80 protein-coding genes and 2 pseudogenes are annotated in these 83,423 nt (G+C 61.0%); 40 read left to right on the forward strand and 42 right to left on the reverse strand.

Annotation, left to right across the window (positions count from 1 at the left end):
• Nucleotides 1–394: 394 nt before the first annotated feature.
• From PFU01S_RS18755 to PFU01S_RS22410, 3 genes are all read left to right on the forward strand, one after another.
• The gene (locus PFU01S_RS18755) at nucleotides 395–2,749 is read left to right on the forward strand and encodes an FdhF/YdeP family oxidoreductase (RefSeq protein WP_027915505.1); all 2,355 of its coding nucleotides are present in this window, start codon (nucleotides 395–397) and stop codon (nucleotides 2,747–2,749) included.
• 89 nt (nucleotides 2,750–2,838) lie between these two features.
• The gene (locus PFU01S_RS18760; RefSeq protein WP_027915506.1) at nucleotides 2,839–3,954 is read left to right on the forward strand and encodes a catalase family protein; all 1,116 of its coding nucleotides are present in this window, start codon (nucleotides 2,839–2,841) and stop codon (nucleotides 3,952–3,954) included.
• A gap of 17 nt (nucleotides 3,955–3,971) precedes the next feature.
• Nucleotides 3,972–4,130 carry a hypothetical protein gene (locus tag PFU01S_RS22410; RefSeq protein WP_165919269.1) on the forward strand — a complete coding sequence of 53 codons (159 nt, stop codon included), beginning with the start codon at nucleotides 3,972–3,974 and terminating at the stop codon, nucleotides 4,128–4,130.
• 195 nt (nucleotides 4,131–4,325) lie between these two features.
• On the opposite strand, the gene PFU01S_RS18765 is transcribed toward PFU01S_RS22410, so the two are convergent.
• Entirely contained in the window at nucleotides 4,326–5,654 is a 1,329-nt protein-coding gene (locus PFU01S_RS18765) for an MFS transporter (RefSeq protein WP_028687710.1), read from the reverse strand.
• Nucleotides 5,655–5,727: 73 nt separating this feature from the next.
• Nucleotides 5,728–6,705: a hydroxyacid dehydrogenase gene (locus PFU01S_RS18770; RefSeq protein ID WP_027915507.1), complete on the reverse strand. Its 978-nt coding sequence runs from the start codon at nucleotides 6,703–6,705 to the stop codon at nucleotides 5,728–5,730.
• A gap of 224 nt (nucleotides 6,706–6,929) precedes the next feature.
• On the opposite strand from PFU01S_RS18770, the gene PFU01S_RS18775 reads away from it, so the two are divergent.
• Both PFU01S_RS18775 and PFU01S_RS18780 read left to right on the forward strand, forming a co-directional pair.
• On the forward strand, nucleotides 6,930–7,607 hold the full coding sequence (locus PFU01S_RS18775) for an RraA family protein (RefSeq protein ID WP_027915508.1): 678 nt from the start codon (nucleotides 6,930–6,932) through the stop codon (nucleotides 7,605–7,607).
• 70 nt (nucleotides 7,608–7,677) lie between these two features.
• Nucleotides 7,678–8,910: an MFS transporter gene (locus PFU01S_RS18780; RefSeq protein ID WP_027915509.1), complete on the forward strand. Its 1,233-nt coding sequence runs from the start codon at nucleotides 7,678–7,680 to the stop codon at nucleotides 8,908–8,910.
• 50 nt (nucleotides 8,911–8,960) lie between these two features.
• On the opposite strand, the gene cyoD is transcribed toward PFU01S_RS18780, so the two are convergent.
• The 4 genes from cyoD to cyoA are packed head-to-tail and all read right to left on the reverse strand — an operon-like array spanning nucleotide 8,961 to nucleotide 12,815.
• A complete protein-coding gene (gene cyoD / locus PFU01S_RS18785) occupies nucleotides 8,961–9,299 on the reverse strand; it encodes a cytochrome o ubiquinol oxidase subunit IV (RefSeq protein WP_027915510.1) in 339 nt (112 codons plus the stop codon).
• On the reverse strand, nucleotides 9,299–9,910 hold the full coding sequence (gene cyoC / locus PFU01S_RS18790; RefSeq protein ID WP_027915511.1) for a cytochrome o ubiquinol oxidase subunit III: 612 nt from the start codon (nucleotides 9,908–9,910) through the stop codon (nucleotides 9,299–9,301). The genes cyoD and cyoC overlap by 1 nt, the downstream gene beginning before the upstream one ends.
• Before the next feature lie 3 nt (nucleotides 9,911–9,913).
• Complete coding sequence (gene cyoB / locus PFU01S_RS18795) at nucleotides 9,914–11,887, reverse strand: cytochrome o ubiquinol oxidase subunit I (protein WP_028687711.1); 1,974 nt, start codon at nucleotides 11,885–11,887, stop codon at nucleotides 9,914–9,916.
• Between the two features lie 4 nt (nucleotides 11,888–11,891).
• Complete coding sequence (gene cyoA, locus PFU01S_RS18800) at nucleotides 11,892–12,815, reverse strand: ubiquinol oxidase subunit II (RefSeq protein WP_081783974.1); 924 nt, start codon at nucleotides 12,813–12,815, stop codon at nucleotides 11,892–11,894.
• 227 nt (nucleotides 12,816–13,042) lie between these two features.
• Here cyoA and PFU01S_RS18805 point away from each other — a divergent pair, with 227 nt between their 5' ends.
• Complete coding sequence (locus tag PFU01S_RS18805) at nucleotides 13,043–14,365, forward strand: APC family permease (protein ID WP_033737081.1); 1,323 nt, start codon at nucleotides 13,043–13,045, stop codon at nucleotides 14,363–14,365.
• A gap of 100 nt (nucleotides 14,366–14,465) precedes the next feature.
• Nucleotides 14,466–14,651 carry a DUF1289 domain-containing protein gene (locus PFU01S_RS18810; protein ID WP_023533540.1) on the forward strand — a complete coding sequence of 62 codons (186 nt, stop codon included), beginning with the start codon at nucleotides 14,466–14,468 and terminating at the stop codon, nucleotides 14,649–14,651.
• 141 nt (nucleotides 14,652–14,792) lie between these two features.
• On the opposite strand, the gene PFU01S_RS18815 is transcribed toward PFU01S_RS18810, so the two are convergent.
• Entirely contained in the window at nucleotides 14,793–15,731 is a 939-nt protein-coding gene (locus PFU01S_RS18815; RefSeq protein WP_028687713.1) for a LysR family transcriptional regulator, read from the reverse strand.
• Between the two features lie 314 nt (nucleotides 15,732–16,045).
• On the opposite strand from PFU01S_RS18815, the gene PFU01S_RS18820 reads away from it, so the two are divergent.
• Nucleotides 16,046–16,891 carry an SDR family NAD(P)-dependent oxidoreductase gene (locus PFU01S_RS18820; RefSeq protein ID WP_028687714.1) on the forward strand — a complete coding sequence of 282 codons (846 nt, stop codon included), beginning with the start codon at nucleotides 16,046–16,048 and terminating at the stop codon, nucleotides 16,889–16,891.
• Nucleotides 16,888–17,232 (forward strand): SMP-30/gluconolactonase/LRE family protein, encoded by a 345-nt coding sequence (locus PFU01S_RS21940; protein ID WP_236167461.1) that lies wholly within the window; start codon nucleotides 16,888–16,890, stop codon nucleotides 17,230–17,232. Before PFU01S_RS18820 ends, PFU01S_RS21940 begins: the two co-directional genes overlap by 4 nt.
• Before the next feature lie 149 nt (nucleotides 17,233–17,381).
• Here the strand turns inward: PFU01S_RS21940 and PFU01S_RS18830 are convergent, their stop codons facing one another.
• Nucleotides 17,382–18,545, reverse strand: coding sequence for a DUF3472 domain-containing protein (locus PFU01S_RS18830; protein ID WP_027915517.1), 1,164 nt, complete (start codon nucleotides 18,543–18,545; stop codon nucleotides 17,382–17,384).
• Nucleotides 18,546–19,080: 535 nt separating this feature from the next.
• Between PFU01S_RS18830 and PFU01S_RS18835 the strand changes: the two are divergent.
• Nucleotides 19,081–19,509, forward strand: a pseudogene (locus tag PFU01S_RS18835) (IS5 family transposase); the annotation flags it as partial.
• A 198-nt stretch (nucleotides 19,510–19,707) separates the two neighbouring features.
• On the opposite strand, the gene PFU01S_RS18840 reads toward PFU01S_RS18835, so the two are convergent.
• Both PFU01S_RS18840 and PFU01S_RS18845 read right to left on the reverse strand, forming a co-directional pair.
• Entirely contained in the window at nucleotides 19,708–20,169 is a 462-nt protein-coding gene (locus PFU01S_RS18840) for a type II toxin-antitoxin system YhaV family toxin (RefSeq protein WP_027915518.1), read from the reverse strand.
• Nucleotides 20,169–20,486, reverse strand: a complete 318-nt coding sequence (locus tag PFU01S_RS18845; RefSeq protein ID WP_028687716.1) for a type II toxin-antitoxin system PrlF family antitoxin — start codon at nucleotides 20,484–20,486, stop codon at nucleotides 20,169–20,171. Before PFU01S_RS18845 ends, PFU01S_RS18840 begins: the two co-directional genes overlap by 1 nt.
• 363 nt (nucleotides 20,487–20,849) lie before the next feature.
• On the opposite strand from PFU01S_RS18845, the gene PFU01S_RS22195 reads away from it, so the two are divergent.
• A complete protein-coding gene (locus tag PFU01S_RS22195) occupies nucleotides 20,850–21,008 on the forward strand; it encodes a hypothetical protein (protein ID WP_154665209.1) in 159 nt (52 codons plus the stop codon).
• 185 nt (nucleotides 21,009–21,193) lie between these two features.
• Here PFU01S_RS22195 and PFU01S_RS18850 read toward each other — a convergent pair whose 3' ends face one another.
• The 7 genes from PFU01S_RS18850 to PFU01S_RS18885 all read right to left on the reverse strand — a co-directional run bounded on the left by PFU01S_RS18850 (nucleotide 21,194) and on the right by PFU01S_RS18885 (nucleotide 27,775).
• A complete protein-coding gene (locus PFU01S_RS18850) occupies nucleotides 21,194–21,949 on the reverse strand; it encodes a hypothetical protein (RefSeq protein WP_197571546.1) in 756 nt (251 codons plus the stop codon).
• A 475-nt stretch (nucleotides 21,950–22,424) separates the two neighbouring features.
• Nucleotides 22,425–22,838, reverse strand: coding sequence for a hypothetical protein (locus PFU01S_RS18860; protein WP_027915520.1), 414 nt, complete (start codon nucleotides 22,836–22,838; stop codon nucleotides 22,425–22,427).
• A gap of 51 nt (nucleotides 22,839–22,889) precedes the next feature.
• Nucleotides 22,890–23,498: a His-Xaa-Ser repeat protein HxsA gene (gene hxsA, locus PFU01S_RS18865; RefSeq protein WP_027915521.1), complete on the reverse strand. Its 609-nt coding sequence runs from the start codon at nucleotides 23,496–23,498 to the stop codon at nucleotides 22,890–22,892.
• Nucleotides 23,495–24,730: a His-Xaa-Ser system radical SAM maturase HxsC gene (gene hxsC, locus PFU01S_RS18870; protein WP_027915522.1), complete on the reverse strand. Its 1,236-nt coding sequence runs from the start codon at nucleotides 24,728–24,730 to the stop codon at nucleotides 23,495–23,497. Before hxsC ends, hxsA begins: the two co-directional genes overlap by 4 nt.
• Entirely contained in the window at nucleotides 24,730–26,217 is a 1,488-nt protein-coding gene (gene hxsB / locus PFU01S_RS18875; RefSeq protein WP_028687717.1) for a His-Xaa-Ser system radical SAM maturase HxsB, read from the reverse strand. The genes hxsC and hxsB overlap by 1 nt, the downstream gene beginning before the upstream one ends.
• On the reverse strand, nucleotides 26,214–26,513 hold the full coding sequence (gene hxsD / locus PFU01S_RS18880) for a His-Xaa-Ser system protein HxsD (RefSeq protein ID WP_028687718.1): 300 nt from the start codon (nucleotides 26,511–26,513) through the stop codon (nucleotides 26,214–26,216). Before hxsD ends, hxsB begins: the two co-directional genes overlap by 4 nt.
• A gap of 347 nt (nucleotides 26,514–26,860) precedes the next feature.
• Complete coding sequence (locus PFU01S_RS18885) at nucleotides 26,861–27,775, reverse strand: LysR family transcriptional regulator (RefSeq protein WP_028687719.1); 915 nt, start codon at nucleotides 27,773–27,775, stop codon at nucleotides 26,861–26,863.
• Between the two features lie 204 nt (nucleotides 27,776–27,979).
• On the opposite strand from PFU01S_RS18885, the gene PFU01S_RS18890 reads away from it, so the two are divergent.
• The 14 genes from PFU01S_RS18890 (at nucleotide 27,980) to ureG (ending at nucleotide 43,363) form a co-directional block, all read left to right on the forward strand.
• Nucleotides 27,980–29,002: a zinc-dependent alcohol dehydrogenase family protein gene (locus tag PFU01S_RS18890; RefSeq protein WP_027915525.1), complete on the forward strand. Its 1,023-nt coding sequence runs from the start codon at nucleotides 27,980–27,982 to the stop codon at nucleotides 29,000–29,002.
• Nucleotides 29,003–29,622: 620 nt separating this feature from the next.
• Complete coding sequence (locus tag PFU01S_RS18895; protein WP_027915526.1) at nucleotides 29,623–31,002, forward strand: hypothetical protein; 1,380 nt, start codon at nucleotides 29,623–29,625, stop codon at nucleotides 31,000–31,002.
• Nucleotides 31,002–32,330: a GntR family transcriptional regulator gene (locus tag PFU01S_RS18900; RefSeq protein WP_027915527.1), complete on the forward strand. Its 1,329-nt coding sequence runs from the start codon at nucleotides 31,002–31,004 to the stop codon at nucleotides 32,328–32,330. Before PFU01S_RS18895 ends, PFU01S_RS18900 begins: the two co-directional genes overlap by 1 nt.
• A 132-nt stretch (nucleotides 32,331–32,462) precedes the next feature.
• Entirely contained in the window at nucleotides 32,463–34,112 is a 1,650-nt protein-coding gene (locus PFU01S_RS18905; protein WP_027915528.1) for a VRR-NUC domain-containing protein, read from the forward strand.
• The gene (locus tag PFU01S_RS18910) at nucleotides 34,109–36,370 is read left to right on the forward strand and encodes an ATP-dependent DNA helicase (protein ID WP_027915529.1); all 2,262 of its coding nucleotides are present in this window, start codon (nucleotides 34,109–34,111) and stop codon (nucleotides 36,368–36,370) included. Before PFU01S_RS18905 ends, PFU01S_RS18910 begins: the two co-directional genes overlap by 4 nt.
• Before the next feature lie 243 nt (nucleotides 36,371–36,613).
• A complete protein-coding gene (locus tag PFU01S_RS18915) occupies nucleotides 36,614–37,528 on the forward strand; it encodes a site-specific integrase (protein ID WP_027915530.1) in 915 nt (304 codons plus the stop codon).
• A gap of 282 nt (nucleotides 37,529–37,810) precedes the next feature.
• Nucleotides 37,811–38,644, forward strand: a complete 834-nt coding sequence (locus PFU01S_RS18920; protein ID WP_028687720.1) for an urease accessory protein UreD — start codon at nucleotides 37,811–37,813, stop codon at nucleotides 38,642–38,644.
• An 11-nt stretch (nucleotides 38,645–38,655) separates the two neighbouring features.
• A complete protein-coding gene (locus PFU01S_RS18925; protein ID WP_028687721.1) occupies nucleotides 38,656–38,958 on the forward strand; it encodes an urease subunit gamma in 303 nt (100 codons plus the stop codon).
• Between the two features lie 19 nt (nucleotides 38,959–38,977).
• Complete coding sequence (locus PFU01S_RS18930) at nucleotides 38,978–39,295, forward strand: urease subunit beta (protein ID WP_028687722.1); 318 nt, start codon at nucleotides 38,978–38,980, stop codon at nucleotides 39,293–39,295.
• Entirely contained in the window at nucleotides 39,292–40,995 is a 1,704-nt protein-coding gene (gene ureC / locus PFU01S_RS18935; RefSeq protein WP_028687723.1) for an urease subunit alpha, read from the forward strand. The genes PFU01S_RS18930 and ureC overlap by 4 nt, the downstream gene beginning before the upstream one ends.
• Before the next feature lie 10 nt (nucleotides 40,996–41,005).
• Complete coding sequence (gene ureE, locus PFU01S_RS18940; RefSeq protein WP_028687724.1) at nucleotides 41,006–41,491, forward strand: urease accessory protein UreE; 486 nt, start codon at nucleotides 41,006–41,008, stop codon at nucleotides 41,489–41,491.
• 17 nt (nucleotides 41,492–41,508) lie between these two features.
• Entirely contained in the window at nucleotides 41,509–42,054 is a 546-nt protein-coding gene (locus PFU01S_RS18945) for a HupE/UreJ family protein (protein ID WP_027915535.1), read from the forward strand.
• On the forward strand, nucleotides 42,054–42,728 hold the full coding sequence (locus PFU01S_RS18950) for an urease accessory protein UreF (protein ID WP_027915536.1): 675 nt from the start codon (nucleotides 42,054–42,056) through the stop codon (nucleotides 42,726–42,728). The genes PFU01S_RS18945 and PFU01S_RS18950 overlap by 1 nt, the downstream gene beginning before the upstream one ends.
• Before the next feature lie 11 nt (nucleotides 42,729–42,739).
• Nucleotides 42,740–43,363 (forward strand): urease accessory protein UreG, encoded by a 624-nt coding sequence (gene ureG / locus PFU01S_RS18955; RefSeq protein WP_027915537.1) that lies wholly within the window; start codon nucleotides 42,740–42,742, stop codon nucleotides 43,361–43,363.
• Nucleotides 43,364–43,431: 68 nt separating this feature from the next.
• Here ureG and PFU01S_RS18960 read toward each other — a convergent pair whose 3' ends face one another.
• The 11 genes and pseudogenes from PFU01S_RS18960 to PFU01S_RS22990 all read right to left on the reverse strand — a co-directional run.
• On the reverse strand, nucleotides 43,432–45,633 hold the full coding sequence (locus PFU01S_RS18960) for an LTA synthase family protein (protein ID WP_028687725.1): 2,202 nt from the start codon (nucleotides 45,631–45,633) through the stop codon (nucleotides 43,432–43,434).
• Between the two features lie 134 nt (nucleotides 45,634–45,767).
• Complete coding sequence (gene fapF / locus PFU01S_RS18965; RefSeq protein ID WP_027915539.1) at nucleotides 45,768–47,048, reverse strand: fibril amyloid transporter FapF; 1,281 nt, start codon at nucleotides 47,046–47,048, stop codon at nucleotides 45,768–45,770.
• A 45-nt stretch (nucleotides 47,049–47,093) separates the two neighbouring features.
• Nucleotides 47,094–47,852, reverse strand: a complete 759-nt coding sequence (gene fapE, locus PFU01S_RS18970) for a fibril amyloid subunit FapE (protein WP_027915540.1) — start codon at nucleotides 47,850–47,852, stop codon at nucleotides 47,094–47,096.
• 45 nt (nucleotides 47,853–47,897) lie between these two features.
• The gene (fapD, locus tag PFU01S_RS18975; RefSeq protein ID WP_028687726.1) at nucleotides 47,898–48,578 is read right to left on the reverse strand and encodes a fibril amyloid maturation endopeptidase FapD; all 681 of its coding nucleotides are present in this window, start codon (nucleotides 48,576–48,578) and stop codon (nucleotides 47,898–47,900) included.
• Nucleotides 48,579–48,639: 61 nt separating this feature from the next.
• Nucleotides 48,640–50,058, reverse strand: a complete 1,419-nt coding sequence (gene fapC / locus PFU01S_RS18980; RefSeq protein WP_027915542.1) for an amyloid-like fimbrin subunit FapC — start codon at nucleotides 50,056–50,058, stop codon at nucleotides 48,640–48,642.
• Nucleotides 50,059–50,107: 49 nt separating this feature from the next.
• On the reverse strand, nucleotides 50,108–50,686 hold the full coding sequence (fapB, locus tag PFU01S_RS18985) for a fibril amyloid subunit FapB (protein WP_028687727.1): 579 nt from the start codon (nucleotides 50,684–50,686) through the stop codon (nucleotides 50,108–50,110).
• Between the two features lies 1 nt (nucleotide 50,687).
• Complete coding sequence (gene fapA, locus PFU01S_RS18990; RefSeq protein WP_027915544.1) at nucleotides 50,688–51,122, reverse strand: functional amyloid chaperone FapA; 435 nt, start codon at nucleotides 51,120–51,122, stop codon at nucleotides 50,688–50,690.
• Nucleotides 51,123–51,421: 299 nt separating this feature from the next.
• The gene (locus tag PFU01S_RS18995; protein WP_027915545.1) at nucleotides 51,422–51,976 is read right to left on the reverse strand and encodes an AAA family ATPase; all 555 of its coding nucleotides are present in this window, start codon (nucleotides 51,974–51,976) and stop codon (nucleotides 51,422–51,424) included.
• On the reverse strand, nucleotides 51,973–52,539 hold the full coding sequence (pnuC, locus tag PFU01S_RS19000; protein ID WP_027915546.1) for a nicotinamide riboside transporter PnuC: 567 nt from the start codon (nucleotides 52,537–52,539) through the stop codon (nucleotides 51,973–51,975). Before pnuC ends, PFU01S_RS18995 begins: the two co-directional genes overlap by 4 nt.
• Nucleotides 52,540–52,651: 112 nt before the next feature.
• Nucleotides 52,652–53,386, reverse strand: a complete 735-nt coding sequence (locus PFU01S_RS22985; protein ID WP_373456138.1) for a methyl-accepting chemotaxis protein — start codon at nucleotides 53,384–53,386, stop codon at nucleotides 52,652–52,654.
• A gap of 138 nt (nucleotides 53,387–53,524) precedes the next feature.
• Nucleotides 53,525–54,322 (reverse strand): annotated as a pseudogene (locus PFU01S_RS22990) (cache domain-containing protein); the annotation flags it as partial.
• A gap of 261 nt (nucleotides 54,323–54,583) precedes the next feature.
• On the opposite strand from PFU01S_RS22990, the gene PFU01S_RS19010 reads away from it, so the two are divergent.
• A complete protein-coding gene (locus PFU01S_RS19010) occupies nucleotides 54,584–55,414 on the forward strand; it encodes an undecaprenyl-diphosphate phosphatase (RefSeq protein ID WP_028687729.1) in 831 nt (276 codons plus the stop codon).
• Nucleotides 55,407–55,832, forward strand: coding sequence for a DUF1294 domain-containing protein (locus tag PFU01S_RS19015; RefSeq protein ID WP_028687730.1), 426 nt, complete (start codon nucleotides 55,407–55,409; stop codon nucleotides 55,830–55,832). The genes PFU01S_RS19010 and PFU01S_RS19015 overlap by 8 nt, the downstream gene beginning before the upstream one ends.
• Before the next feature lie 75 nt (nucleotides 55,833–55,907).
• On the opposite strand, the gene PFU01S_RS19020 is transcribed toward PFU01S_RS19015, so the two are convergent.
• Nucleotides 55,908–56,810 (reverse strand): LysR substrate-binding domain-containing protein, encoded by a 903-nt coding sequence (locus tag PFU01S_RS19020; RefSeq protein WP_028687731.1) that lies wholly within the window; start codon nucleotides 56,808–56,810, stop codon nucleotides 55,908–55,910.
• A 131-nt stretch (nucleotides 56,811–56,941) separates the two neighbouring features.
• Here PFU01S_RS19020 and PFU01S_RS19025 point away from each other — a divergent pair, with 131 nt between their 5' ends.
• From PFU01S_RS19025 to PFU01S_RS19035, 3 genes are all read left to right on the forward strand, one after another.
• Nucleotides 56,942–57,553 (forward strand): FMN-dependent NADH-azoreductase, encoded by a 612-nt coding sequence (locus tag PFU01S_RS19025; protein ID WP_028687732.1) that lies wholly within the window; start codon nucleotides 56,942–56,944, stop codon nucleotides 57,551–57,553.
• 192 nt (nucleotides 57,554–57,745) lie between these two features.
• Nucleotides 57,746–58,630: an EamA family transporter gene (locus PFU01S_RS19030; RefSeq protein ID WP_028687733.1), complete on the forward strand. Its 885-nt coding sequence runs from the start codon at nucleotides 57,746–57,748 to the stop codon at nucleotides 58,628–58,630.
• Nucleotides 58,631–58,759: 129 nt separating this feature from the next.
• Nucleotides 58,760–59,059 carry a hypothetical protein gene (locus tag PFU01S_RS19035; protein WP_027915553.1) on the forward strand — a complete coding sequence of 100 codons (300 nt, stop codon included), beginning with the start codon at nucleotides 58,760–58,762 and terminating at the stop codon, nucleotides 59,057–59,059.
• Between the two features lie 41 nt (nucleotides 59,060–59,100).
• On the opposite strand, the gene PFU01S_RS19040 is transcribed toward PFU01S_RS19035, so the two are convergent.
• Together PFU01S_RS19040 and ampC are read right to left on the reverse strand one after the other, a co-directional pair.
• The gene (locus PFU01S_RS19040) at nucleotides 59,101–59,433 is read right to left on the reverse strand and encodes a hypothetical protein (protein ID WP_023533476.1); all 333 of its coding nucleotides are present in this window, start codon (nucleotides 59,431–59,433) and stop codon (nucleotides 59,101–59,103) included.
• 297 nt (nucleotides 59,434–59,730) lie between these two features.
• Nucleotides 59,731–60,873: a class C beta-lactamase gene (ampC, locus tag PFU01S_RS19045; protein ID WP_028687734.1), complete on the reverse strand. Its 1,143-nt coding sequence runs from the start codon at nucleotides 60,871–60,873 to the stop codon at nucleotides 59,731–59,733.
• A 119-nt stretch (nucleotides 60,874–60,992) separates the two neighbouring features.
• Here ampC and PFU01S_RS19050 point away from each other — a divergent pair, with 119 nt between their 5' ends.
• Nucleotides 60,993–61,985 (forward strand): bile acid:sodium symporter family protein, encoded by a 993-nt coding sequence (locus tag PFU01S_RS19050; protein ID WP_027915555.1) that lies wholly within the window; start codon nucleotides 60,993–60,995, stop codon nucleotides 61,983–61,985.
• 50 nt (nucleotides 61,986–62,035) lie between these two features.
• On the opposite strand, the gene PFU01S_RS19055 is transcribed toward PFU01S_RS19050, so the two are convergent.
• From PFU01S_RS19055 to PFU01S_RS19065, 3 genes are all read right to left on the reverse strand, one after another.
• Nucleotides 62,036–62,581 carry a cupin domain-containing protein gene (locus PFU01S_RS19055; protein WP_027915556.1) on the reverse strand — a complete coding sequence of 182 codons (546 nt, stop codon included), beginning with the start codon at nucleotides 62,579–62,581 and terminating at the stop codon, nucleotides 62,036–62,038.
• Between the two features lie 139 nt (nucleotides 62,582–62,720).
• Nucleotides 62,721–63,248 (reverse strand): cytochrome b, encoded by a 528-nt coding sequence (locus PFU01S_RS19060; protein WP_027915557.1) that lies wholly within the window; start codon nucleotides 63,246–63,248, stop codon nucleotides 62,721–62,723.
• Nucleotides 63,245–64,297 (reverse strand): catalase family peroxidase, encoded by a 1,053-nt coding sequence (locus tag PFU01S_RS19065; protein WP_028687735.1) that lies wholly within the window; start codon nucleotides 64,295–64,297, stop codon nucleotides 63,245–63,247. Before PFU01S_RS19065 ends, PFU01S_RS19060 begins: the two co-directional genes overlap by 4 nt.
• 126 nt (nucleotides 64,298–64,423) lie before the next feature.
• Here PFU01S_RS19065 and PFU01S_RS19070 point away from each other — a divergent pair, with 126 nt between their 5' ends.
• Both PFU01S_RS19070 and PFU01S_RS19075 read left to right on the forward strand, forming a co-directional pair.
• A complete protein-coding gene (locus tag PFU01S_RS19070; RefSeq protein WP_027915559.1) occupies nucleotides 64,424–64,945 on the forward strand; it encodes a sigma-70 family RNA polymerase sigma factor in 522 nt (173 codons plus the stop codon).
• Nucleotides 64,942–65,691: an anti-sigma factor family protein gene (locus PFU01S_RS19075; RefSeq protein WP_028687736.1), complete on the forward strand. Its 750-nt coding sequence runs from the start codon at nucleotides 64,942–64,944 to the stop codon at nucleotides 65,689–65,691. Before PFU01S_RS19070 ends, PFU01S_RS19075 begins: the two co-directional genes overlap by 4 nt.
• Before the next feature lie 33 nt (nucleotides 65,692–65,724).
• On the opposite strand, the gene xthA is transcribed toward PFU01S_RS19075, so the two are convergent.
• The gene (gene xthA, locus PFU01S_RS19080; protein ID WP_023533543.1) at nucleotides 65,725–66,537 is read right to left on the reverse strand and encodes an exodeoxyribonuclease III; all 813 of its coding nucleotides are present in this window, start codon (nucleotides 66,535–66,537) and stop codon (nucleotides 65,725–65,727) included.
• A 156-nt stretch (nucleotides 66,538–66,693) separates the two neighbouring features.
• Between xthA and PFU01S_RS19085 the strand changes: the two genes are divergently transcribed.
• The 3 genes from PFU01S_RS19085 to PFU01S_RS19095 are packed head-to-tail and all read left to right on the forward strand — an operon-like array spanning nucleotide 66,694 to nucleotide 72,807.
• A complete protein-coding gene (locus PFU01S_RS19085) occupies nucleotides 66,694–67,341 on the forward strand; it encodes a GNAT family N-acetyltransferase (protein ID WP_023533510.1) in 648 nt (215 codons plus the stop codon).
• 52 nt (nucleotides 67,342–67,393) lie between these two features.
• Nucleotides 67,394–69,136 carry an autotransporter assembly complex protein TamA gene (locus tag PFU01S_RS19090; RefSeq protein WP_027915562.1) on the forward strand — a complete coding sequence of 581 codons (1,743 nt, stop codon included), beginning with the start codon at nucleotides 67,394–67,396 and terminating at the stop codon, nucleotides 69,134–69,136.
• Nucleotides 69,133–72,807: a translocation/assembly module TamB domain-containing protein gene (locus PFU01S_RS19095; RefSeq protein ID WP_028687737.1), complete on the forward strand. Its 3,675-nt coding sequence runs from the start codon at nucleotides 69,133–69,135 to the stop codon at nucleotides 72,805–72,807. The genes PFU01S_RS19090 and PFU01S_RS19095 overlap by 4 nt, the downstream gene beginning before the upstream one ends.
• A gap of 62 nt (nucleotides 72,808–72,869) precedes the next feature.
• On the opposite strand, the gene PFU01S_RS19100 is transcribed toward PFU01S_RS19095, so the two are convergent.
• The 4 genes from PFU01S_RS19100 to PFU01S_RS19115 form a co-directional block, all read right to left on the reverse strand.
• Nucleotides 72,870–73,427 carry a DUF2589 domain-containing protein gene (locus tag PFU01S_RS19100; protein ID WP_028687738.1) on the reverse strand — a complete coding sequence of 186 codons (558 nt, stop codon included), beginning with the start codon at nucleotides 73,425–73,427 and terminating at the stop codon, nucleotides 72,870–72,872.
• An 85-nt stretch (nucleotides 73,428–73,512) separates the two neighbouring features.
• Entirely contained in the window at nucleotides 73,513–74,148 is a 636-nt protein-coding gene (locus tag PFU01S_RS19105; RefSeq protein ID WP_027915565.1) for a DUF2589 domain-containing protein, read from the reverse strand.
• A 58-nt stretch (nucleotides 74,149–74,206) separates the two neighbouring features.
• A complete protein-coding gene (locus PFU01S_RS19110; protein WP_027915566.1) occupies nucleotides 74,207–74,587 on the reverse strand; it encodes a Mor transcription activator family protein in 381 nt (126 codons plus the stop codon).
• Between the two features lie 240 nt (nucleotides 74,588–74,827).
• The gene (locus PFU01S_RS19115) at nucleotides 74,828–75,286 is read right to left on the reverse strand and encodes a hypothetical protein (RefSeq protein ID WP_028687739.1); all 459 of its coding nucleotides are present in this window, start codon (nucleotides 75,284–75,286) and stop codon (nucleotides 74,828–74,830) included.
• 148 nt (nucleotides 75,287–75,434) lie between these two features.
• Here PFU01S_RS19115 and PFU01S_RS19120 point away from each other — a divergent pair, with 148 nt between their 5' ends.
• Entirely contained in the window at nucleotides 75,435–75,623 is a 189-nt protein-coding gene (locus PFU01S_RS19120; protein ID WP_028687740.1) for a hypothetical protein, read from the forward strand.
• Between the two features lie 32 nt (nucleotides 75,624–75,655).
• On the opposite strand, the gene PFU01S_RS19125 is transcribed toward PFU01S_RS19120, so the two are convergent.
• Nucleotides 75,656–76,009 carry a non-structural maintenance of chromosomes element 1 family protein gene (locus PFU01S_RS19125; RefSeq protein WP_028687741.1) on the reverse strand — a complete coding sequence of 118 codons (354 nt, stop codon included), beginning with the start codon at nucleotides 76,007–76,009 and terminating at the stop codon, nucleotides 75,656–75,658.
• Nucleotides 76,010–76,258: 249 nt separating this feature from the next.
• On the opposite strand from PFU01S_RS19125, the gene pvdQ reads away from it, so the two are divergent.
• A complete protein-coding gene (gene pvdQ, locus PFU01S_RS19130) occupies nucleotides 76,259–78,562 on the forward strand; it encodes a bifunctional acylase PvdQ (protein ID WP_028687742.1) in 2,304 nt (767 codons plus the stop codon).
• Nucleotides 78,563–78,693: 131 nt separating this feature from the next.
• Here pvdQ and PFU01S_RS19135 read toward each other — a convergent pair whose 3' ends face one another.
• Nucleotides 78,694–79,416 carry a UDP-2,3-diacylglucosamine diphosphatase gene (locus tag PFU01S_RS19135; protein ID WP_028687743.1) on the reverse strand — a complete coding sequence of 241 codons (723 nt, stop codon included), beginning with the start codon at nucleotides 79,414–79,416 and terminating at the stop codon, nucleotides 78,694–78,696.
• Nucleotides 79,413–79,913, reverse strand: coding sequence for a peptidylprolyl isomerase (locus PFU01S_RS19140; RefSeq protein WP_027915571.1), 501 nt, complete (start codon nucleotides 79,911–79,913; stop codon nucleotides 79,413–79,415). The genes PFU01S_RS19135 and PFU01S_RS19140 overlap by 4 nt, the downstream gene beginning before the upstream one ends.
• Before the next feature lie 250 nt (nucleotides 79,914–80,163).
• On the opposite strand from PFU01S_RS19140, the gene PFU01S_RS19145 reads away from it, so the two are divergent.
• A complete protein-coding gene (locus PFU01S_RS19145) occupies nucleotides 80,164–81,867 on the forward strand; it encodes a glutamine--tRNA ligase/YqeY domain fusion protein (protein WP_027915572.1) in 1,704 nt (567 codons plus the stop codon).
• Nucleotides 81,868–81,876: 9 nt separating this feature from the next.
• Nucleotides 81,877–83,259 (forward strand): cysteine--tRNA ligase, encoded by a 1,383-nt coding sequence (gene cysS, locus PFU01S_RS19150; protein WP_027915573.1) that lies wholly within the window; start codon nucleotides 81,877–81,879, stop codon nucleotides 83,257–83,259.
• Nucleotides 83,260–83,423: the final 164 nt, after the last annotated feature.

The raw sequence follows: 83,423 nt of genomic DNA on the forward strand, positions 1-83,423 counted from the left end.
TCAAGATCAAGATCAAGATCAAGATCAAGATCAAGATCAAGATCAAGATCAAGATCAAGATCAAGATCAAGATCAAGATCCACAGCAACAGCGGTGACGACGATGACAACTATGTTGGAAGTAGTTTGTAAGCGTGTCCATATCGAATAACTAAGAATTGAATATCGCCCCTAGGTACCCTTATCCCCCATGTGGGAGCGGTCTCGTGCCGCGATGGGCCGCACAGCGGCCCCTGGCGTTATCGGATCGATCTCAGAAAAGACCAATTTGCAGCGACCCCTTTGAGAAGACGCTCCCACCCCACGCCCACTCAGCCAGCAAACACCATGCTCGCTTGAACTTCCCTCTCCCATCCCACCTCGAAATATTCAGACATAACTACAGCGAGGCGGCCATGTCGCTCATCCACCCTCAAGCGCGATACAAGCCCTATAAAGATGCAGCAGGCGGTTGGGGGTCGGCGCGCTCTGTCATGACCATACTCTGGCGGGAACAGGCCATTACAACAGCACCCATGGCGCTGGTCAGGCAAAACAAACCCAAAGGCTTCGCCTGCGTCAGCTGTGCCTGGGCCAAGCCAGGCAACCCACACGCGCTGGAGTTCTGCGAGAACGGCGCCAAGGCCACCGCCTGGGAACTTACCCGCCACCGCACCGGCCCGGATTTTTTTGCCACCCATACCCTCTCAGCGCTGCGCACATGGACCGATTACGCCTTGGAGCAGCAAGGCCGGCTGACCCACCCCATGCGCTACGACCCGGCTAGCGACCGTTACCAAGTTACCACCTGGGCAGAGGCGTACCAGCAGATCGGCCAACAGTTGCAAGCCCTGAGCCCGGACGAAACGGTGTTCTATGCCTCGGGCAGGGCATCGCTGGAAGCCTCGTTCATGTACCAGCTGTTCGCCCGCGCCTACGGCACGAACAACCTCCCGGACAGCTCGAACATGTGTCATGAGAGCACGTCGGTCGGACTGCAGGAGAGTATTGGTGTACCCGTCGGCACCGTCACGCTGGAAGATTTTGAACACACCGACTGCATTTTCTTCTTCGGCCAGAACGTAGGCAGCAACAGCCCGCGAATGCTTCACCCGCTGCAGGAAGCGCGCAAGCGCAATGTGCCCATCATCACCTTCAATCCACTGCGCGAGCGAGGGCTTGAGCGCTTCGTCAACCCTCAATCCCCCAGTGAAATGCTGGGGCCTGAATCGACTGTGATCAGTACCCAGTATCATCAGGTCAAGGTAGGGGGCGACCTGGCAGCAGTGATGGGGATCATCAAGGCCCTGCTTGCGATGGAACAACAGGCAAGTGACGAGGGCAAGCCGGCTGTGCTCGACCATGCGTTCATCCAGGCACACACCGATGGGTTGAACGCGCTGCGAGAAGAAGTTCAGCGCCATGAGTGGGCGACCCTGGAGCGTCAGTCCGGCCTCGGGCGTGCTGCGATGGAAGCTGCAGCTACCGTCTATGCCCGTAGCAGCAAGGTCATGATCATCTACGGGATGGGCATGACCCAGCACCGACGCGGTGTCGACAACGTGCAGATGCTGGTCAACCTGCTGCTATTGCGCGGCAACATCGGCAAGCCCGGCGCAGGCATCTGTCCCGTGCGCGGGCACTCCAATGTGCAAGGCCAGCGCACGGTCGGTATCACGGAGGACCCGGCCAAGGTTCCGGGTCAAAAACTGCAAGCACTGTTTGGCGTGCAGGTTCCACCGAACAAGGGCATGGCCACGGTGGACTGCTGCCAAGCGCTCGTCGAGGGCAAGGTCAAGGCTTTCATCGGCCTGGGTGGCAACTTCCTGCGGGCGATTCCCGACACCCAGTGCATGGAGGCGGCCTGGCAGACGCTTACGCTGAACGTCCAGGTGGCGACCAAGCTTAATCGCACGCATCTGTTCCCGGGGCGACATGGCTGGTTGTTGCCCTGTCTTGGGCACATAGAAGCTGATCGTCAGGAGGGTGTAGAGCAGGTCTATACCACCGAGGACAGTACCGGCTGCATCCGCGCCTGGCAGGGCCGCAATGAGCCAGCCAGTGAACACCTGCGCTCCGAAGTGGCGATTATTGCCGGGTTGGCCGAAGCGACCCTGGATCAGCGAACGACTGTCGACTGGGATGCTTGGCGCCACGACTATGCATTGATCCGCGAAGCGATCAGCCAGGTCTACCCCGAGATATTTCACAACATGGAAACACGCATGTGGGAGCACGGCGGTTTCCATAGGCCCCTGCCGGCGGCTAAACGGGAGTGGCAGACCCCGTCTGGCAAAGCCCAGTTCGTGGCGCCCCAGGGGCTTGATGAGGACGACGACTTGCAGCCCGCTGTCTCGGCGCATGATGTGCTGCAATTGATGACGCTGCGCAGCAATGACCAGTTCAACACCACTGTCTATGGCTACGACGACCGTTTTCGTGGGGTAAAAGGCACCCGTAGCGTCGTGTTCCTCAATCGCAGCGATGTGGTTCGGTTGGGTTTGGCTGCAGGCGACTGGGTGCTGCTACGCACTGCTGTCGAGCCCCAGGTCGTGCGAGAAGTCGGTCCTTTGCAGATCATCGCCTATGACATTCCCGAAGGCTGTGCGGGCGCCTATTACCCTGAGTGCAATCCGCTGATCCCGCTGTGGCACCACGCTGAACGCAGCAAGGTGCCTGCCGCCAAGTGCGTGCCGGTGACGCTGCACAAGGTCGATCCCCGTGCAAGCGACCTCAGCAAGGCAGTGCCTGCGCACGATCAGATCAATTGAGCGTGAGGGGTGCTGGACCATGCAGAATCGTGAAGGCTGTGTGCTGGTAACCATCCCATTGTTCGTCTCGAGACGACAGGAGCGTAGTAATGAATAAGCTGCCCGATGCCCCCGCCTTGGTAGTGCCATTACCTTTTGAGCCTGGGTTTGAACAGATTCCCGAAGATGAAGCACAGACCAGCCAGGCGTTGCAGGATACGCTGCGCGAAATCATGGAGACCACCTTCAAGGACAATGGCCATGCCAACCGCAGCGTTCATGCAAAAGCACATGGATTGTTGCGCGGCACACTGAAAGTGGCGCCAGGGTTGCCGGCGCAGCTCGCTCAGGGGGCGTTCGCCACACCGGGTGAGTTCGATGCTTACCTGCGGTTTTCCACCAACCCGGGTGACATCCTCGATGACAAGGTTTCCACCCCACGGGGGCTGGCGCTCAAGATCGTTGGCGTACAAGGCCCGCGGTTGCCAGGCAGTGAAGGGCAAGTCACGCAGGACTTTGTCATGCAAAATGCCAAAGCCTTCACCGCGCCAGACCCCAAGGCGTTTCTCAAGACGTTGAAGTTGCTTGCCAAAACCACTGACAAAGCGCCGGGTACGAAAAAGGTAGTGTCGGCCGTGCTGCGCGGTGCAGAAAAAGTGGTCGAAGCGTTTGGCGGTGAGAGCGGCACGCTCAAAAGCCTTGGTGGGCACCCTCAAACCCACATTCTTGGCGAAAGCTTCAGCACCGTCGTACCTGTACTCTATGGCCCTTACTACGCAAAGCTTGCGGTAGTGCCCGTGTCGGCGGCCTTGACTGCGCTGACCGATCAGGTTGTTGACCTCAAAGACGATCCAGACGGGCTACGTCACGCCATGGAAGCGTTTTTTGCAAGCGAGGGCGGCGTCTGGGAGCTTCAGGTCCAGTTGGCCACCGACCTTGATCAAATGCCAATCGAAGATGCATCCAGTCAGTGGCCCGAGACGCTCAGCCCCTATGTGGCCGTGGCCACGTTGGAGGTCAAGCCTCAAGCGGCATGGAGTGAAGAGAATGTGCGCCGTATCGACGACGGCATGGCGTTCAGCCCCTGGCACGGTCTGGCGGCGCACAGGCCCTTGGGTGGCGTGATGCGGGTGCGCAAGCCGGCCTATGAAATGTCGGCCAATTTTCGTGGGCAGCACAATGGGTGCCCAATCCATGAGCCCGGTCCTAAAGGGCCGAGCCTGTAAGTCGAGGAGAGTACGCCATGCAACCAGAAACCGCGGGCACTGAAGAGAAAGGCCCAAGCGATGTGCCTTATATCAACGATCCGTTAAAACCGACTTCCCCTGCGCTCAATGACGCGGATGCCACGGAGGCGGCGGAGGCTGAGATGGACATCGAGGACGACGGCGAATCGCTCTAGGTTCGCTGGCGCCGTCGCCCGAGCAGCGGCGGCGCCAGGTATGAAGTCTGAGTCTACCGGTCGTTTGAATAAACCTTCCACGTGGTAAAGCCATCACCGCCTGATTTTTAGTGTTGTGGTTTGACTTGGCGCCGGCTTCGCCGGCTCCATGGCACGCTTGTGAGCCGTGGACGGCAACCGAGCGCCAAGCGGCTTCTACTTGGCAGCCAGCGTTCCTGCGGCCTGCGCCTGTTCAAGCTGGCGCTTGCGGCCAATGAACAGCACCATGACCCCAGCCAGCGTGCACAACGCCGCCAGTGGCATCAGTGCCAGTGCGTAGCTGCCGGTGGCGTCATGGATGGCGCCGTACACGTTGACCATCAAGCCACCCCCGATCAGGTTGGCCATGGCGCCAACCGCAGCCAGCCCAGCTGCTGCAGTGGAGGAGGACAACCAGCCCGACACCAATGCCCAGAACGGGCCTTTCATGGAGTAGGCCCCCACCAGCACCATGGTCAGCATCACCACCGTGGCCGGCAGTGACGAGGTGAACAGGGTCATCAGCAGGCCGGCCGCAATCAGCAACATGGTCATTGCGGTGTGCCAGCGACGTTCACCGGTGCGGTCGGAACTGCGGCCCCAGATGACCATCAGGATCGAGGCAACGCCATAAGGAATCGCGTTCACCAGCCCGATCTCCATGGAGCTCAGGCCGAAGGTCTTGAGCAGTTGTGGCGCCCAGACGCTCATGGTGCTGCCAGCCGCCGAGGCGCCCGAGTAAATCAGCGCGAGCACCCAGATGTCCTTGTGGCGCAGCAGTTTCCACAGCGAGATATGACCGATGGTGGTTTTCTGTGCTCGTTCCTCGGCCAACCGCCCGGTGAGCCAGCCGCGTTGATCGTCATTCAGCCATTTGGCCTGCTCAGGCCGATCGGTCAGTACGAACAGGCAGGCGATCCCCAGCAGCACCGCCGGGATGCCTTCGAGGATGAACAGCCAATGCCACCCACGCATGCCCAACCAGCCGTCCAGGCTCAACAGCAGCCCTGAAATCGGCGAGCCGATGAAGTTAGCGGCGGGAATGGCGACCATGAATAGCGCCACCATGCGCGCGCGATACGCCGACGGCAGCCAGTAGGTGAGGTACAGCAACACCCCTGGGAAGAACCCGGCCTCGGCAGCGCCCAGCAGAAAGCGCATCACATACAGTGAGTTGGCCCCTTGCACGAAGGCGGTACCGGCGGAGATCAGCCCCCAGGTGATCATGATGCGCGCGATCCAGATGCGCGCACCGTAACGCTGCATGGCCAGGTTGCTGGGGACTTCCACCAGGAAGTAGGCGAAGAAGAACAAGCTGCTGGCGAAACCGAAGACCTTGGCTGACAACTCCAGGTCCTGGTTCATCTGCAACGATGCCATGCCGATGTTGCCGCGATCGATGATCGCGATCAGGTAGCAGATGATCAGAAAGGGCAGTAGACGCCAGGCAACACGGCGCATGGTGGCGCGTTCGAGCTCGCTGGGCGGGGTTGAGGCTGCTTTCATGGTGCTCTCCAATTGTTTTTTTTCTGGAGTTACGCAGGGGTCTGTGCGGCCGGACAAGCCGGCGCAAGGGCAATCAGTTATCGATCAGGTGACGGTTCACCACACAGCGCGGGTCCAGCGCCTTGCCGTCCCAGGCATCGAGGATTTGCTGCAGGGCAACCAGGCCTACGCGGTCCCGGGCTTCGCTGGTGTTGGCCCCGATGTGAGGTGTGGCGACCAGGGTTGGCAGGCCCCACAGCGGGCTGTCGGCCGGAGGCGGTTCGGGGTGGAAAGTGTCCAGGCCGGCACCCCCGATGCGCCGCTCGCTCAACGCAAGCACCAAGGCCTCGGTATCGACCAGCTCGCCACGTGCGGTGTTGATCAAGATGGCACCTGAACGCATGCGCTCAAGCTGCTGGGCGCCGATGAGGTTGCGATTGGTGTCTGTGAGGGGGCAATGCAGGCTGATGATATCGCTATCGGCCAGCAAACGATCGAAATCCTCTTCGCGCTCGAGGTGATCACGCACGGGTAACTGCTGCAAGTAAGGGTCGTAAACCTTGACCTTCATGCGCAGCGGCGCCACCAGGTCCATCAGGATCGCGCCGATCGAGCCAAGGCCGACCAGGCCCAGTGTCTTGCCCGCCAACTCCATGCCGTTGGCAGTGGCCTTGTCCCAGTGGCCTTCGCGCATGCGCGCATCGAGCAAGGCGGTTTGGCGCGCAACGCTGAACATCAACGCAAAGGCGTGCTCGGCCACTGACTGGGCGTTGGCCCCAACGGCGACGGAGACAGGAATACCCCGGTCGGCGGCGGCCTGGATGTCGATGGTGTTGTAGCCGACCCCATGCTTGGCGACCACCTTCAACGCGTTGGATGCGTCGATCATCGCGCGGGTCAGGCTGCCTTGTCGCACGATGATGGCATCGGGTTGCTCTGCGCGGATGATCGCTTCGAGCTCATTCTCGGACAGATAGGGCGTGGTGGGGATGACGCGGATGGCGTGTTGATCGGCCAGGCGCATCGCGTCGTCGGCCAGCGCCGGACCTGTCAGCAGAAGGGTACGGGACATCGTCGATACCTTGTTTTTGTTGAAGACGGTAGGACTGCACTGAGTGCTTTCACCAATAACCTATCATAATGAAATGGCGTTGCAACAATAGATTTTTAGTCAGCCACATTGCCGAATAACTGAGATTTCAAACCCTTGAAATCTGTTTAATGGAATGCCATTCTGAAATGGCGTTCTGATTCGACGTTGAGCGCGCCCAATAAATCCAAGAAGAGGTAGGTCACATGAGCATTGGTTTCCAGGTGCTTGAGCGCACGCGAAAAATCGGTGATGAGTGGGTATCGCGCTACCGCGAGGTGCCGGTCGCCAACGTCAGCGACTCGATGAATCGCATGACGGCGGGTGGTGCGCGTTTGCGCCCCATGCACCGGGAAGGTGTGCTGTGCGGCGCGGCTCTGACGGTCAAGGCCCGTCCTGGTGACAACCTGATGCTGCACTACGCCATCGACAGCGCCGAGCCAGGTGATGTGATCGTGGTCGATGCCGGCGGCGACCTGACCAATGCTCTGATCGGCGAGATGATGGTGGCGTACGCCGTGAAGCGCGGTGTAGCGGGCATCGTCATCCATGGTGCAATCCGCGATGCTGGCAGCATCAAGGCCGGTGACTTCCCCCTGTTCGCTGCCGGTGTTTCCCATCGCGGCCCTTACAAGGACGGGCCGGGTGAGATCAACGTGCCCATCGCCATCGATGGCATGGTGATCGAACCCGGGGACCTGATCATCGGTGACGATGACGGCTTGCTGTGCGTACCCTATGCCCATGTCGCAGAGGTCTACCAACGCGCCACGGCCAAGCACGCTGCCGAAACGGCGCAAATGCAACATATCGCTCAAGGTACCAATGACCGCACCTGGGTCCTGGAGTCCTTGAAAAAGAAAGGCTGCCTGCTGCCAGGCTGAGGATCGACCCGCACGTGGTCCGAGCAAGATCCTTCAATGGCGGCTGCTTCTCACCTGAGGACTCGCTCACTTGTCTGACCTGACGCCGCCCCCTCGTACCCGTTGGCCTTCTGCTGTACGCGCATTGGGCCACCATCATTTCCAGGTTTATTTTGCCGGCCAAGGCGTTTCGACCTTGGGCAAGTGGGTTCAGCAAGTCGCGCTGTCCTGGTTGGCCTATCACCTGACCGGGTCAGCTGTATTGCTGGGCCTGATCACCTTTCTTTTTCTCGCCCCGCAGTTGATCGTCGGTCCGTTCGCAGGCGCCTGGATCGATCGCCACGACAAGCGTCGACTGCTGATCGTGGTCCAGTCGATGCTGGTGGCGCAATCGGCCGCGCTTGCGCTAGTGACCTGGGCTGGTTGGGTAGATGGCCCCTTCATTGCCGCAATGGCACTGCTGCTGGGCTTGCTCAATGCCGTCGAAACACCCCTGCGTCAGGCCCTGATCGGCTCTTTCGTGGAAGATCCAGCTGACCTGCCCAACGCGCTGGTCCTCAACGCGATGCTTATCAACGCCGCCCGCTTCGTGGGCCCGCCACTGGCCGGCGGGCTGATAGCCGTGGCGGGGGAGGCGGCTTGCTTCGCCTTGACCGCCGTCGCCTTCACCGCGCTGCTGGCAGGGTTGCTGAAGGTGCAAGCCACAGCCAGCCCTCGGGCGACAGGTTCCACTGCCCAGGTCTTTCGTGAGGGCCTCGCTTATCTATGGCGGGAACAGGGCGTCAGGCAACTGCTGTTCAATGTCATCATGGTCAACCTCCTGGCGTCCTGCTATGCAGCGCTTCTGCCGATCCTGGCCAAGCGCGTGTACGCCGGTGACGCACGGGTGCTGGGCTGGCTCTGGGGCGCGGCAGGCGCTGGCGCGTTCGTGGCCACGTTAGTGCTGGCGGTGGGCGGAGCCTTGCCTCGCCTTCGGCAGTTCATCGAAGTGGGCGCAGGGCTTTGCGCCCTGGCACTGCTGGGTGTGTGCTGGGCAGGGCAGTGGCAGCTGGCATTGCTGGCGCTTCTGGTGCTGGGGTTCGGCATCACGCTGAGCAACGTGAGCACCAACATGCAGTTGCAGAGCCAAGCGCCGGGCCATCTGCGCGGACGTGTCATTGCGTTCTACATCGCCATGCGCTTCGGGTTCGAGGCGTTGGGTGGCATGGCCGCCGGGCTGCTGGCTGCTCGTGTGGGCGCCCCGGCCACCTTGGGTGCAGCCGGGGCAGTGTTGCTGTTGGGTGTCGCGGGGACTTGTGCATGGCGCAACCGTCGGGCTGCATGAGCGCGCCGGTCCGACCTGCTGGTGGCAGGCCAGCCCGGATGGGAAGACAGTCATAACCCGAGCATGTTGTAGTGCACGTAGTACATGATCCACAGCGACAACCCCACCAACAGCGTGATGATCACCACCGTGAACACCAGCGCGATCAAGTTCCAACGCTGCTCTCGCGCTGTGGTCAGGTGCAGGAAAAACACCATGTGCACCACGATCTGGACCAGGGCGCACACCAGCACGGTCATGAAGGTCAGGTGACGCGGCAGGCTGGGGTACATGGCCAGCCCGAAGGGCAGCAGGGTGAGCAGGGCTGCCAGCACGAACCCTGTGTTATACGAACGGTGGCTGCTCTGGCTAGCGCCGGCACTGCTAGGTACATGGCTTTGACGACTCATCAGATCACCCCGAACAGATAAACGACGGTAAACACACAGACCCACACGATGTCCAGGAAATGCCAGAACAGGCTCAGGCAGCTCAAGCGCGTAGCATTGACACAGGTCAGGCCGCGCTGGTGAACCTGCATCATCAACAGGGCCATCCAGATCAGCCCCACCAGCACGTGCAGGCCGTGAGTGCCCACCAACGTGAAGAACGCCGTCAGAAACGCACTGCGTTGGGGGCCTGCGCCCTCGCTGATCAGATGATGGAATTCATTGATCTCCATGGCGATGAAGCCCAGGCCGAGCAGGAACGTGACGCCCAGCCAGCGCAGCACCCAGCGCTTGTCCTGGCGGTGGTTGGCGAGCATCGCATAGCCGTAGGTGATGCTGCTCAAGAGCAACAGGAACGTCTCCACCAGCACATAAGGCAGTTCGAAGATGTCCGCCGCGCTGGGCCCACCTGCCACAGACTGTCCCAGCACCGCATAGGTAGCAAACAGGGTGGCGAACAGAATGCAGTCGGTCATCAGGTAGACCCAGAAGCCGAACAGGCTCAGGGAGCCTGCGTCTTCGTGGCCATGCTCTTGCTCGCGGGCCGTTTCGTTGTGCACGACATGGGACATGATTCAGGCCTCCGCCAACCGTTGGCGACGCTCGGTTTCCATCCGTTCGACCGCTTCGGCCGGGATGCAGTAGTCGGTATTGGGGTCGTAACTGCGCACGATCAGGGTGGCGATGACTGCCAGTGAACTGGCGATGACCAACCACCAGATGTGCCAGATCAACGCAAAGCCCAGCACCGTGGACACAACGCCTAGCACCAGGCCCAGGCTGGTGTTGCGAGGCATGTGGATCTTGCGAAAATCCATCTCGGCCAGGGTTTTCACGCCTTTCTCCTTCATGCCCCAGTACGCGTCGATGCCGCCCACGACAGGTTGCTCGGCGAAGTTGTAGAACGGGGGCGGCGAAGCGGTCGCCCATTCCAGCGTGCGCCCGTCCCAGGGGTCGCCCGTCGTGTCGCGGTTCTCATGACGTTTGCGGATACTCACCACCAGTTGCATGACCTGACAGGCCACGCCACACAGGATGATCAATACACCGACCATTTCCAGCAGCAGGAAGGGCCGCCACTCGGGTACGTCGAAGTGATTCAGGCGCCGGGTCATGCCCATGAACCCCAGGAAATAGGACGGCATGAAGGCAAAGTAAAATCCAGCCAACCAGCACCAGAAGGCAGCACGCCCCAGTGGGTCATGGAGTTTGAAGCCGAAGGCCTTGGGGAACCAGTACGTCAGGCCGCAGAGGTAGCCGAAGACCGCGCCGCCGATGATCACGTTGTGGAAATGGGCAATCAGGAACAGGCTGTTATGCAACAGGAAGTCCGCACCGGGCACCGCCAGCAGGACCCCGGTCATGCCCCCGATGCTGAAGGTGACGATGAAGCCAACCGTCCACAGCATCGGCGTCTCGAAACGCACCCGACCCCGGTACATGGTGAACAGCCAGGTGAAGATCTTCACCCCGGTGGGGACGGCGATGATCATGGTCATGATGCCGAAGAACGCGTTCACGTTGGGTCCTGCGCCCATGGTGAAGAAATGGTGCACCCAAACGATGAAGGACAGCACCGTAATGACGATGGTCGCCCACACCAGGGAGTAGTAGCCGAACAGCTTCTTGCGCGAGAACGTCGAGGCCACCTCCGAGAAGATACCGAACGCTGGGAGTATGAGGATGTACACCTCGGGGTGGCCCCAAGCCCAGATGAGGTTCACGTACATCATGGGGTTGCCGCCCAGTTCATTGGTGAAGAAGTGCATGCCCAAATAGCGGTCCAGCGTGAGCATGAACAAGGTGGCGGTGAGGATGGGAAAGGCAGCCAGGATCAGGATCGAGGTGCACAACACTGTCCAGGTGAACACCGGCATGCGAAACAGCGTCATGCCGGTGGTACGCATCTTCAGAATGGTGACGAAGAAGTTCAGCCCGGTGAGCAGGGTGCCTACCCCGGAAATCTGCAACGCCCAGATGTAGTAGTCCACTCCCACCCCGGGGCTGTATCCGATACCGGACAACGGGGGGTAGGCCACCCAGCCGGTGCGTGCGAACTCGCCAATGCCCAGGGAAAGGTTCACCAGCACGGCGCCGGAAACAAACAGCCAGAAGCTGACGGCATTCAAAAATGGATAGGCCACGTCGCGGGCGCCGATCTGCAAAGGTACCACCACGTTCATCAGCCCGACCACGAACGGCATGGCCATGAAGAAGATCATGATCACCCCATGGGCGGTGAAGATCTGGTCGTAGTGCTCAGGCGGCAGGTAGCCAGGCGAGCCGTCCGAGGCCATGGCCTGCTGGGTGCGCATCATCAACGCGTCGGCGAACCCGCGCAGCAGCATCACCAGGGCGACGACGATGTACATCACGCCGATGCGCTTGTGGTCCACGCTAGTGAACCACTCCTGCCACAGGTATTTCCATTTGCCCATGTAGGTGATGGCCCCTACGACCGCCAGGCCCAGCAGCCCGACGACGGCCAGCGTGTACATGATGATCGGCTCGTGGAGGGGGATGGCGTCCCAGGTCAGTTTTCCGAACATGCGCTTACTCCTTGCTGCCTTGGGGGCTCTGGCCCTGGGAATCGCTGAGGCGGCGTTCGACCTCCCGGGAGCGGTTGACGCCCTGGTACTTGTCGATCAACGACTGGAACAGGTGCGGGTCGACCTTGCTGTAATGTTCTACCGGGTGGGCAATACTGGGCTTGGCCAGCTGCGTGTAGGCAGCCCCATCGAGCTGGCGCCCGGCGGCGCGGGTGCGTTCGACCCAGTCATCGAAGCCCGGCGGGTCGAGGGCCAGCGCCTTGAAGTGCATGTCGGAGAACCCCGGGCCGTTGTAGTTGGCGGCGATCCCGGTGTAGTCGCCTGCGTGGTTGGCGATCAGGTGCAGCCGTGTCTGCATCCCGGCCATGGCGTAGATCTGGCCGCCCAGGGCCGGAATGAAGAACGAAGTGATGGCGCCGTCGGAAGTCACCCTAAAGTCAACGGGCGTGTCTACAGGCATCGCCATTTCGTTGACCGAAGCAATGCCGAGTTCGGGATAGACGAACAGCCACTTCCAGTCCATGGCGATGACCTGGACCTTGAGCGCAGGGGTGTCGGATGCCAGCGGCCGGTACGGGTCCAGCGCATGGGTCGAACGCCAGGTGACAACCCCTAGCACGATGATGATGGCCAGCGGCACACCCCATACCACCGCTTCGATCAGCCGCGAGTGGCTCCAGTCGGGGGTATAGCGGGCCTTTTCGTTCGAGGCCCGATAGCGCACCGAAAACACCAGCGCCATGATCATCACCGGTACCACTACGATCAGCATGAGCAAGGTGGCGAGGATGATCAGGTTGCGCTGCTCGAGCCCCACCTGCCCCTTGGGGTTGAATAACACCATGTCGCAGCCCGAGAGCTGGAGTGCTACGGTGCCCAGCGCCATCATCCAGAGCAGTCGCCTTGCCGTTTTCGGTTCCCTGGCCATGTGAGCATCCCGTATGTGTTGTCAGATGTTTCGGCTATCACATCTGAGAGGAACCCAATGCTCCCAAGGTTGTTTGCAATGCGCGATTGGTCGACGAATGGCAGCCCAGGTCAGGGAACTTATGCCCATGGGTGGCTGGCAGTTGGCGCGCCACCTGGGCAGGGCACTGAACCTTGCGCGCAGGGGGGCAGTCACAGCGCCATTGACCAGACGATTGGAGCGCCATGATGGCCAGCGACGCAACCGCCTCACTCAAACGCGTGATCACCCTGCCGTTGTTGGTGTTCTTCATCCTCGGGGACGTATTGGGCGCCGGGGTATACGCACTGGCAGGCGCCATCGCCGACCGGGCCGGTGGCGCCATCTGGGCGCCTCTGGCCCTGGCACTGTTCTTCGCCCTGTTGACTGCGGCGTCCTACGCCGAGCTTGTCAGCAAATACCCCCGGGCTGGCGGTGCGGCGGTGTTCGCACGGCGGGCGTTCGGCTCGCCGTTGCTGGCTTTTTTGGTGGGGTTCGCCATGTTGGCGGCAGGCATCACCAGTGCCGCAGGGTTGGCGCTGGCGTTTGCTGGGGAATATCTGCGCGTGTTTATCGACTGGCCTTCGGCGGTGCTGGCGCCCCTGTTTCTAGTATTGATGGCAATGCTCAACGCCCGGGGTATCAAGGAGTCGCTCAGTGCCAACCTGGTCATGACCCTGATCGAACTCAGCGGCTTGGTGCTGGTGATCGTCGCTGTGGCGGTGTTGAGCGGCCAAGGGCAGGCCGAGCCTACCCGTTTGCTGGATTTCGGCGAACAGGGCCCGGCTAGTGCGGTACTGGGCGGCGCTTTGCTGGCATTTTATTCGTACGTGGGGTTCGAGACGTCCGCCAACCTGGCCGAGGAAATCAAGGACGTACGCCGGACGTACCCACGCGCGCTGTTCGGGGCCTTGCTGGTGGCCGGCCTGGTTTACCTGGCAGTCGGCGCCGGCGCCGCGTTGGTCATGCCAGTGCAGGCACTGATCGACGCCAAGACGCCCTTGATGGACATCGTGCACAACGCTGACCTGGGGCTGCCCCACGGTGTATTCGCCATCATCGCTTTGGTGGCGGTGGCCAACGGCGCCATGTTGACCATGATCATGGCCAGCCGCCTTGCCTGGGGCATGGCCCGCGATGGCATGCTGCCGCGCGTTCTGGGCCAAGTGCTACCCAACCGCGGCACACCCGGTTATGCGATAGCCGCGACCACGCTGCTGGCCATCCTGCTGACCTTTACTGGCTCGCTGGAAGTGCTGGCCGAAACCGTAGTGCTGTTGCTGTTGTTCGTATTTTTGAGCACGAACGTAGCGGTGTTGGTGCTCAAGAAGGAAAAGGTCGATGCCGAGCATTTCTCGGTTCATCCGGTGGTCCCTGTGTTGGGTATCCTGTCGTGCCTGCTGGTGCTGAGTCAGCAACCTTTCGAGAACTGGCTGAGGGCAGGGGCATTGCTGGGCTTGGGGGCGGTGTTGCACTGGCTGTCGGGCAAGGGCATTGGTCGGACCATTAGCGAGGGTGATGCGGGACAGTGACGGGGGCAAGCGATCATGTGCGAGCTTTGAATGTCCCATACTTCACTAGCCAACCGCGCCCCTGCGCAGACTTGCGCTGCTACTCATCAGGAACCGTTCAATGGCCAAAGAGATTGAAAACCCTTGCGTGTCGAGCTGCAAGCTCAAGCATGAAGTGTGCACCGGCTGCGGGCGCAGCAAGGAGGAGATACGCGGCTGGCGAAACATGAAGCGTTCCGAGAAGAAGGCGACGGTCGAGAAAGCGGCTGCGCGCTTGAAGAAGATCAAAAAGAAGGGCAAGGGGTGAGTGGTGTGCAGGGTTTGTTGACAGCCCGGAACGGTTGGTAGGCGCAATTTATCGGCGTGCGGCCTAAGCATGGGCATCAATCACCTTGGTCCTTGCCGCATGGCTCCAGGATTCCCAGCTGGCGTTCTACCAGCTGGCGTTCTAACTGACACGAGCGGCCAGCATCCCCTCGACCTGGGGAGCGACATCGAGGTCGAACATGGAAATGAAGCTGTCCATCAACGGTGATTCGTTGTGGGTGCTCCAGCTCATGTACAGGCCGATGGCCGGGTTGGGGGAGGCGGTCACGGGGTGGATACGGCGGAACACGACCCTGTCGCGCATGATCGAGTTGGCAATCGACTCAGGCACCAAAGCAACGCCGAAACCGCAGGCCACCAAGCCTATCAAGGTATGGATCTGCGCGGCCTCCTGCACCACCTTGGGGTAAAAACCGGCGGCTTCACACAAGGCGGTCAGCTGGCTGTGATAGCCGGTGCCCAGCGCTTCGGGGGTGAAGACGAAGTCTTCCCCGGCGAAGTCCCTCAAGTCGATCTGACCTTCCTTTGCCTTCGGGTGATGGGCGGGCAGGGCCATCACGATCTCTTCGTCCAGTAACAGGCGCGACTCGACGTTTTCCGCCGAGATCGGCAATTTGCGCATGAAGGCAATGTCCGCTTCTCCCGACAAAATGGCCTTGGCTTGGCTAGACGAGGACATCTCCTTGATGATCAGCTGGACTTTGGGGTAAGTCTCGCGGAACTGGCGCAGGGTACTGAGCAGTGACTCGTAATAGGCGATGGACACCGCCGTTACCGTGAGTTTGCCAGCAATGCCCTCGGACACCTGGCGTGCGTGTTCGATGCCCAGCTCAAGCGCCTTCAACGTGCTGTAGGCCGCACTCAGGAATGCACTGCCGGCGGGGGTCAGTTTGACCCCGCGCTTATTGCGCGTGAACAGACTGAACCCCAGTTTGTCTTCCAGCCGATGGATGGCTTGGCTCAACGGGGGCTGGGCCATGTGCAGGCGAATAGCGGCCTTGTGAAAGTGCAGCTCTTCAGCCACGGCGATGAATTGGCGCAGCAGGCGGGTTTCGATCATTTCTTCTGTTCCTTCATCTGAATTGATCTGAGGACGGGGGTGCGGCAAGGTTACCGGTTAACAGGCCCCCGACTAAATACTAAAAAAAAGTAGAGCTAAGTTAATCATTGGATCCAATACCCGCAAGCGGTCTCGAACAGGTCCGAGTTCGGTGGCGTGGCTTACGAAAGGGCCTCAGAAGAGTAATCATCAAGAAATTATTCGGATTTACCAGCAACTTGATAGGCACCAGGTATCAACCTGCGCTGCCGTTAGTATTAAACAACGTGAACATTCATTGTTAAGGTAGGGCGGTACTCAAGCGGAAACAGACCATGAACTTTACAGGAAAGACCGCCCTTGTAACGGGTGCTGGCCGAGGACTCGGTTTCAGTTATGCGCACGCTTTGGCGACACTGGGCGCCAATGTGGTAATTAGTGATATCGGCGCAGATAAGCTGGGCGCCGGGGGCGATGGCTCCATTGCCATGGAGGCTGCGAAAGCGCTCCGGGGCAAAGGTTTCAACGTGTTGGGGCATCATGGGGACTTGTCCGGTGAGCAGGGTTGCGAGCAACTGGTGGCAATGGCCATCGAGGCATTTGGTCAACTCGATATCGTGATTCATAACGCCGGTTGGGTCGGTTATCAAGCGATTGAAGACGCTGATGCGACATTCATTGGCCGCGCCGTGGATATCAATATCTATACCCCCGTGTGGTTATGCAAACATGCATGGAAACACCTCAAACAGTCTGCTGCCGCACGGGTCGTGCTGACCTCATCCGACCGCGCGATGTACCAGCAATATGCCCAACCGGGCCTGGTGGCGTATGCCGCCGGCAAGATGGCACAACTGGGCATCATGAATGCGCTGAGCATGGAAGGCACCGAAGCCGGCATTCTCGTCAATGCTGTATCTCCAGTGGCCAAGACCCGTATGTGGGGCGTGACGGGTGAACCGGAGAATCTCAAGCCTGAATGGGTGACGCCCGGCGTGGTGTTCCTGGCGTCGCCGAAGTGCCAGGACACAGGTTATGTCCTGCGTGCCAGCAATGGCCAATTTACGGCCACGCGGTTTGTGGAAAACCCAAATGTCGATTACCCGGTCGATCTGGCCCGCGTGAAGGCCACTAGCGCCGAACAAGTTGCCCAGCGGTGGGACCACATTAAGGAGCGATGAATAGGCCTCCTCAGGAAAACCTCAAACGCTTCTTACCGTGCCAGGCCGATCTGGAGGAAAGCCCGGTCTGGGATGAAGCTCATCAGTGCCTGCGCTTCGTCGACATCAGTGGCGGCCAGATCAATGCGCTGGACCTGCATGGGCAACTGACGCGACTGTATGAATCGCCTGCGCGCATTGGCGCCCTGGCTTTGACTGAAAAGGGCAACCTGATTGTCTCCCAGCATGCTTGGCGTTGCCATCCTAGGCTTTGTGTGAAAAGTCTTGAGACAAAGGTCAGGCAAAGCGAAAACAGCCGAAGGACGGCCGAAGTCGCGCTCGACTTTACGGGTTGCAAATGAGCCTTCCGACCGTGCGGCCGCTCCAGACTGTTTTCAACGTAGCCTCACCGAGTATCAAGGCGCTTGATACAAAGCCTAGTGTCCACAATCAGAGCCACCGCCGGTGTCGGGTTGAGCAGATGGGCCGCCTATGTGCGTCGCCATTCAGGTTAGGCGTAATCAAATACTACCTGAACGTACCCATTATTGGATTTCTGCTCAAAGATGTCGAAGTACTCGATACGTGCGAAGTACCTGTACGTTCCTTTGTAATCGTTCTCCCTGAGCAGCAGGTCATTGGTGATAGCCTTGCGGCCACTGGGTCCGTTGATTTCATGGAGATAGACGTCCTGTCCGTATACTTCATCACGTGAAATGGAGAGCAAGGTCCTGATGGGAGGAGGCGAACTGTCTTTGATGGTCCACGCCCATTCAATTGTTTGCGCACGCACATGGTAGGTCACGGTGAATGACTCAATGATCGGCGGCGTGATGGTGGTGGGCCGGTTTTGCTGCGCTGGCCTCAATGTGATTTCTTGATCTCGTTCGGGCGTTTGCCCAACTTGGACTTTGACGTCTTGTCCGGAGTGACCATTGACCAAGGAGGCTCGCCATGGTGCTTTGCCGGCCCCGACGGTGTACTTGTGGGGTGACTGCCACTCGCCACCCTCGACCATGATGAAGTAGTTGCCAAAATGCCCGTAGTAGTGCTGTGCATTGCCTCCATAGCGCTCTACGAAGCCGGCGGGATTACCCTCAAGCATCAGCGCGCGCCCTGCAATCCGTGCAGACATCCAATGCGTCCATGTCTTGGCCGTGAACGAATACATGAACATCGACGTGTAGGTGTACTTGTCATCACCTTTGCGTGTCCAGCGGCGTATGACCATGGCATAGCGCTCACCGGGTTTCCATGCATTCTGATTACTGGTGTGCAAACCAGTTCCTTCATTGCCGAAGTGATCCCAGTATATACCAGGTCTACCGCTGATAAGTGTTGCCTCGGGCAAGGTGTCCTCGGGCAAATCATCGGAGTCCCAGATGGAGCAGATGTTGTTTCCGTAAACATCGTTACCCGGCACTAGGCTCATCTGTATTCCAGCATAACTGGGGTTCTTTCCATAGTTTGGATTCATCAGGCTCCAGTAGATGTAGCGCTGGGCCCCGGCCTGCGGCACATGTATCTCGGCATAGAACAGTTCAACCCCTTTGCGCGGGTTGAAGTGGGCGGTGATGTAAGGTCCCCACGCTGGTACGTCGTTGGCAGGCTCGGGCAGGTCAGCGTGTTCATCTCGCAATATTGCGGTCATGGACTGTGCTTGACGGGTATCCATTGAGTATTCCTCGTTATGTAAACGTCGCGATAGTGCGATGAAAGTCATGCTATTCGGATCCCTTGTGCCCACAACTGGCAGTTTTGACAGGTCTTCATCTTGCAACACGGTACAACCGCGACCTCCTGAGCTAGGTCGACCGGGGCCAGCAGGGCAGTAAGAAGAAGCCGCTGTTATGAGGGGCGCGACGTCTGTGCTGCATAACCTAATGCATCAGGGAAGTCTCCGGTCTATTGGTGGTACTCAATGCCGGTTGGTGCCCAGACCTTAGGCCCTGTGTGAAAAGCCTTGATACTCGGTGATGCTGCGTCGAAAACAGCCTAGTGCGCCAGCCCGGTCGGATTGCTCATTTACAACCCGTTAAGTCGAGCCCGACTCCAACCGTTCCTCGGCTGTTTCGCCTTGCCTGAGCTTCGTCTCAAGACTGTTCACACGGAGCCTAGGCTCTCTGCGAAATCACGAGAAACCTAATCGTTGCCCCTTCAGCGCTGAGATTTTGTAGAGTCACACGCCATCAACGGAAGGGAACCCTGTGCTGGCAAGGCGCTACGAACTCGCGGACGAGGCCTGGGATGTGGTCTCCGATCTCTTCATCGAAACCCATGGCCGGGGCCGGCCGCGATTGAGCGACCCACTGATGCTCGATGGCGTCCTCTGGGTACTCTGCTCAGGGGCTGCATGGCGAGATATGCCTGAGCGCTTCGGTCCATGGTCAATGGTGTATCAACGGTTTCGGGACTGGCGAAACCAAGGGACTTTCGAGCAGATGCTCAAACGTCTGCACCTGGGATTGAATGAGCTGGGCTTGATCGATCTGCAAACCTGGAGGATCGAGTCAACCGCAGTACGCGCAACCGAGCCTCATCTGGCGCCGGGAAATAAGGGGGCTGACGAACCTGCCGATCACGCTCTAGGCCGCAGTCGTGGTGGCCTGACAACCAGAATCCACATGCTCTGCGACGCACCAGCCTGCCAGAAGATGCCTCAAGACTCTCAGGATCCCCAAAAAACATTTGGGCAATCATGCTAATCACCAAGTTACGAGTAAGAAATTCAATTTGTACCCCCAGAAGTACCCCTTTTTGCAGTGGTTCCGAGTGGACGATAGTGGACGCACTGAGGCGCGGTGTTGAACGTGCTATCACTCGCCAAAGCGTGCCGCCTACGCTTTGGGCTCGTCCCAGTCGCTACGCGTCGCAGCAGTCAGCGCATCCCAGTCATCAGGAGGGTTGCCGCGGCTAAGCATCTTCTCGAATACAGCGTAGGGATCGGATTTGCTGCCTGCAGACCGGAGGGTATTTTCGTCGTTGACCCATGCATAGACGATGACCTTGGATCTTGAGTCGTAGCGAAAGAACAGCCGAAAGCGCCTACCGATCTTTGCCCGCCGCCAATGTCGGTAGGCGGTGCCCAGCGTGTTGCCTTGGCGGAACTCATCACGGCCCGGGTCGGCAGGCACAGCCTCCATGATCAGATGGCTCAATGCCCGAAACAGCTTGACGTTGGCATTGCTCTCAAAACCTTGCGGGTCGTTTTGCTCGGCCCGGGCGGCGGCTTCTTGCAATTTGCGTAGCTGTAAAGTCACACCTTCATGGAACAACAGTGTCCAGCCATGTCGCACCATCAGATCGCGACCTCACCATCGATATCTTCGTCCAGGTTTACAGGGTGGTTTGCGTTGGCGAGCATGGTTTGCGCCAAGTCTTCCGGCAGGGTAGTGAGGTTGCGGCCGCCTCGGATATCAGCCTCCAGCAAACCCAGGAACGCACCGATGGCAGGGTCTTCGTGGGTGGTTTCTACGCGGCTGACCACGATTTCACCCCCGCGCACGTCGAATGCAATCTTGCCACCAGTGTCAATGCCCAAAAGCTGGCGAACGGATTTGGGCAGTGTGACCTGTCCCTTCGAGGTCAACGTGGCGATTTCGTGGATGGCAGGCATGAGTGTTCTCCCAGATATACTAAGCGAATGGTAAGGAATAATCCTTACGTGGTCAATCTTGGTTTCTGGCCAAGGAGCGAGATGCTGACACTGATCAGAAGAAGGGCTACGTCTGCCTTTCCACCTCGGCGGCGACATGCCAGGATGGCGTATTGACTTCAGTGCGTAGGCTTGGCCTACTCGCGGCGTCAATTCTGTAGTGTGAGCGTGGTCGCTTTTCGGCGCTTGGCACCTCGAGGTTTGCTGCCAAATTCTAGAAAAGGCGTTCTCTGCAAATTCTCGAACGACTCGCATGGCTTACTAACAAACAGGTCACTCGAGATCGGCAACACTGTTCTTTCTCAAAAGAGGATCTTATTGGACATGACAGATGTAAACGCATTGGCGCCCTATGTGAGTAATCCACTCGCTCTGGTGGCCTTTGTATTGCTGGTGATTTTGTTAGCCATGCTCAAAGTACCCGCCAGTAGTACGTTTCTCAAGGTGCTCGCCTGTATTTTGCTCGTGGCCAACCAGGTTTAACGCAGTATCGAGTCAGACTCAGTCTCTGAAGCAGCGCTGCTGAGCAGCCAAATCAGGGCAGGGGATTGCTTGACGTGTTCTGCCATGGTTGTCATTGCAACCTTGAGAGGGGGAATAGTCGACACCACGACATCGTAATTCTCAGTAGGCTGTAAACGAACGCCAATGATGACACTTTTGTCTTCTTATTCGCGGGCGTAAGCAATAAAGCCATTCTCCAACGGATGCACATATTCTCCAGTCCGCACGTCGGGATAGTTTGGGGCTTTGTGGAAATCACTTCGTAGTGCAATGACTTTGGTCACGGCCTTGAAGGCCGGGCTGAAGTTGTCGGTAAGATAGTCGTAGCTCATCGCAAATAGCACGCTAATGATAAGAGCCCCTGCACCATGGAACATGATCATACTGCGCGATTGCTTGAGCTTAGCCTGAAAGCTGAGGAGCGCGGCCAAGCGGGTCATGTGTTGCCAGGCTGCTTCGAATGGCAGGCTGATCATCGCGATGACCATGATCAGTATTGCTGTCAGACCAAGGAGTATTGCCACCACAAGCAGCCACGATGGAATGTAAAATAGCAACGCGAGAAAGCCGACTGTCAGATCAAGACTTTGAGGAGGCAGCCCTAACGTCTCGGCAACCGTGAAACGCGCGCATGCTGTGGATATCAGCAGTGCAAGCAGATGCATAATGATGATGGGCGTTTTGGCGAATGGCTTCTCCCATGCTGTATGGAGCCAGCGGGCGAAAGGGATGCACCAGGCAATGAATCCGCAAATTATCAATGCAGCCGCGACCGTCGTCCCGATGGTAAGCGCGGATATGCCCGTATATTGAGAAGCTGCAATCGTGATGAGGTACGTAACTACCGAGGCGAGATAGAACCGTTGGGATACGGAATATTGTTGGAATTTGGCGAGCAGTTTTGCTTTCAGAGCTATCATTTTTCATCCTTGAACTTCTTTTCAGTGCTTCCAAATCCATGCGGATAGCAATGCTTGGCCGCCTTGATGTACGTTTTGTTCTGCCATTTGAGGTGGATGACCTCGTGGCGCCCCATCAAACTCCCACGAGTTCAGCTTATTTATGTAGGCACGAATGACGAATCAATCGGCTGGCAGACAATCCGCCACATCCCGCGTACGCCGTCTTCGACCCAAGTGCCTTCCAGTACATTCGAGCCTTCGAAGCGGTACAGCGTTGCTCTGCCGTCGAAACCTTCTGCTTGCAGTTCGTAATGCCCCAGGCCTTTTGCCTGGCCTCGGTATTGCCAGGTCTGCCCCGTCGTCATAGGAGACGGTGATAAACTCGATGTCGATCGTCACCTTGCAGGGTTGATCAAACACGCGGCACTGCCGGGGCGAAAGGTGTCCATTTTGGCGTACATGTTGGCGTCCTTGTAAAGATATCAGGAGCTGTTCAGGGCAGCTGCCAAGTACTGTTTGGGGTGGTGGACCGGATGCCGACTGCCTGGCACTGCTCCAGAATCGGCAGAATGTAGGTGATGTTGGTACGCCCCGGCTTGCCTTCTGCTCTGTAACGAGCCGCCTGGCAAAGTGGGCCTGCTTTTTCGTAGGTATGGTGAGAGCTGATTTCCACAGCTTGTGCTTGGCCGAAATGATTGTTACCGGCTAGGTAGTCCAACGTTTGCTGGAAAGCTGCTCGAGTCAGCGCCAACTGCGAGTCTTCCGACCCGGTTTCAATCACAACGCGATTTGCATCAACGGTCGTGATTCGGAAACGGGCGCTACGCGACGGTGTTTGCAGTTCCTTGCCTTGCAGGCGGCTGATCAATGCCCAGAGAGTGTTGTCGATTTGAATGATGTGCTGCATGGGATAATTTCTTTCGTTACTGAACGGACGCTAGCTTTAACCTGAAGCGATTTATGGAATCTTGATACCCAACGCATTCAGCGATGGCGTATCCATCCGGCCATTCACGGTCAGCCCACTGTCCATCTGAAAGGCCATCAACGCACCTCGTGTCGCCTTGCCCATCACCCCATCAATGGTGCCTTGGTAATACTGGCGCACCATCAGCGCGGTCTGCACACGGGTGACCAGGTTGCTTTTTTGCTCATTGGTCGCGCGGCTCTTTGAAGTGCTCGAACTTGTCCCGCTGGTAGTGCCAGACGACTGATAAAGGCTGTTGCTGCTTGAGGTGCTGCTCGAAGCACTCGGCGCGCTGTAGCTTCGGGTACTGGTAGCAGGTGGGCTGTAGTAGCGAGGTGCGCTATAGCCACCCGAGCCGCTGTAGTGAGAACTGTGCGAACTGTGGGACCGGTGTGAACTGTGTGAGCGATGTGCTGCATAGATGTTGACGGCATCTGGCGCATTGAGCGTATCGGTAAATACCGGGGGCTGAAGCTTGTCATTGGGTTGCCAGTTCGCATCGGCCAGTGACAGATGTCCCGGCTGTGCCAGGGTAGTACCTGCCATTGGCAGCAGGCTGATCCCACTGATCAGGACTTTCCAGCGTTCGAGCAATTTCACTGTGCACTCCTTGCATAGGCACTGAAGGCCTCGGTCGATAGTGGTTGTACGCCGCGGCTCTGCCAACGGTCGGTATGGGATTTGAAAAAGCCAGAGCAATGTTTGACGGCAGCGCATTGCTGGCAGGTTTCGATGAACAGGTTTTTCCAGTCCGAGATGCTCTGGCGGGCGAAGCGCGAGAGGTGGGACGGGATCAGGCACAGGGGCAAGTTGTAGATCGAAACCGGCACGCCACGGTTGGACAGGAAATACACGGTCTGGGTCAACGACCCTTGATAGTCCAGCGGGTCAATCCACAGTTCTTCATAGTTCTTCCTCGCCAGGCCGGTACTTTCGATGCCCATCAGCGCAACATGCCGCACGAAGGGCAGGTTTCTGAATACATAGTGGGCGAGCTCTGGCAAGCGTGGTGTGGTCAGGCGATTGAGCACCACGCGAATTTCGATGATCTGGTTGGCCCGCGACAGGTTATAAAGACCTTGCAGGGTTTCGCTGAACGCGCCTGGGGCCTGCACCACATGGTCATGGTCTTCGGCATTGTCGGCGTACAGGGGGATGCCCCAGCTCAACTGAGGGTGACCGATTGCAGAGAGCGCTGCGATCCAGCTTGGGTCTCGGAACAGGCGCCCGTTGCTGAGCACATGAATGGATTTCTGCGGCAAAACAGCTTTGCACTTGGCCAGGATTTCCAGCAGGCCATCGCGATAAAGTGTTGGTTCTCCGCCGCTGATACCTAGATTTTCCTCGCCCGGATCCATCAGGTCGATCAGCCGTAGGTTTTCTTCAATGTGCCAACGGTCATCGATATCCTTGGGCGGCTGCGAGCACATCAGACAGAGGCTGTTGCAACGATCGGTCATGAACAGCAGGTTGCTGTCCGAGCCTCGTCGATAGAGCACTCGCACCAACGTGTTGCCTGGAGTGATGGCAATGACATCGCCGGGCTGCACGACATCCGCATCCTTGGGAGTGTGCAGGTATGGCCGCGCGCTGTCGAAGTCGCCGATCAATGGCTCCGGGATCAGGAACCCACCTACTGGCAGCGAGAGCAGATGCGGGCTGCGTAGCCGTTCTTCGTTTGGCAGCCAAAGCAGCAGGTCATCGAACGCGGCAGTTCCGGCGCAAGCAGCCAGGCCGTGTTCGATGAACTCATCCAGCGTGATGACCTTGAGCAGTTTCGGCTCATTCAGGTGATGGATTTCGAAGTGGGTATCTTTGCGCAGCATCGCAATCAGCCCCTGTAACCCGGGATCCGGACATCGCTGTAAGAGCGCCTGTTCAACCAGGACAGCAGCACCCTCTGCACGTTGTCGTCGCCATCGCGAAGCAGGCCGAAAAGATGCTTCAGAAGACCCATGTTCTTCTTGCAGAAGCTGCTGAACGCTCGATGTCCGATCGGGTCAGCGTGGCGAGCATAGTGTTCGATGGGGTCAGCACCACAGTACGGGACAAGCGCGCAGTCGGAGCAGCCCGGCAGCGCCTCTGCTATTCCACTGGCGAGCAACGCATTCATAACTGGCGATGCGAGCAATGCTGACAAAGGTTGCTGCACGGTGCCGAGCCTCAAGCCGTCTTCACCCATTTCCAGCAGCATTCGGGCTTCGTCCGAGGGATAGACGTAACCGTCATAATTATAAACCAGCGCCGCAGTGCCAGCGCCAGCAGGGGACCGCAGGTCTACGTAGCCGGAGGAGAAGGGTGTCAGGATATTTTTCAGCAGCAGGCTTGTATAACTCTCTGAGATATATACGCCCTGTTGGTTGATATGCAGCAAATAGGCCAGTGCCTTCTTGTAGAAGGCCAGGTATCGCTCAATAGGGTAATCAAGTCGATGGGCACTCTTGGTGGCAAACCCATAAGGGCTCAGAGGCCGAAGCGAAATGCTGGAGAAGCCCTGGCTTACATACTCATCGATGATCGCTTCAGGTTGTTCGAGGCTTCTTGAGGTTAGCGTGGTCAGCGCGGAAACTGCATCATGGCCAAGGCGCTCACGGACCCACTGGATACCTTTTACAGTGCGTTCGTAGGAGTCTCGTGACGGGGTAGGGCGGTTGGCATTGTGTAAGGGCGCCGGCCCATCGAGCGAAGTCGAAAACTGGATGCGATTTTGTTCTGCGAAGTCGAGTATTTCCTCCGTCAGGTGGTGCAGCGTGGTGGTGATGACGAACTGGATATCCCTTTGTTCGACCACGTTCCGTTCAACGACCCATTCGACAATCTGGCGGACGCGCTCGAAGGCCAGTAGCGGCTCGCCACCCTGAAACTCCACAGTCAAGGCGGGAACGTTCGATTCGAACAGGCGATCGACCGCCGCCTGTGCATCTGCTTCCGATAGATCGTGGCCGGATCCTCCCAGAGGGGCCCTCGATACCTGGCAGTACTGGCAGGTGTGGTTGCAGCGCAATGTAACCACGAACAAGTGCAGTGCAGGGCCCTGGAAGAGGAAGTCCTTTCGGCTCCGATATTGCGCGGCCATTTCCGGGAACGGATCGTGGCGGCCTGGTTCGTAGATGAAGTGGCGGGCCAGCAGGTCCTTGTAAAAAGGCGTACTTGCTTGAAGGTCGAAGTAACTGAGGGCTCGTAATTGCGCGTCGTTCACGTGCATGTACTCACCGGTATCGGAGGTGAGCAGGATGTCACGCTCATTTCCCGTGTTCATGCGCATGAATCGAAAAGGCAGCAAGCGGTAGTGCTTGGCGTCTGTCGCAATCAGTGTCACTGTGAAATACCACATCCAGCGAGCGCGGCTCGGGCCAGGACTTCGCGCAACCCTACTGTTTCGCGGTTGATATGGTCGCGTAGGGCGAAGTCGTTCAGATGCTGAAGGATCAGTGAGTGAGCTTGCTCCGGGGAAAGCGTTAGCCTTGCTTCAGCGGGGTGGGCCGTGAGGCTTATCTGATTGGCTTCAATACCGACCTGGATCGTGACAGTGTCGGCCAGGGAATAAGCGGCGCGTTGCACAACGCTGAGCGGGTAGGCTGCACTGTCGAGTTTTAGCGTGACTGACCATGTCATCGGAACCGGTCCTTCAAATCCGTTGGGAGCGTGTGGATTTTGCCGGTTGACGAGGCATTATGCCATCATAATTTTTTACATTTGCACGCATTTGTCCAGCGTGGCGGGTGGTGAGCTCACTACGGCTCGGTCATTGAGACGGGGTAGGGTCGCGGGTTCATATCTCCCTCAGTCCACCCATTGCCATCTATAACCTGCTTGGCCTCAGGCTAGGGGCATCCTTTTCAAACCATCCATAGCATGCCGTCATATATGCCCACCAATGTAGCAATCCACTGGAAGTACATAGAGCTCCATGGTTTGTGGAAAGGCAGGAATGATCAGCCGAACAGCCTATCCGGCGGCGACTAGAGACTCTCAGGATCCCCAAAAAACATCTGAATCCTAGACCGTAACCACCGCTCCGCCGGGTCATTGTCCTGCGCCCCACGCCAGGCCATGTGCAATTCAAAGCTGCGCACGTCCAGTGGCAGCTCTTCAGCCCGCAACCCACCGGCCGCCGTCAGGGCATCGGCCGTGTAGTCAGGCACGGTGGCGACAATGTCGGTGCCGGCCAGCAGGCTGCCCAGGCCATTGAACTGCGGCACGGCGAGGACCACGTGGCGCTTGCGCCCGAGCGCCTGCAAGGCTTCGTCGATAAAACCCGACAGGTCCCCGGCGAAAGACACCAGGGCATGGGGCCGTGCGCAGAAATCATCGAGGCTGATGCTGCCCGGTACGCTGTCGGCACGCAGCAGCTTTGGCAGGCTGCGGCGCAGCACTTTGCGCTTGGCATTGGCCGGGAGTTCGCTGGTGTAGCTGACGCCAACCGAGATTTCGCCGGAGGCCAGCAGGGTGGGCATCAACAGGTAATTGACGCGTCGTATCACCAGCACGATGCCTGGCGCCTCGGCGCGTACGCGCTTGAGCAACTGCGGCAGCAGGCCGAATTCGGCATCGTCCGACAAGCCGATGCGAAACACGGCGTTGCTGGTGGCCGGGTCGAACTCGGCCGCTCGGCTGACGGCCGTGGAAATCGAATCCAGCGCGGGCGAAAGCAGGGCGAAGATTTCGTTGGCGCGGGCGGACGGCTCCATGCTGCGCCCAGTGCGCACGAAAAGCGGATCATCGAACAGGTTGCGCAGGCGCGAGAGGGCGGCGCTGATGGCGGGCTGGCCGAGGAACAGCTTCTCCGCTGCACGGGTCACGCTTCGCTCATGCATGAGCGTTTCGAACACGATCAGCAGGTTGAGGTCTACGCGACGCAGGTCGTTTCGATTCATCGGGGCGCTTCGCCAGAAAAGGAGCAGGGGTGAATATTAAGGCCAAAGGCTGGTAATCTGCACCCATCCAGGGGGCCAATAGCAGGGAAAATGCGGGGCCCAATCGATGACAGGCATGTCGACTATTAATGACCGCGGCTGGTCCGATGCGTAAAGCCCGGATAGAGTCAGTGGCAATTGATGTTTCACTAGGCGAGGTAGGCGATGTCCCGCATGATTCGGTTCCACAAGTTCGGCGCTGCGGATGTGCTCCGTTGCGAGGAGCAGGCCGAGCCGATGCCTGCCGCCGGTGAGGTACAGATCCGCGTCGAGGCGATCGGTGTCAGCTGGTACGACGTGCTCTGGCGCCAGAACCTGGCGTCCTCCCGTGCCCGGCTGCCAGCCGGTATAGGTCATGAAATGGCCGGCGTGGTGACGGCGGTGGGCGATGCGGTCGACGACATCGTGGTCGGAGACAGGGTCGCGAGCTTCCCAGCCACCAGTGCCAACGATCACCCCGTGTACGGTGACGTTATCGTCTTGCCCCGTTCAGCCATCACCCGCTATCCGGAGGTGCTGACACCGATTGAAGCGAGCGTGCATTACACGCCATTGCTGATCGCCTATTTCGCGTACGTCGATCTGGCCCGTGCAAAAAGTGGGCAGACGGCATTGGTTACCGATGCCAGTCATTGCGCGGGACCGGCGTTCGTGCAGTTGGGCAAGGCGCTTGGCCTGACGGTGTTTGCTGCGACCAAGGATGGCGAGCAACGTGATTATCTGCTCGGCCTGGGCGCTGACAAGGTGATCGTCACCGAGGAGCAAGACCTGGTGATGCAGGTAGGCAAGTACACCGAGGGTCGCGGTGTGGACATGGTGCTCGATGGCCTGGGTGGGCCGCAGATGTCGTTGCTCGGTGATGTGTTGGCCCCGCGTGGCAGCCTTGTGCTGTATGGCCTGCAAGGCGGCAACCAGACCCCATTTCCGGCCTGTGCTGCGTTTCAGAAGAACATTCAGTTCTATGTACACTGCATTGGCAATTTTACGGGCAAGCCTGAACTGGGCATCAGCCAGGACCAAGTGGCTTTGCACAGGGCGTTGCGCGATATCAACCAGTTCACGGCCGACAAGCTGCTCACCCCGCAGATCATCAAGGTGTACCCGTTCGAGCAAGTGGTCGACGCCCATCGCTACATGGATCAGTGCCCTTGCGGTGGGCGCGTGGTGCTGGACCTGATGCCTGCCTGACAGGCTGTGCGCGCAATGATGGCTCGCTTCATTAGGCGGGCGTCCACAGGTCGTCGCCGACCGCATCGGGCTTGACCCGCCGATATCTATCCCAACGTTCAGCTGTCGTCGGCGTCCTGGCCGGCGGCGACTGACTGTTCCTGGCCATTCACTCGGTTTGGCAAGTGGCCGGCGATCCTGTGCATGAATTTTATAAAAGGATAATTCCTACAACGCACCAAGACTGATACTACATAAAGTTTCAGTGTTATGGAGTTTGGGAAATATCTCGCCTCTTATCTTTGATTGAAGTCTTCAAGTTTCAAGGTCAAGCTGTCGTTTCAACAGCTCTGACTACTTTTTTTCCCCTGATCTGTATCTTCAATTCTTCTGTTGCATATCGATAATGGCGCAATGACAGTTTACGCAAGGAGCGTGATATGAGCAGGGCTGAGCTGGCTGGGCAATGGCGTGAAAAGCCGGTGTGCCATGGGTATGCGGTGAGGGCTTCCGGCGTGTGTCGACAGTGAAGATGAACTTCGTTGTGCGTGGACTGTAACGACCATTCGGAATATCCCGGCCAGGGTTGATGCCGAGTGCTTGTGCATCGACTGGCCGCATGAACTGGACGAGGTAATATCGTGACGGCTATTCACGATCAGGCAATGCATCATATTTATCGGCAAGTGCTGGAGCGCTTGTTGAACCATATGTCCCAATCACAACGTGCTTCCTTGCAGTTGTTGATTCAGCGATTGCTGATAGCTGCCGGAGGCGCTGAATATATCGGGACGTTTCGTGTATTGGCTCTGCATGGCAACGACCGCCGTAGTGCCAGATTGCTGGCCATGCTCCGGGCTGCGCAATTGAGCATCGCCACACGCGGGCCGGTCACCTTCCAGTTGCGTGTGTTAGTGATCAGTCAACCCGCTCCTGGTTCTCACACCCTGGTATGTCACGAGCGTGCGTTCAATGCCTTGTTCCTCCAGGATGATCCACGCGTTGAGCTGCTCATGGTCCAGGGTCGGGCGGTCAGACCCTTTTCGCGAGACTGGGTGCCCAGCAGGGACGACGTCCCTCTGGCCAGCACTGCCATGCTGCTGTTGGGGCATCTGGCAGGTGCCAGGCCCGAGGGATTGTTGGGCGCTTGGCTTTATCTGGACCTGGCAAACACATTCAGCGAGGCCGTGCAGTTCCAAACACCTGTCGACGTGATGATCACGGCAATACCGGCTCAAGAGCGGCATCGTTTTCTGGCCTGGTTCCGGCGCATCTTGCACCTTGCCGGCGAAAGCGGCTTGCCCGAGGCGCAGCATTGCCTGGCTGCGTTGGCTGACGGGCTCGCTCAACTGGGCCAGCGGCTGGAGGGTGTTGGTGGCCAGGAAATCAGGCCGACAGGCCGGCAGGAGCAGGTACGCACGCCACTGCGGGTCATGGCGATCGATGAGCTTCTGGCAGACTTGCTTGAAGGACAGAAACTTGAATCGATGCTCGGCAATCCGTGCGCAGTGCCGCAGGATGCCTATCCATTGGGGGCTTTCGTGGATCCTGAGGCGTTGGCGCAGGTGCACCAACTGCAGGCCCGCGCTCAGCAAGCCCAGGGGTGCAGGCCCGCATTGTCGCTCAAGCATCAGGTGGACAAACCGGGCCGGGGCCGCACTGGGCAGGTGGGCGGCGTGTGGGGGTTGAGCCACGATCAGCTGATGTGCTTGCTGTTCACACCCTTTGCTCGCAGGGGTAAGCATTTGGAGCGCTTCCTCAAGTGCCGGCATACCGACATGCTGGTGGCATTGCCCTACTTGCATCACGCCTTGCGCGGCGAGCCATGTCCACAAGCCGTGAAGGCTTGGCTCGTCAATGTCAGTGGCTTGCCTGTTGCACAGCTGCGGGCCCTGTATGAAACCAACTTGCCTGCCTCGGCCATGCGCGTGTTGAGGCACCTGGCCCGGCGTGACATCAACTTGCGTCTGCTGTGCCAGGCGCCCTTGCCGGCGCAAGGCTGCGACGTGGAGCGGCCGTGATGCCGCAGGCCCCGCATCGCGAGTTTGCCTATCGCAAGGTCTACCGGTACATCGAAGCACTCATTGATCAATCGCCGCCCGGGCAACGGCAGCGTTTGCCCTCGCTGCGAGGCCTTGCTTCGAGGCTACGGGTGTCGCTGGGCACTGTCCAGCATGCCTATAACCTGCTGGAGGAGGCCGGTCGTGTTGAGCGTCTGCCCAGGTCGGGCTACTTCGTGCACAGTGCATCAAGCAGCGAGGTGGCCCTCACGCCCCGGCAACCGCCGGTATTCGAGCCATCGCTGTTCGAGCTGAACTTGCACAATCATGAACGCCGGCTGGCGCGTCAGCGGCTGCGAGCCATGGGCTGGGGTCAGGACCCGGGCAGCGTGAGATTGCGTCAGGCGCTTGCCGAGCGCTACACCCATTCCAGCAGCCGCTACTGGTGCGCCAAGGATGTGCACGTGGCGCCGGACCTCACTGCGTTGCTCGATACCGTGTGGGCAGCGCTTGAGCTCAAGCATGCGGCAGTGGTGGTTCATTCGCCTTGCTGCTGGCAGCTATTGCAGGCGCTCGCTCGCACCGGGGTGCCCGTGCTTGAGGTGCCAGTGGATACTCGGGGTGATCTCAATCTGTATGCGCTGACCTGTCTGTTGGAAAGCGAGCCAGTGGGGCTTGTGGTGCTGCCCTCCTGTCTGAGCACGCCACAAGGCCGGCTGGTGACCTCGGCGGGCCAGCAGCAGTTGGGCCATCTGCTCTCGCGGTATAGGGTATGGGTGCTGGAAAGCGACCTGGACAGCGAGCTCTGTCACGCAGGCCCGCCTGTCATCCGCCAGCGAGACTGGGTGGATGTCAGGCAACTGCTGGTGGTGGGTGGGTTCGAGGCAGTGCTTGGGCCCGAGGCCCCGTATGCCTACGTGTTAGGACCGACCGGTGCCCTGACCAGAGGCTTCTGCGAACGGGCTTTCCGCTTGCCACCCTTACGCATGCAAGCGTTGGCCTGCATGTTGGACAAGGGGGAGGTGGATGCACAATGGGCCCGGCTTCGCCAGGCCCTGCAACGCCGTACCCGAACATTGGCACGCGTGCTCGCGTTACGCTTTGGGCCACAGCTGCAACTGCGCTTGCCCGACGGTGGCGGCTTGCTCTGGGCAAGGTTGCGCCAGCCTGTCCATTGGGATTCCATCAGTAAGGCCCTGGCCGGTACGCCGCTGCATGCCATGCCTGGCAAGCACTTCAGCTTGCACGGCCGCTTTCAGCATCATCTGGCCTTGGGCTGGACGGGTGATGACCCGGTAGAGCTACAGATTGCCGTCGATCGACTGGCTCAGGTCGCCGGGCACCCTTGATGACCGCCCCAGGCCTGCATCGGCCATGCTGCCAGGGCGCGAAGATGCACGGCCCGACCCGCGGCACTTGTCACACGCGCTAGTCTGTATGTATAACCAGTACCCCGTAAAGCTGCCGTCCGACCGATTTCCGTGATTGCCCATTCTGTCGAAGATCCGTTGTATTACCTGCATAACTTCCGCCAGGTCCTGTGCTGGGTGGGTCAGCGCTATGCAGACCTGCTCGATCTGAGCGAGCAGGCGTTCATCGCTACGTTCGCCGAGCTCGACGCACCTGCACAGGCGATCATGGTGCGCATGGTCATGCGCAAGGGTGAGCTGTTTCGCGATGATCGCCTGCAGTATGCCGAGGTTGGTGATATCGGGCAGGCGCTGGCACCTTTGATGGGGCTTGGCTGGGTGTGCGAGCCCGAGCACTTGACCCTGGAGCAGTTGTTCACGCTCTTGCGCAAGGATGAACTGGCGCAGTGTTTCGCAACGCAGCTCAGCCGGCCGCGTGCGGCCAAGCATGAGTTGCTGGCCGAGCTGCAAGCATTGGAGCTGGCGCCCCGTTCTTTGCGCCAATGGTTCGCCCACAGCGAACTGCGTATCGTGCAGTGGTGCCGACAGCCGGTCTGTGACCGGATCCGGCTGCTGTTTTTCGGCAATCTCTATCAAGACTGGTCGGACTTCGTGCTGGCCGACCTGGGTGTATTGCGCTTCGAGCAGGTAGCGTTCAGTGCTGACTCGCGGGCCTTGCACCAGCGCTCGGAGGTTGACCTGGCGCTAGCGCTGCACCAGTGCGCCGAGCGTCTTGAGGAGGGGGCCGATACCGCTTCGGTCCTGGCGACACTGCAAGGCTTGCACAGTGGCAATGCATGGCTGGCCAGGCGCCGGGCGCGGTTACTGTTCGCGCTGGGCCAGCAGTGTGAACGCAGGGGCGAATGGGATCAGGCCATGGCAGTGTACGCCCAGTGCGCCCACCCCCAGGCGCGCATTCGTCAAGTACGCGTACTGGAACGCACGCAGTCCTGGGAGCAGGCCCATGCCCTGGCCTTGCAACTGGCAGCAGCGCCGGCCAATGCGCTCGAGGTACAGGCGCTGGAGCGCATGTTGCCGCGCCTGGCGCGCAAGCTTGGCGGGCCACCTCAGCGTCGCCAGCGCCTCAAGCCAGTCGAGTTGATCGAGCTGGAACTGCCCAGGGCCCACGCCGAGCTTGGCGTTGAGGAAGCGGTGCGACAGCACCTGGCTGCGTCGGGTGGCGAAGTGCACTATGTGGAAAACACCTTGTTCAACAGCTTGTTCGGCCTGTTGTGCTGGGAGGCTGTGTTCGCCCCGGTTCCAGGGGCCTTCTTCAACCCGTTCCAGTCGGCGCCCCAAGACCTGCACGACAGCGACTTCCAGCATCGGCGCAGCGACGTGTTCGAGCGTTGCCTGAGCCGGCTGGACGACGGTACGCATCGGCAAATCATTCGGGACTGCTATGCCACCAAGCGCGGTCTGCAATCGCCGTTCGTGTTCTGGGGCATGCTTAATGAAACCCTGCTGGACCAAGCCTTGGGCTGCTTGCCGGGCGCTCATTTGAAACAATGCTTTTTGAGGCTGCTGCAGGACATCCGCAATAACCGCACCGGCATGCCGGACTTGATTCAGTTCTGGCCGGAGCAGGGCAGCTACCGCATGGTGGAGGTCAAGGGGCCGGGTGATCGCCTGCAGGATAACCAGCTGCGTTGGCTGGAATTCTGCCGCCTGCACGGCCTGCCGGTTGCGGTGTGCCATGTGCGCTGGAGCGAGGCGGCGTGAGCTACAGCGTGGCCGTACGGGCGTTGTGTGAGTTCAGCGCCAAGGTGGGTGACCTGGACCTGCGCTTCACGCCGTCGCCCACAGCCCAGGAAGGCATCGAAGGCCATCGGCGCGTGGTCGCACGGCGGGGCGCGGGCTATGAATCGGAAATCGCCTTGGAAGGTCAGTTCGAAACCTTGCGCGTGCGCGGACGCGCCGACGGCTATGACCCGGCCTGCAACCGCCTCGAAGAAATCAAGACCCACCGTGGTGACCTGGCTCGTCAGCCTGACAATCATCGCCAATTGCACTGGGCTCAAGCCAAGGTCTATGGCTGGCTGCTGTGCCAGGCGCGTGGCCTGGCAGCCCTAGATGTCGCCCTTGTATACCTGGACGTCGACAGTGATGGGCAGACGCTGATCACCCAGCACTGCACAGCGACGGATCTGCAGGCCTTCTTCGACGACCAGTGCCAGCGGTTTCTGGCCTGGGCTCACGGTCAGCAACGGCGCATTGCGCAGCGCGACCAAGGGCTACTGGCGCTGCGTTTTCCCTATCCGCAGTTTCGTCAAGGGCAGCGACAGCTGTCTGAGACCCTGTACAAGGCCGTGAGCACTGGCCGCTGCCTCATGGCCCAAGCCAGCACTGGCATCGGCAAGACCCTGGGGACGCTGTTTCCCCTGCTCAAGGCCATGGTGCCGCAGCAACTGGACAAGCTGTTCTTTCTGACAGCCAAGACACCGGGACGCGCGCTGGCCCTTGATGCACTTCGTCAACTGACCGACACCCAGGCCCAGCCCGGCCTGCGCACGCTGGAGTTGATCGCCCGCGACAAGGCCTGCGAACACCCGGACAAAGCCTGCCATGGGGAGTCATGCCCGTTGGCGGCGGGCTTCTACGACAGGCTCCCCGCTGCACGCGAAGCCGCCGCTGCCCAGCCCTTGCTCGACCGCAGCAGCCTGCGCGCAGTGGCATTGGCCCACCAGGTATGCCCGTATTACCTGGGGCAGGAAATGGCGCGCTGGGTCGATGTGCTCATTGCCGACTACAACTACTATTTCGATGCCCACGCCTTGCTCTTCGGCCTGGCCCAGGCCAACCAGTGGCGTACCGCCGTATTGGTGGACGAGGCTCATAACCTGGTCGATCGAGGCCGCAGCATGTACAGCGCCAGCCTCGATCAGGGCCAGCTGCAGGCGTTACGCCAGCGCAAGCCGGCCGGGCTGACCACGGCGCTGGACCGTTTGAACCGGCAGTGGAATGCGCTGCACAAAGAGCAGCGCGCACCGTACCAGGCCAGTGACGTGTTGCCCCAAGCGCTGCTGCGCGCACTCCAGCAATGCATAAGCCTGATCCAGGAGCAGATGAATCAATCCCCGGCGCATACCGATCCGCAACTGCTGCAGTTTTTTTTCAGTGCGTTGCAGTTCAACCGGGTGGCTGAACTGTTCGACGAGCATTTCATGTTCGACATCAGTGTGCGCAACGGCCCACGCAACAAGCGCTATTCCACACTGTGCCTGCGTAACGTCAACCCGGCGCGGCTGCTCTCGCCCCGCATGCAGGCGGCCCGCAGCGTGACCCTGTTTTCAGCCACCCTGAGCCCCCGACGCTTCTACCACGACCTGCTGGGCATGCCGGCGGACACCGCCTGGCTCGAGGTGGCCGCACCGTTTCGCGCCGAGCAGCTGCAAGTGCGCATCGCAAGCCAGGTTTCCACGCGTTATCAGCAGCGCAGCGCCTCGTTAGCGCCAATCGTCGAGCTGATTGCGCAGCAGTACCAGCGCCTTCCCGGTAACTACCTTGCCTTCTTCAGCAGCTTCGAATACCTGCAGCAGGTGGCGGAGTTGCTGGCGCGCCAGCACGGGCAGATCCCCCTCTGGTCGCAAGCGCCAGGCATGGACGAGGGTGAACGTCAGGCGTTCCTGGACCGATTCGTCGAAGGCGGGCGCGGCATAGGGTTTGCGGTATTGGGCGGGGCCTTCGGTGAAGGTGTCGATCTGCCGGGAACGCGCTTGATCGGCGCATTCGTGGCCACCTTGGGCCTGCCCCAGGTCAACCCGATCAACGAGCAATTCAAGCAGCGACTTGGGCGCCAGTTCGGCGCCGGGTTTGACTATGCCTACCTGTATCCAGGTGTGCGCAAGGTCATCCAGGCCGCAGGCAGGGTCATCCGGGGCGACCAGGACCGCGGAGTGCTGGTGCTCATCGACGAGCGCTTTGCCGAACCCCGCGTCCAGCAGATGTTCCCAGGCTGGTGGCCGCCAGCGATTGCCTGACCCTGCTGCTTGGGCCCGATTCCTCAACTGATGAAAAGGCGGCTTTGAGGCCCTGCGTTCGTTCTGGTCGAGCCTTTGCGGTAAGATCAGCGACCACACCGATCCGCAATCCGTTGTATTGGAGGGCGGTTGAGCGTGTCAGGTTCGCAGTGGCCTGGCCCGTGCGCTGTCTCAAAAGCCTGAGAATGGGTAGCCTGCACTCATCGCCCGCCTGCGCTGCAACACTGCTACAGGATTTATGTTTTGTCCGAACTTCCGAAAAACCCGCTCTTGCAGTACATGGACCGGCTGGCGCCCTCCAGTCAGCAGACCATGCGCTATATCCTCCAGGACGCTGCCGACCGGCTAGGGTTCGTGGACTGCAACCTGGTCGATGTGCCGTGGCACCAGCTTGAGCCTGGCCATGTGATAGGGCTGGTCGCCGCGCTGCGCAGTGATGGTTTTGCGCCCAACAGCTCGTCACTGTATGTCAATGCCATTCGCGGCGTCATGAACGAGGCCTGGCGACAGGGCCTGATCGACCACGAGCACCTGCTGCGCATGCGCGAAGTCAAACCTGCCACTGGCTCGCGACTACCGCCTGGTCGCAACCTGCGGCGCAGCCTGATTCGTGAACTGATGGATGTGTGCGCCGCTGACCCGCGCCCGCAGGGGGTTCGTGACGCCGCCATCATTGCCTTGTTGTACGGCACTGGCATGCGCAAGTCGGAATCGGTGGACATCGATCTGAACCAGGTGGATTTCGAGGCCCGCAGTTTGCAGGTGGTAGGCAAGGGCAATCACCAGCTGATCAAGTACGCCCCGCCCTGGGCCTTCGAGAAACTGCAGGCCTGGCTTGACCTGCGGCGCGCTGACTTGCCTGCCGGCGCCGAGGACGATCCGTTTCTGTTCAACCGTATCCGGCGGGGCAACCACATCACCCGGGCCCGGATCACCAAGCATGCGATCTACTACATTGCCCGCCAACGCGGCACGCAGGTAGGCGTGAAGATCATGCCGCACGATTTTCGTCGGGCCTTCATCACGCGGGTCATCGAAGAGCACGACCTGTCCATCGCTCAGAAGCTGGCGCACCACGCCAACATCCAGACCACTGCCATCTATGACCGGCGCGATGACAATGAACGTCGGCGTGCTGTGGACCGCTTCGACTACTGAACACGCCCATCCTTTGTCCTGAGGATGGCAGACCCTACGCCCATGGCCACGAGCACCTCAATAGCGCTCGTGGTTGCCCCTGCCTAGTGCACGCGACATCAAGCTGCCCGATGCGGGCGCAGCTGTCTGATATCAGCGTCTGTGACTGATCCACTGAATTGGCCCATTCCCTGCTAAGTCCACTTCGAGAATTTTGATCGAGTGGTCAGGCAGGGGCGGGCAGCCGTTCCCGCCCAATGCCCTCCCAACGGCTACCAGGCCACGCATTACAAGGGCTGCAGGATGATGCTCGCAGAGCCGCTGAATACATTGGATGACCCGAGCGGGTGGAGCGCTCATCTGCAATTGCGTTTCGTCCTACGTGAGGGTGTGACCCGCCTTGGTGCGCGCCGGCATTTCGGACCTCTTTTGGTGCAACGGCCATTCTATCCAGAAGGTGCGCCATGCCATGTCTATGTCCTGCATCCGCCAGGCGGCATCGTTGCCGGTGACCGGTTGGAGTTGGACATCAGCCTGGAACCCGGTAGCCACGCACTGCTCACCATGCCGGGGGCGAGCAAGTTCTACCGCAGCGTGGGGCCGACGGCGCGCCTGACCCAGCGCTTTCGCCTGGCAGCGGACAGCACACTGGAGTGGCTGCCGCAGGACAGCATTTTTTTCAATGGTGCCAAGGCAACGCTCGAGAGCCGCTTCACCCTCGAAGCAGGTGCTCGACTGCTGGCCTGGGAAACCCTTTGCCTGGGCAGGCCGGTCATGCAGGAGCGCTTCGAGCAAGGCGCGCTCGACAGCCTGCTGAGCATTGAGCAGGCAGACGAAATCGGCTTGCACGAACGCTTGCGGGTGCGCGGTGGACGCCTGGAGAAGCTCGGCGGTCATCCGTTGCTGGCAACCTTCTGCGCTGCGCCCGCCAATCAAGACACCCTCGAGGCCGTACGCCCGCATCTGGATGGGCTAGGTATCCCGGCAGGCGCGACGTTGCTCGGCTCGCTGCTGGTGATTCGCCTGCTCGATCACGATAACCAACGCCTGCAACACACCCTGCAACGCCTGTGGCAAGTGCTGCGTCCGGCCGTCCTGGGGCTGTCCGCCTGCCCGCCACGCATCTGGGCCACCTGAAGAGAGTACCGATGGAGCTGACCCCTAGAGAGAAAGACAAACTGCTGCTGTTCACCGCCGCATTGCTGGCCGAACGGCGCATGGCCCGTGGCCTGAAGCTCAATTACCCGGAGGCGGTGGCGCTGATCAGCGCGGCGGTGCTCGAAGGAGCACGCGACGGGCGAACGGTCGCCGAGCTGATGAGCCTCGGCCGTGAGGTGCTGACCCGCGAGCAGGTCATGCCCGGCATCGCCGAGATGCTGCACGACGTGCAGGTAGAAGCAACGTTTCCCGATGGCACCAAGCTTGTGACGGTGCATGACCCCATTGTCTGAAACCCCACCGGAGCCCCTGATGATTCCAGGTGAAATCCAGGTCGCCCTCGGCGACATCGAGCTCAACAGCGGCCGTGCCACCGTCAGCGTGAGCGTTGCCAACCACGGCGACCGCCCCGTGCAGGTCGGGTCGCATTACCATTTCTACGAGGTCAACGCGGCCCTGGTTTTCGAGCGTGGCCCTACCCGCGGGTTTCGCCTGGACATTCCGGCAGGTACCGCCGTGCGTTTCGAACCCGGCCAGGCTCGTACCGTGCAATTGGTCGCCTACGCCGGCAAGCGTGAGGTGTACGGGTTCCAGGGCAAGGTCATGGGGCCTCTGGAGCGTGAAGCATGAGCCGACTGTCTCGCCAGGCTTATGCCGACATGTTCGGGCCCACGGTGGGGGACCGGGTACGCCTGGCTGACACCGAGCTGTGGGTGGCCGTCGAAAAGGATTACACCCTGTACGGTGAAGAAGTGAAGTTCGGCGGCGGCAAGGTCATCCGCGACGGCATGGGCCAAGGGCAGATGCTGGCCGCCGAGGCCATGGATCTGGTCCTTACCAATGCGCTGATCATCGACCACTGGGGCATCGTCAAAGCTGACATTGGCATCAAGCAGGGCCGCATTGCAGGCATTGGCAAGGCCGGCAACCCTGACGTGCAGCCAGGCGTCACCTTGCCAATCGGTCCCGGCACCGAGGTGATTGCGGCCGAAGGCAAGATCGTCACCGCCGGCGGCATCGATTCGCACATCCATTTCATCTGCCCACAGCAGGTGGATGAAGCCTTGAACAGCGGCGTCACGACCTTCATTGGCGGCGGTACCGGACCTGCCACCGGCACCAATGCCACCACCTGCACACCAGGCCCCTGGTACCTGGCGCGTATGCTCCAGGCAGCTGACAGCCTGCCCATCAACATCGGGTTGCTGGGCAAAGGCAATGCTTCGCGGCCAGAGGCGCTGCGCGAGCAGATCGCCGCCGGGGCTGTGGGGCTCAAGCTGCACGAGGATTGGGGGTCGACCCCCGCGGCCATCGACTGTTGCCTGGGGGTGGCCGAGGAGATGGACATCCAGGTGGCTATCCATACCGACACCCTCAACGAGTCCGGCTGCATCGAAGACACCCTGGCCGCCATTGGCGAGCGCACCATCCACACCTTTCATACCGAAGGGGCTGGCGGGGGGCATGCGCCCGACATCATCCGGGCAGCGGGGCAGCCCAATGTACTGCCGTCCTCGACCAACCCGACCTTGCCCTACACGGTCAATACCGTGGATGAGCATCTGGACATGCTGATGGTCTGCCACCACTTGGACCCGAGCATTGCCGAAGACGTCGCCTTCGCCGAGTCGCGTATCCGGCGCGAGACCATTGCGGCCGAGGATATCCTGCATGACATGGGCGCCTTCGCCATGACGTCTTCCGATTCCCAGGCCATGGGCCGGGTCGGGGAAGTCGTGCTACGCACCTGGCAGGTGGCACACCAGATGAAAAAGCGTCGCGGACCCCTGGCGCCCGATACGGCCTACAGCGATAACTTCCGGGTCAAGCGCTATATCGCCAAGTACACCATCAACCCTGCAGTCACCCACGGGATCGCCCATGAGGTCGGCTCGGTCGAGGCGGGCAAACTGGCAGACCTGGTGTTGTGGTCACCGGCGTTTTTCGCGATCAAGCCCGCGTTGGTGATCAAGGGCGGCATGATCGTCACTGCGCCCATGGGCGACGTCAACGGCTCGATTCCAACGCCGCAACCGGTGCACTACCGGCCGATGTTCGGCGCCCTGGGCGCGGCCCGCCATGCCACACGCATGACCTTCCTGCCACAGGCCGCAATGGACGACGGCCTGCACCAGGCATTGAACCTGCGCAGCCTGATCGGGGTGGCCCACGGCTGCCGACGGGTGCGCAAGGCCGACATGATCCACAACACTCTGCAACCGGTGATCGAAGTCGACGCCCAGACCTATCAGGTCAGGGCCGACGGTGAACTGCTGGTATGCGAACCGGCCACCGAGCTGCCGCTGGCGCAGCGCTATTTCCTGTTCTGAAGGAGTTCCGATGCTAGTCCTTACCCGTCGTATCACCGACCCCGGTACTCATGCCCAAACCGGCACTGTCACCCTGGATGTGGACAGCCGCATCAAAAGCCGTTTGCGGGTAACCCTGGACGATGGCCGCGAAGCGGGCTTGATGCTGGAACGGGGTCACCTGCTGCGCGGCGGAGAACTGCTGGCAGATGCCACCGGTAGCCAGTTGATCCGAGTACAAGCCGCGCCCGAAGCAGTCTCGACCGTGCGCTGTGCGGACCCGCACCTGCTTGCACGCGCCGCCTATCACCTGGGGAATCGACACGTACCCCTGCAAATCGAGCCTGGCCTGCTGCGCTTTCAGCATGACCATGTGCTCGATGACATGCTGCGTGGCCTGGGCCTGACAGTGGAGGCCGAACAGGCGCCTTTCGAACCGGAGGCCGGCGCCTACCAGAGTGCGCCACATGCCCATGCCCATGGCCATCCCTTCGTGCGCCTGCCTGCTCATTCCTGACCCTGTTGGAGCTACCTATGAAAAAGATGTTCGCGTTGTTGCTGCTGATGCTGGCATTGCCGGCTTTCGCCCACCCGGGTCACGATACCCACCCGCTACAGGACGGGCTGTTGCACCCACTGACCGGGCTGGATCACCTGTTGATGCTGCTGGGTACAGGCGTGTTAGCGGCGCTCACCGGCCGCACGTTGCTGCTCCCCCTGGCCACATTGGCGGCGATGTTCGCCGGTGCTGTAGGGGGGCACGTGTTCGGCAATGTGCTGGGCATGGAAACCCTGATTGCTGGCTCGCTGGTGGTGGCTGGTGCAGCAATGCTGCTGCCAGCAAGGCAACTGCTGCTGGCCCTGGCCATGCCGGTGTTCGCGCTGTTCCATGGCTGGGCGCATGGGGTGGAGGCGACGCCTAGCGCGTTCTGGCAGTTCAGCGCAGGTTTCGTTGCAGTGAGCGGCCTGTTACTGGCCTGTGGCTACGCCGCAGGCCTGCTGCTGCGTCGTCATGCGCGGCTGCAGAAAGCGTTCGGCGGTGGGCTGTTGGCCGGTGCAGCCCTGGTGCTGGCAGGTTGATGAGCACCGATCTGGCGTTGCTGCGATTGTTGCAGCTGGCAAGCCCCGGCTTGCCAGTCGGGGGCTTCACTTACTCGCAAGGCCTGGAATGGGCAGTTGAAGCAGGGTGGGTCAAGGACACGGCTGGCTTTGCAGCCTGGCAACGCGAACAGGTCCAGGACACCCTCGCGTGCCTGGACTGGCCCGTGCTTGTCCGCCTATACGACGCCTGCCTGGCCAGCGATGCCCAGGCTTACGCCCGCTGGTGCCGGTTCTTGCTGGCCAATCGCGAAACCGCAGAGCTGCGCCTGGAAGAGGGACAGCGCGGGGCCGCGCTGGCGCGCCTGCTCGACGGTTGGCAACTGGCACAGGTCCCGGCCTGGCGTGACAGCCTAGGGCTCACCCAGCTCGGTGCCATGGCCTGGCTGGCTGTGCATTGGGCGATTCCCTTGCGCCAACTGGCCATGGGCTACGGCTTCGCCTGGCTCGAAGGGGCGGTGATGGCCGGCGTCAAGCTGGTGCCGTTCGGCCAACAGGCTGCCCAGACCCTGCTGCATGCGCTCAGCAACGACCTGCCCGACGCATTCGATCATGCACTGACCCTTGGCGACGACCAGCTTGGCGGCGGCTTGCCGCTGCTGGCCATCGCATCGTCGCGTCACGAAACCCAATACACCCGTTTGTTCCGCTCTTGAGGACTGCCTGAATGCAAAGCTATCAACAACCCCTGCGTGTCGGTGTGGGTGGCCCTGTGGGCTCCGGCAAGACCGCATTGCTCGAGGCGCTGTGCAAGGCCATGCGCGATCATTACCAGATCGCGGTGGTGACCAACGACATCTATACCAAGGAAGACCAGCGTATTCTGACCGAAGCCGGCGCACTTGAGCCTGAGCGCATCGTGGGCGTGGAAACCGGCGGCTGCCCGCACACGGCCATTCGTGAAGATGCGTCGATGAACCTCGCAGCCGTCGAGGAGCTGGCGCGCAAGTTTGGCAACCTTGAAGTCATCTTTGTCGAAAGTGGCGGCGATAACCTGAGCGCCACGTTCAGCCCCGAGCTCGCGGACCTGACCATCTACGTGATCGACGTCGCCGAAGGGGAGAAGATTCCGCGCAAGGGCGGACCCGGCATCACCAAGTCGGACTTCCTGGTCATCAACAAGACCGACCTGGCACCGTACGTTGGGGCTTCACTCGAAGTAATGGAGCGTGACACCCAACGGATGCGGCCCGAGCGGCCCTGGACGTTCAGCAACCTGAAAAAAGGGGAGGGGTTGCAGGCGGTGATCGACTTCATCATCGAGCGAGGCATGCTGGGCGTGCGGACCTGACTCCGCTTGATGTGCAACCCCCAGCCTGGGCCGTACGCCAGGCTGGGTAGACAAGACCAGGCAGCGCATCAGCCTGAGTGCGCAACGTGCTCCGGCGTCAGTTCCTCCTGAAAATCCGCCTCGCCAGGCAATGCAGTGATGACGCTGAAGTCACTCACCTCGACCTGCCCACCCCCATAACCCAGAAGGTGGAACGAGAAGGCCTTGCGTTCCACTGGGTTGTCGAACCCGAACTCCATCTCCAACGGTTCGTCGGCGGTGACCCTGACTTCCTCCGGCAAGCCTAGCGGCACATCCTGCTCCAGTTGCTTGGCCTTGAGCTGGATGTAAGCGGCGTGCCGGGCGTCCAGCGCACGCACCTTGACCCTGACACGCGTGCGCGAGCCTTCGGGCATCTCCAGGTACTGCGCGCCGATCAGGTTATCGGCCCAGTCGTCATGGATGCGCTTGCTGAGCTGGATGGGTGAGGGCCCGCCAAATTGATAGCGCAGATTGAGGGGGCTTTGCATCAGCGATTGGTCCAGTACGCCGGCCAATGCACCTATTTGCTGCCCCAGCGCATTGTCGCCCTGGTCCAGGTAGCGGGCCCGATCGGCAATGAACCCTTCACTGGCGTAACGGCGACAGCGCTGCTGGAAATCGCACTCGGTAAACACGCCCTTGCCGTCGTGGTAGCGGAGCATGCCATTGGTGAACGAGATCATTTCGCGGCCGGTGTCGTAGTCTCGATACATCGACCGCCCGCCAAGGGCCAGCGGGATGGGCAGCGCGAAATAGTCGAGCAGCGAAGTGGCCAGGTCGACGTGCCCGTAGGTACCGCCCTTGAGGTGAGGCAACTGGGCCTGATCGGGTGCGAGGGTCAGGTTGAAGCCCCAGGAAGAAGCCAAGCGCACCCCATCGATGCCGTGGGATTCATCCGAGGTGACCACCACCAAGGTATCCTTGAGCACGCCCTGGCGCTCCAGGTTGTCCAAGAAAGCGCCCAAGGCGTCGTCCAGATAGGCCACGGCGGCCTGCTTGGGGGTGTCGAAGCGCGCCAGGTAATCGGCAGGGGCGGAGTAGGGCTGATGGGTGCCGACGGTGAGCAGGGTGAGCATCCACGGTTGGTCTTGCTTGCGCAGTTGCCCGACGTAATCCAGCGCGCCTTCGAAAAAGGCTCGGTCATCCTTGCCCCATGGGAAGTCCAGGTAATTGCGGTTGCCGAACCACTCCACGCCATGTACCGAATCAAAACCTACGTGGGGCATGATGCGGTCCTTGGCCATGAAACGCAGCCCAGCGCCTTGCAGGTAATGGGTGGTAAAACCAGCCTGGCGCAACTGCGCCGGCAGGCAGGCCTGGTTGCGCTCGGCCTGGGTCAACAACTCCACGCCTTTGGGCGTGCCGTTGGCCAGTTTGTCGTAGTCGCCGCAGAGCATTGCATACAGCCCGCGTATGGTCTGGTGGCTGTGTAGGACATAGTCCGGGGTATTCATGCCCCGCGTAGCCCACTGGCTCAAGCGCGGCATCAAGTCTTCGTCGAAGCGGCTGTGCAGCGCCTCGCGATTGGGACGCAGGTAGGCACCGGGGATGCCCTCGACCGTGATGACCAGCAGGTTGCGCGCACTGCCTGGGCCATCGAGCAAGCGTTGGCCGTTGAGGTCTGATTGGGTAAGGCCGGCGCTGGGCAGGGGGGTGAACGGCGTCACCTGGCCGCTCCAGCGTTGCACTTGGCGCTGCACATCGCCCACCGCCGCAGAGACGAGCTGATGGCCCAGGTTGTATTGGCGCCATTGCTCGGCATCGGAGGGTGCCAGGTGTTGACTGGCCCAATGCACGCCGAACAAGGCCAGTACCGCTACCCACGCCTTGCGTGGTAACGGCCGGCCAGGCTGGCGACGGGTCTTCCATGCCCAGGCCAACCAGGCCAGCAGCCCGGCACCCATGGACCAAGCCAGCCAGCCGTGGGCCAGGCCGCCCCCGGTGGAGTTTTCCATGAACTGCGGGTCGACCAGGTAGGCGAGGTCTGCGCTGGTGGGCAACCGTCCCACCGCGCTCACCAGTTCGGCCGAGGCGACCCAAAGCAGGGCCCACGCCAGCAGCACCGGCAGCGCCAGCCACCAGGGCCGACGATGCAAAAGCAGTAACAGCGCGCCGCCCAGGGCCAGGTCGGAGAGATAGCCAAGCGGGTTGGACCAGCCCAACGCGGCACGTGCGCCCAAGGGTAGCACCAGCACCAACACGGCCAAGGCGGCGAGCCGCTTGTGTGAGGGGTCTGAGAGGCTTTTCACAAAAACGTTCCTTTGCCATTAAATCGTCATCAATCTGTGGCTGATGATAACAGGCCAAGGGCGGGCAAAGCGGGCGTGCAAAGCGCTGGCACACAAAAGCCAGGCCCGCGTAAGCGGGCCCGGTGCGTCGATCATCAGAAGTAGTAGGGGAATTTCAGACTGAACGAGAAGTCGGGCGCATCATCGGTCAGCCCGATGGACAGATTGGGCACGATCGTAAGGTTGTTGGTCGCCGCAAACGTCATGCCGACGTTGAAGTTGGCCGCGTTGTAGTCGCTGTTGGAGACCGATTGCCAGTCACCACCGTCGGGCTTGATCTTGCTCTTGCGTCCGAACTGGTCGGAGACCGAGAACGACATGCTCATCTTCTCGTTCAGCGCGAAGGCAATGCCCGCACCGATTTGCCACGAGTCGCCCAGCTTCACGTCACCGGGTACCTTGCTGTTGACCTGCGGGCTGATGTCGCTGAAGGAGTCTTCCAGGTTGTACGTGTAGGACAAGCTGCCGAACAGCACGGCCGGGTCGAACGTCTTGACCAGGGAGATACCCGGCGTGATGGACCAGACCCCGTTGCCGGTCGGCAGGCTCTCAGGCACCGAAAGGTTGTCGTTGCCCGCCACTTCGCGCAGCTTGATCCCGTAGGGGTCCTTGCCGGTCGGCGCCTTGACCCGCAAGGTGGCTACGGCATCTGGCCAGGTCTCGGATTCGTCCAGGAACTTGTAGGCGACACCTACGTTGATATCGCCGATTTCCGGGTCGCGCGTGACCGTGGCGTCCGAGGTGCTCGGCCCGGCCCCTCCAGCGCCGCCAGACGAATAGGTGGACTCGCGGTAGATGACCGGGACGTTGATGTCAAACTGCCAACGCTGGTCCAGGTTGTAGCGTGCCGTCAGGTCCAGGGTCCAGTTATCGGCCTTGATACGGTCCAGGTTGATATTGCCCAGGAAGATCGAATCCAGCGCCAGGAAGCCGTTGAGGGTCAGGGCGCGGGTGTCGTAGTGGGTATAGGTCAAGCCGGTTTCGAGGCTGAACTTGCCACCCCCGAAGAACCCGCTGGCCTCGTCGTACAAGTTGGAGACGCTCTGCGCAGGCTCGGAGTCTGCGGCCAGCGCCTGCCCATACGAGGCGCCGGTGGTCCCAGGCGCCCCGGCAGCGACGGTCTGGCCCCCCTTGACCCGTTCGCTGGGCGATCGCACCAGGCGTTTGGGCGGGGGGGCTGCCGGGGTTTCTTCGACCTGGCGAACCCGCTGCTCCAGCACCATCAGCGCCTGCTGCTGGGCTTCGTAGCGGCGCTTGAGTTCGGTCAGTTCCTGTTTGAGTGCTTCGACTTGCGGATCTACAGCGGCGTATAGCGATGTGGCGGGTGCCAAGGTTGTCAAACACACAACCGCTTTGAGTGCTAACGATCGTTGCATGAAGATGCCGTCCCTTCCGACTGCTGTGATGAGACTGAGCGTAGATCAGTATCCGACAGAGCGAAGCCCTTTGAGCTGGTCCAGGCTGCCATTTAGCGAAGCGGCGGTTGGCAGGTTCTGGCGCATGACCACGTTCAGAGAGGTGACGTTGTTCACCAGGTTGCCATTGCCGAGCACGGTGGTGTTCTGCATCAACCCGCCTTGGGCCAGACGCTGCACGCTGTTGCCCTGATTGCCGTGGGCATCTATGTTCATTTGCACGCCTACGCCTGTGGACGACACGCTCAGCGCGCCGGCGCCGTTCTCGGCCATCAGCGTCTGTCCGGCGGCCAATACCTGCCCATGGGGCTGCACCGTGGGAGCCTGGTCGGCTTTGGTCACATTGACGTTCACATTGTTGTAGGCACTGTTGTCGTCGCCGGCCGCGCGGACCACTTGGGTCACCCCCTGCGTAGTACCAAGCCCGGCACCGCCGCTCACCGTACCGCTGCCCTGGGCAACCGGCTGGGCACTTCCCTGGGCCGTCGGCGCGCCGCGCTCATCGATCAACGAGACGTAGAATTGCGGCTTGATCGTGGCCTGCTGCACCTGCAAGGTGCTGCTGGCGCCTATCACTTCACCGCGCGCGTTCTGCCAGGTGCTGCTCATGACGATGCCGAAACTCACGATTCGACCCGGCATCACGTAGCGTCCGCGCAAGCTCGCCAGTTCCTGGTCCTTGAGCTCGATAGGGTGCAGCACTTCGGCGTGGATAGGCAGGCTGGCCGTCATGCAGGCCAGAACCAACCAGATAGGGGTCTTCATGCAATGCTCCCCGGCGCATCGTGCACCTTGTTCTTGGAAGAGGCGTTAGAAGAAATCGCTTCGAATGAAGCCGTAGTCCAGCAGATCGGCATCCTTGACCGGCGTGAAGCCGTCCAGGCGGCCTTTGGCCGTCAGCGGCAGCGGAGGGGCGAGCAGGGCGTTTTGCTTGTCGTAGCCCTGGCCGATCACCGCGAAGATGATGCCGTTCCAGCCCTTTAGGAAGTCCTCGGTTCTGTAACGCTTGTGCCCCAGCACCGGATCGCCGATGTAGACCCAGCCCCGGTCGACCTTCTGCATGACCACAAAGTGCTTGTAGCCGCGGATGTCCATCAGCACCACCACTGGGATTCGAACGCTGTTCAGTGTCTCGGGCGCCACTCGGTAACCCCGGGCGCGCATGCCCAGGCTTTCCACATAGCGCTTCATGTCGAGCATCGAAAACCCCTGGGTGCGGACCAGGTTCTGGTCGGCATGGGTGAGCATGCCCTCGATGATCTGGTGTTCGTCCACGTCCAGCCAGTAGGCCTGACGCAGGATGGTTGCCAGCGCGGCGGCGCCGCAGCTGAAATCGGTCTTCTGTTGCACCAAGTCGGCGAACTTGCGTTCGCGCATGCTCTGGATGGGCTTGAACACCACCGCGCCGCCAGGCAGGACGGACAGCGGCATCTGGGCTGCTTGACCCATGCTGGCCAGGCACAGCAGGAACGCCAGGGCGAATACGCGCATGATCGACGCCTTTGGGTGCGTTGGAGATAGGCCCCCAAAAAGGGGGCCTTGGGGTCTGGCATCAGAACGAGGTGTTGGAGATGGCCAGCGAGTTGCTCTGCTGGTTGCCCACACCGGCCGCCACGTTCACGCCCAGGTTGCCGCTGCCGCCATTGACCGAACCGCTAAGGGTTGCAGTGTTGGTCACAGGGTTGGCCCAGCCGGTCGGGGTCAGCACTTGGAAGGACACGGTATTGCTCAAGTCGTAAGCGCTGCTTTCGCTGTAGCTCTTGGCGACGTCGTTGGAGGACTGACTGGAGGTTTCGCCAGACTTTTCATACGCCGAAGCCGAAGCGTTCTCGTAGGAAGAGTCATGCGACTTGGTGTACGACGAGTCCCGCGAATGGTTATAGGACGACTCGCGCGACTTGTCGTAGTTGGAGTCGAAGGCTTTTTCGAACGAAGAGTCGTATGCACTTTGCTGCGAGGTGTTCACCGAAGCATCCAGGGATGCATTGAGCGAACCGTCTACGCTGCTGGTGCGGGTGCGCTCGCGATCGCCGTTGGTCAGGGTCAGGGTACGCGTGGCATCGGCAGCCGCTGCCAGGCTGGCACTCAGGCTGGCGCTGCTCGAGGCGCTGGCGCTGCCGCTTGCCGAACCGTTCATGCCCCAGCTGTTGGAACCACTGGCACTGGCACTGTTGGAGCCGCTGGCGTTATTGGCACTCGAACCACTTGAATTCCAACCGCTGGAGCCGCTGGAGCTGGCACTTTGCGAACCCGCCAGGTTGAAGCTGGACGAGGCACTGCGGTCATCGGTGGAGTTCAGCGTACCTTCACGCGAGCTGGAACCGGTGGCCGAGGTGGTGAAGGTCAGGGTATCGACGCGGTACGTGCGGTCGGCCCCGTTGTTGACCACAAGCCCTGGGCCGTTCTGATCGGCCTTGGCCGTAGCCGTGGCATTGCCGATACCGGCGTTGGTATTGGCGATGGCCATGCTGTTTTTCTGCTGGTTCAGGTCGCCGCCGGCAATGTTGATGCCCACGTTACCCGAGCTGCCTTCGCCAGAGCCGCTCATCACTGCCGAAGACTGGGTCGACCAGTTGTCGACACGGTTGTTGTTGCTGTACTGGCTGACGTCAGCGTTGGCTTCGGCGGTGCCGAAGACGAAACTGTTGTCCAGGGTAGAGTCGGCAGCGGCATTGGCGATGGCCGACGCGTTGCCCTGCTGGTTGCCGTTACCAGACGCCACGTTGACACCCACGTTGCCACTGGCACCGGTTGCCGAGCTGCTCATTTCAGCTTCGTTGACGGTGCCCTGGTTGGTGATGGTGTTGCCGGTGCTACGCTGGGTGTCCAGCGCATCGGCCTTGGCCGAGATGGGCAGCCAGGTGGTGCTGTTGCCGTTGTAGCTGCGACGGTTCTGATCGGCTTGTACAGCAACGGCCATGACCGCAGCAATTGCGAAAACCAGAGGCTTGAGTGCCATCGAAGGTTTCATGGTGATTCTCCGTACTCTAAAGGTTAAGTGTCGTTCATGACTCAAACGGTCAGTCGGCGACCCGTATGCTCAAGGTGTTGGCCATGCGGTTTCCCACCCCGGCACTCTGATTCAGCTGAACCACGCCACGGCCACCGGTGAACGCTTGGTCACTGGTGGTGACCTGGCGATGACCCGTCGAGGTAGCAGCTGAGTCAAAGGTGTTGAGCAGCGTCACGTTCTGTTGCAGGAGGACGCTGTCGTCGATGCTTTGCGGTTGTGTACCCACGCTGATGCGCAGGGCGTTGGCCTGCTGGGTGCCTGAACCGGCGCTCTGGTTGACACCAAGCGCGCCATTGCCGTGGCTGAACGAGGCGCCGCCAATATTGGCCTGGGTATCCATGGCAGCGTCCGGAGGTGTATTGAGCCGTTGCCGGATCTGTGTCGTGGCACTGGCGCCGTGGCCCAGGGCGAACGCCCGGGCGTTGGCCTGCTGCTGCAGGTCTCCGGCAGCCTGGTTGACCGTCATGTTGCCCTGATAGGCACGGCCGGCGTCGTCGATGGTGGCGTTGTTGCTGACGGCAGCCGGTGGCTGGGCGATGGCGGACGCGCTGCACAGCAGGGTGATTACGAGCAGGGCAGGCTTCATGTCATTTGCCCCCCGTCAGGATCTGCAGGGGCGCGAGGCCTTTCTGCACGCTCGAATTGACCATGTTGGAGATCCCGTTGCCCGAGCCTGATCCACGTCCGCCTGCCAGGTTGGGCAATTGGGTCTGGTGGCCGAGGTTGCCGCCCAGGTGGTCGGTCTGCTGGGTGATCATGGCGTTGATGCCTGAGCCGCTGCTGATGCTGGCGAAGTCGCCGTCACTCAACTCGTTGGTCTGGCGCAGCACATGATTGACCGGGTTGGCATTGACGGTGGTAGGTGTGGGGTCCGGGCGCAGTGGGGGAATCACGGCATTGCGTGTCTGCACGTCGCGGGTAATGACGATGGTGCCATTGTCGGCTTGGGTGGTTGCGCTGAGCGAGCTGACCACGCACCCCAGCAGCAACAGGTAACCCAGGCGTTTGTCGATGTTCCTCACGACGGCGGTTCCTTCTTCAGCCGCTGGCCTTGTTCAGCGTTGCGCTAGCAAGAGCAGGAGCCGTGCCGCTTTTGAGAAGTCGCGGTATTTCAGGGGGTTAGCGTGATAAAGGCCGTCGTGCAGGCCTGCGTTGTGTCAGGGCTGATACAACGAGCAGATACCGGTGACCGAGCGGTCACCTCTGGGAGAGGGTTTGATCACAGTGGCAGGCAGTGTTTCGGTGGCGTGACACTTACCGCACTTCACGGCGTAAGCCGCATGCTTGCAGGGTTGGCTGCGGCGGGGGTGTGTCAGGGGCTTTACACCGGGGCCGAGCGACGCAGCATTGAAGCGACCAGCTCCAGCGCCAGGGCCTGCCGTGTTGCCCAGTCGCCTTCGATGATGCGGTAAGGCTGATCGTGGTCTTGCAACCAGTGCAGGCTCGCCCCGAAAAACTGCTGGCGCTCTCGCACATCCGGCTGGGTGCGCTGACCATCGGCAACCCAGGGCACGCCCTCAGGGCTAAGCAGCAAGTGCAGGTCGTAGTGACGATCGAGAAGAGCCTGCTCCAGCCAAGGTGGGCAATCGCCGAACAAGGTCTGGCTCCAGAGCATATTGCTGAGCAGATGAGTATCCAGAATCAGCAGCGACGGCGAGCTTGCGCGTGCAGCGTCTTCCCAGGCCAATTGCCCACGGGCGATGCTGGGGATGTCGGCGTAGCACGTGTCGCGGCAGTGCTGGTCGATGAAGTGACGCACGTACTCACCCACTACCAGCCCACCGAAACGCGCCTGGATCTGGCCGCTCAACCAGCTCTTGCCACTGGATTCGGGGCCGCACAGCACCACCACCTGAGTGCTCGTCACAGCGCTCATGCCTTCACCAACGCTGGGTCCCGGTACCACTCCAGCCATCCGCGCAGGGCGATGAGGGTAAGCACCGCAAACAGCGCTGCGGTGAAGTACAAGTGCTGGTGCAGGTACTGCCCGACATAGATGATGTCCACCACGGCCCACAGGGGCCAGCATTGCAAGCGCTTTTGCGCCATCCACCACTGCGCCACCAGGCTGAAGCCGGTCAGGCTGGCGTCCAGCCAGGGCAGGGCGGCATCGGTCCAGGTGGCCATGGCAGCACCTAATGCTGCGCTGAGCAGCACGCCCAGGCACAGGTGGGTGAGCAGCGCGCCGGGTCGCAAGCTCGATACCTGGCGTGCCGCATCTTGGCGTTCAGGGCGCTTCCACTGCCACCAGCCATACACTTGCAACAGCGCATAGGCAACTTGAAGCAGCATGCCCGAATAGAGCTTGACCTCGTAAAAGAGCCAGGCATAGATCAGCACCATGATCAGGCCAATGGGCCAGCACCAGGCGTTCTGCTTGACCGTGAGCCACACAGCGATGACGCCGAGGACGGCGGCGATGAGTTCAAGGCCGGACATCGGCGATCCTTGGAGAATTGAGCGGGGGGCGCGATTGTAGCGGTTAGCTCAAGGAAGGTGTAGGGCGTTGCCGGCATCAGGGCCGTCTTGCAGCCCTGAGCCGGTGTCGGCTTCAGACCTTGAACTGGCGCAGCAGTTGTTCCAGGTCCTGGCTGAGCCGGCCCAGCGCCACGCCGGCTTCACTGGACTGACGCGCCGCATCGGCCGCCTGCTGGGAAAGGCCTGCCGTGTCCAGCACGTTGCGGTTGATGTCTTCCACTACGTGGGATTGCTGCAGGGTGGCGCTGGCAATGGAAGCATTCAACGCTGTCAGGGTGTGCAGGGCCTGGTTGATCGCATTGAGGCTGGCGCCTGCTTCACGGGCTTGCGTGACAGTTTGCCGTGAGGCCTCGCTGCTGGTGTCGATCGCCTTGACGGCGGCATCGGACTGGCTCTGCAAGTGTTCGATCATGGTGTGGATCTCGGCGGTGGACTGGGCCGTGCGCTGCGCCAGCAGGCGCACTTCATCGGCTACCACGGCAAAACCCCGGCCTTGCTCGCCTGCGCGAGCCGCTTCGATCGCCGCATTGAGGGCCAGCAGGTTGGTCTGTTCTGCAATCGAGCGGATCACGTCCAGTACGCCGCCAATGCGGGTACTGTGCCCGGCCAGATCGCGGATCACCTGCACTGCCTGTTCGATGGTCATGGACAACCGGTCGATCTGAGCCAGGCTGCCATGGATCGCCTGCTGCCCCTGCGCGACCTGTTGCTGAGCGGTGTGCATCTCCCCGGCGGCCTGCTCGGCGGTCTTGGCAACATCCTGCACGGCGTAGGTCACCTCGTTCACGGCCGTTGCCACCTGGTCCATCTGCAGTGATTGCTGCGCGCTTTGCTGTTGCGCCGCACCGGCGTTGTCGCCTACATGGTCGGCCGATCTGGCCAGCGCATGCGCCGCCCCTTGCAGTTGTCCGATCACCCCTTGCAGCTTGCCGTTGAAGCGGTTGAAGTGCTCGCCCAGCTGGCTGAGTTCATCACGCCCGTGGGTATCCAGCCGCCGGGTCAGGTCGCTTTCGCCGCTGGCGATATTGCCCATGGCCTGCACGGCTTCCTGCAGCGGGCGGGCAATGCTGCGTGCGATGACCCAGACCATCAGGCCCATCAGCAGCGCGATCACCACGCCCAGCAGCGAAGCGTCACGCAGCTGTCGAGCGAACTCGGCCTGTACGTCGTCCACGTAGACGCCAGAGCCGATGATCCAGCCCCAGGGCTTGAACAGCTGGATGAAGGACGTCTTGGCAACAGGTTCGCTAGCCCCGGGCTTGGGCCAGCGGTAATTCACAGGCCCCGCCCCCTGCTGGCGCGCCAGCGCAGCCATTTCGTTGAATACCGCAAAACCATCCGGATCCCGGATGCCCGACAGGTCCTGGCCATCGAGCTTGGGATTGGCCGGATGCATGATCATGCGCGGGGTCAGGTCGTTGATCCAGAAGTAGTCGTCATGGTCATAGCGCAGCGCCCTCACCACCTGCAGGGCTTGTTGCTGGGCCGCGTCGCGGCTCAACGTGCCGGCGGCCTCCAGCTGTTGGAAATGCACCAATACACCTGTGGCCGTTTCCACCACATGCCGGGTTTTCTCAGCCTTGGCCTGGTACAAGTCGCCGTGGATCTGGCGCAGCATCAGCAGACCAAGCGCCAACAGCATGGCTATCGCCACTACCAGGATCAGCCACAAGCGGCTGCTGATCGACATCGATCTAAGCGTCTTCATTGCGCATGCTCCATTTGTTCTTGTTTTCACCTGCATCCAAGCACGCCTGTGGCCATGGACCCACTCGACCAATGGCTAAGTGCCATGTGCCGTGGAGTCTGTTGCCTGCAACGTCATGACAGTGCAAAGGGGTTCTGCCAGCATTTCGGCGGCGCAACATGAAACCTTTAGTAACCGTGAACTTTTCCACTGGCTTTGCGACCAACAGACGCTGTAAAACAGCCGGGCCGCGTGCGGCAATATTCAGGCAAATCAAGAACAAGGAGCTTGCCACGAGCAGGCTCCATCGGGGGGATGATGGATTTTTGGACGGCCTTTCAGGCAATCATACTGGGCGTGGTGGAAGGGCTGACGGAGTTCCTGCCGATTTCCAGTACCGGCCACCAGATCATCGTCGCCGACCTCATCGGGTTCACAGGTGAGCGGGCGATGGCCTTCAACATCATCATTCAGCTGGCCGCCATCCTGGCGGTGATGTGGGAGTTTCGCGGCAAGATAGTCGACGTGGTCCGCGGGTTGCCCACCCAGCCCAGGGCCCAGCGCTTCACCGGTAACCTGCTATTGGCCTTTCTGCCAGCGCTGGTATTGGGTGTATTGTTCGCCGACCTGATTCATGAGTACCTGTTCAACGCGGTCACCGTGGCGGCTGCGCTGGTGCTGGGTGGGGTGGTCATGCTCTGGGCCGAGCGACGGCAACATACGGTTGAGGTGACGCATGTCGATGAGATGCGCTGGAGCCATGCGCTGAAAATCGGTTTTGTGCAGTGCCTGGCCATGATTCCTGGTACTTCGCGCTCCGGCTCGACCATCATCGGTGGCCTGCTGTTTGGCCTGTCGCGTACTGCTGCGACGGAGTTTTCCTTCTTTCTGGCGATGCCGACGATGGTGGGGGCTGCCGTGTACTCGGGCTACAAGTACCGTCATCTGTTCCAGCCGGATGATCTACCGATCTTTACGCTGGGCTTCGTGACCTCGTTCATCTTCGCGATGATCGCCGTACGCGGCCTGTTGAAGTTCATCGCCAACCACAGTTATGCAGCCTTTGCCTGGTATCGGATCGTCTTCGGCATGCTGATTCTGGCCAGCTGGCTGTTCGGCTGGGTCGACTGGACCGTTGCCCATGGTTGAGCAGCCAGATCGCCAGCGCCCCGCGCAGATACGCAACGCCCGGTTCAAGGGGGTGCTGCTGGGGCTGCTGTGTGTGCTGCCGGTGCTGGGTGTAGCGTGCCTGGCCTACGACGCGCAGGCGTGGTGGCCGCTGGTGGTGTACCCGGGGATGAGCCTGGTCAGCGTGTTGCTCTACTGGCACGACAAGGCCCAGGCCCGCACCCAGGCCCGCACCCAGGCGCGGCGCATCCCGGAGAAGCTGTTGCACGGTACAGAACTGTTCGGTGGCTGGCCTGGCGCTCTGCTGGCGCAGCAGTTGTTCAGGCACAAGACACGCAAGGTGCCTTACCAGGTTACCTTCTGGGCCATCGTGGTCGTGCACCAGGCCGCCTGGGCGTATTGGCTGTTCTTCCAGGGGCGAGCTGCGGCATTGGCGTGAAACCGCTTTATCACACACGGGAGCGAGCGCGCTTAATACATTTCCCGGCCACTCCTGTATTTGCTCAGTGACCTGTCAGACATAGCGTTCCCCGCACGTTTCGAATGAGGCGGCCAAATGGTCGATCCATACGCGCACCGCAGGCGTGACACCGCGTCTGTGAGGGTATACAGCCTGCAGGTAGCCGCCTGGCAAGGACCAGTCCGGGAGCAGCCTGACAAGTTCTCCACGCTGCAGCTGCTCTTCACAAAACAGGCTGGGCAGGGCGGTGAAGCCCAGGCCCGCGCGTACAGCTGCATTACGTACTACGAAATCGTCCACTGACAGCCTGGGTTCGAGCGCCAAGGCGCGCAGCTGGCCCCCAGGCCCTTGCAGCCTCAGGTGTACCAGGCGGTCGGATTCGGGTGCGCCGAGCACCGGCAGGTCGGCTAGCTGCTCAGGCTCGCGTACCTGTGGGGCAAAACCAGGCGCGGCAACCAGTTGCATCTGTGCCTGACAAAGTCGCCGGGTCACCAGCGTAGGGTCCTCATCGCCCAGGTCACGCACACGCAGCGCTACATCTATACCTTCGGAGATCAGGTCCACCCGACGGTTGAGCAAGACCAGGTCCAGTTGTACGAGCGGATATTGCCGCAAAAACTGGGTCACCACGTCCGGCAAGAACGCATGACCCAAGGCCACCGGGCAGGATACGCGTAGCCTGCCGCGCGGTTCACTGCTCATGCTGGCTACCGCTTCCTCGGCAGCCTCGGCTTCGAGAAGCATGGCCTGGCAGTGATGCAGGTAGCGCTCGCCCACGGCGGTCAGTTTCACCTGGCGTGTAGTGCGCTGTAGCAGGCGCATCCCTAAGCGTTCTTCCAGTTCGGCGATTCGACGGGACAACCTTGATTTCGGAATGCCCAGTTGGCGTCCGGCGGCGGCGAAGCCGCCTGCTTCGACGACGCGGGCAAAGTAGAACAGATCGTTCAAATCCTGCATGGGCAATGCTCATTGTTCCAGGGATAGGACAAACTAACGCGATTGGGGGCACTTATCATCCATTACTCGCTTAGGTAATATCGTTCCCATCAAACATCTCCCGCTTCAACCCCTTTTCGCAGGAGCACCTCATGAAACTGCTGCACATCGATTCGAGCATCCTGGGTGACAACTCGGCCTCGCGCCAACTGAGCCGTGAGGTCGTAGCCGCTTGGCAGGCCGCTGAGCCAAACGTCGAAGTGGTCTATCGCGACCTGGCAGCCGATGCCATCGCTCATTTCTCGGCCGCTACCCTGATGGCTGCCGGCACGGGTGAAGAGCTGCGCGATGCAGCCCAGGCCTTCGAGGCCAAGCTCAGTGCCGAGACCCTCGAAGAGTTCCTGGCCGCCGATGCGGTGGTCATTGGCGCACCGATGTACAACTTCAGCGTGCCGACCCAACTCAAGGCGTGGATCGACCGCATCGCCGTCGCCGGCAAGACCTTCCGTTACACCGAAGCTGGCCCGGAAGGCTTGTGCGGTGACAAGAAAGTGGTGCTGGTTTCCACGGCAGGTGGTGTGCACGCCGATCAACCTACCGGGGTAGGCCATGAAGACTTCCTCAAGGTGTTCCTGGGCTTCATCGGCATTACCGACCTGCAGGTGGTTCGGGCTCACGGCCTGGCTTACGGTCCGGAGCAGCGTATCCAAGCGATTACCGCTGCACAGGCGCACATCGAGAACGATCTGTTCGCCGTTGCGTGACGGCGGGGGTTCGCCTTAGCGCAAGTTGAGGGTCGCCTAGGCGGCCCTTTTTCATGCGCGGCCACCGCATTCCGCTAACGGCGACACAGCCTACTGTTGCGCAACGCTAGGGCTCAACTGTAATGGTGGGTCATCGAGGAATAGCCTTATGCTGTAACGAAATATGTATAAGCGCTGAAGAAGGAAGCCGCAATGCCGCTCAAGGACCTGCTCATCGCTCTGGTGGTAATCATCGCCTGGGGCGTCAACTTCGTCGTGATCAAGGTCGGGCTCGATGGGTTGCCGCCCATGTTGCTGGGGGCGCTGCGTTTTCTCCTTGTGGCATTCCCCGCGGTGTTCTTCATCAAGCGGCCAAACCTGCCCTGGCGTTGGCTGATCGCGTACGGTGCGACCATCTCCCTGGGGCAGTTCGCATTTCTGTTCCAGGCCATGGCCAGCGGCATGCCACCGGGGCTGGCTTCATTGGTCCTGCAGTCCCAGGCCTTCTTCACCCTGGGCTTCGCCGCGCTGTTTCTGGGCGAGCGCTTGCGCGTGGCCAGTGTGCTCGGGCTGCTGGTGGCCGCTGGTGGACTGGCGCTGATCGGCAGTGAAGACGGCAGCCATGTTCCCACGCTCGCGCTGATATTGACCTTGTGTGGCGGGGCGATGTGGGGCTTGGGCAACATCATTACCCGCCGCTTCGGATCGATTGACCTGGTGGCATTGGTCATCTGGGGCGGTTTGATCCCTCCGCTGCCCTTTCTGCTGCTCTCTGGCTGGCTGGAGGGGCCTGAACGCATCAGCCAGGCGCTCACGCACATCGGCTGGCACTCGATTGCCGCGCTGGCATACCTGGCATTCGTCGCCACCATCCTGGGCTACAGCCTCTGGAGCACGCTGTTGTCGCGCCATCCGGCTGGCAAGGTCGCGCCTTTTTCGCTATTGGTGCCTGTGATAGGCCTGAGTTCGTCGGCACTGCTGCTGGGTGAGCGCCTGACCGAAACCCAGGGTTGGGGTGCCTTGCTGGTCATGTGTGGTTTGCTGGTGAACGTGTTTGGTGCCCGACTCGGCCAGCGGCTCAGGGCCGCGAGGGCCTGAGTAACTGCGGGCGCTACCCGTTTTTTTCGAGTTTTGATTGACCAGGCTCATGTTGTTGGTCGGTTACAGTCGCCCAGCAGGCACGGATATGCTTCCCTGGCTACGTTTTGGTAGGGAGGACCGCAAACGATGCGAGTCAGGGACGAAATCTATTGGCAGTGGGCCGATGCACAACTGCACAGCCGCTGCCACGACGAGGCGCTCAGCGACGGCACGACCCTCGATGTGCAGGTGCGCCTGTCCAGGCAAGGCGCAACTCAACTGTTTCTTGGCCTTTACGCTCGCGACGGGCAGGCTCTGGTGGAGGAGTATTATCCCGCCCGCTGCGGCGAAACCATGACCCGCGCGCTGGTGTGGGGTGTGGAGCGCGCTCGGGCATTGGCCACGGGCGCCACGCCGTTACCCCATAAGGCAAAAAGGCGCGCATGAAAAAGCCCGGCGCGGTGGCCGGGCTTGAGACCGCGTGAGGGTCAGTACTGCGCTTCGATCACCTTCACGGCATGTTGCGTACGCGCCTCTGGCCATTGCTGTTGCAGGGTTTGCAAGACACGGCCGACGAACTCGGTATCGGCAGCCGCCTTCTTGCCTACATAGCCCTGGCCTCGGCGGTAGGCCTTGAAGCGCGCACGCATGCTTGGCAGGTGCTCCTGGAATTCATCTTCGATCGTGTTGGGTGGCAAGCGGTCCAGGCGCACTTCGCCGCTTTGGCTCACCCACAGCAGATGGTCATCAAGGCTGTCCTTGCGCGTGGCGAACAGCTTGGCCAATTGATCAATGGTCGGATTGTCGTTCAAGTTCATCATAAAGCCCCCATTACCCAGTTTCAGGTGATATTCACAGTTGGCGCTATCGCGATGTAGCGCGTTTCCAAGGCTGCTACTGCAGCTTTGCAACAGGGGCTTTCTCACGCTGCCTTTTGGACAGTTCCCTCTCCACGGGCCGCCTGCGTTACCGCGCAGGCGGCCTGGAACACCCTTGCCACGACTCCCGATCAGGGAGACGGCCTCATCATGCACAAGCGCGATGAACGGCGTCAACCGTTTTGTAGTGATTATTTTTGCTCACTACATTTTCGTAGAGTTGTCCGACAATCCTTGGTTTCAGAGCCCTGAAAGAATCTCGAATGCCGCGCGGACCCGGGCTTCGTTGGGGTAGTTGCGGTTGGCCAGAAGCACGATGGCCAACCCTTCTGATGGGACGAACGCTGCATATGAACCGAAACCGTTGGTGGAGCCGGTCTTGTTGTACCATGCTGCCGCCAACGGAGCGGCTGGCGGCTGCAGCCGTTGTGCCGGCTGGGGGCCTCGTATCATCTGCGGACCATTGCCGGTGAGGAGGGTGCGCAATGTGACGGGGTACGCATAACGCTCCCAGCCCAGGCCTTGTGTCATCTCACCGATCTGGGCGTAGCCATTGCGGGTGATGAGGACGGCGCGGGCCAAGGGCGCGGGCAGATCGTCGGGCTGCATGTTCAAGCGCACGTAGCGCAGCAGGTCGCTGGCACTGGTCTTGATGCCGTAGGCTTGTTGCGCGTAAGGGCCAGGGTTCACGCGCACAGGCTTGTCGCTGGCATCGTAGCCTTGGGCATACAGGCTACGTGCATCGCTGGGCACATCCAGGTAGGTACTGTGCAGGCCCATGGGCTTGAGCACGTTTTGCTCAAGCAAGGTGGCAAACGGTTGATGCTGGGCACGGGCGGCCAGGTCGCCGAACAGGCCCAGGCTAGGGTTGGAGTAACACCGTTGGGCACCTGGCGTGCCTTTGGGCTGCCATTGCCGCAAGAACGTCACGATTTGCTGGGTGGAGTTCACGGTGTCGGGGAACTGCAAGGGCAAGCAGTCAGCGCTGTAGGTGCCCAGGTCCTGCACGGTGGCGTCCCCCATGGGAGTACCCCCCAGGGCCGGGTGATAGCGTTTGGCAGGGGCGTCGAGGGCGAGCTGGCCTTCGGCATTGGCCACGGCTACCAACGTGGCGGTGAATGTCTTGCTCAGCGAGCCGATTTCGAACAGGGTGTCGCGGCTAACGGGCACGCCGCCGTCGCGGCTGGCGACGCCGTAGCTGAAGTAATGAGCGTGGCCATGGGCATACAGCGCGACGGCCATGCCGCTGATGCCCTCGGCCTGCATCAGGGGGCCGATGACGGTGTCGACTTTACTTCGCAGCGGATCATTGGCGTAGGCGGATGACCAGGGTGCGCCGAGCATGAGGGCGACCGCAATATAGACGGAGCGGGGGCAGATCATTGAAGTTCCTTGGCTGAGTGTCCGTTGCGCGATACCGGCAGGGGTTCCGGCGTTAGCGCCTGGGGGCGCAAAACCTTATCCTCCGTGCTTGCCCAAAGACAAGACGGAACGGAACTGTGATGAAGTATCTGCGCATGCTGTTCGACAACTTCACCCTGGCGTTGCTGGCCGTGGTGGCGATTGCCACCGTGCTGCCTTGCTCAGGTCAGGGGGCTGTGTATTTCGGCTGGCTCACCAACCTGGCGATCGGTTTGTTGTTCTTCCTGCACGGGGCCAAGCTCTCGCGGGAGGCAATCATCGCTGGGGCGGGGCATTGGCGCCTCCATCTGCTGGTGTTTTCCTGCACGTTTGTTCTGTTTCCACTGCTGGGCATGGCGTTCAAGCCGCTGTTCCTGCCACTGGTGGGAGATGAGCTTTACTTGGGGGTGCTGTACCTCTGCGCGTTGCCTGCCACCGTCCAGTCGGCCATTGCGTTCACCTCGCTGGCACGGGGTAACGTGCCGGCGGCCATCTGCAGCGCAGCCGCCTCCAGCCTGCTGGGCATATTCCTGACCCCAGTGCTGGTGATGTTGTTGCTGGGCGCCAGCGGAGACACCGGCTCAGGTCTGGACGCAGTGCTCAAGATCACCTTGCAGTTGCTGGTGCCGTTCGTGGCCGGGCAGCTCGCCCGCCGCTGGATTGGTGCCTGGGTCAAGCGCAATGCGCGCTGGCTGAAGATCGTCGACCAGGGCTCGATTCTGCTGGTGGTCTACACCGCCTTCAGCGAAGCGGTGGTCACAGGCTTATGGCACACCGTTTCGCCGCAGCACCTGGCAGGCCTGTTCGCCGTCTGCGGCATCCTGCTGACCGTGGTGTTGGTGGGGACGAGCTTGCTGGGCAAAGTGTTTGGCTTCAACCTGGAAGACCGAATCACCATCCTGTTCGCAGGCTCGAAGAAGAGCCTGGCAACCGGGGTGCCGATGGCGCAGGTGTTGTTCGTCGGGAGCGGCATTGGCGCAATGATCCTGCCACTGATGCTGTTCCACCAGATCCAGCTGATGGTCTGCGCCGTGCTGGCGCAACATTACGCGAGCCGCGAGCAGGATGATATCGAGGTGCCAACGGTCCGATGAACCGGTGATGGTTGCAGCCGACCTGGGCTGCAACCATCACGGCGCCTGAATCAGAAGTTCGCGGGGGTATTGGCGCTGATGATCTCCGCTTCGTCCTGGCCAATATTCTTGAAACTGTGGGGCAGCGTGGTTGGGATGTAGTAGCCGTCACCGGCATTGAGCACGCTGACTTGGCCATCGACCCACAGCTCGACGGTGCCTCGGGTGACGAGCCCGCACTCTTCACCCTCGGCGTGCACGATGGGCTCGCCCGAGTCGGCTCCTGGGGCATAAAGCTCGCGCAGCATACGCATTTGCCGGCCCTCGACGCTGGCACCCACCAGCAGCATGCGCAACCCGTTGCGACCCAAGTCGGGCTGCTCGCCTGCCCGGAACACAAATCGCTCCTCACGCACGGGTTCATCGAAGCTGAAAAACTCTGCCAGGCTCATCGGAATGCCCTCCAGCAGCTTTTTCAAGGAGCTGACTGAAGGACTGACGCGATTCTGCTCGATCTGCGAAATGGTCGAGTTGGTGAGCCCGCTGCGGCGCGCCAGCTCTCGCTGCGAGAGGTTGTTGCGTTCACGCACTAGTTTGAGTCGCGTCCCCGTGTCCATAGCCGCCTTGTGATAAGAGGTGTCAAGAATAATGAGCGAGGCGCATTAAAACATACTCTCAAGCCTTGCGCGCTGCGGTTTGCCAGTGCAGGCCGTTGGCGATGCCGGATGGGTCATCGCCAGGCGAGATACGGCGCCCTTATTCCGCTCTCGGGCCTGGCCACATGCTGCGCAGCACCCCGTCACGGCGAACCCAGGCGTGCATCAGCGCAGCGCCCACGTGTACCAGTACCGTGGCAAACAACAGGTAACCCGCCCAGCCATGCGCCTGGCGCAGCACGGCATACAGCTGCACGTCATGAGGCGCGATCGCCGGCAGGTCGAGCGGGCGAGGGTACCCGCCGGCCGAGAGCATGGCCCACCCCAGCAAGGGCATGGCAAGCATGAGGCCGTACAGAAGCAGATGCGAAGCGCCCGCAGCCAGGCGCTGGACAGCTGGCAGGTCCTGGGGCAGGGGCGGATGGGGAATACTCAGGCGCACGATGATGCGCGCTATCACCAGTACCAGCAGCGCCAGCCCTGTGCCCTTGTGCAAACTGACCAGCACTGGATGACGGACCGACAGGTCCGTGACCATGCTTACCCCGATGAAGAGCATGGCCAGGATCAGAATCGCCATCGACCAGTGCAGCACGCGGGCGACGGGATGAAAGACGGTGGGTTTCATGGTCGGGCTCCAGTGCTCAAGGACTCGCGGCTACGACGGTTGAACGATTCGGAATAGGCCGCTGAACGGGCCGCGAGTATAGGGTCGGCGGTAGGTTCGATGCCGCGGGGCAGGATCAAGGGATCGAAGTTGAGGTCGCGGCAGGCACCCTGTTCCGGTGCGTCGACCTGTTCAAGCACCAACGTGCCTGCGTTGACGCTGCGCCGGTTCGCAGGCCAGGGTTTGGCGGGGTCGTCGATGTCGTCATCCGGCTCGGCAAGTACCAAACGCAGGGTCCAGCGCAAGGGCCCCTGCGCCAGCCGTCGCTGCAGGTCATGTTGCAGAAACAGGGGGTCGTCTACCTGCGCCGGCAACGCGGTGTAGGGCGTGAGCGGTTCAAGCTGCCAGCGCACCGGGTGGGCATTGCCGTCGGCATCGATCAACTTGAATGCATTGATGCTGTGGTACTGGGTGTTGGCGAAACTGTCGCTGGGCTTGTAGCTGGCGGCCCATTGCCGAAACGCGGCGCTTTCGGGGTGGGTTGCAAAGAAGGCCTGTACCTTGGCAGGGTCCGGCTTGCGCGTCGCCGGGTCCGGGGTGTTGGCAAGCACCTGCTCGTAGAACGCCTCGGCCGTACTCACTGCCAGTACGGGCGGATTGTTCATGCCTGTCCTCCAGACTTGCCCGTCATCGGTGGAGAGCTCGATTGCCAGGCTGCGCACGGGGATGCCGGTGTCAGGCGCGAACGGGTTGGCACCGCCAATGGCCAGGCGGCCTATCACCGGCACGCGCGCCTGGGTGAACGCCCGTGCCGTCGACAAGCTTGCCGCTTGCCCGCTGGCCTGGAAATAGCCGCTCACGCACAGGCCTTTGGAGTGGTTCTTGCGATAACCCGGGTAATGCCCAGCCTGGGCCTCGAACGTATCGATGATGCGCTGTGGTGTGAGCGCGGAGGGGCCAAGCCAGCCGGCGCTGTAGGCAAAGCCCGCACCGGCAGCCAGCATTAACGCGCCGATTGCCGCAAGACGCCAGGCCTTGGCCTGGCCCTGCAAAGGTTGGTTCATGGTCAGTCCCGTTGATTTCACGAAAGGTGCCAGTACGACGCTGCACTGAAAAAGTTATTCCTCGGGTGGGAATAACTTTTTCTCCAGCGCGTCTGTTCCCTACACTGCCCCATCATTGCCCGGATACTTTCCATGCAGGACTTGGACGACCAACAATGGCGAGCGCTGCTGGCCCGACTGCGCCGCTTTGCCATCTGGCTGACTCGCGAGGCGGGGAGTGCCGATGACCTTGTGCAGGCCACGGTCGAGCGTGCCTTGAGCCGGCGTCAGCAGCATCAGGACCCCGATGCCCTGCGCGCCTGGCTGTTCACCATCCTTTATCGCCTGTTTCTGGATGGCAAACGGCGAGAACGCCTGCACGCCCGCTGGCTCTCCTGGTTCGCCAGCAGCAGCGCGGCCGAAGAAGTGGCTGGCGACAATCTTGAGGACATCGTGCTGGCCCAGGCGGATTTGCAGGCATTCGGCCGACTCAAGACCGAGCAACGTGCCTTGCTGTTGCTGGTGAGCGTTGAAGGCCTGAGTTACAAGGAGGCTGCCCAGACGTTGGGCATTCCCATCGGTACTGTCATGTCACGCCTGTCGCGCGCGCGCGATGCCCTGCGCGCATTGACCGAGGACAGCCCTCGACCACCGGCCTTGCGGAGATTGAAATGACACGTCTTATTCCTAGTGAAGAAGAGCTTCATGCCTACGTCGATGACCGCCTGGACCCGGTGCGCCGCGCCGAAGTCCAGGCCTGGCTGGCCAGCCATCCCCAGGCTGCGCAACGCGTTGAAGGCTGGCTCGCCGATGCGCGCCAGTTGCGTACGGGCCTGGCGGGCCTTGCGCAGCCGCGGGCGAGCACGCTGGTTGATCGGGATCCGCTGCGGCGACAGGCGCGACACCGCCTGCAGCGTCGCTGGGCAAGTGCTGCCGCGATCGTAGTGGCCTTGGGCGTAGGCGGGCTCGGTGGGTGGCAGGCGCGCGATGCCAGCCTTGCTGACGTAAAACCCATGGCTGATGCCGTGCAGGCTCACCGCTTGTTCGCCGACAGCCAGGCGCTGGACATCCAGGCGCGTGATCCCGATCAATTGCGCACTTGGCTGCAAGCGCACTTTGATCAGGTGGGGCAACTGCCTGACCTAGCAGGCTACGGGTTCACCCCCGTGGGCGCCCGACTGCTCAGTAACGAGCAAGGGCCGGCGGCGCTGGTGGTGTTCGAAGATGGGGTGGGGCGCAGGATCAGCCTGTTCCTGCGCTCACCCGGCAAGCACTTCCGGCGCATGCCGCAAGGGCAGCGAATCGATGGTCAGCTTCAGGCCCGGTACTGGTCCCACGGTGCGTATAATTTCGCCCTGGTCAGTGCCGCCGATGATGGCCGGGGTGTCGGCATCGGGGAGGCCTTGCGCACGACGTTGTGAGCCGGACGAGACCCCGTGCGCGCCCAGGCTGGCTTAGCTGAGCTCTAGCCAGATGGGCGCATGGTCCGACGGTTTCTCCATCGCGCGCAGTTCGTAATCCACTCCCGCAGCCTTGATCCTCGGGACCAGGCTTGCCGAGGCCATGATCAGGTCGATGCGCAGGCCGCGCTTGGGCGCGTCTTCGAAGCCACGGCTGCGGTAGTCGAACCAGCTGAAGCGGTCGTCGACACCCGGGTGCAGATGCCGGAAGCTGTCTACCAGGCCCCAGCCTTTCAAGCGCTCCATCCACTCACGCTCCTCTGGCAGGAAGCTGCATTTGCCGGTCCTGAGCCAGCGCTTGGCATTGTCTGGGCCGATACCGATGTCGCAGTCTTCTGGCGATATGTTCATGTCGCCCATCACCAGCACGGGTTGGTCATTGCGAAACTGGCCTTCGAGCAGTGCTTGCAGGTCGGCGTAGAAACGCTGCTTGGCCGGAAACTTGGTGGGGTGGTCACGGCTTTCGCCCTGCGGGAAATAGCCGTTCATGACGGTGATGGGGTTGCCTTGGTGGTCGGCGAAGGTGCCCCAGATGAAACGGCGCTGAGCGTCTTCTTCGTCCGTTGCGAACCCCTTGTGAAGGCTCAAGGGTGCCTGGCGCGACAGCAGGGCGACACCGTAGTGGCCCTTTTGCCCGTGGTAATGCACGTGATAGCCCAGGGCCTGGACCTCGGCTAGCGGAAACTGATCGTCGCTGACCTTGGTTTCCTGCAGGCCGATGATGTCCGGCTGGTGCTTTTCGACCAGGGCGGCCAACTGGTGTGGGCGCGCCCGCAGGCCGTTGATGTTGAAACAGACGATCTTCATGCAGAGACGATCCCGGTAAAAAGGCGCGATGCTAGCCGACATCGGCGTTGATCACCAGCATGGTGGCGCGTAGGCGCTACTGGTGCAGCGCCAAGGTGAACGATGGGCGGCATTGTGCCTCCAAGGCCTATCAGCCAGCCCAGAAGGTTCCCCTCCATGTCTCAAGCCCCTGCCGCCGAGGCCCGCGTTTGCCTGCTCGATTCCGGTTACCGCCGCGAAACCCGGGCACTGCTGTACACCGTCTACCGGGACGACCCAACCTTCGCTTATCTGCTCGAAGCGCATCGCCCCGGTTATGAGCGGCGCCTGCGCACACTGCTGCGCGAGTGGGTCCGCCAGCATTTTTACCTGCAGCTGCCCGCCGTCGGCCTGCTACTCGACGATCGTCTGATCGGCGTCGCGCTGATCGTCCCGCCCCTGCGGCGACTGGGTGTGGCAGACAGTTGGGCCTGGCGTTTGCGCATGATGGTTGGCGCAGGGGTGCGTGCCACCCGGCGCTTCATGGCTTACCAGGCGGCCGTCTCGACGTGCCGGCCTACCGATCAGGTGCACGTGTTACCGCTGCTGGGTGTGTTGCCAGTGCTACAAGGCCAGGTGTATCCGACCCAGTTGTTACATGCGGTACAACACTGGTGCAGAAATGATGGAGATGCCCAAGGCATCGTCGTCGACACGGGCAATGATGAACACGTGGCGTTTTATCACACCCAAGGCTTTGTCGAGACCGGTGAGGTCGCCATTGGGACAGTACGCCAACGCGTCTTGATGTATGACAACGCTCAGGCCGGTGAGCCATTGGCGTGAATGGCGTTTGGGTTGGCTTCTTTTACACTGTTGGTCTGGTAGCATGCGCGGGATGACATATTCAGGAAGAGTTCGCTGGGGCCTGGTGATCTGGGCCGTTAGCTTTGCTGCATGGGGCCAGAGCGAATTGGTGGTGACGGTCAAACCGGCCAACAAGGCGCTCAAGGCCAATGTCGAGGGCTATATCGGTAGCTTGGGTGACCGCGACGAGCAAGCGCTGCTGCGTTTCAGTCGCGGGGCCGAGGAGCAGGCGCGCAAAGCGGCCCAGGCGCTGGGCTACTACCAGGCCCAGATAAGCACCGACGTCAAGCCGCCTAGCGGTGATGACGGTTCACCGCGATTGGTGGTGAACATCGTGCCTGGCGAGCCGATTCGCCTGCGCAACGTAACCGTGCGCGTCGAGGGGCCGGCCAGTGACATGACCGCCTTCAGGGTGCCTTCCGGCGGCGCCCTTCGCGCTGGCCAGCCACTGAACCACGGCGTCTATGAAGATGCCAAGCGTGTCATTCAGAACCAGGCCTCACGTTATGGCTTCTTCGCAGGCCGCTTCAGCCAGCAGCGCCTGGCCGTCGATCCACGTGCTGGCGTGGCCGATATCGATCTGGTCTACCAAAGTGGGCCGCGGTACCGCTTGGGCGCGGTCACCTTCAGTGGCGATACGCCGTTGGACGACGATCTGCTGCAGCGCATGGTCTCGTTCAAGCCCGGTACACCCTATGATTCGGAGCTGATTGCCGAACTCAACAACGATTTGCAATCGAGCGGCTACTTCGAGGGCGTGCGCGTAGACGCCGCGCCCACGGCCGCTGTCGCCCAGAACATTCCGGTCGATGTGCGCCTGGAAACCCGCAAACCCCGTACATTAGGCCTGGGCCTTGGCTACTCCACCGACGTCGGTCCGCGCGGCAAGGCCAACTGGACTCGCCATTGGGTCAACCCTCAGGGGCACAGCTATGGCTGGGAAGCGGAGCTGTCGGCGCCGCGGCAAAACGTGGGGTTGTGGTACGACATCCCGTTGGACCCACCATTGACGGACAAACTGCGTTTTGCCGGGGGGTACCAGAACGAGGAACTGGCGGGTACCGACACCCTCAGCAAGCTGTTGACGGTAGGCCCTGAATGGCACAGCAAGCTGCCCAATGGCTGGCAGCGAGTCATATCGCTCAAGTACCAACGCGAAGAGTACCGGCTGGGGGACGATGCGGGCCTGAGCAACCTGCTGATGCCCGGTATCAGCTATTCGTTTCTGCGCAGCGACAACCGCATAGACCCCCACAATGGCTATCGCGTGCAGTTCGAAGCGCAAGTGGCCAAGGAAGGTGTCGGCTCCGATACGAACCTGCTGCGCGGCAACGTGTTGCTCAAAGGGCTTACGACGGTAGGCCAGAATCACCGTCTGCTGGGCCGCGTGCAGTTTGGCGGTAGTGCCACCAACGGTTTCCAGAACAGCGTTCCGCCTTCGCTGCGGTTTTTCGCCGGTGGCGACCAGAGCGTGCGCGGCTATGACTACCAGACGCTGTCGCCAAAAAACAGCGATGGGGATCGCATCGGTGGTCGCTACCTGGTGGCGGGCAGCGTCGAGTACCAGTATTCCCTGACGGACAAATGGCGCCTGGCAACCTTCGTCGACCAGGGCAATGCGTTTAATGACTTCGAATTGCCCAACCTGAAGACGGGCGTCGGCTTCGGCGTGCGCTGGGTGTCACCGGTAGGGCCGCTACGCCTGGACCTGGCCAAGGCCCTGGACGACGACGGCGGCATCCGCCTGCACTTTTCCATGGGGCCTGAGCTTTGAAACCTGTAATCAAATACATGCTGCTGGGCCTGTTGGGGCTCGTGAGCATCCTGACCCTGACCATCGCGTTGCTGATCGGCACAGAGGGCGGCAGCCGGTGGGCGCTGGGCAAGGTTCCCGGGCTGAGCGTAGAGGGCTTCGCAGGACGGCTGGCGGGCACTTGGCAAGCGACTCGTCTTTCCTACGTCGATGGGCAAACCCAGGTTCTGGTGCAGGCGCCCTTGCTGAACTGGTCCCCGGCGTGCCTGCTGCGTGGGGCTTTGTGCATCGATCAGCTGCACGCAGAACGTATCGACATGGCGTTTGCCCCTTCGACCGACGTCAGTGACGACGGCCCGCTGCAATTGCCCACAGTGGACTTGCCGCTTGCCATCGAACTGGGCGAGGTGCAGATCGGGCAATTGCGTCTGGATGGCAGCGACCTGCTTGGTGATCTGCAACTGGCTGCGCACTGGACCGGTGAGGGCATGCGCATCGACAGCCTGCATCTGACCCGCGACGATTTGAAGCTGGACCTGCAAGGTGACGTGAAGCCCCAAGGCGATTGGCCTGTGCAGCTACAGGCCCAGGTGCAGCTCCCTGCCATGGGTGACCAGCCATGGCAACTGGCATTGCAGGCCATGGGTCAATTGCAACGCTCGCTTGACCTGACCGGCACTAGCAGTGGGTACCTGGATGCCACTCTTGCAGGCAAGGTCCAGGCGTTGGCCGAACACCTGCCCGCCAGCTTGAGCATTCAGTCCAAAGCGTTCAAACCGTCGGAAGCACTGCCCGACACCCTGCAGCTCGATGACCTGGTGCTGCTGGCCGATGGGAACCTGGAGACGGGTTATGCATTGACCGGTTCTGCCAACTTGCCAGCCGAGCAGTCTCCCATCGCTCTGGCCTTGTCCGGCGTGGTCGACAGCAAGGGCGCCGTGGTCAAGGGCCTTGATCTCAACGCAAGCGATAGCCAGCAGGTGAAGCTGCAAGCCAAGGTCGACTGGCAGGAGGGCCTGGCAGCGGACGCGCAATTGGTTTGGCAGGACTTCCCCTGGCTGCGCCTGTACCCATTGGATACACCACCCGAGGTGACGCTCAAGCGCCTGAATGCAGAGGTCCGCTACCGCGACGGTCGCTATGAAGGCAGCTTCGATGGCGATCTGGACGGGCCTGCCGGCGCTTTCAAGGTGGCAAGCCCCTTCGAAGGTGACCTTGAGCAGGTCACCTTGCCAACGCTGGCGCTCACTGCGGGGCAAGGCAAGGCAACTGGCCGTGCGGCCGTACGCTTCGCCCAAGCACTCGCCTGGGACGTCGACCTGCAACTGTCGGCGTTGAACCCGGCCTATTGGGTGGCGGAACTCCCTGGAACATTGGCCGGGCCGTTGCGCAGCAAAGGCCAGGTGCAGGGCGATGACCTGTCGCTCGACGCACAGCTTGACCTCAAGGGCCGCCTGCGTGGTCAACCCGCTGTACTCAACGTTCAGGCGGACGGGGCCGGGCAGCGCTGGACCCTAGCAGCCTTGCGCGTACAACTGGGCGACAACCGCATAAACGGCAGTGGCAGCCTGCAACAGCGCCTGGCCGGCAAGGTGGACATCGACCTGCCACGCCTTGGGCAGCTGTGGCCCGAGCTGCAGGGCCAGGTCAAGGGGCAGCTGGACGTGGCCGGCACCCTGCAGGCGCCGCAAGGCACACTGGCTCTGCGCGGTACCGGGTTGGCCCAGGCCGAGAATCGCTTGCAGCAACTGAACCTGTCGGCCCGTCTGGACGACAGGCAACGGGCCAATATCGACTTGAAGGTCACGGGCATTCAGGCGGGTGATACCGACCTCGGTACGCTGCAAGCGGTCGGCAATGGCGACATGCGACGACAAGCATTGACGCTGGCGTTGAACGGCCCGCAGCTGAAGTTGGACGTGGGGCTGGACGGGCAACTGGACGATGGTGACTGGCGCGGCCGCCTGGCCACTGGGCGGGTACAGGCTGGCGGACAAGACTGGCAATTGCAGGCGCCTGCCAAATTGCAGCGCCTGGCCAGCGGTCAGCTGGATTTCGGTGCCCATTGCTGGCGATCCGGGCAGGCCAGTCTGTGTGGTGACGATCAACGGTTGGCGCCTGAGCCACGCCTGCGGTACCACCTCAAGCGCTTCCCGCTGGACAGCCTGGCGCAGTGGATGCCCAAGGATTTCGCATGGCAGGGTCTGCTCAATGCCGACATCAACCTGGACCTGCCCGCCAGCGGCCCGAAGGGTACGGTGGTAGTGGACGCCAGTGGCGGCACATTGCGCGTCAATGACGGTAATCGCTGGGTCGATTTCCCCTACCAGACCCTGCGACTGGATAGCTCCTTGGCACCGCGGCGTATCGATACGCGTCTTGCATTCCGTGGGGAGCGCCTGGGGCAGCTGAATCTCACAACGCGCATTGACCCACTGGGCAAGGACAAGCCGTTGTCCGGTGATTTCAACCTGGCTGGTCTCGACCTTTCGGTGGCCCGTCCCTTCGTGCCGATGGTGGAGCACCTGGCTGGGGAGCTCAAGGGTAGCGGGCAGCTGTCCGGCACATTGTTGGCGCCGCAAGTCAACGGTAGTGTGAATTTGAGCGGTGGCCAGATCACCGGCGCCGAACTGCCGACCCAGTTCCAGGACCTCAGCCTCCAGGCCCGGATCGCGGGTGAACAGGTGCAGCTTGCCGGCACCTGGCGCAGCGGCAGCACCGGGCGCGGCCAGGTCGATGGTAGCCTGACCTGGGGCCAGGCGCTGGGGATGAACATCCGCGTGCAAGGGCAGCAGTTGCCCGTCACGGTCGAACCCTATGCCACCCTGGAGGTGGCGCCGGACCTTACCTTGCAACTGATCGACGACAAGTTGGCAGTCACAGGCAAGGTGCAGGTGCCCAACGGCAAGATCACGGTGCGCGAGCTGCCCCCCTCGACGGTCAAGGTTTCCGACGACACGGTCATCGTGGGCAACCAGACCGAGGAGGGCAAGCCGCCCATGGCCATGGCCATGGATATCGATGTAGAGGTAGGACGAGGCAAGCTGTCGTTCAGTGGTTTCGGCCTGACTGCCAACCTGCTGGGGCACGTGCATATCGGTGACAATCTCGATACGCGCGGCGAGTTGAGCCTGGCCGATGGTCGCTACCGCGCCTACGGCCAGCGGCTGACCATCCGCCGCGCCAGGCTGCTGTTTGCCGGTCCGATCGACCAGCCCTACCTGGACATCGAAGCGATCCGCCAGGTTGATGACGTGATTGCCGGCATCCGCTTGAGCGGCAACGCCGAGCAACCGACCAGTACGGTGTTCTCCGAGCCTGCCATGAGCCAGGAGCAAGCGTTGTCCTACCTGGTGCTTGGCCGTCCGTTGGGAGCATCGGGTGAAGACAACAACATGCTGGCCGAGGCCGCATTGGGCCTGGGACTGGCTGGCAGCGCAGGGATCACGGGGAATGTGGCATCGCGTCTGGGCATCGACGACTTCCAGCTCGATACCGAGGGCTCAGGCAACACTACCAGTGTGGTGGCCAGCGGCAACCTGACCGAGAAACTCAGCCTGCGCTATGGGGTAGGGGTATTCGAGCCGGCGAACACCATCGCCCTGCGCTACAAGCTCAGCAAGAAGGTGTATGTCGAGGCTGCCAGTGGAGTGGCAAGCTCGCTGGACGTCTTCTACAAACGGGACTTCTAGTCGCCACCCAAGGTTGACGGCCTGACCTGGCCGAGGGTCGGGCTGAGCAGATGGTGTCGGAATCAACGGATCGTCGCCGCCTCGATGAACTCGTTGGTGGGCGAGGGGGGTGTCGCTGAAGCCGGGGCGCGAACTGGGGTGATCAAGTTCGTGTACTCCTCGATCAGCCGGTTCAAAGCCTCGGGCGGTTCGCTTGCCTGGAACTGCATGCGGATCTGCACTTCGTCGGGATCGCGGTTATCCCCTTGGCGGCCATGGCCGCCAATGGTGACCTTGAAACTCGCCGAGCGGTTTCCATCGGCTGGGGTGAGAGCTCGGCGTGCTTCGGTATTCTGCACGCGAACCGACAGGTCGACCTGCATCCGTTCGAGCGCCAACCCTTTGGGCGAAACCAGCGCAAAAAGGGGCACGCGCATCAAGTGTTGCCCATCCATGGCCACCTCGACCATCTTCGCGGTCATCGGTGCGCCCAGCTCTTGGTGATTGCAGTCGAAAAAACGATCGAACAGTTCAATGTACTGTTGCGCGATCATGCTGTTGGCGGCGCTCGCAGCTTCCTGCAGGCCGCGAGTGATTTCGCGCAGGTCAATGGAGGTCATGGGGGCGGGGCTCTTGTCCATGGGGTCGACTCATTGGGCCAAGTGGGTCCCCTGAAGAACCTTCAGGGGGACAGGTCGCGTCACGCCGTGAGTGCGTCGACGGTGGTCATGCCGTTGGGCGATTGCGCTCTTCCTGAGCCTCAGATGGCGGATTCGAAGGGCGCTCTTGCTGCGTGGCATCCTTTGCAAGAACGGGCTTGGTGGCGGCCTCCGTGAGGAAGTCGATCACCCTCATCATTGCCTCCGGTGGATCCTGGCGCTTGAGGGTCGTGTTGAATGCGTACCGCGCCCGGGTGTCGGTCTTGCGAGTTTGCGAGGACTTGTGGCTTACGCTGCCCTTGACGTTGAGTTTGAAGGGTCCCCAACCCAAGGAGGCGGCGGCTTCTGCGTTCACATCCCTGGCCGACGTGTCTTCGGACATCTGGTTGATGACCAGCTCGAATTCGACAGTACCGTTTTCGATGGCGATGTTGGGGTGGGTGATCGCCGCCATCAGCGGCACTTGCAGCGTCTTCTTGACCACGCCCTTTGATTGGCCCTGCTCGTCGACGATGGTCTCGTCGTAATCGAACTGAATGGCGACCGCCTTGCCGTCCTGTACGCAGACTTGCATGAGGAAGTCTGCGTAGGATTTGCTGGCGGTGACCTGGGCTTGGACCATGGCCTGCAATGGGCCTGCGATCATGCGGTCCATGGGCAGGGCGTTGATGACAGACCCGATTAAGCTGTTATCTATAGACATACTGGGTTCTCTTCTTAGGTTTCAGGTTGAGGGGGGGTATGAGTTGATAAAGCGTCGCTTATCGCAATGGCAAATCCTGACGGCGGATGTTGCCGATCTGGCGCAGGCTCAGCCCGTACTTATTGGCCAACAAGCTGCGCGAGAATCCGCTGGCGCTTTCTTTCTGAATCTGTTGATTGCGCAGTTGGCGGACGAAATGATCAGCCTTGGGAATCTCGAGCGCGACACCTGCAAAGCGCTTGATCAGGGCGTCGAGTGCCTCAGCCGGTAACACATCAGCAAGCTTGGTACGATCGCGGTGCTTTGGAATGTACTTAGGCCTACCGCCAAACGCGCAGGTCAGCTGGTACGCGTTTTCTATGCCTATGCACTCAATCAATGCCTGTAACGATTGCGGCAATTGGCTGACGTCGATGTGGCTCAAGTCTGGCGTTTCCATATGACGCTCCTTCGAAAATGGTAGGGATCACCAGCGGCATAACGTCGAGGTGTGGCTGGATTTTCAGTGATTGCCGGCGGGACCCGCTAGGCGCCATTAGGGGTGAGGGTTGTAGCTTCGGTTACTAGCTTATGCAGGCAGCGCAGTCTCACCGTGTAGGAAAAAAGCATGTAAGCGCTTGAGGATCGACTGGTGTCAGGGGGGGTGAGCACAACGTATGGCATTTTGGGCCCTCGCACCTCAGTCGCAGGGATAGGCACTGAGTAAACTGGCGCTGCTCACGCGCGCCTTTTCAACGTTTCGCAGCTCCGATGGCACGGACCTCCAGTCCACTTGCACGCAGAGCGCGTGAAGGGGCTGCCCTTTACGGGATCCGATAATCTGGTCATCGAAGGTCCGGCGGTAGATCGCCTGGGTCTGGGACACAGGCCGTACATGATCGGCCCCGGCCAGGGTCTGCTGCGCAAGTGCTGGCAATACAGCGGAGGGCACCTCGAAGCGCAACGAGGTGTTGTCAGGACTCAGGTAGCCAGCCTTTCGGACCCGTTGCCACAACTGTTGCCACTGGCTGCTCCCTGCCTGCTGGCTCAGCGTGTGCCCAAGATCGAGCAGTGTTGCGCAAGGGACTTCAGTTGTAGTGAAAGCGTGCAGTGGCGTGGCAGCCAGGCACAGCAAGAGGGTTGTCAGGCGCTTGTTCATGGGGCTCCCCACAGGTGTGATGAAGCCGTATGTTTTCAGCTGGCGATGCTATCAGGCAGCAGGAAATGCAGCGCCGGGGCGGACGAACGTTGTATCATCTGCGCGGCTTGAGCAAAGCCATCTGTCCCGGATGTAGCAAGGAACCCTGATGACACACGTGCAGCGCCTGAAATATTCTCTCCTGATCATTCTGGTAGTCCTCGGGCTGATGATCGGTCTTTCCCACTTCCAAAAAGCCGGTACGATCAGCGAGCAGACCTTCCAGATGCTGGCTATCGCCATTGCCGTGGTCGTGGTCGTGATCAACGGCATACTACGACGCAAAGTCAGGCGCTGATGCTTGCCGGGCCAGTGGGCCGGCCCAGCTGCTCAGGGCGAAATAGTCCGCTCCAACAGGGCGCGGGCCTGCGGATCAAGGCTGTAGCATTTGTCGGCCCCTAGCTGAATCACGCCTTCGGCGCATAACCGCTTGAGCACTTCTCGTACGCTGAGAAATGACAGCGGTATGTCCAATTGCTCCAGTTGCGCATGCACACCTCGCACCCCAATGCTTCTTCCATTTCGCTGCGCCGCGTGCAGGGTGTCTATCACTTTCAGCCGTATCAGGCTGGTACGCAGGCCGAAGCTGCGCAGCAACTCGCGTATCTGCTCGTTGCCGGTTCGTTCGTCGATCTGCGCGTCCTGCCCCGTCGTGGCATGCATCGGAGTTGGCGGGTTGTACATGTGAATGCTCCTTTTCTTGGACGAATCCGAACGATGGGTGCCTCTTTGAATAAGACGAATGAGCGCATGTAATCTGCAATGCAAAAGCAGAAAAAACTTGATCATTCGTTGGGCTTCCAGATCAAGCGGCCTCTTCTCCAGTCATGTCTTGGGCTCTGCGCGCTGGTGCCAGGCCTGAGCGCGGAGGCCGCCTAAACTCTACCCACGTTCGTTCGTTTCACCGGCATGAACCGTATTCGAGGAGTGCCCGTGTCCCCACTTATCCGCTCAAGTCGTTGTGCCGGTTTAGCCGCAGCGCTCATGGTTGCGGCCTTGACCGCACAGGCCGAAACCGTAGCGCAAGACGCCAGCGCCCAGATCCGTCGCACTACCTATGGCGTGCCGCATATCGTGGCCAAAGACGAAAGAGGGCTCGGTTATGGCATTGGCTATGCCTATGCCCAGGACAACCTTTGTTTGCTGGCTGACCAGGTGCTGACGGTCAGTGGTGAGCGCTCGCGCTATTTTGGTAGCCAAGGCCAGACCGTCGACCAGCGCGAGAACCTGGCCAGCGATGTGTTCTTCACGTGGCTCAACGCGCCGGCTCAGGTGCAGGCCTTTCTGGAGGCACAGCCCGCTGCCATCCAGGCCCTCCTGGCGGGTTATGCCAGTGGTTTCAATCGAGCACTGGCCGAGCGGCGTCAGCAGGGCTTGCCTGCGGAATGTGGAGATGGCGCGTGGGTGCGCGCCATCACCAGCCAGGACCTGGTCAAGCTTACCCGGCGGTTACTTGCAGAAGGTGGGGTCGGGCAGTTCGTCGAGGCCCTGGCCGGGGCGCACCCGCCTCAGAACGATGCCCAGCCACCCGCCGTCGCTTATGGGCAAGCGTTGGAGCAGCAGCAACGCTTTGCCACCCAGCGCGGCAGCAACGCCATTGCAGTGGGTGCCCAGCGTTCGCTCAATGGCCGAGGTTTGCTGTTGGCCAACCCGCATTTCCCTTGGGTGGGAGGCATGCGGTTCTACCAGATGCAATTGACCATCCCCGGTGAGCTCGATGTGATGGGCGCAGCGCTGCCAGGCTTGCCGATGGTCAATATTGGCTTCAATCGCCACCTTGCGTGGACCCACACCGTCGACACGTCCAGGCATTTCACCCTGTTTCGCCTGCAACTCGATCCAAAGGACCCAACCCGATACATGCTCGACGGCAAGTCGCTGCCGCTGACCCGTCAAAGCATCAGCATCATGGTCAAGGCCGCCGATGGCCAATTGCAGAAAGTTGAGCGTGTTCTGTACAGCTCGTCATTTGGCCCGATCGTCCAGTGGCCAGGGCGGTTGGATTGGGACAGACATACGGCTTACAGCCTGCGCGATGCCAACAGCGACAACACCCGCGTCTTGCAGCAGTGGTACCAGATCAATCGCGCTGACAGCGTGGCGGCGCTGACGCGTTCCGTCGAGCAACTGCATGGCATTCCATGGGTCAACACCGTCGCTGTGGATGAAGGTGGCAAGACGACCTACCTGAACCAGTCGGTGGTGCCTTATGTCGACCAGGCATTGCTCGATGCCTGCGGGGGCGAACAGGCAGGCCCGTTGGTCGTGCTCGATGGTTCCCGCAGCCTGTGTAACTGGAAGGTTGACGGCCGCGCCGCCCAACCCGGTACGGTTCCGGCTGAACTCATGCCGCGCCTGGAACGCGATGACTTCGTCCAGAATTCCAATGATCCAGCCTGGATGACCAACCCTGCGCAGCCGCTGACAGGCTACTCCCCATTGGTCAGCCGCAGTGATCAGCCTCTGGGCATGCGCGGGCGTTTCGCATTGGAACGTTTGCAAGGCAAGGCGCTGCTTGGTGTGGACGACCTGCAGCGCATGGTGACCGATGATGAAGTCTACCTTGCGCGTTTGCTGCTGCCGGATCTGTTGAACTGGTGCAAGCGTGCCCCCACAGATGTCGAGCCAGTGTGCCGTAGCCTGGCCAGCTGGAACGGCAAGGCCAACCAGCAGAGCAACATGGGGCTGGTGCACTTTCAAAACATCTACGATGCACTTGAGCAACAACCGCAGGTATGGCGAGTAGCGTTCGATCGCAACGATCCCGTGCATACCCCGCGTGGTTTAGCGGTGGAGCAGGCATCGGTGAGCAAGGTGGTTCATCAGGCGGCGCTTGCCTCACTCCGTCAAGTGGCCGAGGAGGGGATCGACCCGATGGCGCGGTGGGGGCAGGTGCAACAGGCCCATGATGGCACGCCAGTGCCGGGCGGCCCCCAGGCGCTTGGCGTGTACAACGCCATGTACAGTGTGCCGATGGGGCAGGGCAAGCGTCTGGTTGTCAGCGGCACCAGCTACCTACAGCTGGTCAGCTTCACCGACGATGGCCCCAAGGCACGCGGTCTGCTGGCGTTCTCCCAATCGAGCGAGGCGGCCTCGCCGCATGCCAGTGATCAGACCAAGGCGTTCGCCGCTGGTCAGCTGCATGATATGCCGTTTACAGAGAAGCAGATTAAGGCCGATCCGGCGTACCGGGCGGTGATTATCCGTGAGCGAGATGAGCGGCCAGGCGTTCAGTGATTGTCGGTACGGGAGACGAGCCTTGCTGGTCTCCCGCATGCCTTGACCGTTGCTCGTATCAGCATCAGGCCGACGCCTGATGCTGCGCTCAGGCGGGCTATCCCGTTGTCGAGCAGGTAGCGCTCGAGCGTTCAGTGAAATTCGAACGGCGCCAACTGAAACCCTTGTGCGTCCACTTGCAAGGCCCAGGCCCGCTTGTCCCAGTCGCCCAGCACGATGCGCCGGGCCGGCTCCCCGTCCACCATCAGCTTGTGAATCGCCGGGCGATGGGTGTGGCCGTGCACCAGCGTTCGCACGTGGTGCGCTGCCATGACCTTGGGCACTTCCTCGGGCGTGACGTCAACGATCTCCGTGGACTTCATTTGCGTCTGTGCGCGGCTTTCGCTGCGCAGCTTGCGTGCCAATTTCATCCGAACTGACAGCGGCAGGTGCCGAAGCAACCAGAGGCTTACAGGGTTGCGCAGTAACCGGCGCATTTTCATGTAGCCCACGTCGCGGGTGCACAAGGTATCGCCGTGCATCAGCAGCACCCGTTCTGCTCCCAACTCCACCACGCAGGGGTCGCTCAGCAGGGTGCAACCTGCGGCCTCGCAAAAGGCCTGGCCAATCAGAAAGTCGCGGTTGCCGTGCATCAGGTACACCGCTGTGCCGCTGTCACTGAGTCGGCGCATGGCCTGGCAGATCGACTGCTGGAAAGCGGTCATGGCATCGTCGCCGATCCACGCTTCGAAAAAGTCGCCCAGTATGTACAGTGCCTGGGCCTGGCGAGCACGACCTTCGAGCAGATCAAGAAACGCCCGGGTAATGTCCGGGCGTTCTTCTTGCAAGTGCAGATCAGAGATCAGCAGTATCACTCAATGATCTCGGCTTTCTCGATGATCACGTCGTCTTTGGGTACGTCCTGGTGGCCAGCACTCGAGCCCGTGGCAACCTTCTCGATGGCGTCGACGACTTCACGGCCTTCGATCACTTCGCCGAACACGGCGTAGCCCCAGCCCTGAGTGTTCTTGCCACTGTGGTTGAGGAAATCGTTGTCCGAGGCGTTGATGAAGAACTGCGCCGAGGCGGAGTGCGGGTCCATGGTGCGCGCCATGGCGATGCTGTACTTCTTGTTCTTCAGGCCGTTGTCGGCTTCGTTCTGGATGCTGGCGCGGGTTTTCTTCTGGGACATGCCGGCTTTGAAGCCGCCGCCCTGAATCATGAAGCCTTTGATGACACGGTGGAAAACGGTGCCGTCGTAGTGGCCTTCCTTGACGTACTGCACGAAGTTCGCGGTCGTCTGCGGCGCTTTCTCGGCGTCCAGTTGCAGGACGATGTCGCCGTGGTTGGTGCTCAGTTTGACTTTGGACATGCTGAAACTCGCTTTTTCAAGGCAATCGGAAATTGGGATGCGCTGGGCGCTGATTACTAACCAGACGCGGCATCAGGTGTTGGGGACACATGGCGCGCTTGCGCCATTTTGCCAAGGCTGCGGCAAAAAGGCGTGATAAAACACGCCAGTTTGGCGGAGCCCGACTGTCGGCAGCTTGACTGCTTCGGCTATGATAGGCCCTTTGATTCATTCGGCCTACCCAGGCCGGCTACGTGCATTCAAGGATCCTATGAGCAAGCCCACTGCCGACAACGCGCCCAACGCCGCTGCCAAAGGCGCCCCCGCTGTCCCTGCGAACTTCCTGCGGCCGATCATCCAGGCCGACCTGGACTCGGGCAAGCACGCCAGCATCGTCACCCGCTTCCCGCCAGAGCCAAACGGCTACCTGCACATCGGACATGCCAAGTCGATTTGCGTCAATTTCGGCCTGGCCAAGGAGTTCGGGGGTGTCTGTCACCTGCGTTTTGACGACACCAATCCTGCCAAGGAAGACCAGGAATACATCGATGCCATCCAACGCGATGTAAAGTGGCTGGGCTTTGACTGGGCCGGTGACGTTCGCTATGCCTCCAGCTACTTCGACCAACTGCACGCCTGGGCCGTCGAGCTGATCAAGCAGGGCAAAGCCTACGTGTGCGACCTCACCCCGGAGCAGGCCAAGGAATACCGCGGCAGCCTCAAGGAGCCAGGCAAGAACAGCCCGTTCCGCGAGCGCAGCGTGGAGGAAAACCTCGATCTGTTCGCGCGCATGAAGGCCGGCGAGTTCAAGGACGGCGAGCGCGTGCTGCGCGCCAAGATCGACATGGCGTCGCCCAACATGAACCTGCGGGACCCGATCCTCTACCGGATCCGCCATGCGCACCATCACCAAACAGGTGATACCTGGTGCATCTACCCCAACTACGACTTCACGCACGGCCAGTCGGATGCCATCGAAGGCATCACCCACTCCATTTGCACCCTGGAGTTCGAAGGTCACCGGCCGCTGTACGAGTGGTTCCTGGACAACCTGCCGGTGCCGGCGCATCCGCGCCAGTACGAGTTCAGCCGTCTTAACCTCAACTACACGATCACCTCCAAGCGCAAGCTCAAGCAACTGGTGGACGAGCAACACGTCGAGGGCTGGGACGACCCGCGCATGTCCACGCTGTCGGGCTTCCGCCGCCGTGGCTACACACCAGCATCGATCCGCAACTTCTGCGAAATGATCGGTACCAACCGCTCGGACGGCGTGGTCGACATGTCCATGCTGGAGTTCTGCATCCGCGACGATCTGGACCGCACTGCACCCCGCGCCATGTGCGTGTTACGCCCTTTGAAGGTGGTGATCACCAACTATCCCGAAGGCCAGACCGAGCAGCTCGAGCTGCCGCGCCACCCCAAGGAAGACATGGGGGTGCGCGTGCTGCCGTTCGCACGCGAGTTGTACATCGACCGTGACGACTTCATGGAAGAGCCGCCCAAGGGCTACAAACGTCTTGAGCCCAACGGCGAAGTGCGCCTGCGCGGTAGCTACGTCATCCGCGCCGACGAGGCGATCAAGGACGCCGATGGCAACATCGTCGAACTGCGCTGCTCGTACGATCCCGACACCCTGGGCAAGAACCCCGAAGGCCGCAAGGTCAAGGGCGTGATCCACTGGGTGCCGGTCGAAGGCAGCGTGGAGTGCGAAGTCCGCTTGTACGATCGGTTGTTCCGTTCGGCGAACCCTGAGAAGACCGAGGAGGGTGGCACTTTCCTCGACAACATCAACCCCGATTCGCTGCAAGTGCTCAGCGGCTGCCGTGCCGAGCCCTCGCTGGCCCAGGCGCAGCCAGAAGATCGCTTCCAGTTCGAACGCGAAGGCTATTTCTGTGCTGACCTCAAGGACAGTCAGCCGGGCCGCCCGGTATTCAACCGCACCGTCACATTGCGTGACTCCTGGGGCAGCTGAGGAACCATCGTGCTCACGATCTACAACACACTGACCAAGACCAAGGAGCCGTTCAAACCGTTGGACGGCAACAACGTGCGCATGTACGTCTGCGGCATGACCGTCTACGACTACTGCCACCTGGGCCATGGTCGCAGCATGGTGGCCTTCGACCTGGCCACCCGGTGGTTGCGCAAGAGCGGCTACAACCTGACGTACGTGCGCAACATCACCGACATCGATGACAAGATCATCAACCGGGCCAACGAGAACGGAGAAACCTTCGACGCACTCACCGCCCGTATGATCGACGCGATGCATGAGGACGAACGCCGCCTCAACATCCTACCTCCGGACCAGGAACCGCGCGCCACCGATCACATTGCCGGCATGCATGCCATGATCCAGACCTTGATCGACAAAGGGTATGCGTATGCGCCTGGCAACGGCGACGTGTACTACCGCGTCGGCAAGTTCGTGGGTTACGGCAAGCTCTCGCGCAAGAAGATCGAAGACCTGCGCATTGGTGCGCGGATCGAGGTCGGCGAGGCCAAGCAGGACCCGTTGGACTTCGTACTGTGGAAGGGCGTCAAGCCAGGCGAACCCAGCTGGGAGTCACCCTGGGGGCCTGGCCGGCCTGGTTGGCACATCGAGTGCTCGGTGATGTCCACGTGCTGCCTGGGTGAGAGTTTCGACATCCATGGCGGCGGCAGCGACCTTGAGTTCCCGCACCACGAGAACGAAATTGCCCAGAGCGAAGCTGCAACCGGCAAGCCGTACGCCAACGCCTGGATGCACTGCGGCATGATTCGCATCAACGGCGAGAAGATGTCCAAGTCGCTGAACAACTTCTTCACCATTCGTGACGTGCTGGAAAAGTATCACCCTGAAGTGGTGCGCTATCTGCTGGTGGCGAGCCACTACCGCAGCGCGATCAACTATTCGGAGGACAGCCTGCGTGATGCCAAGGGCGCACTGGAGCGGTTCTACCACGCCTTGCGTGGCCTGCCCCGTGTCCCGGCCAGCGGTGGGGATGCTTTCGTCGAGCGTTTCACTGCTGCGATGAACGACGATTTCGGTACGCCGGAAGCCTGCGCCGTGTTGTTCGATCTGGTCCGCGAGATCAACCGCCTGCGCGAGAGCGATGTGTCTGCAGCGGCAGGCTTGGCGGGGCGTTTGCGTGAGCTGGGTGACGTGCTGGGTGTGTTGCAGCTGGAGGCCGATGACTTCCTGCGTGCGGGCGCTGAAGGCAAGGTGGACGCAGCTCAGGTCGAGGGTTTGATCCAGGCGCGGTTGCAGGCGCGGGCCGACAAGAACTGGGCCGAGTCTGATCGCATCCGTGACCAGTTGACGGCCATGGGTGTGGTGCTTGAAGACAGCAAAGGCGGGACGACCTGGCGGTTGGCGGACTGATCTGGGGGGCGAGCTGATTGGGTTGCTCGCAACCCATGTCTAGCGCGCCTCGACTCCAAGATTGCCAAGACTAGTCGCCCTTGTCCTTGTCCTTGTCCTTGTCCTTACCGCTACGTGCTTCTGTTTCTGCTTCTGCTTCTAAGCGCGCGGTAGTCCAGGCGCCG

Origin of the sequence: Pseudomonas fulva NBRC 16637 = DSM 17717, assembly GCF_000730565.1 — a bacterium.
Lineage (GTDB): Bacteria > Pseudomonadota > Gammaproteobacteria > Pseudomonadales > Pseudomonadaceae > Aquipseudomonas > Aquipseudomonas fulva.

Coding starts and splice junctions, on each gene's coding strand:
- PFU01S_RS18755 (WP_027915505.1), top strand. CDS start 395: ATGTCGCTCATCCACCCTCAAGCGCGATACAAGCCCTATAAAGATGCA.
- PFU01S_RS18760 (WP_027915506.1), top strand. CDS start 2,839: ATGAATAAGCTGCCCGATGCCCCCGCCTTGGTAGTGCCATTACCTTTT.
- PFU01S_RS22410 (WP_165919269.1), top strand. CDS start 3,972: ATGCAACCAGAAACCGCGGGCACTGAAGAGAAAGGCCCAAGCGATGTG.
- PFU01S_RS18765 (WP_028687710.1), bottom strand. CDS start 5,654: ATGAAAGCAGCCTCAACCCCGCCCAGCGAGCTCGAACGCGCCACCATG.
- PFU01S_RS18770 (WP_027915507.1), bottom strand. CDS start 6,705: ATGTCCCGTACCCTTCTGCTGACAGGTCCGGCGCTGGCCGACGACGCG.
- PFU01S_RS18775 (WP_027915508.1), top strand. CDS start 6,930: ATGAGCATTGGTTTCCAGGTGCTTGAGCGCACGCGAAAAATCGGTGAT.
- cyoD (WP_027915510.1), bottom strand. CDS start 9,299: ATGAGTCGTCAAAGCCATGTACCTAGCAGTGCCGGCGCTAGCCAGAGC.
- cyoC (WP_027915511.1), bottom strand. CDS start 9,910: ATGTCCCATGTCGTGCACAACGAAACGGCCCGCGAGCAAGAGCATGGC.
- cyoB (WP_028687711.1), bottom strand. CDS start 11,887: ATGTTCGGAAAACTGACCTGGGACGCCATCCCCCTCCACGAGCCGATC.
- cyoA (WP_081783974.1), bottom strand. CDS start 12,815: ATGGCCAGGGAACCGAAAACGGCAAGGCGACTGCTCTGGATGATGGCG.
- PFU01S_RS18805 (WP_033737081.1), top strand. CDS start 13,043: ATGGCCAGCGACGCAACCGCCTCACTCAAACGCGTGATCACCCTGCCG.
- PFU01S_RS18810 (WP_023533540.1), top strand. CDS start 14,466: ATGGCCAAAGAGATTGAAAACCCTTGCGTGTCGAGCTGCAAGCTCAAG.
- PFU01S_RS18815 (WP_028687713.1), bottom strand. CDS start 15,731: ATGATCGAAACCCGCCTGCTGCGCCAATTCATCGCCGTGGCTGAAGAG.
- PFU01S_RS18820 (WP_028687714.1), top strand. CDS start 16,046: ATGAACTTTACAGGAAAGACCGCCCTTGTAACGGGTGCTGGCCGAGGA.
- PFU01S_RS21940 (WP_236167461.1), top strand. CDS start 16,888: ATGAATAGGCCTCCTCAGGAAAACCTCAAACGCTTCTTACCGTGCCAG.
- PFU01S_RS18830 (WP_027915517.1), bottom strand. CDS start 18,545: ATGGATACCCGTCAAGCACAGTCCATGACCGCAATATTGCGAGATGAA.
- PFU01S_RS18840 (WP_027915518.1), bottom strand. CDS start 20,169: ATGGTGCGACATGGCTGGACACTGTTGTTCCATGAAGGTGTGACTTTA.
- PFU01S_RS18845 (WP_028687716.1), bottom strand. CDS start 20,486: ATGCCTGCCATCCACGAAATCGCCACGTTGACCTCGAAGGGACAGGTC.
- PFU01S_RS22195 (WP_154665209.1), top strand. CDS start 20,850: ATGACAGATGTAAACGCATTGGCGCCCTATGTGAGTAATCCACTCGCT.
- PFU01S_RS18850 (WP_197571546.1), bottom strand. CDS start 21,949: ATGATAGCTCTGAAAGCAAAACTGCTCGCCAAATTCCAACAATATTCC.
- PFU01S_RS18860 (WP_027915520.1), bottom strand. CDS start 22,838: ATGCAGCACATCATTCAAATCGACAACACTCTCTGGGCATTGATCAGC.
- hxsD (WP_028687718.1), bottom strand. CDS start 26,513: ATGACATGGTCAGTCACGCTAAAACTCGACAGTGCAGCCTACCCGCTC.
- PFU01S_RS18885 (WP_028687719.1), bottom strand. CDS start 27,775: ATGAATCGAAACGACCTGCGTCGCGTAGACCTCAACCTGCTGATCGTG.
- PFU01S_RS18890 (WP_027915525.1), top strand. CDS start 27,980: ATGTCCCGCATGATTCGGTTCCACAAGTTCGGCGCTGCGGATGTGCTC.
- PFU01S_RS18900 (WP_027915527.1), top strand. CDS start 31,002: ATGCCGCAGGCCCCGCATCGCGAGTTTGCCTATCGCAAGGTCTACCGG.
- PFU01S_RS18920 (WP_028687720.1), top strand. CDS start 37,811: ATGATGCTCGCAGAGCCGCTGAATACATTGGATGACCCGAGCGGGTGG.
- PFU01S_RS18925 (WP_028687721.1), top strand. CDS start 38,656: ATGGAGCTGACCCCTAGAGAGAAAGACAAACTGCTGCTGTTCACCGCC.
- PFU01S_RS18930 (WP_028687722.1), top strand. CDS start 38,978: ATGATTCCAGGTGAAATCCAGGTCGCCCTCGGCGACATCGAGCTCAAC.
- ureC (WP_028687723.1), top strand. CDS start 39,292: ATGAGCCGACTGTCTCGCCAGGCTTATGCCGACATGTTCGGGCCCACG.
- ureE (WP_028687724.1), top strand. CDS start 41,006: ATGCTAGTCCTTACCCGTCGTATCACCGACCCCGGTACTCATGCCCAA.
- PFU01S_RS18945 (WP_027915535.1), top strand. CDS start 41,509: ATGAAAAAGATGTTCGCGTTGTTGCTGCTGATGCTGGCATTGCCGGCT.
- PFU01S_RS18950 (WP_027915536.1), top strand. CDS start 42,054: ATGAGCACCGATCTGGCGTTGCTGCGATTGTTGCAGCTGGCAAGCCCC.
- ureG (WP_027915537.1), top strand. CDS start 42,740: ATGCAAAGCTATCAACAACCCCTGCGTGTCGGTGTGGGTGGCCCTGTG.
- fapF (WP_027915539.1), bottom strand. CDS start 47,048: ATGCAACGATCGTTAGCACTCAAAGCGGTTGTGTGTTTGACAACCTTG.
- fapE (WP_027915540.1), bottom strand. CDS start 47,852: ATGAAGACCCCTATCTGGTTGGTTCTGGCCTGCATGACGGCCAGCCTG.
- fapD (WP_028687726.1), bottom strand. CDS start 48,578: ATGCGCGTATTCGCCCTGGCGTTCCTGCTGTGCCTGGCCAGCATGGGT.
- fapC (WP_027915542.1), bottom strand. CDS start 50,058: ATGAAACCTTCGATGGCACTCAAGCCTCTGGTTTTCGCAATTGCTGCG.
- fapB (WP_028687727.1), bottom strand. CDS start 50,686: ATGAAGCCTGCCCTGCTCGTAATCACCCTGCTGTGCAGCGCGTCCGCC.
- PFU01S_RS18995 (WP_027915545.1), bottom strand. CDS start 51,976: ATGAGCGCTGTGACGAGCACTCAGGTGGTGGTGCTGTGCGGCCCCGAA.
- pnuC (WP_027915546.1), bottom strand. CDS start 52,539: ATGTCCGGCCTTGAACTCATCGCCGCCGTCCTCGGCGTCATCGCTGTG.
- PFU01S_RS22985 (WP_373456138.1), bottom strand. CDS start 53,386: ATGGACCAGGTGGCAACGGCCGTGAACGAGGTGACCTACGCCGTGCAG.
- PFU01S_RS19010 (WP_028687729.1), top strand. CDS start 54,584: ATGGATTTTTGGACGGCCTTTCAGGCAATCATACTGGGCGTGGTGGAA.
- PFU01S_RS19015 (WP_028687730.1), top strand. CDS start 55,407: ATGGTTGAGCAGCCAGATCGCCAGCGCCCCGCGCAGATACGCAACGCC.
- PFU01S_RS19020 (WP_028687731.1), bottom strand. CDS start 56,810: ATGCAGGATTTGAACGATCTGTTCTACTTTGCCCGCGTCGTCGAAGCA.
- PFU01S_RS19025 (WP_028687732.1), top strand. CDS start 56,942: ATGAAACTGCTGCACATCGATTCGAGCATCCTGGGTGACAACTCGGCC.
- PFU01S_RS19030 (WP_028687733.1), top strand. CDS start 57,746: ATGCCGCTCAAGGACCTGCTCATCGCTCTGGTGGTAATCATCGCCTGG.
- PFU01S_RS19035 (WP_027915553.1), top strand. CDS start 58,760: ATGCGAGTCAGGGACGAAATCTATTGGCAGTGGGCCGATGCACAACTG.
- PFU01S_RS19040 (WP_023533476.1), bottom strand. CDS start 59,433: ATGATGAACTTGAACGACAATCCGACCATTGATCAATTGGCCAAGCTG.
- ampC (WP_028687734.1), bottom strand. CDS start 60,873: ATGATCTGCCCCCGCTCCGTCTATATTGCGGTCGCCCTCATGCTCGGC.
- PFU01S_RS19050 (WP_027915555.1), top strand. CDS start 60,993: ATGAAGTATCTGCGCATGCTGTTCGACAACTTCACCCTGGCGTTGCTG.
- PFU01S_RS19055 (WP_027915556.1), bottom strand. CDS start 62,581: ATGGACACGGGGACGCGACTCAAACTAGTGCGTGAACGCAACAACCTC.
- PFU01S_RS19060 (WP_027915557.1), bottom strand. CDS start 63,248: ATGAAACCCACCGTCTTTCATCCCGTCGCCCGCGTGCTGCACTGGTCG.
- PFU01S_RS19070 (WP_027915559.1), top strand. CDS start 64,424: ATGCAGGACTTGGACGACCAACAATGGCGAGCGCTGCTGGCCCGACTG.
- PFU01S_RS19075 (WP_028687736.1), top strand. CDS start 64,942: ATGACACGTCTTATTCCTAGTGAAGAAGAGCTTCATGCCTACGTCGAT.
- xthA (WP_023533543.1), bottom strand. CDS start 66,537: ATGAAGATCGTCTGTTTCAACATCAACGGCCTGCGGGCGCGCCCACAC.
- PFU01S_RS19085 (WP_023533510.1), top strand. CDS start 66,694: ATGTCTCAAGCCCCTGCCGCCGAGGCCCGCGTTTGCCTGCTCGATTCC.
- PFU01S_RS19090 (WP_027915562.1), top strand. CDS start 67,394: ATGACATATTCAGGAAGAGTTCGCTGGGGCCTGGTGATCTGGGCCGTT.
- PFU01S_RS19100 (WP_028687738.1), bottom strand. CDS start 73,427: ATGGACAAGAGCCCCGCCCCCATGACCTCCATTGACCTGCGCGAAATC.
- PFU01S_RS19105 (WP_027915565.1), bottom strand. CDS start 74,148: ATGTCTATAGATAACAGCTTAATCGGGTCTGTCATCAACGCCCTGCCC.
- PFU01S_RS19110 (WP_027915566.1), bottom strand. CDS start 74,587: ATGGAAACGCCAGACTTGAGCCACATCGACGTCAGCCAATTGCCGCAA.
- PFU01S_RS19115 (WP_028687739.1), bottom strand. CDS start 75,286: ATGAACAAGCGCCTGACAACCCTCTTGCTGTGCCTGGCTGCCACGCCA.
- PFU01S_RS19120 (WP_028687740.1), top strand. CDS start 75,435: ATGACACACGTGCAGCGCCTGAAATATTCTCTCCTGATCATTCTGGTA.
- PFU01S_RS19125 (WP_028687741.1), bottom strand. CDS start 76,009: ATGTACAACCCGCCAACTCCGATGCATGCCACGACGGGGCAGGACGCG.
- PFU01S_RS19140 (WP_027915571.1), bottom strand. CDS start 79,913: ATGTCCAAAGTCAAACTGAGCACCAACCACGGCGACATCGTCCTGCAA.
- PFU01S_RS19145 (WP_027915572.1), top strand. CDS start 80,164: ATGAGCAAGCCCACTGCCGACAACGCGCCCAACGCCGCTGCCAAAGGC.